Genomic DNA, 115,343 nt, shown 5'->3' with positions numbered 1-115,343 from the left:
GCTGCAAAAATCCGATAGTTTTGTGGCAGGCCGAAGATAAAATTACGCTTAGTATTAAACATCGTAACGTCGTAGCCAAGGCTTGTGAAAGCGTGCTGGAATGATGAAGCGTACGTATACGTATTTGAGCTGAATTTGCCGACTAAAAGTATCGATTTTATTGGTGCCATGATCAATTATTTTTTTGCTATCAAGTTTTGGTACAGTTCGTAAACGCGCCTGCCGTAAATATCCCACGTAAAGTTTTGGATAGTTTTTTGTGCTGCCTGGCCCATTGCTGTTCGTAGTTCTACGTTTGTATAAATGTTCAAAATTTTTTCTGCGAGTGCTTCGCTGTTTGCTGGTGGTACCAAAAAGCCTTCAATGTCATCGGTAATCATGTCGGGCGCTCCCGTGCTGGTGGTACACACAACCGGCAGGCCGGCCGCCATGGCCTCACCGATTACCATCCCAAAGCCATCTTCAAGTGATGGTAGTACAAATAGATCCGAGCCTTGGTACAGGGTGCGCAATGTTGCGCGCGTGGTTGAGCCAAAAAAACGAACATTGGTGGGTACGGACATTTTTGCAAGTACGTGGTTTAAATCTTTTTGTACGTTGCCGACAATTAAAAGTTCAGTTGACGCCGGTGGCAAATTCAACTGTTGCCATGCTTCAATCAGATAATGCACACCTTTGCGCACGCCTGCCAAGCCAACAAAAATAACGCGAAAATTTGTTGGGTCTTTTGCTGGTGCCTGCGCGGCAAAATAAGAAACATCCATGCCGCACGGCAGGCATAAAACTTTTTCTGGTCGTATGCCCTGGTCGATAAAACTTTGGCGAGCAAATTGCGAGAGCGTCATGATGTAGTCCGCTTGTTCATACTCAGCCAGCATCTTGTTGATAATGCGCTGATTGATGGGCGGGAAAGTTAGGCCATGGCGTGCGTATTCGTTGTGTAAGATGCGCATTTGCGTCAAAATATGGCACGAGCCCGATTCAATAATAATTTTTGCACCAGTTTTTTTTATGGCCGGTATGCTAAAAAGTGTGTAGTTTGCCCAGCCGATAAAAAGATCCAAGTGGCCTAATCGCGGAATTTCTTTGCTCATGCAGTAGTCAAAAAAATTGTCTTTAAGATTGTTAAATGTTGATGGATTAAGAAATGAGCTTAAACGTAATTTACAAAAGCAGGTATCAATAATTTGGCACCACTGGTTGTTAGAAACCAAGTTGGGAGGCACAAGTGTATGATCGTTTTTGGTGTAATAAAACGTAAACAGCTTTTTTAGGCTGTTTCGTTGTGCAAGTTGGTTTGCCAAATGAAAGGCATGAAATCTGCCGCCGGCGGCAATCGCAATATTCAAGAGTATTGCTCATGGTTAAAAGCGTGAACGACTTTTTTTTGTGGCTGTAAAAGATTTGCAAAATAAGGAATCGTTTGAGCAAGTCCTTCGCGGAGCGCTATGCGTGGTTCCCAGCCAAGCTGTTCGCGCGCCAGCGTGATGTCTGGTTTGCGCTGTAGTGGGTCGTCTTGTGGTAGCGGTAAAAAAATAAGTGAAGAGCTGCTGTGTGTTAATTCCAGAACAATTTCTGCAAGTTCGCGCATGGTAAATTCGATTGGGTTGCCTAAGTTTACCGGCCCTAAAAATGATGCAGGGCTTGCCATCATGGCAATCATGCCATCAACAAGATCGTCAACAAAACAAAATGAGCGTGTTTGCGAGCCATCGCCGTACATCGTGAGCGGTTGGTTGCTGAGTGCTTGCATAATAAAATTGCTGACCACGCGGCCGTCCAGCGGGTCCATGTGTGGGCCGTAAGTATTAAAAATTCTGACAACTTTGATTGCTACATGGTGCATGCGGTGGTAATCAAAAAAGAGCGACTCAGCGCAGCGCTTGCCTTCGTCGTAGCACGCGCGAATACCGATGGGGTTTACGCTGCCGCGGTAGTGTTCCGTTTGCGGGTGTTGTTCAGGGTCGCCATAGACTTCGCTTGTTGAGGCTTGTAAAATGCGTGCATTGTTGGTACGTGCAAGTTCGAGCATATTCAGTGCGCCCAGCACGCTTGTTTTGGTGGTGAAGATGGGATCTCGTTGATAGTGCGGCGGTGAGGCGGGGCAGGCTAAATTAAAAATAAGATCAGCGTGCATACTGATTGGTTCAATAATATCATGGTTAATGAACGTGAAGTGTGGGTTTTTTTGCAGTAATTGTACGTTGTCTTGACGGCCAGTATAAAGATTGTCGAGTGCGATAACATCGTTGCCCATCGCCAGAAGTTTTTTGCAGAGCGTGGTACCGAGAAAACCGGCGCCACCGGTTACTAAAATTTTCTTATTCGAGATCACAGGGCCCTTCATGACATAGCCTTTCTTTTTTCCGTGAACGAGATATGCTCAATTTTATTCTCTTTTTTCTTGAGAAATTATTTAAAAACAGCATACCGCATTTGTCCTTTTTGAAAAGGCATGGGAGTTTGGGTTATGAAGAGTTCTTTGTTTGGTGTTTTAAATAAGCTTTTTACTCGACGAGACAAAAAAGTTATTGGTATTTTGTTGCTTTCGTCAATTCTTGTTTCGGTTGTCGAAACATTAAGCATTTCCGCAATCATGATTTTTATTTCAGTAGCAACCAATTTTCATTCCATAGCAACAAGTAGAATTCTTGGAAAAATCTATGATATGTTTGGTTTTTCGCAGTCCAGCGATGTGGTACTTTTGTTAGGTTTTGTTTTATTGGCCTTTTATTTTGTACGTGCGGTATTAAATGTGGTGCATATTTATTACACCAACAAATTTGCTCACATGCGGCAGCATTATTTTGCTAGTCGGCTCTTTGAGCGCTATCTACAATTTACCTATCGAGATTTTGTGCAAAAGACATCGACGGCAATCAGTCATGTTATTTTGGCATATTCGTCAAATATTACGCAGATAATTTCTACGTTATTAATGATGTTTGCAGAAATTTTTACGATAATTTGTATTTATAGCATGTTGTTTTATGTCAATTGGAAGATGACGCTTGTGCTAAGTATGGTACTTGTTGCCAAAGTAATTATTGTTCTGAGGGCTTTTACTCACAAAATTACGCAGGCAGGGCTTGAAAGTAAAAAATACTCCGAACAATTAGGAATGACGTATAATGCTTCTTTTTGTAATTTTAAATTTCTTAAGTTGATTTCAAATAACAAGCTTATTCAAGATCGTTTTTCAGTTGCAACGTTGGGCCTTGCGCGAGCAAATACCGTCAATGCTGTGTGGCAAGGCTTGCCGCGGTTTATTTTAGAAACGATAGGTTTTTCTTTGTTAGTATCGGCAATTATGTATGTTGTTGATCGTTACAATGATGCTCAATGTGTGATTCCTATGGTTTCAATGTATGCGCTTGCTTTTTATCGTTTCTTGCCATCGATTAATAAATTGGTAACGGGCTATAATCAAATTATGTTTAGTAAACATGTCTTACAACCGGTGTATGATTTTTTGCAGCATGATTATGAAGAATTGGGCAACCAAGATATCGCGTTTGATCGTACCATCGAATTAAAGAATCTTTCTTTTGCGTATGGTCCTAAAGCGCAGGTACTCAAAGCGGTGAATCTGGTTTTACAAAAAGGCTTGAGGGTTGGTTTTGTTGGCGAAAGTGGTGCGGGCAAGAGCACCATAGCCGATATTATTATGGGTTTGTTTGTGCCACAAGAAGGTGGTATTTACATTGATGACGTGCGGCTTACGCAAGAAAATTTGAAACATTGGCGGCGCAAGATTGGCTATATTCCACAAGACGTTTATTTATTTCATGGAACGGTAGCAGAAAACGTAATTTGTGGACGTGATTTTGATGAAGCGATGATTATTGATGTGCTGCAAAAAGCTCGCATGTACGATTTTTTATTGACCAAAGATGGTATTCATACGCGCCTTGGCGAAGGCGGCATTAATGTGAGCGGCGGTCAAAAACAGCGAATTGCCATTGCTCGTGCGCTGTACGGTAACCCAGAAATTCTAGTGTTGGATGAGGCTACGTCGTCGCTGGATAATCAAACCGAAGAACATATCATGGATGAAATTTATCAAGTTGATCGTAATAAAACATTGATTATTATTGCCCATCGCCTGTCGACCATTGAACGCTGTGATGTGGTTTATAAAGTTGATGGTGGTTGTGTGACGCAAGTGCGGGCTCAAATAGTGACGGGCGACCTTTTACAATCGCCCGTTGGTGCTACTGCAGATTATTAAGGATTATATTCATCGCTACGCATTGGGGCAAGAGAGTCTCGTTGTCTTTTTCCCTGAGGCGCTGCAGATAAAGGGTTTTTTTGCTGAATTCTTTTTGCTGTTTGAGTTGGTTGTGGACGAGGTGGCAAGACAGGTTTTTGCGGCATTACTGGTTCTTCAGGCTTTTTATATGGTTTAAAGAGAGCTATTCCTTCTTTTTCAAAATATTCTTTTTGCTTTTTGGCTGTTGCGAGTTGCTCTTGATTTTCTTTAGTTGGCTTTTCTTGTTGGAGCCGTTGTATTTCTGTGTCATATTTTTTAATGTCTTGTAGGTTTTGAAGTCGACTTGCTTGTAAACCTACGGGTGCACTATCGCCCTCAATTCTAGCAAGATCGTTTTTGTTAACGATTCCTTTTTCTTTTGCTGCTTGAATTTTTTTTACTGCTAAGTCGTCATCCCATGTTCGCTGAGCTTTATCGGTTATTGCTTTTGCCTGTGCTTCGAGATCTTTAATTTTTTGAGTATTTAGTTTTGGTAGGCCTGCTTTTTCTCGAGCATTATCTTCTCCCATGAGTTGAGATACTGGGCGAAGAATGTCTTGTGCTTCTTTTTTAGCTTGTATCATATGAGGAGGTAAACCAATAGTTGCATCTTCAGCTTTTGGTTTATAGAGTTTTTTGTATTCTATTCCTAGTTGATCTCGTTGTTTTAGGGCTTCTGTAAGTTCTGTATTTAGTTTTGAGCGTTTTGCTGGCAGCATTAATTTTTGCTGTAATTTTTTCTGCATATCTTCTATTTTTTTTTCATTAGCGGAATTTTTGTTGAAATTTTCAAGTCGTTTAACTTGTATTGTTGCGGATGGATTACCTTGTTGAATCATACCAAGAGTTGCCTGATCAATTTGCTTGGTATTAATTTTTTCTTGCATAATTTTTATTGATTTTTCTTCTAGAGCGAGTGTATTTTTTGATATATTTTCTTTTTTGTCTGCTTCCATAACTTTATTTGAGATAGCGATAGATTTTTCTCGAAGTTCGTTGAATTTTTGATCAATGCCTTTACTTAACTTTAGAGCAGAGATTTCTTCCCATTTTTTTGCTTCTTCGTAGGTAAGGCCTTTAATTGGATCTTGTTTATTTGCTATATTGTTTGATAATTTTTTTAATACAGCGGCTTCTTCTGGAGAAAGTTGGCCAATGAGTTTTTGCTCATCTGGAGAAAGTTTGCCATGTGCTGCGCGTACTGCGCGGTCATTAAGATTTTTTGCGTAAACACTGCCTTCCTTTTGAAGATCATCGAGTATTTTATCTGATTTTTTACTTAATTTTTGTAGATTTTGGTAATCTTTTTGCCATGCTGTTTGTAGTTGAGCGTGTGCTTCTGTTTGTGGGGTAGGGCGTTGAGTTGGTGCAGGTGTTGCTTGATTTGGTTTGGCGTCTGTTTTGGGTGTTGGTATCGGTGGTGTATAAACAGCACTGGGTTGAACTGGTGTTGCTTGTTTTGTTTGATAACTGCTTCGTGATCCGCTCCCATATTTTGCTATTGCTTGTGTTTTTATCGATTTGATTTTTTGAGACCATGTAGTTTCTTTTTTTGCTTCTGGTTTTATAGCTGGTTTTGAGTGAGTTGGTATTGCAAGTCCTGGGGGAGTTGGAAGGAGTTCTTTGGAGCGTTTTGGTGATGGTGCTGTTTTTTGTACAGGATGTTCGATTTTTGGTTGTTCTTGGGGAGATCTAAAAGGTAGCTTAAAGCCATGAGCGTTTGATGCAAATGATAATAAAAAGAACAAACATTTTATGTAACTGGTCATTACAATTCCTTCCTTAAAAAATTCAGAACAAGTGCACTGAGAGATAGTTATTGAAAAAATAGCCAAAATGGTGAGTCAATTTCAATAAATTTAAAAAATAAGAAATTTCCAAAGATAAGCCTCATGGACAAGGTGGAGTGATTGCGCTACATTCTGAAGAATAAAAAACCATGCATCTGCAAGGAGAGGCTTATGAAGAAAGCATTAATTACCGGAATTACCGGGCAAGATGGTTCGTACCTGGCCGAATTTTTACTTTCAAAAGGGTATCAAGTTCACGGTATCATTCGCCGTGCTTCAAGTTTTAACACGCAGCGCATTGACCACATTTATCAAGATCCGCATGAAATTCAAGCACGTTTGTTTTTGCATTATGGTGATTTAAGTGATGCTGGTGTTTTGACGCAACTGATTTATTCGATTCAGCCTGATGAGGTGTATCATTTGGGAGCTCAGTCGCATGTTAAAGTTTCATTCGATATGCCCGAGTACACTGGCAATGTGACCGGCCTTGGGACCACGCGTCTTTTGGAAGCATTGCGTCGCAGTGGGAGCACCGCACGTTTTTATCAAGCGTCATCATCAGAAATGTTTGGATCAGCTTGCCCGCCCCAGCACGAAACAACTTCCTTTGCGCCACAAAGTCCTTACGCAGCGGCAAAAGTTTATGCCTACTGGATGACCGTTAACTATCGCGCTTCGTACAACATGTTTGCGTGCAATGGTATTTTATTTAATCACGAAAGCCCGCGTCGTGGCGAAACATTTGTAACACGCAAAATTACCAGGGCCGTTGCCAACATGCTTGCTGGCAAACAGCGCGCGTTGTATTTGGGAAATCTTGATGCAAAACGCGATTGGGGTTTTGCGCCAGAATATGTTGAAATGATGTGGCTTATGTTGCAAGACGGTAAACCCGATGATTATGTGGTGGGCACGGGCACCAGTTATTCAGTCAAAGAATTTGTAGAAAAAGCGTTTACGTATGCTGGTCTTGAGCTTGAGTGGCGTGGGCAAGGTGTGGAACAAAAAGGATTAGTAAAAAGTTGCACAGCCGCCTGGGCGCGCTTTTTTAAAACGGGTGATGAAGTGATTCAAATCGACCCGCGTTATTTTAGGCCGTGCGAAGTAGACTTTTTACAGGCAGATATTAGTAAAGCGCAAAAAAATTTAGGCTGGCAGCCGCGCGTTTCTTTTGATGAATTGATCAATATTATGGTTGACTATGATTTAAAATTTGCTGATCTTGTGCCGGTTGGCGCTGGTATTACCGCGTGTAAACAAAAAGATTTTGCGTACACAACGCATAATGTTTCATTTCAACAACATACGGTTGGGTAGGAGCTATGCTGCATTCTTCAAAAATTTATGTTGCCGGGCATGCGGGTCTTGTTGGCTCTGCGTTACTCAAAGCGTTGTACAGCAAGGGTTATCATAATATTGTGACGTGCTCGTTTTACGATCTTGATTTGCGTAGCCAAAGTGCGGTTGAACAATTTTTTGAGAATGAAAAACCAGAATATGTTTTTTTGGCTGCTGCCAAAGTGGGTGGCATTCTTGCTAATGAAACGTACAAGGCAGAATTTTTGTACGACAATTTGATGATTGCGACCAATGTTATTCATGCTGCGTATTGTTCTGGGGTCAAAAAATTAATCAATCTTGGATCATCATGTATTTATCCAAAATACGCTCCGCAGCCACTTAAAGAAGAATATTTGTTGTCAGGACCGCTTGAGCCGACTAACGAGCCGTATGCTGTGGCAAAAATTGCTGCTATAAAATTGTGTCGTTATTATCATGAGCAATATGGCGCCGATTTTTTTTCGGTCATGCCGACTAATTTGTATGGACCCGGCGATAATTTTAATCTTGAAACATCGCACGTAGTGCCGGCTTTGATACGTAAATTTCATCTTGCCAAGTTGCTGAGCATGAGTAAAATGGCAGAGGTCGAGCGCGATCTTTTGATGTATCCAGTTGGTTTTCAAGTGCAAGCTGCAACGTGGGTAGATTTACTTGGCCATCTTGGCATTACGCAAGAAAGCGTAACGTTGTGGGGCAGTGGTACGCCGTACCGTGAATTTTTGTATGTTGATGATTTAGCGCAAGCACTTATTTTTTTAATGCACAATCATTCGTATCAAGATGTTGGAGAGCTTCTTAATGTTGGCGCAGGTGTTGATGTTAGAATTAGTGATTTGGCGCTGATGATAAAAAAAATTGTGGGATTTAAGGGGGCTATCCATTGGGACGCTACCAAAGCTGATGGGACACCGCGAAAGCTCCTTGATGTCAGACTGATTAATAAGCTTGGATGGCAGGCGCGCGTGAGCTTGGACGAGGGGCTCATGGCATCGTATGCTGCGTATAAAAATCCTACCAATGTAGTGCATGACATTGCAGTAAATGAATTTCAAATAAAGAGAGAAGGGAAGTTATGAAAACGGCACGCTCATTGTTGGTTACTGGCGGGACAGGATCATTTGGTAATGCTTTTATTGAAATGGTGCTTGAACGATATCCAAACTTAGAACGCATCGTTGTGTTTTCTCGCGACGAATATAAACAATTTATTATGTCTAATAAGCCGGTGTTTCGTGGCAATAAAAAATTAAGATTTTTTATTGGTGATGTACGCGATAAAGAGCGCCTTTATCGTGCCTTTGATGGCATTGACATGGTTGTTCATGCTGCCGCCCTTAAGCAAGTGCCGTCGTGCGAATATAATCCTTTTGAGGCCGTTAAAACAAATATTCTTGGCGCTCAAAATGTTATTGATGCTGCTATCGATTGTCATGTTAAAAAAGTGATTGCCTTGAGTACTGACAAAGCCTGTGCGCCCATCAATTTGTATGGTGCAACCAAACTTTGTTCTGACAAATTATTTATTGCCGGTAACGTTTATAGCGGCGCTAACCAGACGCGTTTTGCAGTAGTTCGTTATGGCAATGTTGCGGGTAGCCGTGGTTCAGTGATTCCTTTTTTTCAGCATTTGATCCAGTTAGGCGCAGAAGAACTTCCTATTACTGATGAACGCATGACGCGGTTTTGGTTAAAGCTTGAAGATGCCGTTGAAATGGTGTTACAGGCGTTTGAAATTATGGAAGGCGGTGAGCTTTTTGTTAAAAAAATTCCTTCAATGAGAGTAACCGATTTGGCTCAAGCTATTGCGCCAGCAGTTTCATTGCGTAGTGTTGGTATCCGTCCTGGAGAAAAAATTCATGAGGTGATGATTACAAGCGAAGATGCGCGTCATACCTACGAATATGATGATTATTATGTTATAGAACCTGAATTTAAAATGATTGGTGCGACCAAAGATGTGCATCCAAAGGCTCGTCCTGTTGCTCCCGATTTTGAATATCATAGCGGCAACAATAATCAGTGGTTAACGGTTGATCAAATGCGTACCATGATTGATTCTTTGTAATGAGCGAAGGGTAAGGTTGGCAGAATATGTATAAATTTGGGCTAAAGTTATGGTCAACTAATGAGCAGTATGTTCGTGATGCGGTAAAATTTTATGAACAAGGGCTTTATTCTTACATTGAGCTTTACGCAGTTCCTGGTTCTTTTGATCGGTATCATGCTTTGTGGTCCTCATTAAAAATTCCTTTTGTTATTCATGCGCCACATTTTGCGCATGGTTTAAATGTTTCTAAAAAAGAATGTGTGCAAAATAATCAAAAAATGTTAAGCGAATCGCTGCGCTGGGCAGATGCTTTGGATGGGTCTTTCGTTGTTATGCATCCTGGCGTTGGTGGTGATATTGAGGAAGCTGCACAGCAATTTAAAATGTTTTTTGATAAGCGAATTTTGGTTGAAAATAAGCCCTATCACATAGTGCCAGAAATAGGCAATGGCCAAACTGCTCTTGGGTACACGCCAGAACAGATAGCATTAATTATGGATGTTTCTGGTGTTGGTTTTTGCCTTGATGCTGGGCATGCTATTTGTGCTGCAAATGCATTGGGCCACAATTCGTATGATTATCTCAATCAATTTAATAAACTCAAGCCGACAATGTATCATCTGACCGATGGTGACCAAGCCGGGATTTATGATGTTCATTGGCATTTTGGAGCAGGGACGTTTGATGTAGCAAAAATTCTTTCAATCTATCGGCCTCATAGTTTGTTAACGATTGAAACAGAAAAAACATATCCAGATAAGCTAGATGACTTTGAGCATGATGTTGCTTTTTTAAGAGCAATAGAAAAAAAATTGTCTGCTGGTGTAGCGCAGTTGGTAGGATGAGGAATTTGTCATGCGATTATTAATTTTAGGTTCAACTGGTATGTTGGGACAAGCGCTTATGCGCGAAGCACAGCATCGTGATATTGAAGTGATTGGGATGGCCGATACAGGGAATGCGGATGTTCTTTTTGATATTTGCGATGATGCCAAACTTACTCAATTGATTTATGATTATCGACCGGATACGGTTATTAATACGGTTGCCATCGTAAATTTGGGCTTGTGTGAGCAGGATCCTGGCCTTGCGTATCGCGTTAATACGCGACCCTCAGGAATTTTGGCATCTCTATGTCGTCAAAGTAGTAGCCGACTGATTCAGATTTCTACCGATCATTATTATACCGGAGGTGTTGATGGTAAGCACAATGAAAGTGCGCCCATACACCTTCTTAATGAATATGCTCGAACAAAATATTTAGCGGAATGTCTTGCGTTGACGTATGAAAATTCTTTGGTAGTACGTACCAATATTGTTGGTTTTCGGCAGCACCCCGATAATCCTACTTTTGTTGAATGGGCTCTTAAGATTATAAAAAATGATGAACGGTGTATTCTTTTTGATGACTTTAATACATCAAGTATTGATGTTACTCAGTTTTCACACTCATTATTTGATCTTTTAAATAAAAATATTTCTGGCGTTATTAATCTTGCCAGTAGAGATGTTTCGAGCAAAAAGGATTTTATTTTGGGGTTGGCTCAAGGTTTAGGTAAGAATCTTACCAATGCACGTATTGATAAAGTGACGAATAATTCTTATCAAGGGGTTGTTCGCGCTGAAAGCCTTGGGTTGGATGTTAGTTTGGCTGAAAAAATTCTTGGATATCAGTTGCCAACCAAAGATGCGGTACTTAAAAATTTAGTTGCGCAAGCTCAAGGAAAAATTAATGAATTATGAAAATAAGTTTTTTGTTGATGATCGAGAAATTTCGGCGACAGCTCCTACCTATTTTATAGCTGATATTGCGGCAAATCATGATGGGGATATTTCTCGAGCCAAAGATTTAATTTACTTAGCAAAAGAAGCAGGTGCAGATGTTGCAAAATTTCAACATTTTATAGCAGATGGCATTGTGAGTGATTATGGTTTTAAAACTTTAGGAAGGCAGCTTAGTCATCAAGCAACGTGGAAAAAAACTGTTTATGAAACGTATCAGGATAATGAATGTCGTCGAGAATGGACAGAAGAGCTGGTAAAAACTGCTCATGAAGCGAAAATAACTATTTTTACTGCGCCTTATGATTACCAAGCGGTAGATTTATGGGATGCCTACGCGCCAGCGTTTAAAATTGGATCTGGGGATGTTACCTGGACGCATTTTATTGAAACTATTGCGAAAAAAAACAAGCCTGTTTTTCTGGCTACCGGTGCTTCTTGTATGCAAGAAGTTGAACGAGCTGTCCAAGCTGTTATAACGTATAATCAGAAAATAGTTTTGATGCAGTGCAATACTAACTATACGGCTTCTTTGGAAAATTTTAAGTATATCAATCTTAATGTTCTGAAAACGTATGCACAGTATTTTCCTGAAATGATTTTAGGCCTTTCTGATCATACGCCTGGCCATGCAACAGTTCTTGGTGCGGTAGCATTGGGTGCGCGCGTTATTGAAAAACATTTTACTGATGATAATAACAGAATTGGCCCTGATCATTTATTTTCCATGAATCCAGTGGCATGGCGCGATATGGTTAATAGAACCCGGGAATTAGAAAACGCACTTGGTGATGGTATTAAGCGTGTTGAGTTGAACGAACAAGACTCAGTAGTTTTACAACGCCGTGCTATTCGCCTCAACCGTGATATGGCGGTTGGTGAAACAGTGACCGAGCATGATATTGAATACTTGCGACCTGCGCCACTTAATGCATTTTTTCCATGGGAAAAAGATACTATCTTAGGAAAATCTTTAAAAGTAGCCAAGGTCTGTGGAGATAGTTTATTGCGCTCAGATTTATAAGAAAAATGATTAAAGGATTTTCGATGAATGAGAACTCATGTGTAGCAATTATTCCTGCTCGTGGCGGGAGTAAGCGTATTCCAAGAAAGAATATAAAATCTTTTCTTGGTAAGCCAATTATAAGCTATTCAATTCAAGCAGCTTTGCAGGCAGGTTGTTTTGATGAGGTTATGGTTTCGACCGATGATGCCGAAATTGCAGCTATTGCGCAACAAGAGGGGGCGCGGGTTCCTTTTGTTCGCTCTGATTCTAATGCCAATGATCATGCAATGTTGGCGGATGTTATAGAAGAAGTTTTGTTGGAGTATCAAAAGCAGGGGAAATTTTTTACCTATTTTTGTTGTATTTTGCCAACCGCACCTTTTGTTTCAGCCCAACGCTTGCAAGAAGGTTTTAGTATGCTCATTAATGCAAATGTTGATTCAATTGTCCCTGTTGTCCGTTTTAGCTATCCGGTTCAACGAGCTGTCCGTGTTGATGATGACAAACTAAGTATGTTGTGGCCAGAAAATTATAATAAACGTTCGCAAGATCTCGAGCCTGTTTATCATGATTGCGGCCAATTTTATTTTATGAAATCACAAAGTCTTCTGGAGCAAAAACAGTTGTTTGCAAAAAATACCTTGGCTCTTAAGCTTTCTGAGCTTGAGGTACAAGATATTGATTCACTTGAAGATTGGAAAATTGCAGAATTAAAATATAAAGTTATTAATAATCTTGTTTAATTAAATGAATTATAACGTTTTAATTATTGGGGCGGGAAGAATTGGTGCTTTTTTTGATACTCCTCATGATCATCGTGTTCTTACGCATGCACACGCATTTTCTAAACATCCTGCTTTTGAGTTAGTTGGTTTTGTTGATGCTGATTCTGCTGCTGCTGCTGATGCTGCGCAGCGTTGGGGAGGTCGGGCATTTGTTTCAATTGAGCAGGCATTTTTGCAAAGTGCCATTGATATTGTTTGTGTTGCAACGCCAGACTCGACGCATTATGACATACTTAAACAACTCTTACGCTATTCAATTAAACTTGTTTTTGCTGAAAAGCCATTAACGAAAACGCTCGAGCAGGCAGGCCATATTAAACAGTTGTATGAGCAAGCGGGGATTCCTGTTTTGGTAAATTATTCTCGTCGCTTTGTTCCTGATTTTCATAAACTTCGTGAGCGGGTCCAGCATGGGGACTTTGGTCGTTTTGTTACCGGTACTGGCTATTATGGCAAAGGCTTATTGCATAACGGCTCGCATATGCTTGATTTTATGCGATTTTTTTTGGGTGAGATGAGTGCTGTTAAGTCTGTGCAAAAAATTTTTGATTATTATGACGATGATCCCAGTATTGTGGGTACGGTGCATTTCGAGCATTACGATGCCCCATTTTTTTTGCAGCCTGTTGATTGTCGTTTATTTACTATTTTTGAAATTGATTTGTTGTTTGAAAAAGGGCGGCTGCGTATTTTGAATAGTGGCTTTACCATTGAAGAGTACGCTGTTGAACGGAGTGTCATTTTTCAAGGATATTCGAATCTTGTATTAAAACACCAGTACTCGTCGTCACTTGATCAGGCTTTATATTATGCGGCTGACAATAGTGCGCAATTTTTGGTTGGTAGGCAGCCATTGTACTGCACGCTTGATGATGCGTTGATTGTAATGAAGTTTTGTGAACAGGATGATAGTCATGCAAAAAAAAATACTTCTGTTTGCTCATGATCCAGGTGGTGCCAACACAATCATACCATTAATCGATTTTTTGAAAAAAAAATATGACGTAGTACTTTTTGGCAAAAACATGGCGCTTAAGCGGTATCGAGAATTTGGCTACCAAGGGCACGATATAACGTCTGTTATTGATGATAGTACTCAAGAAAAAATAACTGATTTTTTATATGCATTGCAGCCAGCCGTTGTGGTGACAGGAACTAGCGCGACTGATAAAACTGAAAAATATCTTTGGCGAGCAAGTGAACAGCTTTCTATTCCTTCTTGTGCAATCCTTGACCAATGGATGAATTATGGCATTCGTTTTTCGGCCTACGGGGTTGATAAAATTGACGCTTATAAGGTTGATAAAACGCATGCATTTGTGCCGACAAGAATTTGTGTTATGGATGATTATGCCCGTGAGCAAACACTTCTTGAAGGGATTGCTGGGGATCGGGTGGTTGTTACTGGCCAACCATACTTTGATTTTGTGCAAGTGCGCAAAAATATGTTATCGATTGATAAAATTTTGGCATTAAAAAAATCTTTGTATGGCGATATTGATATGTTAATTACCTTTGCCTCTGAGCCTTTTTCTCTTATTTTTAAAGATAATAATTATCTTGGTTATACCGAACAAACAATCTTACAGGCCTTAATTGAATCATTAACAGCTATTGTGCAACTTTCTCAAAAAAAAATTATTCTGGTGGTACGGCCGCATCCTAAAGAAGATCTTGTGTATTATCAAAATATAATTGCATCTCATAAAATTTCTTTGCTTAAAATAGTTATCGAAAAATACCCTTTCAGGGGTAGAAGCTATGCTGATATCAGATTTAGTTTGTGGTATGTCTTCCATGTTTTTATTGGAAGCAATTTTATTGAATATTCCTATCTTGAGTGTACAAATAGGCTTAAAAATTCCCGATCAGTTTATTCTCTCTCGTCGTGGTTTTATAAAAACGGTCTTGGATAAAAATGAATTATTCGCTACATTACAAGAAGTGATCATGCATCGAACCATGCCGGAGACTGAGTTTTCAGTTATCCAGCAAGCAACGGCGCATGTTGTGCGCGTTATAGATTCGTTGATCTGGGGAGAGATGAGAGATGAATGACGTTCAAACATTACCAAAAATAAAGCCGAGTAAGGCTTTGTCGCCACTTGCAATTCATGGTGGTTCAAAAATTCGAACAAAAAAATTTCCTCCTTATCAGGTGGTTGATCACGAGGTTGAACTTGCGGTATCGCAGGTTTTGCGATCAGGCGTATTGTCTCGCTATCTTGGCGCATGGCATCAAGATTTTTATGGAGGTCCGCAGGTACGTGCTTTTGAAGAAGCCTGGGCTCATTATTTTGGTGTAAAGCATGCCATAGCAGTTAATTCAGCAACCTCTGGTTTGTATGCAGCTGTTGGGGCGGCAGGCATTGAGCCTGGCGACGAAATTATTGTAACGCCGTTTAGTATGTCTGCCTCAGCGGTAGCGCCTCTCGTGTATCATGCTATTCCTGTTTTTGCTGATATAGAAAAAGATTATTTTTGTCTTGATGTTGCATCGATTGAGCAACGTATTACGCCGCGCACAAAGGCAATTCTGATCGTTGACCTTTTTGGGTTGCCTTACGATGTGCAAGCAATTAATGAACTTGCGCGACGCCATAAACTGCTTGTTATTGAAGATTGTGCGCAAGCGCCTGGCGCTTTTTATAAAAATAAAAGTGCGGGTACGTTGGGTGATATGGGTATTTATTCTCTTAATTATCACAAACATATTCATACTGGCGAGGGTGGCGTAGTGGTAACTGATAACGACGAATTGGCCGAGCGATTGCGACTTATTCGTAATCATGCTGAAGCTGTTATTGATGCAAAAGGAGATGCGCATTTTACCAATATGATTGGTTTTAATTATCGTTTAACTGAAATGCAAGCAGCCATAGGACTTGTTTTGCTTAAACGCTTGAATACGCTTGTTGAGACACGTGTTGAAAATGTTGCGTATTTAGAAAAAAGACTTGCGGCTATTCCGGCTTTAACGATGCCAAAAGTTCGCCAAGATTCTACTCATGCCTATTATCTTCATGCCATAAAATTTAATGAACAGATTGCAGGCGTTTCTCGTAATACCTTTGTTAACGCAATAAAAGCTGAGCTGGAAGTGACGGAGTGGCGGGAGACTGAAGGCGTTAAAATTAATGGTGGCTATGTTAAGCCGCTTTATTTGCAATCGATTTACCAAAAAAAACAGGTCTACGGGACTTCGCATTATCCGTGGAGTTTACAAGCGCAGGGCTCAGAAGTTTCTTATGCTCAGGGTATTTGTCCCGTAACAGAACGCATGCATGAGCATGAGTTGATTATTCATGAACTGATGCGGCCCGGCATGACTACGCATGATTTGGATGATGTAGTGAGAGCTTTTGAAAAGGTTTGGGAGAATAGAAAAGTATTATGAAAGTGCCTTTTTTAATTGGTGAAAATATTTATTTACGGGGTCTTTGTGAGCAGGATCTAGAAGGCGATTATGTTTCTTGGCTGAATGATCCTGATGTGTGTCGCTTTAATTCGCATCATATTTTTCCGTATGGAAAAAAGGCTGCGCAAACTTATTTTGATTTAGTAATGGCTAATCCAGCTTTTTTAGTCTGTGCTATTGTTCGCAAAGATAATGATAAACATATTGGTAATATTGCTATTCAAAACATTAATTATATTAGCCGCAATGCTGAGTATGCAATTATTTTGGGTGATAAGAGTTCTTGGGGGAAAGGTTATTCCAAAGAAGCTTCGATTATGTTACTAAAGCATACTTTTTTGGAACTTAATTTACATAGAATTTACTGTGGAACATCTGTTAATAATATTGCTATGCAAAAATTGGCTTGTTATATGATGATGAAAGAAGAAGGGATTCGTCGACAGGCCTTGTTTAAGCATGGGCAGTTTGTCGATATTATAGATTATGGCGTACTTCGTGAAGAATTTCTTGCGAAATTTCATCAACCTGCAGTACAAAGCTCTACCGTTTTTTAGAAAGAAAACATTATGAACGATCAAAAAAACACGACTCCTTTTCAAGATTTACAATATTGTATTCGTTGTTGCATTCCCGAAACTCAAGAAGGAGTTGATTTTGATGAGATGGGTATTTGCCAGGCTTGTCGTTCTTCTGAAGAAAAAATGCATATTAATTGGGCTGAACGCGAAAAAGATTTAAGGGCGATATTGGACGATGCAAAAGCAAAATCTGGTGATAACTACGATTGTATTATTCCCATTAGTGGCGGGAAAGACAGTACCTTTCAGCTACATGTACTTACTAAAGTTTATGGGATGAAGCCTTTGGCGGTGACGTTTAGCCATAATTGGTTTAGTGGCACGGGAATGTACAATCTTTTGAATTCACTTGAGAAATTTAATGTTGATCACATTATGTTTACGCCAAACCGAAACTTAGTAAATCGTACCGCTCGCCGCTCTCTTGAGGCTATTGGGGATGCTTGTTGGCATTGTCATGCCGGCGTTGGAGCATTTCCTTTGCAAGTTGCTGTGGCTTACAAAATTCCTTTACTTATTTGGGGCGAGTCAATATCTGAGTCGTCTGGGCGAGCATCGTACAAATGTAAGCGTTTGCAATTTGATAAAGATTATTTCCTCGCTGTTTCTGCTAAGCGTAAGCCTGAAGAAATGGTCTGTGATTATTTGACTATGAAAGATCTTGCACCATTCAAAAATCCCACACCAGAGGAATGTTTGAAGGTGGGCGTTCATGGCATTCATTTGGGCGACTATATTTTTTGGGATGATGAGCGCCAAATGGAGTTTGTACGTGATAACTATGCCTGGAAAGAAACGAACATTGATGGTACCTATAAACGTTATAAAAGTGCTGAGTGCATTATGCCGGGTGTGCATGACTTTACCTGCTATCTCAAGCGTGGCTATGGTCGAGGAACATTTCATGCGAGTGTTGATGTGCGCGCCGGTTTGTTGACGCGTGAAGAGGGCTTTGAATTAGCAAAAAAACATGATTCAATGAGGCCTGATGCGCTTGATTATTATTTAAAAATTACTGGTTTAACGGAAGATGAATTTCATAAAATTATGGAAGGTCATCGTTTAAAAAAACTTGGTAAAATTGCAATGCCAATTAATTTTAAAAGTAAAGAACAACGAAAATCTGTTAAGCCTTTTGTTGAAGAATTAATTGAAAAAACCAACAAAGAAAATCTTTAGATTGGGTGGTTACAATGCAACATGGCTTTTTTTTAGATTATAGTATTCAGCAAACTTTACAGGCTTATCGCAAAAAGATGTTAGATCCTGTTTTTGTTGCCGAATCAATGATTCGCTTTGTCCAAAATTCTGACATGATCTTTAATGCGTGGGAACATTTTGATGCTGAATATTTTTTACAAAAAGCGCTGTTAGCGCGAGAAAATATTCAAAAAGGGCAGCTTAGGGCGCTTGAAGGAATTCCGGTTGGGATTAAGGATATTATTAACACCAAGTATTTTCAGACACAAATGGGCAGTGCTTTATGGCAAGGATTTTGTCCTGGCAATGACGCGCGTGTTGTGTATCATGTTGAGCGTGCGGGTGGTATTATGCCCGGAAAGACATCATCAGCTGAATTTGGTGTTCATGCGCTGAGTGAAACCACTAATCCTCACGATGCTGCCTTTTCTCCAGGAACATCTTCGAGTGGTTCTGCTGTTGCAGTGGCAACCGGGATGCTTCCCGTTGCGTTGGGTACGCAGACAGCAGGTTCCATAGTAAGGCCGGCAAGCTTTTGTGGCGTGTATGGTGTTAAGCCATCGTTTGGGCTTATTCCGCGTACAGGTATTTTAAAGACGACGGACACGTTGGATTCTGTTGGTTTTTTTGTTAGTCATGTACAAGATTTGGCCCATGCTTTAAATGTTCTCAGAGTTTCTGGTAAAGATTATCCTTTTATTCATGCAGCATTGGATAATTATTCTTTGCCTGAAGGTTCGCGTAAAAAACCATGGCGGGTGGGTTTTGTGCGTAGCCATACGTGGGATTACGCTTATGATTATGCACAAAAATCTATGATTGATTGGGTGCAAAAACTTGCAGGAGCTGATGGTGTTGAAGTTGAAGAAGTTACAATGCCTGAACAAGTGAATAATGCTCACGATGTGCATCGAATAATTTATAACAAATCGCTTGCGTATTATTTCCAAGAAGAGTTTAAGCAAAAAGAATTGGTATCTGAAAGAATGGCTGAGCTGATAGAAGATGGGTTGATTATCACCGTCAAAGATTATCACCAGGCATTAGCAGATCAGCGAGATATGGTTTGTTTAGTTGATGATGTTTTTAACGATTATGATGTACTTGTTTCGCTCAGTACGGCAGGCCAAGCTCCTTTGCGTCATGAGATAGAATTACCAGATCCTGCGCTTATGTGGACGATGACGTATGTACCTGCAGTGAGTGCGCCTGTTTTTAGGGCGCCATCAGGAATGCCTTTTGGTGTGCAGCTTGTGACTCGTCGGTATCAGGATTTACACTTATTTACTTTTATTAATCATCTTGTTTCATTAGGTTTGTTGCCGGTGTCAACCTATCCAACGCTTAAAAAAGCAAGAAATAGTAAACTTGATCACGCCGAGATTGGTTTATGATTTTGAAAAAAGTTTTGGGATTAAAGAAGAGAGCATCTGTTTTTTTGCATGATTATCAACAAGCAAAATTTAAGCGAAATCAGGTAAAAAATCTTTTTAAAAATCCTTTAGCTGTCCCGATAAAAACAACAGCTCCTAAAATTCTTTTTTGGGTGACTGGTGGGATGTCTATTTTACTTAATATTGAAGGAGCAGTTGCCCTTGCTCTTCGGCTTCGAGGTTTTAATGTTCAGTTGGTTATTTGCGATGGAACTTTGCCAGCATGCGTGAGACGTGAAGTACAGCAAGACTATCAATGTTCGAAAAAAGAAAAAAAATGTTCTAATTGCAAGGAACCCTGTGCTTCTTTTTTGGATATACTAGGGCTGCCGTATTCATTTGTTGGGGATTTTATTACTCAACAAGATCGTGTTGAGCTTTTAAAGCAGGCTCATATGGTGACTTGGGATTCGTTAGATTCGTTGACATTCAAGGGTGTTAATATTGGAAAAAATATTTCATCAGCTTTAATTCGCTATTCACGCGGGCATGATATTAAGGATAGAGATGATGTTTTGTTGGATTATACGTATGCAGGGTTGCTGGTTGCTGCAGCTTCTTATGCCGCAATAGACAGTTATAAGCCAAACCAGTTATTTATGTCACATGGAACGTACATTGATTGGGGCCTGCTTTACATAATGCATTGGCAAAAAATATTTCTGTTACTGCCTGGATGTCGTCTTACATGCTTTATCAATTTTATTTTAAGCATATTAACTCAGAGCCTATTGATTTTTATAGTATAAGTTGCAATGCATGGGAACAAAGAAAATCTGTTCCTTTATTAGAGATTGAAAAGAAACGTCTTGATAAATTTTTATCAAATCGTTACAAGAAGCAAATTAGTTTTGATATGAAATCATTTGGCATTTATCAAGATGATATTCAAGCTCTAAAAGACCGTTACAAAATAACGAGCAATAAACCTGTGTGGGGTATTTTTTGTCATATTAATTGGGACAATGTTGGGGATTATGTTCCAATGCCTTACGCTACTTTTAATGAATGGATTTTTGATACGGTAGTTCATATTGCTGCGGTTCCTGACGTAACGTGGTTGATAAAAATTCATCCCGCTGAATCTTGGGAAAATCCATACAGCGGGCTTGAACAATTTATTAAGCAAAATTTTCCGTCATTGCCAGAGCATGTAAAAATAATTTCTATGCATGATGAGGTAAGTCCTTTAAATTTTTATCAACTTATTGATGGGGCCGTGACTGTTTGTGGTACCGCAGGGCTTGAAATCTCATTGATGGGTAAGCCAGTGATCCTTGCCGGACAGGCTCATTATGCGCAAAAGGGTTTTACTCATGATGCATCAACTAAGGAAGAGTATCGTGCTTATTTAAAATCTGCCGCTCAGTTGCCTTTACTTGCTGAGCGAGCAAGAGATTTAGCTCGTCAGTATGCATATTCTTTCTTTTTACAGCGACAAATTCCTTTTGAAGTTTTGGAATACTCACAAAATCGTTATTTTAGATTTGATCAGGCTTCGCTCCTCTTACCTGGAAAAAATGATTTTATTGATTTTATTTGTGATAGCATTGTTGCAGGGCGTGACTTTGTGATGAGTGATGCCTTAGTTGAAAAATGGTGTATGTTGTTTGATTTGTAATAAAAAAAGTTGGTAAGAGAGTAATGTTTGAAGTAAAAAATACTTTAATTAAAGTAAAAAATCACCTGCGACAATTTTTACGTATGCGCAAGCGTAATGAATTACGAAACAAAATTCAAAAAATTAATCAACAGATTGATATTTTAGTAAGTAGCATGCCATCTGATTTAAAACGACAAAGAATTTTATTTGCGCTCTCTTTTTCTGTTTGTGAAGTTAATCGCATTCATGATTGGATGCTTGCGCAGGCCCTGAAATTACGTGGAGCCAAAATCGTTTCTTTGATTGAGGGTGGGATTCAAGAGGGAGAGACAAGTCTTTTTGGTGGCATTTGGGGTAGTTATATCGATGATCCGGTTAGAGATAAAGAGCAATTTCACAAGAATAATAAGATTATCCAAGATGCAGATAATGAACTATGGTTGCAGTGGTTGGATGTTGTTCCATTTGAATTACGTAACTATATTTTAGAAACTCAAAAATGTGATACTCGTCAACTTTGTGAAAGTTATGACATTGCTGATTATGAACATTGGCTTTATGATTCTATGCCTGTTGGCAAATGGATTGTAGATATTATTAAAAATAATGAACTTGTTGGTGATATTCAGTGTGTTAACGATTATAAAAAAAAATTAAAGTCATATTTATTTAATATTATTTTGATGATTGAAGCTTTAAAAAAAGCATTCGACGATATTAGTCCTGATGTGATTTATTCAAATGGAAGTTTTTATTATCCTTGGTCTATTATCAAAATCATAGCAGCTCGAAAAAAAATTCCTTATTTTAATTCAACAATAGGTTATGTGCGTAATACTTGGTGTTACAATTTTAATGCGGATGTTGTGCCAACTGATTTTTCTGATATTTGGTTAACTTGGAAAAATAGAGATCTTTCTGATGCTCAAAAGGCTTTAGTCACGGCATATTTAAAGAATGGAAAAACTGGTATTAATATGAATGTTAATACGGCAAATCCAGCTTCTTGTGTGGTAAAAGTAGTTCAGCAATCATTGAGTCATATCGATTTTTCTAAGCCGACATTTTTGTTGCCAATTAATATTATATGGGATGCTGCAGCACTTGAATCCCCCTCATCTTTTGGAGCTATGCCTGTATGGCTAGAAAAGGTAATTACTTTTTTTAAAACAAAGCCAAATTTCAATTTAATTCTCAAAGTTCATCCTGGTGAATGGAATAAATATTTTCCTATAACAAGGCAAGGTATGTATGATTTTTGTATTGGTTTGAATTTAACAAGTAATATTATTTGTTTAAGACCAGATACCAATATTCAGGCGTATGATTTATTTGATTATATTACTGCCGGACTTGTTTTTACTACGACTCTTGGTATTGAAATGGCTTGTGCTGGGGTTCCTGTTGTTACTCTTGGGCATGCGCCGTATGCGCAAAAAGGGTTTACGTACGATCCTGAAAATTATGATGCATATTTTTCTTTATTAGAACGTTTAGTTCATAATCCACTATCTATTAAAGAGCGCCTTTATAATCAACAACAAGCATGGAAATTTTTATATTTATATCATTTTGTTTATTCAATTAAATTTGATCTTTTTAATTATTCATTAACTGGTCACAATATATTGAATTTTTCAAAAGCTGATGCTTTGATGCCTGGGAATAGTAAGATGTTTGATTATGTCTGTGGTTCCATTATTAATCATTTGCCCATTATTTCTCAAAATCGTTGGCCTGATTTCTAAAACAAGGAGATATGGTTACAGATAAATATTGTTTTATATATGCGTAATGTTGGTAGTTATGAATATGTATCGAATGGTGATTTTCAAATGAGTAGTAATATGACTAGTTCAAAAAATTGTTCCTGTTTTAAATGGTTTTCATGTTGTTCTCTTAAGCTGTATTAGAGTATTTATAATGTTGAATCATAATAATAAGCGCCTTGTTGGTTATGATATGCAGGGTAAAGTGTATGATGCTCAGGATCATATTTTAAGAGAAATTGATAAAACTTATTGGTCTGAAGCTCAAGATTTATTGAAGCAGTATAAAAAAAATCATTTGGAAAAGATTGGTATTGTAAGAACAGAGCAAGCAGATCAGCAGGGTTTTTTGAGTCACGAAAAACATATTATCTCATATCCAAGTGAGTGGGCAGTAAGTGCTTTTAAAGAGGCTGCACGCTTTCACGTGCAGCTTTTTCTTGATTTGGATACTTATGGGTTAACTCTTAAAGATGCATTGCCTGAAAATATTGTGTTTAATGGTTTCAAGCCTGTCTTTATTGATTTTTTATCGATAATAAAAAAAGAAAATCGAGTAAAAGAGGCGTGGTACAAAGAAATAGATCCTCAAAATAAGGGATTTAATTACATTATTTTTGAGAAAATGTTTTTGCCTTACATACTTTTCCCATTAATTATTATGAGTCGAAAAGATTACAAAGGTGCGCGAGAGCTCTTGTGGCACAATGCGTGTAATAGAGGGAATCATTCAACAACTTGGCACGATATGATTCGGATGCAAGGGGCCTGTTCTAAGATACAAACGGCGTTTCAGACTGCCCGATTGTATTATGCCCTTACCTGTGCTGAGCGCAAATCTTTTCAAGATTGTTGTCGCGATGTTTTGGCGTCTATCGAAGCGCTTGAGGTTGCTTCGCGCAGTGGTAGTTATGTTGCCTATTATGAAGAAAAAAAAGAGAATTTTTCTTTTGATGATCAGACTAATTGGAAAGAAAAGCAAAAGGGCGTTTATCAGGTTTTGCAGCAGTACAAGCCTAAAAGTGTTTTAGATTTGGGTGCGAATACTGGCTGGTTTTCTATTTTAGCAGCAAAGCTTGGGGCCAAAGTTACTGCAACTGATATCGATGAATCATGTGTTGATTTTTTATATCGTTTTGCCAAGCAAGAAAATCTAAATATTCTTCCACTTTTTTTATCATTTAAAGATTTACAACGCTCTGCTTTTGGTGCAGTGCCAACTGATAGTGTTTATCAAACTGATGAATTTAAAAAAACGCCGCTTTTTTTGCCAGCGCATGATCGCTTGCAATCTGATGTTGTGTTGTGTCTTGGGTTATTGCACCATCTTGTTTTGGGCATGAATGAAAAACTTGAACATGTTCTGTCCATACTGGCAATGCTAACGCATAAGGCATTGGTTCTTGAGTTTGTTGCATTAGATGATTCAATGATTGTAACAGATCCTAATTTTTTTAAGCATTTGTCTAAATATTCATTAAAAACGTACAATATAGATCGAGTACTTGAAGAGGGAAAGAAATTTTTTAGGAACGCGGTGCTGTTGCCATCTCACCCAGAAACGCGTCAATTGATTATTTTTGAAAAGTGAAAAGGGTTGTCATGATTGAACCAAAAATTTCTCTGTTAGTTCCTACGCACAATCGAGCAGCATCTCTTAAGCGGCTCCTTGAAAGTATCTTTAGTGGTGCTAGCAAGGTTTCTTATGAAATAGTTGTTGTTGATAATAATTCAAAAGATCAGACGAAAGAATTGGTTACAAGTTATGGGGATCGAGTTCGTTACGTTTTTGAAGGCAACACATCGTTTACACGAGCTCGTCACACAGGGGCTTTACATGCGCGTGGCCCTATAATTGTCTATCTTGACGATGATGTAATTGTGCATCAAGGGACGCTTGAGGCAATTGAAGAAATTTTTGATAAGTATCCAGATTGTGCTGTTGCCGGTGGTAAAATTTTACCACGGTTTGAGCAAGAGCCGCCGCAATGGGTGCTTGATTTGCAAAATAGTTTTAACGGTTTATCGCTGTACAATTTGGGGGAGCAAGAAAAAGAGGTTGATGCGGTACCTGGCCCCATCATGGCAATTCGCAAGTCCGTATACAAAGAAATTGGTGGTTTTCCGCCAGACACGGTGGGAGTAGAGACCAATATTGCTGAAAAGACTTTTAAAAAATTATATGTGGGTCCTGGTGATTACGGTTTTTGTAAGCGCTGTAAAACGCATGGCTATAAAATTTTTTATTCACCAAAAATAGTGGTAGAGCACGTGATTCCTCCCTATCGCTTGACACAAGAATTTTGGATGTCTCGCATGGTTGGAGAGGGACATTGTGGTGCGCTTACGCGTATCAATATGCAAGAATTTAAAGCGCAAGGAATGCAAAAAGTATTGCGTGATTTTGACAATATTCGCTTTCTAGTACGGCATTATGTTCGCTCCAAGCTGCAGCGCTTGCGTGGGGCCAAAGCGCCTTTATTGCCTGATGAAATCTGGTTTCATTATTATACTTCCATGATCAAAATGCAGGGAGTGTTGCACAAGAGCCCGGGGCTTGCCAGCTATTTGTGGGATTTGGGACTGCAAGGCGTTGCCGATAAAAATTTTGATACCGTGATTAAAGAATTACCAAAGGCATATCAAAAGCTTGCGTTTAAGGGGTAGTAATGAAAATTTTAGTAACTGGTGGAGCGGGTTTTATAGGTTGCAATGTGGTAAAGCATTTTGCAGAGCAAGGACATGAGGTTTTTGTTATTGATAATCTTTCACGGCAAACGGCATTAATTAATATTCGTTGGATGCGTGAAAATCTTTTATTTAATTTTTTACAGCTTGATATTACTGATCGTGAAAATTTAGAGAAATATTTTAAAGTACATACGTTTGATGCAGTTATTCATTTGGCCGCTCAAGTTGCGGTAACGTTATCGGTTCAGGATCCGCGGCATGATTTTTATGTTAATGCGCTTGGAACTTTTAATGTTTTGGAATGTGTACGCTTATTTTCGCCGCATGCTGTTTTTATTAATGCTTCAACTAATAAGGTTTACGGTAAAATTGCAGAACAACATTTAATTGAAGATACCTCGCGTTACCGTTCTCCTAATCCTTTGTACAAAGGTGTTAGTGAGGAGCAGCCGCTTGAATTTTTTTCTCCGTACGGCTGTTCAAAAGGTACTGCCGATCAGTATACGTTAGATTATGCTCGTATTTATGGGCTTAAAGCTATTACTGTTAGGCAGTCATGTATTTATGGCCCACATCAGTTTGGTGTTGAAGACCAGGGCTGGATAGCGTGGTTTATTATTGCGCATCTTGAAAAAAAACCAATTACTATTTATGGAAATGGCAAGCAAGTACGCGATGTTTTGTATGTTTCAGATCTGGTTGATTTTTATGAACTGGCTATCATGAATGCAGAAAAAGTTCAGGGACTTGCTTTTAATATGGGCGGTGGGCAACAAAACTCATTGTCTTTACTAGAATTTTTTGATGTCTTAAAAGGTTTGGCTGGCGATAAGATTCAGTATTCATTTGATAATTGGCGGCCTGGCGACCAGCTTATGTTTATTTCAGATAACACCCGCTCAGAAGCATTGTTAGGTTTTAATCCAAAAATTTCTTGCGATCAAGGGATTGCCAAAATTTATGAATGGTTAAAGAAATATTATCAAGCAGGAGTTAATGTTAGAACGGATTTTGTTGAAGAGCATTTAGCATGAAGGTATTCATTAAATCAGTGACAAAATTTTGTAGTGACTTGGTATTGGTGTTTAGGAGTTTAGTATGAAAAAATATATGTTGTTAATGATCTTCTGTACTTTTAGTAATTTTTTTTCAGTTGAAGCTGTTTTTGATGAAGGGCTTCAAGAAATGGTGGATAATGACACTGTGGAAGGGTTTGTAATCAACGAGGTTTCGTTAAAAGAGCGCTTGTGTGCAATTATTCTTGAGGCTAATCTAAGTGATTTTGTAGAATGTATTGAGACCGAATCTGTTCTAGAAGACAAACATTTGCAGGAATTTTGTGTGAATATTGCTAAGCATGAGCTTGTTGCAAATGCAACTCCCAATACTGCTCGTTTGCGCGATCTTAGCCGTATTGTTATGCTTTTAGAAAATTATGGTACGTATAGATTGCTCATTCCAATGTGGAAAAGCCAGGCTGGAATAGAACCCGGGTGTGGCGGTTATGGTTCGGTTTGTTAAGAAAATTTCATGAAGAATGTCATTGTTGCCTGGTGTGCTGAAAGCGAAATAACCTTTGAGCGGCATGTGCCGCTTGCATTTGTTGGTAGGCGTAATCGGCAGCTTGGTTATTCAAATGATATTGCGATTCTTTTTTTGCAGGGCCTTCAGCTTTTAAGTGATGCGTATAAAACTGAATTACGCACTCTTGGTTTTACGCTTTATGACGCGAGCAGTTTGTACCAAGCTCATGCCCAGCGTTATACGCAGCTTGATCGTTTTGGTGATTATGAAAAAAAATGTTTTTTGCGTTGGCTGGTAATTAGAGACGTATTTCAGAATCAACCGGTTATTCATTACGATGGGGATATTGTTTTTAACGAAGATCCAAAAATAATTGCTGAAAAATTGACGGGCACTACGTTTGTGTTGCAGGGGTGCCCGGCTTTTACCGTGATAAGCGATACTGGTTGGTTTGTGCAGTACCAAGCGCAGCTTGATCGTTTTGTTTCCAATATCGAAGAATACTCTGCTCAGGCCTGGCAGCAACGTGTAGGGTGGGAAATTTCATTTAAAACGCGGTGGGCGGGCTCGCGCTTTCGTCAAACAATTACCAGCGATCAAGATTTGATTTCGCATCTCATTCATACACGCCAACTGGTGCAGCAATCGATTGAGAATGTTTATGAGCGGCTTCAGGATTATCTTCTTTTTGAAAATCCATTATTGATTAACTTTTATGATGATTGTTTTCCTTACAAGTATTTTCGAAAAAATGGCATTGATTATTTTTCGTATTCGCGCGAAGATGCCCAGCATCAACGTTATACCAAGCGCATACTCTTTTGGCATATGCAATCGTGCTTTAATTTTTACTTAGCGAAATATCTGTTGAGAAAAAAGATAATAATGCCGCTGGGTCGCTTGTCGCTTGATCTTGAAAATCAAACACGCGAAGGGCGTGTTAATAGATTTTTAAAGCGATATGTACAACACGATAGACGTTTAAGTGTTTATGAGTATTTTTTTGAGAAGCATGACTTTAGTGGCGTATTTTCAGATAAGATTTGGTGGAAACGGGGAATATTTACATAAAAAAAGACCTAGGCGAAAGCCTAAGCCTTTTCTCATATTCAACCAAATAGGTTTCTTATTCGGAAATTTGACCTTCTTCAGGTGCAACGACAGGTTCTTCTGGCGTTGGCGCTGGATCCAAAGGCATAATCACTTCTTCTTGTGGTGCTTCGTAAGTTTCTTCGCCTTCTGCAAAAAGATTACTTGAAGCTACGCCAAATACAAATGATAACAACATCAAACCTAGAAGATTATTTTTAACTATTTTCTTCATAAGTTTTGCTCCTCTGAAAAATACGAGGTTGAACTTATACTAGAGCAATCGCTCCATTCTATATCTATCTTACTAATAGAAAATAATAAAGTCAATATGTTTACAAATAGAAATGTTCAAAAAGGGCCAAAAAGGGCTATTTTTGAGAAAAGGCCTAGTTTAAAAGCCATTATATGGCCCTTGCCGGGGTCTAAAATTAGGGGGTAAAAAGGGGTGTTTTTGACTTGCCGGGGTTTATTAGGGGCTACTTTTTTTTTATAATCATTTGCGCTAAGCTGGGGGCTATCCATCAAAAAAGAGGAGTAAGTGATGATAGACAATCAAAAAGTAGAAAATATCGGCTGTAGTACCGTTTTTTCTTGGGATCCAAAAGATTTCGATCAATTATTAAAAAGCTGTGATGTTGATGATGAAGTTACTATCACACTCAAATATTTGCCAGCAAAAAATCTCAAAATTTTAGAAGCTGGTTGTGGGATTGGACGTGTTTCCAAATATCTTGATAACAAAGGTTTCAATAATTTAGAAAGTATTGAAATTAATCCAGCGCCGGTTGCCTGGCTCAATAAAACATTTCCAGCGCTCAAAGTAGTGCAGGGTGATCTTCTCAATATGCCGTATCCTGAGAATTCATTTGATGTCGTCTTGAGTTATGGTGTTGTTGAGCATTTTCCGCAAGGTCCCGATCAAGCGATGGCTGCTATGTTTAAAATTTTAAAGCCGGGCGGTACGCTTATCATAACCGTGCCCAGTTTCAACATAGTGCGTCGCATTAGTTATTGGCTTAAAAAAATTGATCCGCGCTTGTGGGGTTGGTTGCGCGCGTTGTGTGGCAAAAAAAAGCTTGTGGCCAATGGTAAGCAGCTTGGTTATTACATTGATCCGCAACATGGTAATTTTTTTGAATATCGTTTTACCAAACGACAATTTGATCGCGTGTGCACGCGTGCTGGGTTTAAAATTATTGAAAGTAATCCGATTGCGCATGTTGATGGGTTGTTGCATTGTTTCGGTGCGCCGTTAGTAACCTTTAAAAATTGGGAATTTAAGATGAGCAAGCTTGGGGTATGCCTCAACTGGCTGTTTACTAAAATTCCTTTTTTTCATAATCATATGCAAGCCTGTGTTTTAAAAAAGCCTGAGGTATCTTCATGATCGAGCATGTTATTCATGGGCAGGTACTTTTAGCAACTATTGTGCGGCATACGTTTAGCAAGCCCGGCATTTCTTTTTTAACGCCTGACAATTTTTCACAACAACTTGGTTACATGCAACATGCTGCTGGGCATGAAATTAAGCCGCATATTCATAACGAAGTCCGCCGTGAGGTTGTGCTTACCAAAGAAGTTCTTTTCATTCGTAAAGGAATTTTGCGTGCTGATTTTTATTGCGAAGACGGTAGTTATGTTGAAAGCAGACTTTTGCAGGCTGGTGATGTGGTGCTCTTGGCGCGTGGCGGGCATGGTTTTAAAATTATTGAAGATGTTGAAATGTTTGAAGTTAAGCAGGGGCCGTATGTGGGTGGGAATGATAAAACTATTATTGCCAAGGTCGATGAGCAAAAGTTGAGGATGACATGATACAAACTCAAGACGCAAAACATGTGTTTATTCCCGTCAATGAACCGTTGTTGAATGGGAATGAAAAAAAATATTTAAATGAATGTATCGATACCGGTTGGATTTCTTCCGACGGTCCTTTTGTTAAAAAATTTGAAGAACTTTTTTCAGCCCGCATGGGTTGTGAGTACGGTATTGCCGTTATGAATGGCACAGCTGCGCTTGAAGTGGCGGTGCGTGCACTTGACCTTGAGCCTGGTAGTCAGATTATTGTGCCCACCTTCACCATTATTTCTTGTGCTATTGCCATAGTGCGCGCTGATTGTGAGCCCGTGTTTGTTGACGCTGATGCCAAGACGTGGAACATGGATGTTACTGATCTTGAAAAAAAAATTACACCACGGACCAAAGCAATTATGGTCGTGCATATTTATGGCCTGCCTACCGACATGGATCCGGTGATTGAATTGGCAAAAAAATATAATTTAAAAATTATTGAAGATGCTGCCCAGGCGATTGGCCAAACGTATCGCGGTCAGCCGTGTGGTAGTTTGGGCGATATCAGTATCGTGAGTTTTTATCCCAATAAGCATGTGACAACAGGCGAGGGTGGCATGGTTATGACAAATGACGAGCATTTGGCTGAGCGTGCACGTTCATTACGTAATTTGTGTTTTAAAGCAGAGCGTCGTTTTGTGCATGATGAACTTGGTTATAATTTTCGTATGACTAACTTGCAAGCGGCCGTCGGCTTGGCACAGCTTGAGCAGCTTGATCTTTTTATTAAGAAAAAAAGATTGATTGGACAATTTTACACCACGCATTTGCGCCGCATTGGCTATCTGGAGTTACCGCTTGAAATGACGGCGTATGCCACTAACATTTACTGGGTTTTTGGTATGGTACTCAAAGATAGTGTGCCATTTGATGCGATGGAAATGATGCGACTTCTTGCGGAGCGCGGTATTGGAACGCGCCCATTTTTTTGGGGTTTACATGAGCAGCCGGTGTTTAACCAAAATAGAGAAGTGATGCAATCATGTCCTGTGGCTGAACGCTTGGCGCGCAGAGGTTTTTATATTCCCAGCGGTCTTGCGTTGACGCAAGAGCAGATGGATCGTGTGGTTTGCGCGATCAAGGAGATTTTTTCATGACAGTTTTTGGCGCTTACGCCCAGTATTACGATGCGTTGTATCACGATAAAAATTATGATGCCGAAACTAACTATCTTGATGCGTTGATCAAAAAATTTGCCCCGCAGGCGCGCTCAATTTTTGAGTTAGGGTGTGGAACCGGCCGGCATGCGTTGGCGCTAGCACGTAAGGGATATGGCGTCCATGGCATTGACTTGAGTGAGCAGATGCTTACGCAAGCAGAGGCGTTGCGCGCTGAAAATTCTGAAAATGCAAGCCGGCTGTCTTTTTCTGTTGGTGATTTACGCACTGTACGGTTAGCAAAAAAATTTGATGTGGTTGCCTCATTATTTCATGTCATGAGCTATCAAACAACTAATGCTGATTTGCAAGCAGCATTTCAAACGGCGGCCGTGCATGTGAATGCCGGCGGTTTATTTGTATTTGATTTTTGGTATGGGCCGGCGGTGTTAACGATTGGCTCAGACGTACGCGTTAAGCGTATAGAAACTGATGCCGTAAAAGTAACGCGTGTTGCCGAGCCTGAAAGTCAGGAAGCAAACAATTGCGTTAATGTTAAATTTACGATTTTTGTTCATGACAAAAAACAGGATGCGACGACTGAATTGCATGAAAATCATTGCATGCGTTATTTGTTTAAACCAGAAGTTGAGGCGTTGTTTGAGCAGCATGGTTTTGAGCTGGTGGCCTTTGAAGAATGGTTGACGGGCAAGCAGCAGGTCAGTAGGTCGTGGGGCGTGTGTGCGGTTGGGCGTAAAAAATAAAGCATGGTGAAGCTATGAAAATTGGTGTTTATTTTGGCGGGGTGTTATCAGATCCAAAATCTGGTGGGGGCTACACCTTTCAGTATTCTTTGCTGCAAGCAATTAAACGCAGCCACAGTACGCATGAATTTGTTATCTTAGATTCGTTACAAAAAAAATTGAGCAGTCCGCAAGATTCGTTACTGAAAAAAGCTGCGCTCAAATGTTGGCGCTATTTTGATACTCGAGAGGTTCAAAAAAAATATAAAAGTTTATTAAATCGTGCAGTCCTTGAAAATAATATCGACATGGTTTGGTTTGTAACACCAGCACACCAATTTGTTGAGGTGCCGTATTTGTACACGGTGTGGGATTTGCAGCACCGGCACCAATCATTTTTTCCTGAAGTCAGTGTGACTGGCAGTACTTTTGAAGAACGCGAGCGGCACTATGCCAATGTCATTCCACGAGCTGCGTACGTTTTGGCGGGTAATGAAACGGCAAAACGAGAGGTTATGCGTTTTTATGGCATGTCTGAACAGCGCGTTGAAACGCTTGAATTGCCGACGCCAGACTTTGTTTTTGATAAGACACTTGAGCAGGTTGATGTTATCAAAAAATATGATTTTAAACGGCCGTATGTTTTTTATCCTGCGCAGTTTTGGCCACACAAAAACCATATAACGTTGTTGTACGCCATCAAACAGCTCAAGGAACAGGGAAGCTTAGTAGATCTGGTGCTGACCGGTTCTGACAAAGGAAATTTGGCATATGTGCAAGAAATAGTTGCAACGCTCGGCTTGCAGGATCAAGTTCATTTTCTTGGTTTTGTTTCAATTCCTGAGTTGGTGGCGCTCTATCGGAACGCTTGTGCGTTAACGTTCGCGTCATTTTTTGGCCCGAACAATATTCCTCCCTTGGAAGCGTTTGCGCTTGGTTGCCCCGTTATTGCTGCCGATGTTGATGGCATGCGTGAGCAGCTGGGCGATGCTGCTTTATTTTTTAACCCGCGCAGTTTAGAGCAGTTAGCGCAGCACATTCAAACACTATTAAACGATTATGATCTGAGGCAGCAGTTAATTAACAAAGGTTTAGCGCGTGCGAATAGTTGGACGTGTGATGATTACGTACAAAAAATTATAAAAATTCTTGATGAATTTGCGCCAGTTCGTCGCTGTTGGAGCAGCACGCAGCGCTATATTCACGGATAAATTTTATGAAAAACCCAAAAGTTTCAGTCGTTCTCGGTTCGTACAACCGTTTAGCATTTATACAATTAACGCTTGCCAGCATTCGTGCTGAAGTTGAAAATGTGCCGCATGAAATTATTATCGTTGATGGCGGCTCAACTGACGGCACACTCGCGTGGCTGTGCGAACAAAAAGATGTTATTACCATCGTGCAGCACAATCGCGGAGTGTGGCTTGGCAAAGAAATTGAGCGACGCACATGGGGCTATTTTATGAATCTTGCGTTCAAAGCTGCGCAAGGGCAGTATGTTTGTATGATCAGTGATGACTGCATTTTTATTCCTGGCGCGTTAAAAAATGGCGTTGCTTATTTTGATCAGTTGCGTGAGCGAGGCGAAAAAATTGGTGCGCTGGCATTTTATTGGCGCGAGTGGTCACGGTCAGCAAGCTACCACGTTGGTTGTACACTTGGCGAAAAATTGTACGTTAATCATGGCATGTTTTTAAATCAAGCGCTCAAAGAAGTTGATTATATTGACGAAGAAACGTTCTTTTTTTATAACGGCGATGGTGATTTGTGTTTAAAATTGTGGCAGGCTGGGTATCAAATTCTTGATGCGCCAGATTCGTATGTTGAGCATTATCCACATGCTAACGTTGATGTGCGCAAAACCAATTATCAAAAAATGAAGGACGATCTTAATCGCTATCTGGCCAAGTGGGATGGGATTTATTATGATCGAAAACAAAATAATTTAGGCAAAATTATTGCCAAAGATTATGTCGATGTAACCAATGTCGGTCAGCTATTTGAAACTTTGCATGAACAAGTTGTAGCACTTCATCCGCAGGTTGTTAAAGGCAAATCGTTTTCTGCAAAAATTCTTGAGCAGGTTGGCTGGAAATACAAAGCTGGTGTGCGCAAAATTAGTGCTTTTTTTACGCTTCGCGACAGGTGACTTTGCAGATTTCCTCATACTTGTTTGCGAGATGCCGTTCGACCCATTCGACAAGCTCAGGGTGAACGGCTATTAAACAAAGACACAAATTTTTTCTTGCTGTTAATACTCTCGTAATAGTTGATACTAACGGCCGTTCGTTCTGAATTTGTCAAAGAATTTGAACGGCAACTATTCTTTTGAAATCATGCTTTTCTCAATTATAAAACTTTTAGTTTCAAAATCCCACCTGACAAAGAGAGGATTTTGTTTAAGATATTCTTTGTTAATAAGTAGCGTAAAGTCAGTGACGACACGTTGCCCGTCCACTATCTGTTTTTCATGAACAATTTTTTCCCCAAACGAGTAATTACAGTTTTCGGTAAAGAAGTGAATTTTTGCCGGATTGAGCGACGTAAAGCGAAAGCCGCCAGGGACTGGGATGGTGGTATAATAATTTTTATCATGATAATTGCTAACAATATTGGCCCATTTTGTTGGTTGTACAATATTTGCATCTGCTTGTGTAATTGCCGTTGCTGAATCAAAGAAAATGGGTATAGAAAGGTCGTTTAAAAGAATCCAAAATATAGCGGCATTTTGGTCGGCAAAGCCATCGGTTGGATGGCCAATAAAACAGAGTGCACGATTTTTAATCGCAGGGTTTGTAGTAAGTTCGTAGGTTGCTTGTGCAAGGAGGCCGTGCTTGGTAGAGCGGCGTGCAAAGCTGTGCATAACAAAACCGATTTCAAAGATAACGAGGCACGTTAGCAAAGTCAGAAATATTTTTTTAAAGCGTATCAATGTGCCGGTATAAAATGAGCAGCACATAATAAAACCTGCTAGAAAAAAAGGGTGTGCTTCATAAAAGTAGCGTGGACTGTACGGTCCCATTAATGCTGGCCAGAGCATCAAGAAGCCGGCAGCAAAGCTGATAAGAACATAAAGCTTGCGGTTGTTGTTCCAAAAAAATAAAGCGAAGATTGTAAGACAGGTGCAAAGTATTGTACCGCGCATAAGTGGGTGGCCCCACGGCAGCCATGAAAGATTAAAAAGGTCAAAAATAAAAACTTTAAACTCAGGAATTTTTTTTATTAAAAAAGAGAGAAGTGAGTTTTGTTGTAATGCTGTTGGCGCGCCAAGCGGGTATAAAAACAAACGTAATGCTAAAAATGAAAGGCTTATAAGCCACAACCCCACAGTTTTTTGTAGTGCTGTGCACCATTGCGAAAAAAAGTTTTTTATCGTGAGCAGAGCATAATCGTTGGTATAAACATACACGCCAAGCATAGCAATGCTGGGTAAGACGATTGATGATTCGCGAGTAAAAAGACTTATCATAAAAAGTGTGCAGGCTCCAGCATAGTAACGTTCTTGCTCCGTATCAAGATATTTTTTAAACGCTAGAAATGCGAGTAACACGAGTGCCGTGTTAACGTAGTAATGAAAGTTGACAATAGCGCCAAAGCGGTAAGCAATTTGTGGGTGAGCAGCAAAAAGCAGAGCAGCAAGCATTGCGGGAAACAAGTTGGTAAGTTGTGAAAATATCAAGAAAAGTACGGCGGTGTTGAAAGCGTGGAATACAACGTTGCATAAAAAATAGGGGTAGGCATAGCTGCCAAAGAGCCAGTACTGGAGCGTTAAAAAAACGCAATAAAGTGGGCGGTAGTAGGTACCAAAAAATGGAGGGCGTTCATTAAGCCAGGCGCTATTAGTTGGGCCGTTACCAAAGGAATTATTGATGTGGCCATCATAAAAAAAATTTAAAAGATCGTGCCAGGTTCTTGCTTTATAACCAATTAAAACTCCACCATAATCATCGGCGCCAAAGAACCACCATGAAGTAAATGGTAAACCAAAAAATAGAATGATGCCTAAAAAAAGTATGATGGTAATAATGCTTCTTTTTGTCATGGTCATGATAAAATTTTAAAGCGAGCGAGTTGATAATCCCACGTTATGTAAAGCGGATTTTGTTTTCGTGTTTCTTCAGGAATTTCGATGGTGGCGTGGGTATTTTTTTTATCGCTTTGGTCAAGAAACCACAGCTTTTTTTCTTCAAGTGAGCTCAGGACAAAGTTGTCAGTATTTTGAGTGATTGTTAAATAATTTTTCTTTAACGCTGGAACGGCTAAATAATTATCTTTATTTTTTAGACATATTTTTGCGTTGAATTGGTAAATAGGGTAAGAATTATTGTTCGTTAAAAGCCACATTGCTTGGGCTGTTCCCATATGAAACCAGTGGCATGGAATTCCCACAAAACAGAGCGCGCGATTATGAATGGTGGGATTTTGTACAAGTGTTTGAAAAGCTCCTGTGACTTGATGCAAAACATATTCTCGTTTTTTTAATTTGCCAAACAAAAAGTAAGCGTGAGTGGCAATGATTAAACACAGCCCACAAGTAAAAATTTTGTGTTGTTTAAATTCATACGATGCTTCATAAAATCTTAAACTCATCAGAACAGAAAGCATAAAAAATGGTAGTGCCATGTAGGAATAACGTGGTTGATAGTGCATTAAAAGCCCGGGCCAGCTGAAAATTATGGTGCTGTACCATAAAAAAAGAATCCATTTTTTTTCGCGATTGTGAATAAAAAGCCAGGCAAGTGCGGTAAAAAAAACGAGCAAGAGTGCGCCTTTTAAGAGACGGTTATTGCCGGGTAGCGCCGTCAGGCCCACCAAATCATTAAAATAAGTAACAAAGTCAAACAGGCGGCTTTTCATGCGTGCTACAAATGATGCAAGCGTTGGTTCAAACGTTAATGAGCTGGTGTCTTTGGTTAATGGAAACATTGATAAACGTACAACGGCATAACCTACCGTAACCAGCCAATAGCCAAGCGATAGGCGTAGCGTTGTTAAAAAGCGTTTATTAATTTTTTCAAGGTATAAATAAAGTGCGGGCATAACCCAGAGCGGCAGAATGATAGTTGCCTCTTTTAAGAAAAGATTCATGGCAAAGAGTGTGCACGAAATCAGATAAAAAATTATTTTTTTATCATCGAGATATTTTTTGAGCGCGAGTATTAACAGCAATAAAACAAGTAGTTCAATGAAATATGTTTGAGCGCTAATCCAGCCCAGCCAATTCCATAAACTTGGATGAAAAGCAAAAAAAGCAGCTGTCAAAAATGCCCCGAGCGTGCCGGCGATTGGGATAAAAATATTAAAAAGTAAAACGCTGTTGAGCGCATGAAAAGCAATGGTTGTTAAAAAATAGCCATAAGCGTTGGCGCCAAATAAGAGGTACTGGGCGTAATAATACAGAAAAGACATGGGGCGATACAAGCCTGCAAAAAAGGCTTGAGGTGTTGAATGGCTGTTTGATGCGTGATTAAAACGCTCCATGTTGCCTTCAGTAAAAAAAGTACCAATGTCTGAAAGTTTGTTAATTTTACAATGATAGATATTGCCAAAGTCGTCTGTTTTAAAACCCCACTTGGTAAAGGGTAGGCCTAAAATTGTCATGGTGAGGCCAAAAAGTAATAATGAAAAAATGAGTGTTGAATTGTTCTTTTTTTTTACAACAACCTTGGATGTTGTTCCTTGCACTAAAATGCTTTGTATCATGATTGAACCTAACGTATGATTTGTTCAAACGATTGAGCATAGTCATGAGGCAAAGTTTTTGTTTGAGTAAAATTTACTTTTTCGTCAATTAAAAAGACGGGACGGTTTTTAACTTCTTGAAATATTTTGCCAACATACAAACCAATTAAACTGATAAAAAATAAGGTTGATGCAAAAAGAAAGAGCATGCAGATCATGAGTGATGTCCAGCCCGTCATAATGACATAGCCATACAGATGCATGACCAGCGCCAGGCAGGTACCAACCAAACAAAACCCAATGGCTAGCAGCGCCAGAAACAGCATGACGTAAATGGGAAACGTTGAAAAAGAAATAATATTTTCAAGTGCAAAAATAAGTAGCTTGCTGTAATTATATTTTGATGTACCTTCACCACGGCTGCGACGGACAAAAGGGACCGCTTTTTTTGAAAGCCCTGACCAATAAATCATTCCGCGAATAAACAATGTTTTTTCGGGTAGTTGTTTAAAGCAATTAATTGCTTTGCGACTGAGCAAACAAAAGTCGCCAACATCTCGTGGCATATCAACTTTAGTTAAGAATTTAAACAGCGGATAAAAAGCTTTCGAGGTCAATTTTTTAAACCACGATTCATTAAGACGTTTTGAGCGTTGTCCATAAACAATGTGATTTCCTTTTAAAAATTCTTGTTCAAACTGAACAATGAGAGCAGGTGGGTCTTGGCGGTCGGCGTCAAGGAGCACAACGGCATCGCCTTGCGCATGTACCATGCCGGCATACGTAGCATGTTCGTGGCCAAAATTTCGAGTGAATGAGATAATTTTTACTTGTGGATTGTATGCTGCCAGTTCTTTTAAAATTGCAAGAGATTGGTCGGCGCTTCCGTCATTGACGAAAATGAGCTCGTATGTCGTGAAGTGTTTGAGTGATGTTAAAATCGGTATGAGTTCGTCGTAAAGAGGCTTTAAATTCCCTTCCTCATTAAGTAAAGGAATAACGAGTGATAGTATCCTATTTTCCATAACATCTCCTCTGCCATTTCGTGGGGGACAAAACCATTTTCAATGCTATACTGTCCACATAAAAAGTAAAGAAAGGAGATTCGTGGATTACCGAGATTATCAGGCAGGTGCCAACCAAGAACATTTTTGGTTTAAAGCAAAGCCTCAATTTATTCGTACTCTTCTTGAAAAAATTCCTCATAACTCATCACAAAAAATTTTGGATATTGGTGCTGGCACCGGCGAAGACGTTGCAACGCTTGCACGATTTGGCAAGATCTATGCGGTTGATATTGATCAACAAGCTCTTGATATGATTCCTGATTCGTTAGTTTTTGAAAAAAAACAAGCAGATGCTTGTTTTTTGCCGTATGGCGACGCAATGTTTGATGTGGTGGTGGCTTTTGATGTTTTAGAGCATGTTGAGCACGACCAAAAAATGGTTGATGAGATTTTTCGCGTTCTCAAGCCGGGCGGCTATTTTGTATTTACCGTGCCTGCCTACAATATGCTTTTTAGCGCACACGATCGAGCGCTGTACCATTTTAGGCGCTATACCAAAGGTAGTGTTCATAAGCTTTTTCAAAAGTTTACTAAGTTTGATGCTGGCTATTGGTTTTGCTTTTTATTTATGCCGGCTGCTATTAAGCGCTTAATGAATAAAAATACAGCGACGTGTGGGTTGCCTCCGGTGCCCAAGCCCTTGAATTATTGTTGCTTTTCTTTGCTGCGTTTTGAAAATTGGTTACTGAGTAAAGGGCTTCATTTTCCTTTTGGTTTGTCGGTGTACGGCATGTATCAGAAAAAAGGGTGATGCATGAAAAAACTTTCCATAGTTATTCCCTGTTTTAATGAGTCAAAAAATATTCCCTTAATTTTAGAGCGCTTTGCCGTTTTTATGACGCGTGATGATATTGAACTGATTTTGGTGAATAACGGTTCTCTGGATGATTCACAAGATGTTTTAGATTTATTGTTGCCACTCTATCCTTTTGCGCGGACAACGCGCGTTATGAAAAATCAGGGCTATGGTTTTGGTATTTTGGCAGGGCTTAATGTTGCAATTGGCGATTATTTGTGTTGGACGCATGCCGATATGCAAACCGATCCGTACGACGTGATCAGGGCGTTTGAAATTGTTGAGCGACGTGGTAATCCAACGAATATCTATGTCAAAGGTAACCGCAAAGGTCGAGCCCTTTTTGATAGCGTTTTTACGCTGGGTATGAGTTGTTTTGAAACGGTTTATTTGGGCAAAAAATTGTGGGATATTAACGCCCAGCCAAACCTTTTTCATAAAAATTTTTTTGCCCAATGGCATAATCCGTCGCATGATTTTTCCCTCGATTTGTACGCACTTTATAAAGCGCATCAACTTAAATTAGCCATTGTGCGTTTTGATGTTACTTTTCCGCCGCGTATTCACGGACAGTCTTCGTGGAATACCGGGCTTGCATCAAAATGGAAATTAATTAAACGTACTATGTCGTTTAGTCGTGCGTTAAAAAAAGAGTGAACACCATAAATGGTTTGAGGAGATCGGTATGTTGTTTATAGTGTCTTTTTTTTGTTCAATTGTTTTTTTATGGCTTATTTTTACTATGTCAGAATCATGTTGTTCTTTTACCGCGCTGCGTTATGGGTTTGTTAAAGCATTGATCTGGCTTGCTGGTATTGTGTGGCTTTTTACTGAGATTTTGTCGCTGGTTAATGCAATCAGTTTTCGTTATGTGAGCCTTGCGTGGACTTCTCTTGCCGTTTTTTTAGCAGGAATATTTTTTTATTGTTGTCGTAAAATGCCTGAATTTTGGCAACTGCCACCGGTGGTACTGGCCCGGCATTATGTTGTTTTAGCGTTAGTTACGTTTTCATTGGTTTTTGTGCCGCTCTTTTTTTCTGCATTGTACTACCCGCCAAATACCGGCGATGCTATGGTGCATCATTTGCCGCGTATTGAGCAGTGGGTACAAAATGAGAATGTTGACCATTTTCCTGCGGAAGATATTCGGCAGCTGTATCATCAGCCGTTCGCAGAATTTATGTTATTGCATCTGCGTATTTTAACAAACAGTGATGTTTTATTTAATTTGTTGCAGTTTTTCGCCATGCTTGGTGTTGCCGTGCTGGTGAGTTTGTTTGCCGTATTGTTTGGCTTTTCTTATCAGTACCAGTTTTTAGCAGGTCTTTTACCATTGTTAATCAGTATGGGCGTTGTACAGGCAACGAGTACACAAACTGATTATGTCGCAGCATTTTTTTTGTTGGCATTCATATTTTTTTGTTGGCATGGCTTTTGGCAGAAGTGTAACCAGAGTGTTTTTTTGGCTGCTCTTGCACTTGGTTTAGGGATTCTAACCAAGCTTTCTGTTGGTATTTTTGCTCTGCCTTTTGGCATATGGTTTGGGATTTTGTATTGCAAGCGCTATGGTCCTAAGATAGTTGGGATTGGAGCTCTTTGTGCCGCACTTATTATTGGTGTTAATGTACCATTTTATGTCCGTAATTTTACGATGACGGGCGATGTGTTGGGCAGTCAGGCGTTAGTGGATATGATGAAAAATAAAACCATGAATGTTCCTTATTTTTTATCTAATGTTGTACGTAATATTGCCATTCATTGTTACCTGCCAATTCCTGCATTTAACCGTTTAATTAACAAGTTTGTGTACGCTTTTCATCGACATATTTTGCATATTGATACCAATGAAGAAGATATTACATTTAGCGATATAAAATTTAAGGCACATTTTTTAATGGATGAAGGTTCTGCCAATAATTTTTTATTATTGCTTTTGTTGGTGATGACGATTTTTTATATCGTCGCTCAAGGTCGCTATTTTTGGGCCTATCAATCGTGGGTTGTGTGGTATCTGCTATCGCTCGTGAGTGGCTTTGTTCTGTTTTGTGGCATTTTCAAATGGCAACCGTGGCACGCACGGTTGCAGTTGCCTCTCTTTGTTGCAGCGCTGCCGTTGGTGCTTTATTGTTTACACGATCTGTGGGCACGCAAAAATCAGCATTTAAAATTTGTTTTTCGTACTGCTAGTTTAGGTATTTTTGCTTTATTTGTTCTCTCTTTTTTAGTTGGTGAAAATCAAGTGCATCAACGGATGTTTTTCTTTTTTTGTTTGATTATTGTACTTTTTTTGCTGCTTTTTAAGCGTCGAGTTTTTAATGATTTTATGCCTTTTGGGTTTTCCTGTTTATGTATTATTGCCAGCCTGCCGTATGTTTATTGTAACACGCTAAAACCGCTGTTGTTGAACAAACCGGTTTTTATGAATAAACGTGAGGCAAATTATTTTACTGCGCTTAGTATTTCTGAAAATTGTTATGAACAATATCGGCAAGGCGTTGAACTTTTGCAGCAGTATGGCATAACCAACGTTGCTCTTGATTTGGGTCGTTATGCAGGAAGTTATCCATTGGTAGCGATGATTAAATCTCATAATGCTAGTACACAAGCAAAACCACTGGTTTTTATCGATGAGTGCCGTTCAACTCGGAATTTTAAAAAATTCAGTTACCAGGCTATTGTGAGTGATGGGCCGAGGCCGTTGGATTATTGTGCCCAAGATAATATTGTGGTTTATACAAAGTTTGGCAATAGTGCTAAGTACCCAAATGTAAGTGTGATTATTTTAAAGCATGAGCAAGAGCTTGCCTAGCAAGGAGATAGATATGTTGTTTATAGCACATAGAATTAATACGATTGAAGAGCTGGTAAAATTACCACAGCATGTGGGCGTTGAGCTCGATTTGCGTGATGTTGGCAATGACTTGGTTTTGGTGCACGATCCTTTTTCTACCGGTCAAAAATTTGAAGATTACCTCAAGCATTATCGTCATGGTCTCATGATTTTAAATATTAAAAGTGAGCGTATTGAATTGAGAGTGTTGGAGCTTTTGAAAAAATATAATATTCAAAAATATTTTTTCTTAGACTCATCGTTTCCAATGATCGTTTTGTTGAGCAAGCAGGGCGAGCATAAGATTGCGATGCGCTTTTCTGAATTTGAAGGGCTTGATAGTATTTTTGCTATGCACGGCAAAGTAGAGTGGGTATGGGTTGATTGTTTTACTCAGCTGCCTATTAACAAACAAAATTATGCCTTGCTCAAGCGCCTTGGTTATAAATTGTGCTTGGTCTCGCCAGAGCTGCAAGGTCGTGATCAAGATATTGAAATGTATCGCGATTATTTGATGCGTGAAGGTATTGTGTTCGATGCCATTTGTACCAAGTCGTATAACATAAATCGTTGGCAGCTTGTTACAAAACAGCAAGAAACATCGGCGACTATTTCAATTTGACATCGTTGAAGGGTATGTGTCATGACAAGTTTGGGTAAGCGTCTTTTTTTTTCCTGCCTCCTTTTTGTAGTAACATTTTATTTTTTTGTATCGGTTGGCAAATGGGGTTTTTATTACGATGATTTCGGCTTTTTGTTGCATGCCAAACTTGAAAGCTTTGCTGATCTTAAACGCATCTTTTTTTTGCAAGATATTCGTTATACTTATCTTTCGCCCGACGTTTCTTTTGAAGCGCCTACTGCGATCACAGCATTATATCGGCCCATGCAGTATGTTATTTTTGGCATCCAGCAGCTGATGTTTGGCCTCAATTCGTTTTCATATTACCAAGCGACTGTTGCATTGCATGCGTTTAATACGGTTGCCATTTTTAATATTTTTTTAGCATTTATGGGTTGTTGGGGTGCGTGCTGGGGGGCTTTACTATTTGCTTTGCATTACAGCCTTGGACGCTGGTTTGGTATTTTTTATAACCAAATTTATGTTCTCGATCTTTTCTTTTTAATACTGATAAGTTTATTGCTGCTGCAGTTTTTGCGCTCAAAACGATTTATTTATTACGTACTTTCGTGTCTGCTTTTCTTGATGCAGTTGTTGGTAAAAGAAACGTTAATAATAATACCTGCCTGGGTATTTTGTGCCGTTTATTTTTATGAGTCGTTAGAAAAAGAAACGTATCTGAGATTCAAATCATTTATGAAAGCATTTGCGGCGTCTGTTGGTTATGGGTTTATGGTGGGAGTTTATACATTAATTCGTTTGTATGTTTTACCAGGACCGGCAGCAGCACCTTCTTTTCTTGCCTCGTTTAGTTTTTCGCATGTCTTTGAGTTTATTCAAGCCCGGTTTTTTATGTACGTTTCGTACTTGTGCGACCTTACTGGTATCGCTCTGATGCCCAACAATATGCGTCTTGTTAAAGGCACCATGCTTCTTGCTGTAGGTCTTTTGTTGTTTTATCCATTTTGGGCAAAAAAACAAAAAGGCGTGGCGGTCTTTTTGGTAATCAGTACATTATTGTTTACCTGGCCGTCGGTTCTGCTCTTTCATTTGTGTCGCTACATTTACGTTGGGCTGCCGTTTGTTTGTGCGCTTTTTGGTTATGCGTTAGATTATTTTTTAAAGAACAAAGTAGTTTTGAGTACGTTTGTCTGTTGTTATTTGATGGTTTTTTTAGGTTTGAATTCGCTCAGGCTTGTGATGTTTCAATCGCAAAAAGCAGAGGTTTTGAGTCTTGTAACAATGCAATTACAATCATTGAGTGCGTATAAAAATATAAATAAGCGTACCATATGTCTTGTGGGTTTGCCTAAGCAATTTTTCTTTTCAGGCGCGGCACAAGCTTTAGAATTATACACCGGAGGCCCGGTTGATGTTCATTACGATGGCAATGATTTTTTAATGAAAAATGCTCTTGTTAGTGATGGCGTTTTTGAATTTGTTATGCCAAAGTCGGCTGTTTTTGTTACCTTGCAGGCAAATGAAATTACGATTAAGATTCTCGATGGTTGGTATTTTTTAAATGGTCTTAATCCTGTGGGTTACCTGGGAACGTTCCAAGTTAATGCTGTTAATAACGATGGCTTGGCAACCGATGTTACCATCAAGCTTAAAGAAGAAGTGCTCGCAAAAAATCCATTATTCGTAACGTGGGATTATCAAGAAAATCAATTGAGGGTGCTCAATTCATGAAAAAAATATGGTATTCGCTGAGTATTATTTTTTTAGTAATGGGCATTGTCGCCGTGCCGTTTACGCAATGGGGTTTTATTGCAGATGATTTTGGTTTTTTGTATCATGTAAAAAATAGTACGTTGTTAAATCTTTTTACGGCGCATGATGTTGCGGCAACGTTCTTTCCATCAAATGCTGGCCTTACGTGTCCTTCATGGCTTGCGGCTTTTTACCGGCCCATGCAGTTTGTTTATTTTGCTTTGGAAGAGATTTTTTTTGGCATAAATCCCTATTATTTTTTATTATTTATGGTTTTGATGCATGCGCTGAATGCCGCTATTATTTTTAATGTTTTTGCATCAGTTGTTGGTATTGGAGCGGCGTATTGCTCGGCATTACTGTTTGCTTTTCATCCCTCATTGTTTAAAGACATGGGCATTTTATTTAATCAAATTTATATAATTGATCTTTTCTGTTTGTTGCTGGCAGGTATTTTGTTGTGGCGATTTATGCTCGTTAAGCAGTGGTGGTGCTATGCGCTTTCCTGTGGCATTTTTTTTATGCAATTGTGGGCTAAAGAAACGTTGGTGGTGTTGCCGATGTGGGTCATGCTGGCAAGTTTTGTGTGGCAGACCTATGAGCACAAGAGTAGTGATTTTATCACAAAGATTAAGTGTGCTTTCAAGTTTTCAGTTGGCTATTGGTTTGCGCTTGTAACCTACTTTGGCTTGCGTTGGTGGATTTTTTCACACGTTGCATACGTTCAGCCAACAGGAAGTTTAAGCAGTAAAATTATCACTTTTGTGGTTGGACAAAAAGAGCGATTCTTTGTTTGGGTAACGTATGCCTGCGATGTTTTTGGGATATCATTTATTTTTTCGCACGGGAAAATGATAAAAACAGGATTGCTGATAGCGCTATTTTTATTGTTATTCAAACCGTTTGTAGTGCGGCAACGAGGGTTGTTATTTTTGTTTTTGATTGTCAGCATGCTGATATTTACGTGGCCGTCGATCTTTCTTTTTCATCAATTGCGGTATGTGTACATTGGTTTGCCGTTCTTGATGTTTGCTGTTGCGTACGCGGTTGATTTTTACGTTGAAAAATATCGTACGTTGCGTATTCCCATAGCCGCAGTCTTTTGTGTTTTAATTGGCGTGAGTGCTGGAACGTTTGCTTGTTTTCAAAAGAAAAAAGAAACTGTTTATCATACGATTACAACGGCTTTTTATGAGCTGGCTAATGATCAGCGCTGCCAGAACAAAACAATGATTTTTGTGGCTTTGCCAATGCGTTGGCTGAGTTCTGGCGTTGCACAGGCTGTTTGGCTGCTGCAGGGCGGCAAAAAAAATGAAGTTTATTATGATATTGTAACCTGCTTAATTCGTCAGTACGAAGGCTCATTGCCCTGGTATGGCTATGATTATGCTCGGTACGATGTTACTACTGAATTGATTGATGACGCGTTGCATATTATTTCGCATCAGCCTGAGCAATTATTTTTTGCTAAGAGCGAAAGCGAACATATATCAATGGGTCAGCGCATTGTTCATCAAACAAATGTGGACGGCATGCCGTGCCATATTTCATTGCGCTTTGATCAACAATGGCTGATGAATCAGACTATTTTTGTAACGTGGGATTATCAAAAATCTCGATTTAAGATAATTGACTAACTCACGTGGTTTGCGTTTTGAGTCCCTGGCTTTGCTCTTAAGTCCGTATGCCCTGAGCTTGTCGAAGGGTGAGGGTTATGGCAAGTTGCGAATTGCAAAGGGACCCCTAATCCTTCGACAGGCTCAGGACGTACGGGGTCTGAGTATACGCATGTTAAAGTGGCATTGGTGCTTAGAGCGAGGGTAAATAAATTGGCGATAGTTGTATAGAGATCTAACCTTCAGATAGTTTGACTTACGTTGACTACGTGCTTTTTTTGTGTTGGTGCTAGTTGCTCATGTTCGATCGTCGGGTCATTTTCCATGCGGTAGGGGTGCCACCAGCATTGATGGAAAAATTGCTGCCAATAGTTAAACGCACGCAAGTCGTTGGGCGTCCCCCAGCAAATATAATGGTCGACTTCAAAAACTTTTACCGTCAAGCCCATAGCTATCGCTTCGCCGATGCAGCTGTCTACATAGAATTCGTTGTTAATGCGAATATTTTTTGCGTATAAATTTTGAGTTGCTTGTAAAAAATAAGCAGCTTTTTTGAAGGTAAAGGTGCCTACAATGGCATGATCGTTTGATGGGTCAGATGAAAGTGGTACCTTGACCGAAACCTTGGTTACCACGTTGTTGTCGTCAACGCCCAGCCAGCCGTACATCTGTGGATTTTTTTTGCTCGATGGATGATTTCTAAAGCTCCAGGCAATAACGCCAACCGCCGGATCGTCCATAAGTTTTTGGTACGCTTCTTGGTTCCAGAGCATGCCGTTGTCGCAAGCGCCAATGATTAAGGATTTTTCAGGATTAATCCCCTGTAAGCCGTATTCACAGGTGCATGCCTGCCCTTGCGTTACCTGGTCGAGTTTTTTTATAACCGCGTTGGGGTAATCTTTTTTAATTGCTTGTTCAAGTGGATAGTGCTCAAGATGTTCGTTTAAACAAACAAAAATATGGTCGGTGCTTGGCGGTAAGCTTGCGGCCGCTTGTACGATCATGGGTTTGCCGCTTACCGGAATTAACGGTTTGGGGTCATGATAGCCTTCTAGTGCAAAACGTTGACCACGCCCCGCCAATGGGATAAGCATGAGGTCGTGTAGTGTTTTTTTTGGTTTTGGTGATTTTATTGCCTGTTCAAAATATGCCGACCACTTTTGGTATTCTGCCAAATCGCTTGGTGTGCCCCACTGAAGCATGTGTTGGATTGGGTAGACAGAAACATTAAGCCCGTCGTGTTTGAGGAGATTGTAGACCAGGCTTACGTAATATTCGCCATTAACGTTGATATCAAGATCCATCAATTCTGGAAAATATTTTTTTACGAGTGCACCACGTTTAAAATAGTAGGTGCCGGTTGAGGCATACTCATTCATTTTGTTGTCGGTGAAGGGAGCTTTTTCTTTGATTTCTAAAAGCCACTCTGCCTCGTCTTTAATAAAAGCATAATTTGGGTCGTGGAGCATGTGAGGATGAAAGCCTTTGTAGGCAGGGATGGCGCCGTCTGCGTTGCGTAGTCTGGTGTTTCTTAAAAAATCGTTATAATCCCATGCCATTGAAAAATCGCAGTAATTAACGATAACTTCTTCGTTGTCATCGATTAAGTCCGTTATTTGGGAAACGGCGTAGACCGGACCTTTTTTATGTTTTGGAATACCGACAATGGTGCCGGTTGGAGCTATTTTTTGTAAGATATCGTACATGGCCGTTGTCTGCAAATGTTCTTGATTGCAGATGAAGATAAAGTTATGTTCGCCGGGAAAAAGATTGACGACATGTTCAATAATCGGTTTGCCGTCAACTTTTATTAATGGCTTGGGGTCGGTGTAGCCCGCTTCTATAAAGCGTTTTCCGATACCGGACATGGGAATAATAATGAGCATAGATTCTCCTTTTTTATGCTATTTTTTGGTTCAGACGCAGCATAGCTCGTGTAAAAAATAGGTCAAGGCTGCCAGATTTAGTTCTTTATGAAAACAATTGATAATGGCGGCCAGCCTTTGTATATTGAAAAAAATTAACATTAATTGACAAATAGAAATCTGATTGTTTATGCTCAAATTAGGTTAGAGAGTGTTTTATAAAGTAAATGGTTTAAAAGAGGGTTTTTTATGAAGATTTCAAGACATATTTTTTTACTGGTTCTTCTCACAAGCTTTGTGCTTTTGGCAAACGTTATGCATTTGGTTGCCGCGGCTTCCGATACAGAAAAGGATGATTCGGCTCAAACTGTTTCTTCTCGTCAGAGTGGTCGGTATAAGCGTCAGTACGGTCGTCGATCAATGGCGCATGGCGATCATTATGCTAATCCCTATGCTCGTCCTTTCAGAGGTGTTTGTCCAGGTCGTTGGGGTGTGGCTGGGCATGGTGCTTTGCGGGCTTTGTTAAATCAAAATCTTACTATAGCGCAAATTAAAGAGGGCGTGAGTAAGTGGCTTGATGCTACCAAGAAAACAAGTGAACAGTTGAGTCAGGTTATTACGATCCTTGAAAAAGCTGGCGACAAGGCTTTAGCAAGTGCTGATCAAGATAAAGTAGTTGAGCTATTAACACAAATTATGCATGACAAGGTAGTTGTCCTGAAAGCTGGAACTCAAGTACGTGGTGCTATGCCGGTCTTTAGTTATATTTTTAGTCATAAACTACTTTCAGATGATAAACAAGAAAAACTTAAAAAGGCTATCAAAGAATGGCACGCTACCTCTATGCAATCAGCCGCGCGAGAGTTTTTAGGCAATATGAGTTTGAGTGATATTCAGAAAAAATTACAAGGTCGCGATAGTGTAGAAAATTTGGTTGAAATGGCAACCGTTATAAAAAATGCTCAAAACAAAGTTCTGGCAGATCCAGATCAAATAAAAATCATGGCATTAATGAACAAGGAAAAAATACGTCAAGCTGTGAATCATTCTCGACTTGAGAATATGTTATTTAAAGCTCTTTTAATTAATCTTTCTAATAACAATCTAGTAAGTCCTGATAACAAAATTAAAATTGATCAGTACCTTGATGAGCTTATGAAAGATTTTGGTAAATCGCGCCATTTGTTTGGTGTCGGTCATCATGGCAAAGATTTTCATAAATCAGTAGATTTTGCTAGTACGGGTCCATTAAACACTCAATCTGCGGTTGATATAACAAGCAATGATGTGGCGGTAAAACCTGCGCCTATTGCTAAAAAACGTTCAGTTCGTCGTAACAATCGCAAGCGTTCTGCCAAAAATCGTGCTAACCGTGCGAGACGTGGTCGCAACAAATCAGTACGTCAGGCACCAGTAGATTCATCAAGTGATGAGTAAAAATATCCATTAATTTTTGAATAATAAAAAGAGGCCTGTTTTGAAAAACAGGCCTCTTTTTATTTACGTTCTTTTTTGTCGGTATTTTTCTGCTTCCCAGTTGTTTAAATAATGTAACTCCTGAGTTGAAAGATGATTAACGGGGCCAGGCATTTGATATGCCGAGTGTAGTGCGAGAAGGTGAAATTTATAAACCTCTTCAATTTCTTTTGCTTTTTTAACATTGTTGGCAATGAAAAATAAATGATTTTGATACACAATAACTTTGGGCAACTCGTGATATTGCTGGACGTAGTTTAATAAAGTGGCAGCGTCATTAATGTTTGTTATCTCAAGAGCGCTTGTGCCGCAATACACCAGTGTGTCAGGGCAAAATGGTGGCAATAAAAGCATTTCTTTGTTGTTGAGCACAAGGTTGGTGAGTTCACGATCTCGTGAGAGATAGGCAACTTTATTTATAGTATTAGTTATTTTGTTGCACCGTGCTGCAATTTGCGTGGTAAGCTTATATGGTTCAAAATTGATTTCTAAAAATTCTTCAATAATTGTTAATGTTTGTTCAGTTAAAAAAATAACTTCTTCAACGGTTGTGGCCGTCACAATAAGGCCATGATTTTGTAGGACAATAACTTTTGGTGACGTGCCAAGATCTAAAATTGCTTGTTTGAGTGCTAGTGCCAAGTCAATGCCGGGCGTGTAGTAATCAATCAAAAGAGCATCGGGTAAGAGCGAAAAAAATAATTCTTTCCACTGTGCTTTGCAGGCAAGGCTGTTTATGGCGATGGGGTGAGTATGAAGTGTGTATTTATCAAGAAGTGAATGCAGTAATGTTTCTATTGATGGTCGGTATGTTGCTTGAATGAGTGCTTGATCGACTCTTTTTTTTGCCGCTTCTTCTCGTTCTTTTTTGTCAACCATGGTAAGAATAATGGGATCAAAAACGGTGGCAATAAGTTGTTGGTTATCAACAATGGCATAGCCCGTTGTTGTTTCAACTTCAGAAAGAGCAAAGCCAGAAGCTTTGATAAGTAATGAACCGTCTTTTAATTTGACAGAACTGTTGCCGCCGCCAGCTTGGACTAAATCAAAACGTTGTCCAGCATATTTTGATAAATGTACAAAATTATTAAGTTCATTCATACAGATCCTTTTCTCTCATTTTTTCGCTCATGATGAGGAGTGTGATTAATTGTAAAAAGCCCCGGTATCCTTGTGCCCACACATTATTTTGTACTGTTAATTCTTCAAGATTTATTAAAACATTTTGAGCAATTGCTGGTAAAATGTTGTGAGCAATTGGTTGTGACAAAATTAAATATTGTGAACTTAAGTCGGCGGCATAATCCCAAAAAATAGGAATATTCTTATTGCTGAGTTCTTGAATTAAATGATCAATGCGTACACTTGAATCCAGGATTAGTTTTAGTTTAATTAGTGGATTTTCGTGTGGATTGCCTATTTCAAAAGACTGATCAGTAAAATAATGAACAATTAAGTCGCTAAATTGTTTTTGGGGTTCTATATATTTTTGGCCATCAAGGGCACGCTTGTTTAACTGCTCCATAACCTTTTCTTTTGTATAGCCACGTTTGTTTATATCGCGCACTATTTTCCAATGTGCGCGAATGTCTGGTGCTGGGTCTAAATAAATTTTAACATCAATGAGCTTGCGCATTTTTGGTAAATACAGCGGATGTAAGCCGCTTAAACAAATAAAATCAGTTGGTTTTATTAAGCGTGCGGGGTCAAACGTCCCGCTAGTGTGGTTGTAATCAATACGCGAAATAGGCTGGCCCATTTTTAAAGTTAAAAGATTATCTGCTTGGCGGTGCAAATAATTTGCTTTGGGATTGAGGTGGGTAAACTCTTGCCAGTGCGTATCGTTTCGTTCCCAGCGGTGGTCGCCATCGCCTTCAAGCATGGTTGCTTTGGCACCCAAAATAACTTGTAGATCATGCATGAAGGTGCTTTTGCCGGCACCACTGTCCCCACCAATACCAATAATAAGACTTTTGCCTTTTTTATAAATCGCATTGCTGCGCACGCCAAATTTGTACATGCAATAAATAAGTAATAAAAGCGTTGCCTCAAGGAGTGTGAAGGTCATATTACATGCTATTTCATGAGATATTTTAAAGCTGATTGGTCTACCTAAAAATAACAAATCATTGAGTGGTGGTTGATAAAAAAAGATAAAAAATAAGCAGTATAAAATATTGAGCCCTGCATAGGTCCACAGCATGGTTTGGTTGTGATGTGCTTGTTTAATTAACACGGTGCATAAAAAGGGTAGCATCCACATGTACCATGCTGGTGCTGGAATAATCAGCAGTACAAAGAAAGAAAAAACGATTCCTAAAAAAGCGTCCATAAGATCGTTGTTAATTTTTTCATAAGAAAAAAAACGACCGTATAGTGTCAAAAGGGCGCAGATGGGTAGATATACTTTGAAGCTGCCAAATTGTGCAAAAACATCAAACAGAAGCATTTGTTTTGGATGTGTGAGGACAAGCTGGTAGTAGCCGGTGCTTAAAATGTAAGGAGCTACAAAAAAGCAATAAACAGCGCATGCAGCAGTGCTAAACGTAACCATTTTTTTAAAGGAATAATTTTTAAGGACATAAATTGCCATCAGTGGTGCGGCGGCAATAACGTGCATTTTTGTGCTTAGTGCGCAGCCCAGCATGAGTGCTGCAGGTAAAATTTTCTCTTGTTTGAGGAGATAAATGCTGGCAAATAAAATAGCGGTGGGAACCAAATCGAGTTGCGAATGGAGGTATGCTGCATAAAAAATGATGGATGATGCAGAATACAACAGCGCTACTTCGGTCGTGCGATTTGGAAATGTTTTAAGCAAGAGATATGTAATGCTGATATCAGCGCATAGTGTTGGTATTTTGAGAGAGATGGTGGTTAATGCTTGTGAATCGATACCAAAGAGTCGATGTGGCAGGTAGAACAGCGATAAAATATAAAGCATAAGAGGGTGGTAGGGAAATTCTACAATTGATTTATAATCAAAAAAGTATTGCCATGGATTGTCAAAATTCTTAATAAAATGTTGAATGAAAGGTACAAAAAGCTGATTAAGATAGTCTGATGAAAAAAAACCAAAAACTATTATTTTGACTATAAAAATCAGGGTAATTAGAAAATAATTTTTTTTAATTATATGAAAAATTTTCATCCCATCTACTCCTTTCTTTCTCTGCCTAAATACTATAGGATTAAACTAAGGAGTAAAGATTAAATCAAAAAAGGGGCCATGGCGTGGAGACAAAAAAAATATTTTTTTCAGGCGGTATTTTTTGTGCTGTACTTGCTGTTCTTGCCCTACCTTTTTTTCATTGGGGCTTTATTAATGATGATTATGGCTTTTTGTTGTATTCGCAACTAACAAGCGTGCGTGATATTTTTACTTTGTTTGCGCCACACGATATCGGTCATGCCTTTAATCCTTCAAATTATCATAGTATACCGTTAACCTTTGGCTCGGCATTGTACCGTCCCATGCAGTTTGTGCTTTTTGGTTTGGAAAGCTGGTTGTTGGGGATTAATCCGTACGCGTTGTTGGTGTGTGTTATTTCTTTGCATGCGTTTGTTTCTGTAGCATTGTTTAACATTTTTGCAGTATTTTTTGGCATGCCGCTTGCTTTTTTTGGTGCTATGTTTTTTGCATTGCATCCAACGCTTGAGCATTGGGTTGGTGTTTTTACCTGCCAAATCTATATAGTTGATGTACTTTATTTGCTGGGCGCGGCTTATTTTTTAAAGCGTTATCTCGATAGTAAAAAATTGGCGTGGTATGCGCTTTCCTGCGGTATTATGACATTGAGTATTTTTGCTAAAGAAACATTAATTGTCTTTCCGGTGTGGGCTATGGCAGCAACGATGTTTTATTATTCGATGAGGCAAGGTGGGGCGTTGATGCTGTATGCCGGCAGAGCTTTGCGTCTTTCGTTTGGTTATTGGGCCGGTGCTCTTTTTTATTTGGTGGTGCGTGCTTCCCTTTTTCCTTTTTCGAGTGCTGGTCTGGAGACAAGTAGTTTGAAACAAATCGCTGATGCATTTGTTACGCGGCAAAAAGAGCGATTGGGTGACTGGATTAGTTATGTGTGTGATTATTTGTACGTTGGGCTTGTGCCGAGTGGCAATCGCTTACTTAAGGGCGGTTTGGTTGTTGTACTGATCAGCTTGTTGGTTTGGCCGTTTATTGCGCGCAAGCAGTACAAAGAGTTTATGTTTTTGGCGGGTAGTATTGTTCTTTTTACTTGGCCTGCATGGCTTTTGTTTTATCAGCCGCGCTATTTGTATATTGGTCTGCCGTTTTTTTTCGGGATTGTTTTGTGTGCCATGTCTTACTATCTTGCGTTTTTTACAGCAGGCAAAAAATATAGTTATATCGTTTTGTGTTTTTTACTTGCTGCTAACGCAGGAGCTTTTGCTTTTCGGCAGCGTACGAAAGAATGTGTTTTAGATACGATTCTGTCCGCGTTTAAAGAACTTACAACTAATCAAGTCATTCAAGGTAAAGCGGTATGGTTTGTTGGTTTGCCGGCGCATTGGTTTGGCAGTGGCAATGCACAAGCTTTGTGGTTGTTGGGCAGCAATGCTGAGCGTATGCCGGTATTTTATAATATGGGTACCTTTTTGTTCAAAACAGAACCGTTTTATGATATTAAACCTCATTGTATGACCGTTGGTATAAAAAATGGTCGTCTTGAGTTGCGATCGCATGATCCTGAGAATCTTTTCTTTTATAAAAATCTTTCGATTAATAATGCCAAGCTGGAGGTTTTTTTTAGTGAAAAAAATAGTAGACAAGAAGCAACTGTTGTTTCGATGCCTCTTGATATGTTTTCTGGGCAAGAAGATTTAGTGATTGTTTCGTGGGATTATGAAAATCAAAAATTTCTGATTGTTTGATTTAGAATTTTTTAATTTCTTGTAAGTCGTTGAAGAAGTATTGTTTGCCTTCAACTTGATATGACGTTTCATGTCCCTTGCCTAAAAGAGCAATGATGCTGTCAGGTTTTGCCAATGCAGCAGCGCGTGCAATTGCTTTGTGCCTGTCTGGCTCGCAGATTACATCTGAGCGTTTTTCAGCTGGAATTGCGTCAAGAATATCATTAATAATTGTTTCGCTTTTTTCAAAGCGTGGATTGTCGTCAGTCACAATAATAGTGTCAGCATATGCCGCTGCGTAGTGACCAAGTAGAGTGCGGCGCATTTTATCGCGATTGCCGCCACAACCAAAAACGACAATTAAGTTTTCGGTAAGTGGGCGTAGCGTGCTTAAAACAGCGTCGAATGAAGAGCCGTTGTGTGCATAGTCAACCAAGGCATAGGCGCCGTTGGCAAGCCGGTGTGTTTGCAAGCGTCCGGGAATGCCTGGAAACGTAGCGAGTGCTTGTTGTATAATTTCTGGGTTGATGCCAAGTTTTGTGCACAGCACGTAAGTTTGATAAATATTTTCTGCATTAAATTCACCAAAAAGTGTTGGTATTTTAATTACAAGATTTTCTATTTTTAAGATAAGCCCGTCAAGATTATTGTGTTCAATAATAATGTCTTCCAGTGAGCTGGCGATTGGCTGGCGTACGTCTATTTTTTCAAGTGCCTGAATGCCCCATCCATTATCAGCATTAATAACAATGGGACCTTCTGGTTTTACTTGTTCAAAGAGCATCATTTTTGCGGCAAAATATTGATCGATTGTTTCGTAAAAATCCAAGTGCTCAAGTGCGAGATTAGTAAAGACTGCAGCATCAAACATAATGCCGTGTGTTCGATATAAACTGAGTGCGTGCGAAGAGATTTCCATAACTACATACTCAATGTTTTGCTTAACGCATTCAGTAAAAAACATGTGAAGATAATCACTTTCCGGAGTGGTGAGAGAACTTTCTTCTTCGTGATCTAAAATTTTATTAACAACACCGGAAAGCATGGCAGTTTTATGACCATTGGTGCGCAGTATGTGTTCAATAAGGTACGTGGTCGTTGTTTTACCTTTAGTGCCGGTAATGCCGATAATTTTTAATGAAGCAGCTGGATTGCCAAGTGCGTTGCTGCTGATGGTGGCAAGTGCTTTACGGGTATTTGGCACCATAGAAATTATAATATTTTTTGCTTCATGTTGTCGTAAAAAATTGCATGGATTGAAGGGATGCTGTACCACAATAGTTGTTGCGCCTGCCTCAAGTGCCTGATCAATGAATAATGTCCCATCAGTTTTATGACCTTTGATGGCAACAAATGTTGATCCTGGTCCTACGTGACGAGTGTGACAGGTTACTGCAAATTTTTCAGGTACGAGCATGTTGAAGAGTCCTTCCTACAGTAATAAAACTCCAGCTGTTTGGATCAAGGTATTTTTTTGCCGCGTTGTTTACATCATTACATGACAAGCGGTGTACGCGGTCGATGCAATCATTGAAATCTGTCCATGGTCTATTTGTTTGTACTAAAGATGCATAGCTTTCGGCCAATGAAGCATTGGTAGAAAAGCCTTTAGCTAGATTAACCTGATAATTTTGTTTTGCAACTAGCAAGTTTTTTTCGTCGATACCTTTATCGCAAATTGTTTGCAACACCTGTTTTATAGCTGCTTGTGCCTCATCAACTTTATCAATAGAAACGAGTGTCCTGATTGAACTACTTCCCTTGGTTAAATATGAAGCAAGACTGAGTGATCCGTTGCACGAATAAAAAAGTCCCGTGCGTTCACGAATTTCATAAAGGCATTTGTTTAAATAAAGCTCAAGAAGTTTTAAACAAAAACGGTCGTCGGTATCAAATGTTGTGGTGATGCGCCCGGCAACAAGCACAACTTGTTCTTTGGGTAAAAATTTATGGGCGGCGATTGCTTCTGGATTTTCTAAATCTGGAATGATTGGCATGTTTGCTACAAGGTTGTCGCTTGACTGTTGTTGCCATACGCCAAATGTTTCTTCAAGTTGCTCGGTGATAGTTGTTTCATCAAAATTGCCGACAAGGGCTAAAAACATAAGAGCTGGATTAGTAAAGCGTTTGTGTGCTTCACGTAAGTCGCTGTACTTGATGGCTTCAAGGCGCTCAATAGTTTGCTCGTCGGTTTTGATCCACGGATAGTTTTTAAACAGATGTTCGTTGAGTAATTTTTGTGCTTGGTAAAAATTGTTTTCTTGGGCTTGTTTAATGCGATCAATCTTATCTGCTTGCATTTGGAGGAACATATTTTCTGGGTAGGTTGGCTTGGTTAGAATATGAACAAAGCGTTCTGCCACCAGCATTAAATCTTCAGGTAGGCATGAAAAAAAGCCGCCGTAAGAGCCGAGGTTCCACAATGCGCCCAGCAGGTCAAAAAAAGCCTGATTGTCTTGTTTTGAATAATCTTGGCTGCCTTCACTTAATAGGTTGAGTGCGAGCTCGGCTAGCTCAGTTTGATTGGTGTTTTGGAGCGCCAGACTGAGTTGCTCTGAATTTTTAAAACGGAGCGATGCGTGTACAAATGGACTTGTATCACGATATTTTAAATATACTTCAAGGCCATTGGCTAGGGTAATTTTTTTGTCGGGATGTTCATAGGCAAGCGTCAGTAAGGCTGGTTCTGGGAGTTGGTCTGAAAGCCGTGGTTCTTCAATTTCGCTGTCGCGTATTTTTTGAGTAAGAGCTGATTGTTCGTACGCATCAAGCGAATCTTGCAATGACTGCCATGCTGTTTTTTGTTCCTCAGGCAGCGGCATGACGAGGAAGGTGTGTGTGAGATAGTGTTGTAAATTATGCGCGCAAAAATCTTTAATGTCTTGCTGTGTTAGATTTTCAAGTGTGGAGATGTTGCTGAAAAGTTGAAGTTCATTATTGTTTTTAAAAAATAGCGATTCAAAGATACTGGCCGCGCTGTTTGCTTGGTCGAAAACTTTGAGAGTATTGGTGATTGAGGATTTTTTAAAACAGGTAAGTTCTTGGTCAGTAACGCCGTTATTCATGATGTTTTTAAGTTCTTGTTCAATAGCTTGTTTGCATTCTTGAAGCGTGCGACCATCGGCCGTTTCTTTGGGCTCAAAATAGATCAAAAAATAACCAACATTGTCGAAATTAATGACATTTGTACCAATTGAATAAACAAGGTTTTGAGCGTCTTGAATTTTTCTTCAAATCGTAGCGAAAGGGCATAACTTATCGCGTTCCCAGCCATCTCGCTTGTATGAGATGAGCCGGGGGTAACCCAGCAGTAACATGCGAAAGGATTAGGAATTGGTTTGTGGTAGAGAATGTTTTTTTGAAAGAAATCGGTATGAACAGGATTGACGGCGGGTTGGTCGGATTGCTTAAAGTGGGTATTTTTGATGTGGCCAAATTGTTCTTCGATCTGTTTAAATACTTCTTCAGCGTCGCAGTCGCCCGTGACAGTTACTAAAGCATTGGCGGGGGCATAGTGGCGCTGATAGAATTTTTTTAAGTCATCGGCATGTGCCCCAAGTAAGGTTTCTAGATCGCCGCCAAGTGAATGGCTGTAGGGATTGTTGAGTGGCAAAATTTCTTGGCCTAAGCTGTCAAAAATGCGAAGGAATGGTGAGGCGTTCCGCATTTTTATTTCTTGTGCGACGGCCTTTACTTCCGATGCGAAATGATGTTCTTTGAACGAGACGTTTTCCATGCAGTCAGCAAGCATAGCAACAAAAACGGGCCAATTATTTTTATCGGTTTGAAAGTAATATTTGGTGACGTCATAGCTTGTGCTAGCGTTAAAGCCTTGGCCAAGGCCGCCAATGCAAAACTTTTCAGCGATAGCGTCCAGGTCTCGTTCAGACATTTTGTCCGTCCCTTTAAAAATCATATGCTCTACCATGTGTGCAAGGCCGTGTTCGGTTGGTCCTTCGTTTTTTCCACCGGCATGATACGTTACGCCGACATAAACATTATTGCTGCCAGGGATTGGGTAGTGAATGGCGGTGAGGCCGTTGGCAAATACTTTTTTTGAAATTTTTGTTTTTGTTTTTTCAAGCCATGCGTGAATCGATTTTTGTTGAGGTTCTTGGGCGGTAATATCGGTTGCCTGAAGTGATCTCTTGGTAAATAAAATGAATAAAAGTAGGTAAAAGCGCAAAAAACGTCTATTCATGATTTGAATTCCTACAAAAGTTTATTATCAACAACATAAGAAAAATACTGAACAGTTCCTATAAAAAGTGTAGCAATGTACCGATGTGCGTCAAGGGCAGTTAAAAGATAGATACATGGGCATGATCGATTTCTTGTTATAGCAGAAATTAAAAGGGTGCTTAGTGTGGGAGTGAGTGATTGATTTTTGTTTCTATTTGGCGTTTTTTTAAATTATTAAGCAAGGGTGACGTGGTTTTGTGTAGGTTGATAGTTTATTAATTAGACTACTTATGATGGCTGAAATCTGTGTCGTAAGTTTGTGTATTATGTCAAATTGTTTAAAGTGAGCATTCAGACGGTGTTTTTTGTCTTGTTCTAGATTGGGACAATGTGTTCTAAATGGTTTCAGTACGAACTTATGGATGCCTTTTGGTACGAGTTACTAACACCTTTGTGAGTAAGTATTGGATAATAAGCTAAAAAAGTCTGAATTATAAAGGCTTTAGTGACTTTTGGTTGGATAGTTTTTGTTACAGTTTGGAGTAAATATTTTTTTCTTGTCTTGTTGATAAAAAAATATTTTTTTATACGTATATTGATTGATCTAGTAATGCAAACTACGTATGTCAGGTGCTGATTTTTGAATTGAAAATTAGTATGACTGAAATCTTTTGATAAAATCAAGAAATCTATTTTTTGGATAAAAATGCCTTAATTTAATGCGCTAATGCCTTTGCTATTTTTTGATTGAAAAGTTAAACTGGATTGTGTTGCAATTTGGGAAATAACTATTGTTAATTTTTTGGACAATTGGACGATATCATGATTGAACCTGATAAAAAAAATCTTGAGCAGGGGGCTGCTTCTCTTGACCAGAACGCCGACCATAACAAGCCTGTCAAAACCGTTGAAGAAAAAAAAGCAGAACACGAAGCTTTTTTGGCACGTTTAGAGCAAGAAGGAAAGAAGCTTTTGACTATGAAAAGTGCTCCTTCAGACCAGCTGCGTGCAAAAATTATTGAAACATTGACTGTTTTGCATGTCTTGCATGAAGATGTTATTGAAAAAAAGAATTTGGCTTTGGAAAAAAGTAATGTGATCAAAGGCAAAGTTAATGAGCTTATGCAAGCTGGAACCATTAAAGTTGATCAAGAAGAATATAATCGCTCAGAAGAAAGTATTGCGCAATATACGGCAAGCCTTGATATCTTGACGCAAGAAATTGAACGTGAAGCTTCTCAACTTTTGTATTTTTTATCTGATGAGCAAGCTTCAAACGTTATTGTTGAAAAATCCGATACGGATGACGTTGTTGAGTTGATCGAAAAGAAGATCAAGTTTGTTAAAAAATATATAAGAGATATGCAACGCGATCTTAACGTTAGCTTCTCTCGTTACTGTTTTGGGTTTGACAACCAACTCAAAAAGATTCTTTATATTCAAAGCTATATCAAACAACATAAGCAATAAGCGTTTTTCTATTTTAACGCATTTGCTACTTCAGTTTGTTTAACAACTTCAGTATGGCCTGTTATCATATTTTTTATGGTAACAGTGCCATTTTTTTGTTCTTCATCTCCCAAAACCAATACATATTTGGCGCCCGTGCGGTTTGCTTTTTTAAGCATGTTGGTCATTGAGGCTTTTTCAAAAATAATATCAGTAGCCAATTTTCTGTACTGCAGGGTGTTTGCTAACAAAAGCGCGAGTGCGTTTTGTTGCTCGCTAAGCGGCACAATGACGTGCAGCGTTGGTTGTTGTGCGAGTGCCAGTTGGTTTTGGCGTGGTTCTAAAAGCAACAGTAATCGTTCGATGCCCATTGCGGCGCCGATGGCTTCGTAATCTTCTTTGGCGCCCACTTCACGCCCCAGGCTGTAGCGCCCGCCACCACAAAAAGTATCTTGTGCGCCGAGGTCTTGTGAGAAAAATTCAAATACCGTGCCGTTGTAATAATCAAGGCCGCGCACCAAGTTTGTGTCGATGATATAATTAACGCCAGTCAGTTGGAGTAAAGTTTGAAGTGTTTCCCATTCTGTTCCACACGTGGTGCACAAAGAATCGGTCAAGCGTGGCGCTGATTGATATACTTTTTTGCATGTTTCGTTTTTACAGTCAAAAATTCTCAGCGTGTTTTTATCTTTGCGATCGGTACACGTTGCACAAATCTGATCAAGCTTGGTGTTCAAAAAAGCAAGAAGTTTTTCTTTGTGCGTTGCGCGATCGATTGAACAGCCAAGAAAGTTGATCTTGAGTGCATAGTTTTCAAGTTTTAAGCCGGTACTAAAAAACGTGTCGAGCATTTTAATAAAGTACGCATCGTGCGCGATGGCTTTGGTGCCAATAATTTCAAGATTAATTTGGTGGAATTGGCGCAGCCGTCCTTTTTGTGGGCGTTCGCGTCTAAACATGGGGCCAATATTAAAAACTTTCCACGGAAAGCGATCGACGCGATTTTCAAAACAAGCACGAATAGTGGCGGCTGTGACTTCTGGTCGCAAGCAAATACTGTTTTCTTGGTCACCGTCAATGATGTACATTTCTTTTGAAACAACGTCAGTTGAAGTTCCTAATGAATGGACAAAGAGCTGTGTATGTTCAAGGATGGGCGTGCTAATTTGATTAAAATTGTGACGACCAAAATGTTCCTGGGTAGTACTGACAATAAAGTTGTACAGTGTGAGATCGAGATGATCTTCAGTTCCACGGACACGAGTAATCATAGCATTCCTTGTTCAAGCGTATTAATAAGGCCTTCTTTGTATAAAAAGTACTACAAATCGTTAAAAATTCAAATGGTATATTGCAAAGCAAATCAATATCCTTGGTTTTTGATTGCTTTCAAGCTTCTTTCATGATACCGTCGGGGGGAATTTTGGAGTCGATATTTTAAAAAAGAGAGTAGCATCATGGTTTTTTCAACGATTCTTTTTCGTTATGTAATGATTATTTTTTTGAGTGTGCCAGGGGTGCTTTGTGGGCATGGCTTTGGTGCTGATACACCAATCAAGAATTGGCATGGTTCAAAAAATATTTCAGATATTGCTAAAAAAGTTTCAAAAAACAAGAAAATTGTTTGTCATTGTTTCAAGAAAAATCGCTGTACGTCTGGTTATATAAGAGCAGTAGGCGAAAGTGAATCAAACTGTTATATGCGCATTGGTTTTGATCATGGGTTGGAATCTTGTGCTGATCTTTTGTGCACCCCTGCCCAGGAGTTTTATCTTCCTCTCAATAATTCTTGGAAGCCAGCGTACCAGTTAAAAGTAGGCGATGTACTAAAAAGTGATTCAGAAGGATTGATACCAATTACTCGGGTAGAGTTGGCCAAAAAGCCACTAAGGGTTTATGTCTTAGAAGTTAGTAAGCACCATAATTTTTTTGTAGGAAAATATTTTGTTTTGACCCACAATGTAGCGTTGCCTTGGTCTATCACTATCGGATTTAGTGTACCTTTTGGGGGTGCTTGTTCTGGCGGGCGTATTGGTGGGTATTTCGGACCCATTGGTCTGGTTGGTGGTGTGGTAATTGGTGCGCTTATTGGTTTTTGTTTGGAAAACTATGACGGCTATTTTAATACCAATAAAGTCCATCAATATACATCATTTTTTGATATTGAAACGATTGATGGATATGGTTTGGTAGATGATAAGCAACGGCTGAATCTATCTTTTTCTACTGTTCATGATGATGTCAGGATTCGTGATCATACCATAAAATTATTCGAGAAATTTACCAATGCTGAGCATAATTATGAATATTTTAACATTGATACCGATCAACAAACAAAAGAAAATAAAGAGGACGGAATCCCAGAAGTAGCAACGAATGAAGATAAAGCCAAAGGAAAGGAAAAAGCAGAAGAAGCAGTTAAAGATATTTTGAAAGAGGCTAAGCCAGTGCTAAAGCCTGATGCCAGATCAACTAAGGACAGATCACCTCAGTTTGAAAAGCCTGGCGGGATGCCTGAAGCGGACGAAGATTTTGAAAAATTGGAGTTAAAGGATATTGAAGATCGTGGGCGCATAAAAATTGGTACATTATCAGATGGTAGAATCGTAAATGTGCGTCCTGAGAGTTCAGATTCAAGGGCAACGCTGGAGATTTATGATCGTGTTACTGGTACGTCATTGAAGATACGTTATGGTGTTAAATAAAAGGTACATACTATGAGCGAACAATGGAAAAAATGGGAGCCAATGAGTGGCTTACCTGTAAAATATTATGTAGACAGTATTGTTAATAATTTAGAAACATTAGAGATTCTTTTATCAGATGCTGCGAATAGGAACGATAAGATTCGGATTGTTTTTGAAAATTGTTCAGATGCTTATAGAAAAACCAAACGTGATGTGCAAGAACATGCTCTTGAAAGTTTTCAAAAAGAAAGCAATGAATGTGGTTTTTTTAAAATAACCAATTCGGCTTATCAACAGTGGCTTTCAGAACAGTCATGTACCTTTGCAGATTATATGTGTTGGCAACATTTTTGTTTTAAAGGTCTAAATTTTATAGTTGATGTTATTGTGGCTCAAGAGCCACAAATCGAATTTATTGGTGAATAAATAAAGGGTTACAATGGTAAATGAGACATGGCAGCAATGGAAACCTCTTGAGGTGGCGCCTAAAAGGTATCTATTGGATTGTATTATTGATGTAGAAGAAGTTTTAGAGATTGTATTGTCGGATATGGAAGGAAATGCAAAAAAGATACGTATTATCTTCGAGGGATCGGTGGTGGCGTATAGATATACTTATGAGACTTTCAGAATGCATACTTTGCATATGCTTAAGCAAAGGTATGGTAGCGATTTTTATACTAAGTGTGATTTTTTTCAAGTTATTGATTCAGAATATTTATCGTGGGTATCAGAGCAGCTGCATGGGGTCGGGGATATGGCCTCGCTTAAGCATTTTTGCTTATATGGTCTAGAGGATGTGATTGATATTATTGCTGATTGCGAGCCAAGAGTTGAATTTATTGATTCGAAATAGTTATTTTTTTGCCTTTATAAAAAAATCTAGTAGGCTCTTTTTATCACGAGTTCTTGAAATAGAATAAGGAGAGCGAGATGAAGAAGTCAATTTTGTTGACTGGTGGGGCGGGCTACATTGGCTCTCACACCGCGCATCTCTTGGTCGAGCAAGGCTATCACGTTGTTATTTTAGATTCTTTTGTGCAGCACCAAGCTTTTAATCCTTTGTGGGCTACGGTCATTCGTGGCGATTTTGCCGACCAAAAAATTCTTACTACTATCTTTAAAAACCATTCTATTCACGCTGTAATGCATTTTGCTGCTTTTATTGAAGTTGGCGAATCCGTTACGCGACCGGCCGACTTTTATGAAAATAATGTTGGTAAGGTTTTTCAACTGCTCAGGCTTATGCTCGAGCATGGTATCAATAAATTTGTCTTTTCTTCAAGTTGTGCTGTGTATGGCAACCCCGTGCGCACGCCAATGGACGAAACGCATCCAACGGTTCCGGTCAGTCCTTATGGTCGTAACAAGCTGATGGTTGAGTGGGCGCTGCAAGATTATGCAGCGGCGTATGATTTACGGTATGTTTCATTACGGTATTTTAATGCTGCAGGAGCGCTGCCCGAGGTGTCGTTGGGAGAGCATCACCAGCCCGAAACGCATTTGATTCCACGATTGCTCCATGCAATTGCGTATGATGAGCCGGTTACGATATTTGGGAATGATTATAATACGCCAGACGGGACTTGTTTGCGAGATTATATTCACGTTGCCGATATAGCGCAAGCGCATGCTTTGGCACTATCTTATTTGAATAATGGGCAGCTGTCTGATGTTTTTAATCTTGGTACCGGGTGTGGGTACACCGTGCAACAAGTGATTGATGCGGCGCAATGTTTGTGCAATAAAAAAGCAAAAGTTTACATTCAAGCTCGCCGAGCTGGAGATGCTGAAATTTTACTTGCAGACCCAACAAAAATAAAAAAAGTTTTGGGTTGGAAACCGAAGTATTCAGATTTATCAACTATTTTGTCATCGGCGTTGGCGTGGGAAAAGATACGTATCAGTGCTTCAACCACTGAACCTGTTCATGCTAAGCGTGAGGTAGTGTAATCCTAAAGCGGAGGACGGTATGATAGCGATAATCAAAAAAGAAAAAAATTTTCTGACGATTCTTTTTATGTTTTCGTTGTTGGTGAGGGCATTGGTCTTTGGTTGTTATTTAAGCAAAGAAAATCGCTTTTGGCAGGTTGATTCTGCAACGTATCATTGCGTTGCTACCAGTATTGCTCACCGTCAGGGTATTTCTAAAACTGATGGTTCGCCAGTTTTTTATCGAGTTCCAGGATATCCTCTTTTTGTGGCAGCTGTTTATTCCCTTTTTGGGCATGAAAAAACAACAGTGCTTTGGTTGCAAGTTTTTATCGCAAGCTTATTGCCGCTTTTAATTTTTTTACTGAGCTTAGCTTTGTTTCCAAAATTTTTATTATTGGCGCGGATAGCCTCTTTATACAGCGCGGTGCATTTTGGACTTATTTTGTATAGTGGTTTTTTTATGACTGAGACATTATTTCTCTTTTTCTTTTTGTTATTCATACTTTTTTTTATGCCAGTTTGCCATCTCTTTTTTTGCCCAAGTCCTGAAACGGGCTGGGTATCATATGAAAAAATGAGACTAAATCAGTATCCTGGCAACTTGTACTTACCAAACCCTGTTTGCACGAGTACGCCGTTTATAGAGCTTTATGAAAAAATGTATGGGGATGATGTTGAGCAGATGCTTATGATAACGCGTGCAGATAAACAAATTTTTAAAGATCGGCAGCAAGTTTTTCAGTATCTGGTGTGGGCGGGCCTATTTTTAGGGTGTGCTTCGTTAGTGCGGCCGGTGGGTCATTATTTGTTGCCGCTTGCAGTCCTTTTGATTTTGTTTTCGCATGATTATTGGCGTGAAAAATGCGCAAAAAGTCTTTTTTTTATCATGGCGTGGTTAGTACCTGTTTCGTTTTGGCTTGTGCGTAATTACATGCTGATGGGGCATCTTTTTTTTCATTCGTTGCCTGGTGGTCATTTTTTATATTTTTCTGTGGCGCGTGTTATTGCGCAGGAGTGTGACATTTCTTATGAGCAAGCCCGCAAAGTAATTCATAAAAAAGTACAAAAACGTGAGCATGCTTTTAACAAAGAGCATCATCGTTTTCCTAATGAATTTGAGCATTGTGTTATACAAGAAAAGCTTGCGATTAGTTACTTTAAACAGTATCCCCTAACGGTACTTAAATTATGGCTGACCGATATCTTTCGAACTACTTTTTCATTGTATTCTGCCGAACTTTTGTATTTAGAATCTGGCCGACCTGAGTTTGATTATTTTTCATCAAGTCGATCGTTGTGTTCGATGATTAAGCGCTACTTGTTTCCTGCAACCGACAAGTTGTGGCTTCGTGCGGTCATTTTGATAGACATTGTTAGTCTGTTGTTTATGTGGCTTGGTTGTATGTTGTTTTTCTTGGCTGCTTTTGTAAAGCGACGTATTTCGCTGCTGTGTGTTACGGCCAGGGTGGTCCCGTTTATGAAATTTTTTATAGTTATCGCTTTGGCTGGCGGGTATGCACGTATGCGGTTGCCAATTGAGCCGTTTATTATGCTGTTTGCCTGGCATTTTTGGTTGTATTTTTTTGGTGCTATAAAGTCTCATTTTTTTCATGAACAACATTAAACAACAATCGCTTTTTTTAACGATTGTTTTTATTTTTTCTTTAATTGTGCGACTTATTTTTTTTTATATTTTTTTGGATAATAATTCGTGCGAGCTTGCTTACGATGCTGGACATTACCATGAGTTGGCGCTTTCAATAAGCAACGGTCAGGGTATTACGCATGGTGGTGGCGCAGCACAGTTTTATCGGTTGCCGGGATATTCTTTCTTTTTGGCCGCGTGCTATAAAATTTGGGGAACGGGGCCGCACGGGGCATTGTTGGTACAAATTGTGCTGGCAAGTTTTATTTCTCTGTTATTATTTTTTTTATCTCTTGCGTTGTTTCCTGGCAATCTAACGGTTGCTTTAATTGCTGCTTTGGTGGGCGTAGTGCATCCTGGCTTGCTGATTTTTTCAGGCCTTGTGATGACGGAAAGTTTATTTCTGATATTTTTTTTGCTGTTTCTTATTTTTTTTATTACAAGCTTACGTGATTATTCTTTGCGTATAATTATTGGCGCCGGTTTTTTTTTAGGCATTGCGTCGCTTATTCGGCCGGTTGGGCATTTTGTCTTGGCATCATCTTTATTGTTATTTTTTTTCATGACGGGCCAATCTTTGTATCAAAAAATGATGTGCATGCTTGGATTATTTTTGAGTTGGTTTGTTGTTGTGCTTCCCTGGTTGGTGCGTAATTATATACTGACTGGTTATATTTTTTTTCATACACTTTCTGGTGTCCATTTTTTAAACCATGTGGCAGCTCGTTTGTGCATGGAAGTGCGAGATGTTTCTTATCAGCAAGCGCAAAGCATTATTCAAAAAGATTATGCAGCTGCTCTGCTTGCCGAGCAAGATTTCGTTGGTCGGCCGTTATTTGATATCGAAGAGTCTAATGTTGCTGAATATATTGCTAAAAATTATATGATCAAAAATCCATTTCGAATGGGAATGCACGCCGTACGAAATATGCTTAAAACGACCTTTGGGTTGTATTCATCAGAATTATTAGTTATCGATTCTGGTGGGCAGTTACCGGCTTATTCGAGCAAGCGGACATTGCGTGAGATGGTCATGCGTTTTTTAAAGCCCGAGATTAATAATAAAAAAATCTATGCGGTAATTTATTTCGAGATGCTGTTATTTTTTTTACTACTGTGTGGTTTTTGTGGCTACCTGTTTTGTTGTTTTCGCGGGTTAGTTTTTGGTAAACCGGTATTGATTGCGCTTTCGTACTCAGGTCTTTTTGTTGGCTTGTCGCTTGCGTGTGGCTACGCGCGTTTGCGTTTTCCTATCGAACCATTTTTAATAATTTTTGGAAGTTATTTTTGGTTTCATCACGTTAGATATATTTTTTATGGTGATTTTTAACAATATGGATGGTCTATGAAAATTGTATTTTTTGTTTGTATGCTGTTGAGTGTAAAGTTACTGTACGCAAACTGTCCCTGCACGTTGAAAAATGAACGAGTTTTGGAGCAGAGTGATGTTACTGCATTGCTGGTTATGTATCCGCAATGGCGGGTTGAAGTTGTGGATAATCATCGACAATTTTCTTCTTTTTTTTCAAGTAGTTGGCTTAATTCTGCCCGGGCTCTTGTTCCTATTGCGGTCACTGCAGAGCAGTATCAGCATCATCCTGATGTTATTCTAACGCCTGATGGCTTAACGCTTTCTATTTATACCCACGCTCAAAAAGAAGTAACGTTTAAAGATGTATCGTTGGTTCAGGCTTATAAAAGGGGTTTTAATTATACAAAAAAGAAGGTTGCTCTTGTGTTTCGGTATGATGAGTTGCCTTGTTCGGCTGAAGAGATAGCTTCTTTTATTGCTCAGAATAATGGTTGGCAAGTTGATAACAATGGATCAATATTGATTTTTTCTTGTGTGGCGCCTGATTTTTTAGCGGCGGCGCATGCTTTGCAACGATGTTGCTTGCTAAACAACATTGGAACGCAGCTGCAAGAAGTTCGTTTGAGTTATGGAAAATGTTCGCTAACCTTACAAAGTACAAAAAATAAACTGATTTCAGCTGACACGATTGTTCACGCACAAGCGTGTCACAATATTCTTAAGGCACTGAAAAAATAGTTTTAACTATGTCTGATGAAGTGCTCCAAGTTTGAGAAGTGGTATCTTTTTTAGGCGCGTAAGATCTTTTGGCAAGCGTTCTAGAGGATTGTCTTGTGCATCAAAAATGCGTAAACGTTCAATCCAGCTGATAGTATCTGGTAAGCGCTTGATTTTGTTGCCGTTTACGTATAATTTTTCGAGTTTTTCAAGTCTGCACAAATCGCTTGGTAAGTGTGTGAGGTTATTATTTTTGAGTGATAGCCAGTGCAAGTTTTCTAAATCACTAATGCTTTCGGGTAGCTTTGTTAAGTTGTTACGGTCAGCATCAAAGCGCCACAGCGAAGAGAGGTTGCCTATATTTTCTGGCAGTTCGGTAATTTGATTATTGCTGATATCAAGTTTTTCAAGATTTGGTAGCAAGCATATGCCTTGAGGCAGTGCGGTGAGCTTATTATTGGCAAGATTAATGGCGGTTACTTGTTTGGCGCATGATATTCCTTCTGGAATTTTTTTCAAAAGATTATCACTAAAATCAAAAACAAGTGCAAGTGGATCGTCAAGGCATACTTCAATTCCTGAAATATCGGCTAAAAAAAAACTATTAAGCTCAAGAATGGAATTATTGATTTCAAGTCGACGGACATAAATATATTCCAAGAGATTCAAACTCAATGTTTTAGTAGTTCCATTTGAGTCAGTATAAGTCATAACGGAAGGGTCTTTAGTCATTAAAAAATAATGCTTGCGAATAGTGTCTGATGGTAAATTGAAAGGAGCTTGTAACCGTTTTTCAAGAGGTAAGCCCTGCGTATGATTGAGATGGTAGCGTGCGCAGATGTGTGCGGTAACGGGATAATCAACGTGGTGGGCAAGGGCATAGATTTGCCAAAGTTCAAGCTCACTTGAGGCGAACTCTTCAGATGCTAGTTCACTTACAATAATATCTGGAAATTCCATTGCGCGTTCTTTTTCAAAGTAGCGGTTGGTGTACGAGATAAATTTGTTGATAGTTTCTTCCGGAATTGTGTTAAGTGAAAGAGTAATATTGTTGGGAAGCGAAAGAGCTGAGCATTTTTGACTGAAAATAATCGCAACAATCAGCGCTATGATTTTTTTCATAATTTTCTCTCCTTGATTTCTCTTGTTTTCTTGACAATATAATGATAGTCACGTGTTCTTAAAAAATCAAATGTCATGTTTGAATCAAAGGAAAGCAAGAAGGGGAGCGAAATGATCGTACAGCGTTTAAAGCTTTTATCATTATTGAGTTTATTGTGGGTAAGTTTTTGTTCTGCTCAAGATGACCAGTTTAATAAATTGCGGCAGCTAATGCGCGTGGCCTCTGCCCAAAAAAATACTGATGTTGATTTGATTATTTTTTCTTATGATAGACCGTTGCAATTGCGGGCTTATTTAGAATCACTCGAAAAGCGTGTGTGCGGGCTTAATAAGACGTATGTTTTGTATCGAGCGAGTGATCAGTTGTTTGCGCAAGCTTATGACGAGCTTGTTGCATTGTATCCAACAACAAATTTTGTGTGTCAAGTTGTTGAGCCTGGTGCTGTTGCTAATATTAAGCCTCAATTAAGTACTATTTTTGAAAAATCGCAAGCTTCATATTTTATGTTTGGCGTTGATGATATTGTAGTAACGGAAGAAGTTGATGTGCAAGATTGCGTAAGAGCTATGGACGATTATGGCGCGTATAGTTTCTATTTACGACTTGGTAAAAATATTACGCAATGTTACACCCTTTCAGTCCATGAAGATTTTGCAAATCCTCCGCTGTTAGAAGTTGAGAGAGGTCTTTTTATGTGGACGGTGAATCAAAGTCTTTATGATTGGAATTATCCTAATTCTTTGGACATGAGTATTTTTAGAAAAAAAGAGGTATTGCCTGTTATTGCGGCAATTGATTATGTGACGCCTAACCAACTTGATGCGGCATGGGCTCGTTGTACTGATCCTTCGTGGAAAGGTATTTGTTATGAGCATTCAAAGATGGTAAACATTCCGTTGAACTTGGTACAAGAGACTCAAGGCATGCGTAATATGCAGTTTTTTTCTACCAAAGAATTACTCGATGATTTTGTGATTGGATTTAAAATTGATATTGATGATTTGTATAAATTTAATAATAATTCGCCTCATATGCATTATATTCCAAAGTTTGTTTACGATGATGAACGGATGCATTTTCGCATTGCAAAATAGATCTTTTTAAACTATCGTATCTTGAGAGTTTGCATTTATGTGCTAAACAAAAGGACGTAGGGTGAGTGGAAAAAAAAATAAAGCGCTGATTATTGGTGCGGGTCCGGCAGGCTTGACTGCTGGCATTGAACTTCTTAAAACAGGTACTTTTGAGGCAACCGTCTTAGAACGTGAAAACGTTATTGGAGGGCTTGCTTGTACTACTGAATATCGTGGCTGTCGGTATGATATTGGACCGCATCATTTTATCACAAGCTCTGAAAAAATTGAAAAATGGTGGAAAGATTTGATGCAGGGTGATTTTCTTGAGCATAAGCGTTTTACCCGCATTTATTATAACAACCATTTTTTTAACTATCCACTTGAACCACTCAATGTTTTAGAAGGACTTAGTTTGTGGGAATGTTTTATTTGTATGCTCAGTTACATTCGCTATCGTTTGTTTCCCATAAAAAAAGTGAAATCATTTCAAGATTGGGTTACCAATAAATTTGGCTACCGACTCTTCAGTATTTTTTTTAAGACGTACACAGAAAAAGTTTGGGGCATTGAATGTTCTCAAATTTCCTCAGATTGGGCCGCACAACGTATTAGTGGCTTTTCTCTTTCCAAAGCAATATATTTTGCTTTTTTTGGGCGCTTTTATAAAAAAAATAAACCACGAACCATTCGCGATGATTTTTATTATCCATCAAAAGGTGCTGGTACCTTGTGGGAAAAAGCAGCTGGCTGGCTACAAAGTTTTGATGGTGGGCAAGTGCTGCTCAATCAAGAAGTGATTTCGTTGGAACACGATGGCAAAAAAATTATTGCGGTGCATGCGCAAGACAGGCGTTCTGCGAGCGGGGTTAAAGCGTTGGCATGTCATCAAGCTGATTATTTTTTTTCAACTATGCCTTTAAGAACGCTTATTAGGTCGCTTGATCCGCTGCCATCAGGAGATATTATTCGTGCGGCAAATGCTTTGCAGTATCGGGGTTTGATTACCATTAATTTAATTGTGAACAAAGAATCTATCTGTCCTGATCATTGGCTTTATGTTCATGAAAAAAAAGTTAAAATGGGTCGCATTGGTAACATGAACAATTTTTCTATGGACATGGTTGATAATCCTGCTCACACTGCCTTGAGTTTGGAATATTTTGCATTTGTTGGCGAGGCCTTTTGGTTACTTTCAGATCAGGAATTAGTTGAAATAGCAAAAAAAGAGCTTGAAGCAATTGGCTTGGTAAAAGCACATGAAGTGTTGGACGGCATGGTAATGAAGACGGCCGAGGCATATCCCCTCTACGATGAGCACTATAAAGAACATTTGGGTCTCGTTCTTAATTATTTAGGAACTTTTTCCAATCTTGAGCTCATGGGGCGTAATGGTTTACATCGTTATAATAACATGGACATTGCAATGCTCTCGGCCATGTCTGCCGTTGACAAAGTGCTTGAAAAAGAAAAAAGTGCTGTACATCCAGTTGATGCAGCGACTATGCCAAGCGCACTATAAAAAATGTTGAGGGGTGCGTATGTGTGGTATTGCCGGTTATGGAATGCTCAGTGCGCAAGGCGGTGTCATTGATCATTCGTTACTTGTGCGTATGCATGAAGCCATAGCACATCGTGGCCCTGACGGTTTTGGTGTTTGGATAGATCAGCAACGAGGTATGGGGCTTGCTCACCGTCGGCTTTCAATTGTTGACCTGTCGCCTGCTGGTTCTCAGCCGATGCTTGATAAGTATGAAAGTGTTGCTATTTCTTTTAATGGCGAAATTTACAATCATTACAAGTTGCGCAAAGAGCTTGAAGCTCTTGGGTACCATTATCGTTCAAATACTGATACCGAAACAATTTTGTATGCCTACCAAGCGTGGGGTATTAAATGTTTGGAGCGTCTTGATGGTATGTTCGCGTTTGCATTATTTGATCGTGAAAAAAATGAAATATATTTAGTACGTGATCGTTTAGGGATTAAGCCGCTCTATTTTTCTTTGCAGGGCGGCATGATCAGTTTTGCTTCAGAAATTAAAGCGCTTTGGCAGTTGCCATGGAATAAAAAAACGATTAGTTCTCAAGCACTCTATCATTACCTAACTTTTATGGTAACTCCAGCGCCATACACTTTTTATAATGATATTTATAAGCTGCCAGCAGGTTACTATCTCAAGGTTGATGCGCATCGAGTAGTAACGTTTCATGAGTGGTACTCGCCAATAACGACCATCACGCCAGCTGAGCATAAACAGTTTTACGATGAGCAATTTTGTTTAGAAAATATTAAAGCGTTATTAATTGATTCAACAAAAAAACGACTGATGTCGGATGTACCGTTTGGTGCATTTTTGTCAGGCGGGCTTGATTCAAGCTTGAATGTGGCGTTGATGTCACAATCGGTTTCAAAAGTTAAAACGTTTACCGTTGCCTTTGCTGACGGGCCAGAATCTAATGAACTTGTGTGGGCACGTCAAGTTGCTGCACAGTTTGGCACGCAGCATCATGAAGTGGTGATTACGGAAAAAGAAGCGTTCGATTTTTATGAAAAGATGGTGTACCACCTGGACGAGCCGTTAGCTGACTGTGTCTGTATCCCTTTTTATTATGTAGCAAAATTGGCGCACGATCATGGCGTAAATGTGGTGCAGGTGGGTGAGGGTGCTGATGAACTTTTTTTTGGTTACAGCACGTATGCGCAGTATAAAAATTTGCACGATCGCTTGTGGCGGCCATCGCAAAAAATAGTGCCAAGTTTTTTAAAAAAAAGTATTACTTCTGTGGCAAAATCTTTTTTTGATAAACATTCAAATTATGCTGCACTGATGACCAACTGGGCAGGTAACCGGAATCTTTTTTGGGGTGGTGCGCTGGCATTTAATGAGCAACAAAAGCGTGTGCTTGTGCATGACAATATTTTTAAAGCCTCAGTAATGCAAGAAGATCCAGTGGTAAGCAAAATTTTGAAAGGCGCACGGCAAGAGTTTGACAGTCATGCGATCGTTGCTTTTCATAGCAATAGGCTGAAAGCAGACCTTCCATATGCTGATTTTGCTGCCAAAATGATGTATCTGGAGTTGAAGCAGCGATTGCCCGAGTTGTTGCTCATGCGGGCTGATAAAATGGCAATGGCCACCAGTGTTGAGGCGCGAGAGCCCTATCTTGATTATAAACTTGTTGAGTTTATGTTGCATGTACCGACAGTGCTAAAATTTAAAGATGGTATTACGAAATATTTGCTCAAAAAAATAGCGCTTGATTATTTGCCGCCATCAATTGTTTTTCGCAAAAAAGTTGGATTTGCTGCGCCAACGGTTCGTTGGTTTGCTTCCGGCAATTATTTTCCGCGCTATTTTGCCGGCTTGAATATGCAAGCATCGCCATTGTTTTCAGATAAAATAAAAATGATCAATTCATTAGGAACCAGTGCTCCTGCTGTGCGTGCGGTGCAGCAGTGGGTGGTGCAAAATGTGTTGGCACTAATAAAAGGGGAGAGCCAATGAGAACGCGCTTACTATTATTTTTTTGTACAGTTTTTTTTGTTGGATGTTCTTACTTTTTATATCAGCAGGTGCCGGCGGGTTTGCAAGCGCATCACGATATTGATTCTAAGGCTTATGTGTATCATGGTAAGCTTTTTGCTGAAGAAAATATGTTGGTAAAAAGTGAGCATACGCCGTACTATACGCTTGGCTATCCTCTCATTATTGGCTTTTTATACAAAATTTTTGGGCAAGCAAATGCTGCATTGATTTGCTTGCAATTATTACTTTCATTGCTTTCAGGCTGGTTGCTTTTTGTCTTGGCGGGGCGTTTTTTCAATCACACAATTGCCTTGGCCACGTGTGTGCTTTTTGTGATCAATCTTGGGTATTTAACGTTTACTCAATTTATTTTGACTGAAATTTTTTTGTCATTTTTTTTGCTGCTTTTTTTTGAGCGATTTACGCTCTTTTTACAAAATTATCAGCAGCGGCCATTAATGCAGAGTGGTCTTGCGCTGGGCCTTTCGATGCTTATTAAGCCAGCAGCTGCGCTATATTTTGTTGTTCCTGTGTCGTTTATTTTTTTTGTATTATTAAAAAAACGTGTTTCAGTGCAAGTAACTATCCAGTTGATGAGTTTTTTTGTTTTATGTTTTTGTGTGCCGGTTTTGATGCACATGGCTCATAATAAGTATGCGTTTGGTAATTTTCGTTTGACTGAATTGAATGATATTAATCTTTATTTTTGGTTTTATCCAAATGTGCGTGCCCAGCAATATGGCACAACGTCAGATTATGAGCGTGTTATGTTACAAAAACATGCGCAAAAAGAAGGTGGCATGCAAGAGATTAAAAATCAATTTTTTGACGAGATGAAAGATAATTTTAAACTCTTTGTGTACGTTTGGTTTGCCAATGTTGCCAAGACATTCTGCGGTCTTTTTACAACCAATTTAAAAGTCTTGCTTAATGAAAAAGTGCATGGTGGGGACATTTCATTTTTTAAGATGAAGGGCTCATGGCTGCAAAAAGCACATCGGTATATTATTGCCGGGGCCAATACGTGGTGGCTTCGTGCTATTGCGTATTATGAGGCTGTTTTGTTGCCGTTGCGCTATCTTTTGTGTTTGATAGCACTGATATTTATGTTTGTTCAGCAACGATATGTGCTCTTTTACTTTTTTATTTCGTATATTGCTTATTTTTCGATGATTACCGGGCATGATGGTTGCGCGCGTTTTCGTATGATGTTTGAGTTTTTACTCATCATGCTGAGCGCTGCCGGCTTGTTTATTGTGTGGATGTATGCAACGCGTAAGCCCGTGAAAAAATCAGCACGGAAAAAAGTATGACAACCGTGTATGCCGGTATCATGGCTGGTGGCACAGGTACTCGTTTGTGGCCATTGAGTGATAAAAATAGACCTAAGCAGCTCATGCCTTTTTTAAATAACAACTCGTTGCTTGACCAAGCAATTGAGCGCGTTATGCCGCTGGTTACCACACCAGAAAAAATTTTTGTGGTTACCAGTGCCGAGCAAGAGGAATTAATTAAGCAGTCTGTTGGTAAAAAAATTGGTTTTATTGTTAGCGAGCCAGAAGGGCGCAATACTGCGCCAGCAATTTTGTTGGGCTGCTACCGAGTTTATCAACAAAATCCTGAGGCTGTTGTTATATTTCTGCCGGCAGACCATTTTATGCCCGAAATTCAGGCATTTGCTACTATTGTTGCCAAAGCCATTGCGCATGTTGAGAAGCATAACAATATCGCTCTATTTGGGCTTAAGCCCCGCCATGCAGCGATCGGCTATGGGTACATTCAAACTAATCCATCAGAAAATGAACAAGATTTTTTTTCTGTTGTAAAATTTCACGAAAAACCATCTGCTGCTCTTGCGCAAGTGTATGCCGCGAGTGATGATATGTTATGGAATATGGGTATTTTTGTTGCCAAGGTATCAACTTTTTACAAGAGTTTAAAATGTGTGCGCCCATGCTTGATCTGACCATGCGGGCGTATTTGCAAGGTACTTGCTCGTATGCTGATCTTGAAAATATTTCGATTGATTATGCTGTTATGGAAAAGAGTAGTAATACCGTGGTATTTGCCGTTGATTTAGAATGGTATGATGTTGGGAATGTGTACACTTTTTTACAATTAAAAGAAACCTATTCGCACGATAATGCAGCGATCATTAATGTTGATGCCGCGAAAAATTTGGCTTACTCGAAAAAAAAATATGTCGTATGTATTGGCGTTGACGATCTTTGTATTGTAGAAACAGATGATGCATTATTAATTGTGAAAAAAGATAAGGCAGAGTTAGTAAAACAAGTTCCTGCAAAAATAAAAGAGCTGACGTTATGAACAAAAAACATTGGTATGCGCTAGTTATTTTTATTATTGTTTTTTGTGTTGGGGCTTTGCCTGTCGATAAAATTTGGTATCGTGAAGATGATTTGGGACAAATTATTAATGGCCTTGTTTTTTCAAAAGAAGATGCATTGCGCGTTATTAAAGCTGATGAGCGTGAGTTTATTGTTCCTATGAATTATCGCCGCTCAAAGCCAAATGTGATTGCTGGTTTTTTGCGGCCTTTAAAACATTTTTTCTTTACCGCTATTTATGTGCTGTTTGGTCTTGAACCAAAAGCTTATTATATCGCACACGTAATTGTTCATGCACTTAATGCGGCCTTATTATTTTATCTCTTTTCGCAATGGCTTTCGTTATGGCTTTCTTTTTTGGGTGGGCTGATGTTTGGGCTTTATCCCGATGTTGCCTGGCTTGCTTGGCTGGCAACGTTTCATAATTCGCTCGCTACTTTTTTCCTGCTTCTTTCTGCGCTGCTGTTTTGCTTCTTTTGGCAGCGGCATGGGAGTTGGTGGTATTATTTTTTTTCAGGAATTAGTTTTTTACTTTCGTTGTTGGCTCGTGAAAATGGCATATTTTTCCCTTTTTGGTTATTTCTTGGCATGGGCTTGTATGCACTTGAAGACCGTGGTTGGTGGCGTTCAGTTTGGTATGCCGTGTGTATGACATGGATTTTTTTTGTGGTCCATTTTGTGTATGTTCTTTGGCGCTTGTGGGCATTTGGCATTGGTACGCTTGAACGAACGTTCAATAATCTATTAATCAGAATGCCTTTTCTTGCTTCTTTGATTCAAAACAAAGGTGCTGTTTTGTTGCCGGTAACAACATCGACTTCTGTGATAGCAAATATTGTTTCTACGGTTCCACCATCGCCCGTGATAGAACCGAGTTGGTATGCGGTTTTAACGAGTAAATTGGATTATTTTTTTACTAAATTTTTTGCGTGGAGTAGTTGTCTCTTTGTTCTTAATGACAAGCGACATCTCTTGATTTTGATGTTGTGGGGTCTGGTAGTTTTGTTTTGTGCATTTGCGTATAAAAATCACAAAAAGCTTTTATTCTTTTTTATCGTTGGTTTTTGGTGTTTTGCGTGGCAAGGCGTTATGGCTTATCCCTGTGCTCGTTATCTTGAAACAGCGTATCCGGTAGTGGTGACGATTGTGGTGGTAGGCATACCGTTGCTCAATGCGCGCAAATTTTTGTACGGTCAGTATGCCATTTTATTGGTGAGTTTTGGGATCGTTTTTTCAATATACCGCGGTACGCTGCTCAACATGAAAGCTTTGCGCATTGCAGGGCAGTCTACGCATGAACTTAAACAGCGCTACGAACCATTTTTTCTGCATAATCAACTCAATCCCAAATCGCGCTATATTTTCTTTAGCTCGCCTTTTGTTTCAGATATTCAAAGCATTGTGCAATATTTTTTGCATGATTTGAATGTTCAGGTTGCCTTTGAGCTCTTTTCGTCATTGGCTGAATTAGGCGTTTTTGGTTGTGATCGTGACTACAAAGTTGTTGGCGTAAGTTATCAAATTGTGCCCATACCTGGCGGCTTTCGTTTAGTTTCAGATGATCCGCAGCATTGTGCGTGGTGGATGCAATTTTCCAACCATCCGTTACAGTGGAATGCGCGCGATTTTGGTTATGAGTGGCGTGCGTAGTCTTATCAAGAAGGCGAATGGTACCAATGTTCTATGGGAGCCTTTATGATTCATCAGCGCATTGATGGACGATTTATTACTGATATTTCATTTATCTTTGATTCAAAATGGCTCACTCCCGATACCGTTTTTGTTGTGTGGGATTCTCTAAAAGGGGAATATCAAATTCTGAAGGCTGATCATTTGCAAACCGGGACGACCTCGATTATTTAAGTAATATGTTTATTTTTGTGCCGATTGTTTTATACAATGAGCCAAGAAGGAGCGTTGGGGGGTTCGTAAGAACCTGAGGCTTTAGAGCATAAACTAAAAATACTTGAAAAGGAGAACGTTATGAAAAAGCTTGATGATTTTATGGATATGGTCGATCGTCGAGTTGATCGAAAACTAGGATCATTTTTTAGGTTTTTCAGATCCTATTTTACTTATATTAGCACGACCGTTTTGATGGTACTTGTGCTTACTTTTTTTGGTAAATTGTATCATAGCCAGCCGTATTTTGTTGCTTCAGTGATTACGAGTAGTTTAGAAAACATTCAGGCAGTGATGAGTGATATCAATCAAAGCTGCAATATTTTAAGTGTGCATGAAGATCACATTGTTGTTGATTTCTTGACGACAAAAAGCTTTGAAGGCTCTGTTATTGGTGGGCTTAATCTTGCGTATCCAAAAAAATGGCGCGGACCCTACACGAGTAGTAATCCAAGTTTTAATGGTCATTTTTTTGAAGTAGTGAGGGCTTTGGAAGGATATTTTGTTGTGCCTGGGCATGGTGTTAAATTACCCAATAATTATGTGGTGGGTAAAGATTTTACAATTGATACAAAAACGTCCATGCGACAATTGTTGGCGACAGATGGGCCTTTAAATTATAAAGGGATTAAGCTTGCCGTGCCATTGACGTTTAAAATTGGTAAGTGGGATTCGCCGCTAAAAATGGATGATCAGCTGCTCAAGCGCGCTAACAAATATCTCAAAGAGTTTAACGATGCGATGCCATTTGCAAAAAATGAAAATCGGTATTTTACCGAAAGCGCGATCATTAAACGTTTATAAAAATTCATAGTTTGCTTGCAGGGGCTTTTTTTAGGGGGAATTAATGAAGCATAAAATAATGCAATATGTACCATTTTTATCGGCTGCTTTTCTCGATTATTTAAATATTGTTGTGTCTCTCGTTATTTTTCCGGTGTTGTTGGCAGATACGCAGGCTCATTTTTTGTCAGAGCAGATTGCGCAAAATTACGGTACGCTTTTTGTTGGTTTTTTGCTGACGACGTACTATGCCGGACAGTTTTTTATGGCGCCTATTTGGGGGCAAATTTCAGATGTCTACGGACGACGGTTGGCGATGCTGATAACACTTGCCGGTACTACGGCTAGTTTGTTATTAACGGCGCTTTCAATTCATTATTCTGTGTTTGTGCTCTTGTTTGTAAGCCGTTTTTGTGCAGGGGTTTGTGCTGCAAATGTTGCGATTGCGCAATCCTTTATGGCTGATGTGAGTGGTAAAAATAGTGCAAATAAAGTGAGCAATATGAGCATGGTAGAAGTGGCGGTAGCGTGTGGTTTTATTGCTGGCGGGTTAGTGGGGGGCTATTTTACGACAAATTTATTGAGCGATAGTATCAATTTGGCGTTGCCATTTTTACTATTAAGTTGCTTAACTGGGCTTAACTTTACGGTTGTTGCCTACCAATCATGGCGTGACCATTTGCCACAAAAATCATCGCACAAAAAATTTGAGATCACCGTTAGCCATCTGAAGCAGATTATGCAGTATCCTGTGTTGCGCAATATTGTGTTAGCATCTGCTTTTTTTATTTTTGGTTGGACGTTTAGTACGCAATTTTTTTCGACTTATTTATTGAAAGTTTTTCATTACGATGCCTCGCATATTGGTATGATGTTTGTGTATGCCGGTATCATTTATTTAGTGCTGCAGTTGTTACTGGTGCGGCCATTGTCGCGCATTGCAGCTCCGCGGACTATTGTGTTGAGCGCGTTGCCGATCCTTGCATGCTTGAGTAGTGCAGTTTTTTTGCCGCCAACAACGATAGGGTTGTATATTTTTATTGTTATTTATATTGGCTGCATTGCCTCGATTGTGCCGAACATGATGGCGATTATTTCAACTTCTGTGCACAGTAGCGAACAGGGGCAGGGAATTGCCATGATCTGGTCAATGCAGGCACTGGTGACGGTGGTGGGGACCTTTTTTGGTGGTTTTTTGGCGATGCTTAATCCCGCGTTGCCGGTTGGAGTGTCTGGCGGGATGATTTTTTTAAGCTGGATTTTGTATTTAAAAGCGACAAAAAAATCTCGAAAATGATGCGTGAATTTTGTTATAGAAATAGTTCAAAATATTACGCATGAAAACGCAGATAACCGCGCAATAAATAATTAATAAAACCGATCATAAGTTTATCGGGTAGTTTTGCGTTCTGAGCTCGTGGATCTTTGCAAGCAAGGTAGCATTCGCCAAGCATGTCAACGTAGGGCGCGACTTGATAGCAATGTTCTAGAACATTTTCAGGCACGCCGGCAATATTGCGCCACAATTTGGCGCCATCGCTTTTGCTGCTGATTGGCAAGAAGGCGCTGAGTACTTGATTTAGCACAATTTTATCGATTGAAAAAGTAGCCTCGCATGAGTCTTTTAGTGCTTGAGTAAGTGCGGTATTTGTCTGATAACTTTTTGCCAACGAATGTATGATTTTGATTAATGTATTGGCAGATAAAGCAGCAATTCCGCCCGCGGCCAAAATAGCATTTTCCGTTGATTGGTTATTGTTAAGTTTTTTTAATAATTTTTGATATGCTGGCGTGGTAATAAAATTCGTTTTGAATTGTTCAAAATCTTGGACAGAAATGCCAGTAAGAGGAATGTTATTTTTTTGACAATCTTGCAGATATTCAACAAATAGCAATTTGTCGCTCATTTCGGTTGAAAGACGGTAGATGGTCATACCTTCAAGTGGACTCAGGCCATCAAGAGTGAAATGCTTGCTAGAAAAGAGAGGTTTTTCAAATTTATTAGTGCCGTTGCCGCCCACGTGAATATTGATCGGATCGTTGTTGAGATAGCGCGCAACAAGTGCATGCCCGCCTTCATGAATCAGGGTCATTAAAAAATAAAAAGAAAACTCGCTGGCCGCGTTAAGCGCCAAATTCTCAGGCTTAAGCTGATCTAACAGTTTTTCTTGACCGTGTCTGGAAGTGCCCACGTAGTAAAGTTGTAGCATCGTGATGGCAACAAGTGCTTTAAGAACCGGCCCAATGGGCACCATTTCATCTTCAGTTTGCGAGATTGGCTCTTGCTGAGGTGCAGGAGTAGTTGCTTGGATCTGCCATGGCAGGCTCAGGGCGCATAAAAGAATGCTTAGAAAAAAGTGGCGGAATGAAGTTATTTCCATGATGTTCAAAGCCTGCAATGGATGATTATTCTTATTTTTACTACGTTTTGCCAACCAAGCATACTCAGTGGTTGTGTTTTTGTCAAAAGGCTTGAGGGGCTTGAGTTTTTCATTTTATTTCTTTTTGGATGTCGTATGTGTTACGGTTGTTTATCTGTGTGGTTGGTGAGGTTTATCAAAAAAGGAGAATTTTTTATGCACATATTACGCTATTTTTTCATGATGACGATTGTTTTAGTAGCTCAAAATGATGTAGTTTTTCCAGAAGTACTGACTCCTGCTCATCAGTTATCTAATCTTATCGATGCAGATACATCGGTACAAACGATTAAAGATTTTTTAAATGCTCATAGAGGTATGAATATTAAGAATATTAATCCTCATCCGATATTTTTAATTTTTAAAGCTATCGAGTTAAAAAATCCTGACGTTGCAAGCTTCTTGATTAATCAAGGAATTGACATTGAGGCCAAAGATGAAACAGGGCGTACGGTGTTACATGAGGCGGCGCGTCAAGGATTGCTTTCTGTTGTAGAGTTGTTAGTTAAAAAAGGCCTTGATGTCAATATTCCTACTTTTCAGCATTACACGCCGTTACATTTTGCGATTTTTGGTGGACGTGAAGAGATTGTGAGGTTTTGTTTAGATAAAGGCGCTTCGCTTAATGTTCTTGCAAAAAGCAATACGCCGCTCTCGCTTGCTGCGGGGAAAGGTATGATAGAGATTGTAAAATTATTACTTGATAGGGGTGCTGATTTTACAAAAATGCCACCTATTATCTTTTCTGCCGTTTCTAGCGCAAATGAGGAGATGGTCAGGTTATTAATTGAGCGTGGCCTAGGCGGTGTGAATGTAAAGCATTGGAACGGACTTTTTGCGCTTATGCTGGCTGTTAATAAGGGACTTAAGAATATTGCTTCCTTATTATTGGAAAATGGTGCAGATGTTAATCTGAAACGAGATTCTGATAATTCAACATCGCTTCATCTAGCCGTTCAAAATGGTGACAAGGAAATAGTAAAAGTTTTGTTATTACGCACAGGGATTGATGTTAATGCACAAAATAAAGAAGGCAACACGCCATTGCATCTTGCTGTTTTGAAGGACAATCTTGAGATTGTTATTTTATTATTGCAACAAGGTGCTGATGTTACCTTAAAAAATAATGAAGAAAATAAGGCCGCTGATCTTAGCTCGCATGAAGAAATAAAAGATGCTTTAGAAAGAGCAGAATCTAAAAAAACTCCTATGCCAGATTTGGAATTACCAAAAACAGATACCCACCATAAAAAGCGAAAAAGAAGATATTTGAGTTATATGGGAGCCTTGGATCTTGTTGCTAAAATAGACCGCATTGCTGAAAAAGTAAATACAGATGCAGCAGAACATATAACAGATCAAGCTCATAAAAAATTGGCAGAGCTGCAAATATTGGATGAAACGATAAGAAATCAACAATTGAACGCTACAGAAAGAATGGCTAATGAAAACAAGCAGCAAGAGCTTTATAAAAACATTGCTGCATTACTAAACGAAATTGAAAGAGAGAAAAGCAGTATAACGAAATAATCGTTCTCAAAACACAATGAGAAGTTTTTGCTGGTGAGCTAAAAAAATAGCGATTAAATATTTTTTAGGAAGCGCTTTCGAGTTTTAAAGGCTTGAAGGCGCTTCTTTTTTTTTCTTACTTTTTGATTTTCAAATGTGCTAATGTTTTTGATAAGTTGAGCTTTTAGTTTGTTTTGCAAATAAAAAAAAGGAGACATTTTATGCAGATAGTGAAATGGATTTTGTTGGTAAATGCGTTGGTTGTTAGTTGTCATGCGATGACCAATGTTGCTTTGAAAAATGAACAACTGATTGAAGAAGTTACGAAGGGCGTTCATAGTAATCTTAAGAACATTGAGCAGCTTATTCAGGATGGTGCTGATGTTAATGTGCAAGATTCTGATGGGTATACACCGCTTCATAGTGCTGTTAATGCAGGGGTATTGCCGTTGGTGCAGTTATTGTTGAATAAGGGTGCTAAGATTGATATTAAAAATAATGACGGTGATACGCCTGTGCACATTGCGGTTGTTATGTTTAAAACAGATGCCATTCTTAACCTGTTATTATCAAAAAATCCTGATATAAGTATAAAAAATAATGCCAATGAGACGCCGTTTGATCTGGCTGAATTAAATAGTAAAAAAAGCGCGATCAAGAATGTTTTGAATCAATATGCAAGTCATTCGCAAAAACCAGTTTCTTCTGTTGAATCAGAGTCTAGTGCTGGTGATAGTTCGACAGATTTTGCTTCATTAACCAAAGAACAAGCACAACAAGAGTTTTCGAAAAAGCTGCAACGAGCCCTGATGCTTGGAGATGCTTTTACTGAAAGAGAACTTGATGGTCTGATCAAAGCTGGTGCGAATATTAATATGCCCATTGATATTTCTGGCAAGGGCGCAAAACAGTATCTTGTGCCACTTCTAGCTGTAGCACAATCTGGAATGGTCGATTTGGTAAAATTGTTATTAAAAAATGGGGCTGATAGTGCCGTGAGAGATGCGCAAGGGCATACAGCTTTTGATCTTGCTTTGACCGATGAAATAAAACAGCTTTTTCAGAAGCAACCGATAACAGATCTTGATCGACTTAAAAGTGCATTAACGGCTCTTAAAGCAAAATTGGCCGCGTTGGTCGGGTTGCTACAAAAAATGAAAAATAAATGAAAACAAAAAGGAGACATGTTTGCAGTATTTAAAAAAAGGAGAATGGGTATGTCGTTGATGAGATGGTCTTTGGTAGTGGTGATGTTATTTAGTTTGAATAGCACTATGAGCCTATTTGCTGCACAGGCGGCGCAAAACGAATTTAATAAAATGTTGGCGCATTTGATAGACAATCGTTTTAAAATGTTTGACGATTCTTATAAAAAAAGTATGGAAAATTTTATAAAAGCTGGTGCACGTGCTGATGAAATAACGACCGATGGTAGAACTTTGTTGCAGCTTATGATTGATATAAATTATCCTGAGCTCGTTAAATTTTTGCTTGATAATGGGGCGGATATTAATAAGCATATTAATACTTCTGGTTGGACTTATCTGCATTTAGCTACTAAAAAGGGATATGATGATATTGTTGAGATATTGTTGCAGCATAGTAAATCAAATATTAATGAAAAAACTAGTACAGGTTTGACTCCTCTGCATATAGCCGCTCATGATGGACATATAGAGATCGTTAAGTTATTGCTTCGCTATGACGCGAATGTTGATGAAAAAACTAATAACGGAATAACTCCTTTGTCCTTTGCCGTTGAAAAAAGATATCGAGAGATTGTTGCTGTTTTGCTCAATAAAAATGCAAATGTTAATGCAAAGGATGATGACAGCTGGGTCCCTTTGCATTTTGCTGCTAATGGCGGATTTAGTGAGATAGTTAAATTATTGCTTGATAAAGATGCAAAAGTTAATGAAAAGGTTAATGAAGGGTGGACGCCTCTGCATTTTGCGGCTAAAAAAGGATTCAAAGATATAGTTAGGTTTTTGCTTAATAAAAATGCAGATGTTAATCCAAGAAGCAATGAAGGTTGGACCCCTCTGCATCTAGCAGCGGAAGGTAATTTCACAGAAAGTGTTGATATTTTACTTGATGGTGGTGCTGATATTTTTATTAAGAATAATCAAGGCATCACAGCTGATGCTCTTACTAAAAATCCAGAAATTGATCAAATGATTCAATTGGCACCGCTCAAAAGAGCATTAACGGCTCTTAAAGCAAAATTGGCCGCGTTGGCCGGTGCATTGGAAAAAATACAGAAGAAATAAAAGCGTGAAAGAATTTTTTTAAGCAAAATTAAGCAATGGCGATAAGATAGTGCACTATCTTATCGCCATTGCTTTTCAAAAAAAGAGTATATTTTTTTACTGCTGATAAACGTTATTATTAACGAGCAGTGTAGAAAATTGCCATTCATCTTCTTTTGCTGGTCGCTTTTTGCCAAAATTGAAATATTCATTCTTTTGGCCTAGCGGTGACCAATCAACCTGTGTTGATATAAATTTGCCAAGATATGGTTTTGCAACCGCAAGAATTGCTTCGTGATCAAAGTGATCAGGCAGACAAAAGCCAAGATTTGGGTTGTCGAGCATGTATTTGATGGCGGCAACCAGGCCGATAGAAACTTGGATGGTTGTGCTGCTTTGACCAGGAACCAGTGTGCGTGCTTCATGGATATCAAGGACACTGCCAATCCACCACGCATCAAAATCATGTCCCATCAAAAGGCAGCCGAGTTCGTCAGTGCCACTGATGATTTCATCATTCAAGATGCGCAGAGTGTCTTGCGGTACAAAATTTCGCATACGCAGTTCGTGCAACGAGGCCCATGTTGCATCGCTGACGCAGTAAGCGTAGTGAACGGTTGGGCGGTAGACGGCGGTATTATTTTCCCAAACAGTTAAATAATCAGAAATACTGAACGCTTCGCCATGTCTAATAACCATGCCAATGATTGGTCCTGATGGTACCCATGACCGAACCAACGTTGAAATACCCATCGAGGCAAGACAAATTTGATTTTTAGGCCCGTGGCATGGTGCATCGCGCCAACTGGGAGTGTTTTTTCATGGGTTCCCCAGCCGAGTTCTGCTGGTGCCATTCCTTCTTCAAGGAGCCCATCAATACTCCAGGTATTAACAAATTCATTAACTTGCTTTGGTGCTGAAATAATCTGGCTATCGCGTTCTGCGATATGTATCGCTTTAACACCGGTCAGGTGAGCAAGGGTGGCAAAATTGTGGTTTGCAACTGCTTGCTCAAGTGCTTTGGTGCGTTGGTCGGTTGGTTTTTCGAGAATAATTTTTGTCGCAATATCAACGAGTGCTTGTTTGGTAAAATGAGAAACAAGACCAGGATTTGCACCATGATCAACCATAGCGGTTGGGCCAGTTTTGTCCCAGTTTGCAACGAGTTTTCTCAAAGCCATTTGTCGTGGATACAAGGTAAATTCTGTTGGGTGCCGCTGCTCTGCATCACCGTAAGGATCCCATTGTTCAACTGATGTGTTAATGAACAATACGCCATGGTGGTGGCACCAGTCAAGCAGAACGCCGGTTTCTATATTCCACGCGAGATCAACCAAGATATCGCCGCTTTTTAAATGTTGAGCTAAAATTGTTACATAATTTTCTTGGTGTAGCCGCTCTTGAAGGTACGTGATTCCTTGCGCTAGCGATGATGCTATCCGATTTTTATTATCAACAAAATCAATGATGGTAATGTTTTCTGGCTTGATATCGATCAAGTCAAGCATAAGCGGTAATGAGCATTGTGCAATGCTGCCACAGCCGAGAATAAGCATTTTTTTGTGAGCTCGTATCACGAAAATTCCTTACCGTTGAAAATAGGACTGATAACAAAAAGAATATTTTCGCATAAAAAGAGGATAATTCAAGCGAGTGTTGCATTAACATAAAAAGTTCTTCTTCTTCTTCTTCTTCTTCTTCTTCTTTCTTTTTGATTGTTCACTATGCTAGCGTTTTCTAGGTGAGTTTGCGTTGAGATGTATTTTTTAAAAAGGGAGTTGGGGTATGCAGGTTGTGAAGTATTGTGTGGCGGCGATGATGCTTGTTGGTTGGCATCATGCGGTTGGTGCCCCTGTAGATGGGCAAAAAGAGGCGCAAGAAAAATTTAATAAAAAAATTCTTGATGTGCTCAATGTTGGTCATTTTACATCAAAAGATAGGCAAGAATTGCAAAACGCTCTAGATACTGGAGCGAATATTAATTTCAAAAGTAATAAAACTGGTAAAACGTTTTTGCATATAGCTGCTGAGAAAGGAAATAAAAAAATTGTTGAATTTTTGCTTACGAATGGTGCGAAGGTAAGTGAGAGAGATAATGATGAAAGAATGCCTTTAGAGTTAGCTGCTTTTGGTGAATATAAGGAAATTGTCGAGATTTTAATTAAGAATAAAGCTGATGTTAATGATAATAATAGCAAAGGTCTTACTCCTTTAATGATTGCTATTGTTGATAAAAATGAGAAGATTGTTAAGTTATTGCTTGAGTGTGGCGCTGATCCTAACACAATGGTTGATGAAAGTCGTTGGACTTGTTTACATCTTTCTACCCATGTAGGGGATGAAGCTCTTGTTAGGTTGTTGCTCTGTCAGCAAGGTATCAAGATTAATGTGAGAAGTGATGATGGCAAGACGCCACTTTATGTAGCTGTTGAGCAAGGACATAGTAATATTGTTCAATTGTTGCTAACTGATAAGAGGGTTGATGTGAATCAAGGGGATGGTAATGGATTGACTCCTTTGCACATAGCCGTTGCCAAAGGAGATAAAGATGCCATTGTGCATTTACTTCAAAAAAAAGCGAGGGTTAACGAACAAGATAATGATGGATTAACTCCTTTGCATTTGGCAGCTCAAATGAATAATGAATTTATAGTGCAGTTGTTACTAGATAACGACGCTGATGTTGCTCTTAAAAATAACAAAAAAAATACGGCTGCAGATCTTACTACAGATAAGGTAATTAAGGCGCGTCTCGAAAAAATAATTAAGATTTTAAGTAGTCCTGATGAGAGTTCTGGTTCTGTTCAAAAAAAATTTAATCAAAAAATTGAAGAATTAATTAATAGTAGTAAGGGATTGCAAGAGTCCAACAAGAGCGAATTGGAACAATGCATAAAAAACAAGGGAAATATTAATAAGAAATACCGTAAAAAAGATGGGCCCTTGCTACATTTAGTTGCTTGGAGAGGTAGCTAAGATATTGTTATCTTATTATCATGATTCTTCGGCTGATATTGCCGCACAAGATGTTGTGGGCAAGACACCTTTGCATTGGGCTGTTGGATGTGCGGATAAAGACATGGTTGCTTTATTGCTTAGCCGTGGAGCTAATTTTAATGTATAAAGCAAAGCGGGCTTAACTCCTTTGCACCTAGCTGTTCAAAAAGGCAATAAAGAAATAGTTAATTTTTTGCTTAACAGCGATGCGGATGTTAATACAAAAGATAAATATGGCAAAACGGCATTTGATCTTGCTCTTGATCAAGAAATCAAACATATGTTATAGGAAAAGATGAACCCTGATCCACTTAAAAGTGCGTTGATCGCACTCAAAGCAAAATTAGCAACGTTAGCAAGCGCGCTGCAAAAGCTGGCAACTGCATAAATTTTAAGTTTTTTTATTATGCCTTTTTCAAAAAGCTTGAAAGAATTTTTTTAGATCCAGATTGAAAGATGGCGGTAACGTGATACGTATCGCCATCAGCTTTTTCAACATGCGTTACAATTCCTTTGCCAAATTTTACATGTTCAACCAGTTGGTTTTTATACCAAGTGCCCGTCGGTGTAGTGGCGTTGGTAGAAAAAGCGGGAGCTTTGTGGTGTGTTGTTGCCTTGGCAATGCCCGTAGTTTTGTGCGATTTTGGCGTAACACGCATTGGCGCGGCAGATGTTTGTGTTTCATTTTTTGTGCTGAGTCGGTCGGGCGGGATGAAGCTGGTAAAGGTCATAATATTTTGATCGAACTGAGTTGAAAGGCCAAACCAGCGACGAAAGTGTGTTTTTAATTGCGAAGCGTGTGCATTGCTTGCGTTAAATTCTTGAACGAGTGATTTTTTTAATTCTGATAAAAAGCGAGACGGAAGTTGGTGCACAATCGTGCCAAAGCGATTGCGGTAGTCCGCATGCGTTAGCACGAGCCGCTCTTGAGCGCGCGTGATGCCGACGTAAAATAAGCGTCGCTCTTCTTCCAGTTCTTCGTTTGTATTGAGCGCTTTGCCACTTGGTAACATTTCTTCTTCAAGGCCGGTAATAATTACCGTTTCAAACTCAAGGCCTTTGGCGCCGTGTAGTGTCATCAAGCAGACTTGGTCGTCACGATTTTCGTTATTACTTTTTTCCTGCATGAGCGTGACTTCGTATAAAAAATTTTCAAGCGTTGGCGCGTTTGAATTGCTGGCAAAAGGGTCGTTGGGGTTGAGATCTTGGTTTGATGATCCCGTAAAGTTTTTTTCAAATGAAGTTATTGATTCGACTAATTCGCGTACGTTTTCAATTTTAGTGTCTGCTTCTTGTGCGTCCAGCGTGATACGTAAATAATTGAGATAATCAATTTTGTTCAGGACATGGTTGACCAATGTTGAAGGCGATGAATTTTTATCGATACCTGTATAAATGCCCAAAAATTGTTTGAGTGCCAATTGTTTTGATGAGCTGATACTTTCGTTCGTGATCAAATATGTAATTAGTTGTTGAAAATCAAGGAGCGGATTTTGTTGCCAGCTTTCCATTAATTGTTCTTCAAACTTTTGGCCAAGCCCGCGTAGCGGATAGTTTACAATGCGGAGCAGGCTGATGCGGTCGAATGGATTGATCATTAAGCGCAAGTACGCCAAAACGTCTTTAATTTCTTTGCGCTCATAAAATCGTATGCCGCCAATAATGCGGTAAGGAATGGCGTGATAAATTAATGCTTCTTCAAGCGAGCGAGATTGATAATGTGTGCGGTACAAAATCGCGACATCGCTTAATTTTTTATTTTCAGGAAGATTTTTTAAAAGTATGGCAATCGCATCTGCCTCTTGTTCGCCCGAGCGGCAGGTAAGCAGCATCACTCTATTTTTACCTTGTTTTTCAGACCATAATTTTTTTGGATTGCGTTGTGTGTTGTGCTGAATAACATGGTTGGCTATTTCCAAAATGGGCGTTACTGAGCGATAATTTTGTTCAATTTTAACAATGGTGACCGGTGCAAATTCATGCTTAATTTTGAGCATGTTGGTTACGGTTGCGCCGCGCCAAGAATAAATTGACTGGTCTTCGTCGCCAACCGCGCACAGGGACTCGAGAATAAAATCCTTATCTTCATCCAGTGCCATTTGTCGCAACAGTTCGTGCTGCGTATGGCTGGTGTCTTGATATTCGTCGACCAGGACGTGCTTAATTTTTGCCTGAAAATCGCGCTTAAAGTTTTTATTAGTTCTAAAAAGTTTAAGAACCTGCAATATTAAATCGTCAAAATCTAGACTGCGAGCCGCCGTTTTTTCTGCTTCGTACGCGTGATAAATCTCTTTTACGAGTGGGCTGACGGTGCTTTCAGCTTCGGCCGGGTTCATGAAATATTTATTTTTAAATTGAGAAAGCTGGTACACCAATTGTGAGGCGGTAAACTGCTTTTCAAGGCTGCCTTTTTTTATAATTTGCTTAATGATGCCGAGTTGGTCGTCGCCATCCAAGATAGAAAAATAGGGTGCTGAAAGGTACTGCAAATTGGTGCGTAGCTGTAGCAGGCAGTAAGAATGGAAGGTTCCAACGAAAGGTAGTTCGTGGTTGCCATCAAGCGAGCGATGCAACCGTTCCTTCATTTCTTCGGCGGCTTTGTTGGTAAATGTTAGGGCAACGAGCGCTTTGGGGCTTACGTTTTCATTAATAATTAAATTGGCGATACGAGCGGTAATGACACGTGTTTTGCCCGACCCTGCGCCAGCAATAACGAGTAAGGTGCCGGACTTTTGCGTGGCTGCTTCTTGTTGCGGCTTGTTGAGCTCGTGCGAGAGAAAATTATTAAATGCTGCTTTGTAGTTCATGTGATTAACGCTATCCCCAAAAAAGTGATTAATGAGGGTGAGGATAGCAAAAAAAATGAGGAAGCAAAAGGATTATTGAGAGAGCCTAACCCATACGAGCAGACTAGCATAGCTAGTCTGCTCAGTATAATCTAAAAATTTATTTTTTTGAAGAAGAAAATGGCGTTGTATTGCCGTTTTCACTGAGGAGCTCTTCGAAGCTTTCTTGTCCTACGAAGCCAGGTAAGGGCGTAGTAGGAAGCGAAGGAGAGCGTCTCAAAGTGGGTTGTTTTAGTTTTTCAAAATACTAGATCCGCCTGTTGCGCAAATTCCCCGCAATCGCGTGAATGTGCTCAATTTATCCAATTGTGCGCATGGTTTTATTAAGTTATTAAGTTGCTAAGTTATTGTTTTCATATGTGAGTATATAAATATAATATTATCCTAAACAAAGTTAATATGTATCATGCATGAAGAAAAAACTACTTGACTGCGATTTGCAATCTTTTATAATAACCCGATCGATAGCCGCAGTGTTAAGCATTTTATTAGAAGGAAGTCATCAGAATGGCAATAATTTATCGCGCCAAGTGTAATGTTAAAAGCAAAGATGAAAAAACGCCTGTTTATGTTGGCCAAACCAAGAATGAGCTTGAGCAAAGGATTGAACAACATAAGCAAAAGGTTGCGTCTAATATATCAACGCCGTTTTACAACGCTTTGCGAAATTATGGTTTTGAAAGCTTTGTCTGGGATATTTTGTGTTGGTGCAAGGACGAAGAAGTGGAGCAAAAGGAACAATTTTTTATTGATAGTTTTGCTTGCGATCCGTATACGGAGATATTGAATGTTTCAGGTTCTCGGAAGAATAAAAGTAACGAAATTTTGAAAAATATTAATAATAAGTTAGTTATCGAGTCAGAGAAGCTTGGTGAATTGTCGTTAAGAGAAGCCGGGCGCCTGAAGCCGGTGGTTAATTTGCTTACGAAGAAGGTTCATTCAAGCTTGCAAATTGCCGCAAAAATTGATGAAGTCAGTGTTGATCAAATAAGAAATTCATCGAAAACTGGAAAAATGTTACCAGGGGGTGTGCGCTACGCTTTTATTTCTCTTGATAACAAACCCATTTTAACACCAGGGCATTCGCAAGAAATTTTTATTGGAAAAAATGCCAAAAAAGTTAAAGATTTGGTTAGTGGTAAAATTTATGACAGCGTGGTTGATGCAGCCCAAAAATGTAACCTTTCTTCGAGCGTTGTAGATGGTGGTGCTCGCGGCGAGTATGCTATTGTCAAGGACCGGTACGTCTTTTGTTTTTTAGACAATCAAGGGCAGGAGAAACGACTAGCTAGACACGATGATGCCTTACAAAAATTAGAGTTGAAAAAAGGCTTCAATTACTGTGCGTGGGGTGTTGATAATTTAGAAAGAGAGGGCTTGCAAAAATTTAAAACGCTTGACGAAATGTGTCAAAAGCTGGGGTTAAAATCAAAAAGTCATGTGAAAAGCGTACTTGATGGCGTTCGCTCGCATGTTGAAAAATGGCGAATTGCTCGATGGGACCAAAAAAGCGAACAACCTGTTTTGACAGAAAAGCATTTTGATAAGCCAAGCAAAGTGAGTAGAAGCGTGATTTGTCTAAATGATGAGGGCAGGAAGTTTCCTTCAGTGGCTGAAGCGGGCAAGTTTTATGGGGTAGATGCGCAGGGCGTCGCAAAGTGCTGTAATGGAAGGGCAAAATCTGTTTATCGTTTGAATGATGGGTTGAAAAAAAAAGAGAGATTATTGTTTGCTTATTCTGACGATCAGGGGCAGCCAAAGTTAACGCCGACTCATCATCTTTCAGCAACGACTCTTGCAGCGCGCGGCGACCAGAGGATATTATTGACTAACGAGGACAAAATTAAAAAATTGGGGCGCGATAGGTTTAATTCTCTCTCTGAATTTTGTCGGGTTACAAAGGTGCCTAGAAAACGCGCAGCTAAGCACCTTCAAGATAAATCCGTTTATATGTTTGGTTTCGATTTTGTTACATTGGATTGAGTTTATGCAATCTTATCTTTCTACGCCGGCTTCTCAAGCTCGGGGTTCTTCATCCATATTTAAAGTTAGTCGAACCAAACTTGAATTATTTTTAGATTGTAAAAAATGCTTTTATCTTGAATGTAAGCATGGCGTTCGGCGTCCAAATAGCTACTCGTTGGCATTGAATAATGCCGTTGATAAATTGTTAAAAAAAGAATTCAATCTTTATCGTGATGCTCAAAAACCGCATCCGCTGTTATTAAAATATGGCCTAGGTCGTATAGTGCCCCTCGCTCACCCATCGTTACTGAAGTGGCAGAATCGTTATGAAGGTATTCAGTATGCGGTTCCGAATACCAATATTGTTTTGTTTGGAGCTCTTGATGATGTGTGGATTGACGTCAATTCTAAAGAACTGATTGTGGTTGATTATAAAGCAACGTCGCAGGATGGTGCCATTTCTTTTGGTGGTCAATGGCAAGCAATGTATGAGCGTCAATTAGAGGTTTACCGCTGGTTGTTAAGAAAAAATGGCCATGAAGTTTCTGAGGTTTCGTATTTTCTTTATGCTAATGCGAAAAACGATGCAGACTTTTTTAATAATCAATTAAATTTTGACCTTTCATTGGTGCCACATTGTGTTCAAGGTGATAGCGGCTGGATTGAAGGCGTTGTCATGAATATTTTTGAGTGCCTTAAATCTAATATAATTCCTGCAGCATGTGATGGTTGCCAATATTGTGGTTATTTTTCTGGGCGAGATCAGCTTGTTGAAGGGCTCTAGGCTCGCTTCTCAGAATATGATAAGTTGCTTTTGCGGCTGCTGCACGTTAAAATTACGTGTTAGATGTGATGTCGTATAATATAAACATTGTCAAAATTAGAAAGGAGTTGTTTATGACAGAAGGTATTCTTACTGAAAGAGCTGAAAGAGCCGAAAAACATCGTAAAATTGTACAAGAGCTCGATGATCTTTCATCTGAAAACAGTTACGAAGCGTTCCTGAGAACTACACAGCTTTTGCGAGAATTGCAAAAAAATAGTGGCTGGGGTTCTCTCAAAAAATAGTGCGACTTCCTTGATCTGAATAAATTTACGAAAAAACAGCTCGTAAGTTTATTCAGATTATTCGATCATTTTTTTTCAAATATCACTCAATCGTGCGATTATTTTTTTCAAGTGCGCGATGCGTAGTGCCGGTATAAAACGCAATAATAATCCAAACGCCGACAATGCCAAGCGAGAGCAGTGGGCCATAAAAAAGCAGCTCATTTGTTTGTGTAAAAAAAGTACTTAAAAAGCCGCCGCCAGCTTTGGCCGAGCGGTTACCAAACATATCAATCCAGCTCTTTGCTTTAAATTTAATATCACGACTGGTGGGGATGTAGAGCATTTCTTTGCACGGATTATTTAAGGCATAATTCAAACTTTTAATAACGACAAGTGCGCCAACAACTACCCACAAAACAGGAAGCCACAAAATATTGAGTAACGCGATGGCGGTGATGACGGGATAGAGAATTAAGCAAAAAGTAAGGCCAAATCTGCGCACTAAAAAGCTTGTTCCTACGAGCGAAATGAAGAGTGCTGATCCGTTGGTCATTAAACCAAAATAACTCAAAAAGCGTGCCAAGTTTTCAGTTGTGGCAAATTGTGCGTTTGCCAGCGAAACCATTTGAAATTCAATGATGGTTGCAATGATATCGTATAAAACCGAAACGCCCATGATGCCCAGCAGGTAGGGTTTTGTCAGCAAAAGTTTCAAGCCCTCAATGGGGCCGGTTTTCGTTTCTGGTACGTGATGTTCGGCTGCGCGTGGGTTAAAGATCGTAAAAATTTTAATCAAAAGAGAAATGCCGGCAATGCCAATGCAAATAAAAAACATGAGCAGCGGAATGCCAAGCGTTGGAGCGCTCAGTGCCAGGTAGGGGCCGGCAATGGTGCCAATTTGAGCGCCAGCGATAATTAAGGCATATCCTCGCTTTGCTGAGTCTGTTTGGGTTGAGCTTGCAACAAAGGCCCAAAAAAGGGCAACCATGAGCGAGCCAAAAGTTTCTATGGTCACGTACATCGCCCAGCCCAAAATCCGATATTTACTGGCTACAGGGTTGGCTAGGCCGATTATTGGGTGTGCCAGCAGGGCGGCAATGATGAAAAATAAGGTGCCATAAAAGGCTGAAAAAATATAAAAAAGATTTTGTTTTTCAAACAGATCAACCGCTTTGGAGTAGAGCAGGATGAGGGGGATGGTGAACCAGAATGACAGAATCTTAACGTACGGATAGTAAGCAGGCCCAACCATTTTGGCAAACATAGCGTCTTTGAGAGGCTTCATGAGCCAATAACTGCCTAAAATGAGCAAGAGCGTTATCGATAAAATGCTAAACCGTTTGACTTCTTCGCGCGTTAGATTGCCCCAGAGAGCTTGTTTGAGAGAGCTAAGCATTGTACGTTTCTCCTTGTTTTGAATGAGCTTTACGAATTATTGTTAGTGTAACGCAATATGCCTATTAATTTGAAGATATCAATAAAAAGGGGTCGATGCTCTTTGCATCGACCCCTTTTTAACGTTTTTTTTATAAGAATCAATTACTCAATGATAGTTTTGCTATCAACAAGCTTCTTGTTTGTTCTACCAACGTACAAGGCAACCATGATCCAGAAACCAACGATACCCATACAAAGGAGTGGTCCGTAGAGAGCAAGGCTTGCCATGCTTGGGAACATAGAACCAATACTTGCACCAGCGGCTTTTGAAGAACGGGAACCGAACATGTCGATCCAACCTTTAGCTTTAAACTTAACGTCTTTGCTGGTTGGAATGTACATAATTTCTTTACATGGATTGTTCAATGCGTAGCTGAAACCTTTAATTGCCACCATACCAACAAACACAACCCAAAGACCAGGTAATGCCCAAATGTTAACCAAAACGATGGCAACGCTTACTGGATACATAACCAAGCAGAAGGTAAGGCCGTAACGGTTGATGAAAAATGTTGTACCAATCAACGAGAATACCAAAGCAAGTGCGTTTGTTGTCAAACCAAAGTAGCCCAAGAATTGGGTAACTTTTTCTGCACTGCCGTAGGTTTCTTTTGCAAGGAACTTAAGTTGGTAGTCAACAACCGTACCAATGATTTCGTACAATGTTGCAACGCCAAGTACGCCAAGCAAGTAAGGCTTGGTCAACAACAAGCGAAGACCTTCAACGGGTCCAGTTTTTGGCTTTGTTGAAACGGTTTTTTCAGCAGATGATGGATACAACGTGATGAAAGTTTTAATCAACAATGGTACCAACAAAATACCGCCAGCAACAATAGCTGTAAGTAATGAAAGACCAAGATGTTCTGCGTTGGTTGCCAAATAAGGACCAGTGATGGACCCAATTTGCGCACCTGAAATAATAAGCGCATAGCCTCTTTTTGCGGAAGTTGTATCAGTGGAGCTTGCAACGAAAGACCAGAACAAGGTTACCAATAATGAACCAAAGCTTTCAATGGCGAGGTACACGCACCAGCCAAGCAGACGTTTAGATGGAGTGCTTGGGCCGTTAAGGCTAAATGCTGGTTGTGAAAGCAAAAATGCAACGCTGGCAAACAAAACGCCGTAAATGGAGCACAATACATAGAACAACTTTTGTTTTTCTACCAAGTCAACAAGTTTTGAGTACACAAGAATCAAAGGAACAATAAACGCGAATGAAAGCATTTTGGCATAAGGCAATGATGAAGGTCCAACTAAGTCCATGAAAAGACCGTCTTTAAGAGGACGCATCAACCAATAAGTACCAATAATGAACAAGAATGTGAATGAGAGCATACCAAATTTTTTGACTTCGTCTTTGGTTAAATCGCCCCAGAGGATATGTTTTATCTTACTCAGCATAAAAAAAGCTCCTTACAAAAATTACCATAAATTTCTATTCTCAATGTCTTTTACGAATAAGTACCTACCCACTTTTGTTCATAGACACTATATCCTTTCGTTAGTGTTTATTGCGAATCGATTTTTTTATCCAGGGGACCAGTATATTTCATATCTTATCTTCTGGCAAATAGTCTATTCGGCTGTCGTTTTTTGCTTGTTTAGTCGATAATCTTTTTGTCCGCAATTGCTTTGTTAAAGGTTTTTCCAATGGTACTTGCCAGTATTGCCCATAAAACAATAAGGGACAAAACAATAGGGCCAGTGAGCTGCGACATAGTTACAATAAAGTTGTTAGCAGTAGAGCCTGCTGCTTTGGAAAAACGCATGCCAAACATATCAATCCATGCTTTAGATTTGTATTTTATATTCTTGGTTGTTGGAATGTACAAGACTTCTTTGGCTGGTTGATTGAAAGCAAAGTTAATTGCTTTTGCAATAAGCATAACGTAGAAAATGCTGAGTAGTGTTGGGTTGGTAAGATAATAAATGATTGACAGGCCTAAAAGAAGTGGATACGCGATTAAGCAAAATCTTATGCCGAAACGACGTTGGAAAAATGATGTACCTACAAGGCCGAATAAACAGGCTGTACCTTGTACTGCTAATGCGTAATCAAAAAGAAATTTATTAACTAAGCCTGCTGCAACGTAGGTTTGTTTTGCTTGAAGCATCAACTGAAAATGCATGATAGTGGCGACGAATTCGTGGAAGAAAATGATAAAAAAGATGCCGGCAACGTAGGGATGAGTTACCAAGAGTTTTAATCCGTCCAAAAAGCCAACTGAAGTTGGTTCTTCAACGGCGGGTCCGGTAACATTGTCTTCGTAGCCTTCCAATATTTCTTTAGCGACAATTTTATGCAATAAAAATGTTACGAGAGCGATGCAAGAAAATAAACAAATTGAGATAAAAGCTATGAGCGGAGCGCGAGAAGCGTAAAGTTCTGGATTGGCTGACAACCTATTGCCAAGAAGTGTCAATAAAAAACCACCAAGCTGGGTGCCAAAAATAATGAGACCATAGCCTTTTTTTGCCGATTCTGGCGTGGTGATATCGTGTGTAAATGACCAGAACAATGAAATCATCAACGAAACGTAACTGTCAACGTACAGAAAAAACAGCCAACCAATTAAGCGAGATGAGCTTTGAATGCTGTTTTGCAAGCCGATTGTTGGATGTAAAAAGAAATACACAAACATAAGGCCGGTGATGCCGTAAAAACCGACGAACAAATATACCATTTTTTCTTTAACAAAAACGTCTACCAATTTTGAATAAATCATTACCAGTGGAAAGAAAATGGTCAGTGATAAAATTTTTGCCATGGGAATATATTCTGGTCCAACGATGTTAATAAAGATGCTATCTTTAAGCGTTTTCAGTGGCCAGTATGAGCCTATTAAGAAAAAGAAACCCAACGAGAGAAGAAGAAACTTGGTAAGTTCTTGTCCTTTTAGGTCGCCCCAAAATGTTCTAATTAGCTTGTGAAACATGGCTTTATTATGTCCTCTCTGCGGTTAATTCGTTCAAAGCATTAGTTTTACTGGTTTTTCATAAAAAAGTAAAATAAAAACGTTCAGTAAGGTTGAGTAGTGAATAACGAAAGAACCTATTGTTTTTTAGTTCGGTTATAATTTAGAAAAATGACCTTTGCTAGCCAAAAAATCATTTTAGCAGATTGAAATTTATAGTCAAGCGAGGTGCTTTTTTAAATTCAAAAAGAATTTTTTAATTGATTAGTCGAGGATGGCAATTGCCTTGTTGTCAGCAACGGTAAAGATACCGCCATCAACTTCAAGTGTTACGATCTCGGCTTCCTTGAGTTGGTACACAAGTAAGCTCTTTTTTTTAATAGTGGAAACGAGTGAAATGTGCCCAGGCCCAACCAAAAAACTACCGGTTGGACTTTCGACTTCTACCCACTTGATTGATACCTTTTTTGCGGAGCTTGGTCCAATAATTTCCAATTCCAGAAATGTTGACATTGCCGTTCCTTACAAATGTAGCTTTGCTTTTTCGTGTGCTTCTGCCAAGGTGCCAACCATGTAGAAGGCTTGTTCCGGGAGATTGTCGCATTCTCCAGCAATGATATGTCCAAAATCTTCAACCGTTTGTTCAACTTTCACAAAGCGTCCGGCAAGGCCGGTAAATTGCTCGGCAACAAAAAGTGGCTGAGTTAAAAATTTTTGAATTTTCTTGGCGCGATAAACAATAGTTTTATCATCTTCAGAAAGTTCATCCATGCCCAAAATGGCAATGATGTCTTGCAGTTCTTTATACTTTTGCAAAATTTGCTGAACGCTGCTCGCGACGTTATAGTGCTCTTTGCCAACCACGTTTGCTTTCAAGCCGCTAGAGCTTGATTCTAGAGGGTCGATTGCAGGAAACAGCCCCGCTTGTGCAATTTTACGCGACAGTACGGTACTGGCATCCAAGTGTTGAAAGGTTGTTGCTGGTGCTGGATCGGTGTAGTCGTCCGCAGGTACGTATACGGCTTGAATAGAGGTAATTGAGCCATTTTGAGTACTGGTAATTCTTTCTTGGAGCATTCCCATTTCTGAGGCAAGGGTTGGTTGGTAACCAACGGCAGATGGCATGCGTCCGAGCAAAGCAGAAACTTCTGAGCCCGCTTGAACGTAGCGAAATATGTTGTCGATAAAAAGCAGGGTATCTTTGTTTTCTTCATCGCGAAAATATTCAGCCATGGTCAGACCGGTCAAGCCAACGCGTAAGCGTGCGCCGGGCATTTCGCCCATTTGTCCAAAAACCAGTGCGGTTTTATTAATAACGCCTGACGATTTCATTTCAAGCCAGAGTTCGTTGCCTTCCCGTGTTCGTTCGCCAATGCCCACAAAAACTGAATAGCCGCCGTGTTCGATAGCAACGTTTCTGATAAGTTCTTGTACAATAATTGTTTTACCAACGCCTGCGCCGCCAAAGAGGCCGATTTTTGAGCCTTTGATGTAGGGACAGAGTAAGTCGATGGCTTTAATGCCGGTTTCTAGAATATCAATAGAAGTTTTTTGTTCAATTAAACTTGGTGCATTACGGTAGATAGGCCATTTTTGTGCTTTAATAGGGGTTGGATTGCCGTCAATTGGTCTGCCCATGACGTCAAAAATGCGTCCCAGTACTTCTTTGCCAACAGGTACCATGATTGGGCCGCCGGTGTTGAGGACGGGCAGACCGCGCGTAATTCCTTCGATTGGTTCCAGTGCTATGCATCGAACAATGCCATCGCCCAAATGTTGAGCAACTTCAAGATTAATCATGTTATTGGGTAGATTGCTATCTTCGTCCAGCATGATTGTGAGGTTGGAAAGGATGTCCGGTACATATTTTTGGTTAAATTGAACATCGACAATGGTTCCGCGAATTCTCAAAACGAGTCCGACTTTGAGAAGACTGTCTGAGTCCGTTGGAATATTTTGATTTTTTTTATTTTTTATGAGATTGGTTTCCATTATGATCCCAACGTAAACGAGGCCCTTTTTCGTAATTTTATTTTAAGCTATTGCAATAACGTGTGTTTGTAAAGATATTGATACAATAAGTTATCCGAAAGGGCTTCAGGAAGGGTCGGGACTATAAGCTTTTGTCTCGCGTGTTCTTATTTGCTATACTGGCCAGGAATTTCATGTTTTTATAAATAATTGGCAAACAATGATAGTTAACAAAAGACAAAATTTTATTCTCGTGAACGTAACTTGCATCATGCTTTTGATGGCGGGTTCTTTGCCGGTTGCTGTTTGCATGAGCAAACAGGTCAGAGGTGTGGCGCGTGTGCACGTAAATGGCCATACATCGATGTTGACGTTTGTTAAGCGTTTGCAGGGTGTGGCGCGAGCTCATGTTAACCAGTTGTTTGCTCAATGCGCTTGTTATTGTGCTTGTGCGGAAACACTGTTGGTTACCAAGGATTATGCCCGAACTCGTCAGGTTCTTTCCATCAGAGCCCAGCAGCGGGCAGTGTTGCGAGAATGATCTTTTCTTAGAAATCATAATTTTTGAATCAAAATAATTTCAGACATAAGTATTTGATTTTTTAAATCTAGGAAAAGTCCCATGATTGCGAATATACTTGCCAAAATTTTTGGAACAAAAAACGATCGCGAACTCAAGCGCTTTGCGCCTATTGTGAGTTATATTAATCAACTTGAGGCGTCAGTAGCCTCATTAACCGATGACCAGTTGACTGCCAAGACAAATGAATTTAGAGAGCGCATTGCCCAAGGGTCAAGCTTGGATGCTATTTTGCCTGAAGCTTTTGCGGTGGTGCGTGAAGTTGGTAAGCGTACGTTGAACATGCGCCATTTTGACGTGCAGTTGATTGGTGGCATGGTGCTGCATGAAGGCAAGATTGCTGAAATGAAAACCGGGGAAGGTAAAACCTTGGTTTCTACCTTGCCACTTTATCTTAACGGTTTGTCGGGCAAGGGTGCTCATTTGGTAACGGTGAACGACTATTTGGTGCGCCGCGATGCGATGTGGATGATGCCGTTGTATAATAAGCTTGGTCTAGAAGTTGGTATTATTCAAAATAATCTTGGCGATGAAGCGCGCAAAAAAGCGTATGGTGCTGATATTACGTACGGTACTAATAACGAATATGGGTTTGACTATTTGCGCGACAACATGAAATTTAATTTAGAAGATTATGTTCAGCGCGACCTTAATTTTGCCATCGTTGACGAAGTAGATTCTATTTTGATCGATGAGGCTCGTACGCCGCTGATTATTTCTGGCGAGGGTGAAAAGGGTGCCAATTTGTATGAGTTGGCCAATCGTGCTGTTGTTCAGCTTAAAAAAGATCAGTATGAAGTTGATGAAAAGGACAGAACTGTTCACTTGACTGAATCTGGAACGGATGATATTGAACGCTACTTGACGGTTGCCAACTTGTATGCGCCTGAGAATATTATGGTTTTGCATCATGTTGTTCAGGCTTTGCGTGCTCAAACGTTGTTCAAAAAAGATGTTGATTATGTTGAGCGTGAAGGCGAAATTTTAATTGTTGATGAATTTACTGGTCGTATTTTGCCAGGTCGTCGTTATAGCGATGGGTTGCATCAAGCGCTTGAAGCAAAAGAAGGTGTGCGCATTGAGCGTGAAAACCAAACATTGGCTTCCATCACGTTGCAAAATTATTTTAGAATGTACAAAAAGCTTGCTGGTATGACCGGAACGGCAGTAACTGAAGCGGCTGAGTTTTATAAAATTTATAAACTGGCCGTTGTTGCTATTCCAACCAATCAGCCAATGAAGCGCGATGATCAAATGGACGTTGTTTTTTTGAGCGCCAAAGATAAATTTGATGCCGTTATTCAAGACATTCAAGATTGTAATAAAAAAGGGCAGCCAGTTTTGGTGGGTACCATTTCTATTGAAACATCAGAATATTTAAGTCATTTGTTGAGTAGATCTGGCATTAAGCATAATGTTTTGAATGCCAAACAACACGAACGGGAAGCTGAAATTGTTGCAGAAGCTGGTGAAATGGGCAGGGTAACAATTGCAACCAACATGGCCGGCCGTGGTACCGACATTAAGCTTGGTGAAGGCGTTCGTGAAGTGGGCGGATTGCGCATTATTGGTACTGAGCGTCATGAAAGTAGGCGTATCGATAATCAGTTGCGTGGCCGTGCGGGACGTCAAGGCGATCCAGGTTCTTCAAAATTTTACTTGTCCTTGGACGATGATTTGATGAGAATTTTTGCGGGCGATAAGCTTAAGCGCAACATGGAACGGATTGGCATGATGCCGGGTGAAAGCATTGAGCATCGCATGGTGACGCGCAGCATTGAAAAGGCTCAAGAAAAAGTTGAAAAACGTAACTTTGATATGCGTAAACATTTGCTTGAGTACGATGACGTGTTGAACAATCAGCGTACGGTTATTTACCAATATCGCCGTGAAATTCTTGAAGGTGCTGACCAGATCAAGGGCTTAGTTCGAGATATGATTGCGGATATGGTTCATCATTTATTTGCCATTCATTGTCCGCAAGGTTCGTGCGATCAGCAAAGCTTGGAAGAGATTTTGCACGCACTTGAGCGCTTGACAGGCTTAGAGAAGCATTACTTCACGCAAGCATATGCAGCAAATAGTAAAGATGCTTCAATGCAGCAGAGCATTTCTGAGTTTTTGTGCTATCAGTATGAGCAATATCGTGGCTCGCTTTCTCCAGAAATTATCGATGAAGCTGAAAAATGGGTCTTGCTTGAAACGGTTGATCAAGCGTGGAAGATTCATTTGCAAAACATTGACCATTTAAAAGAAGGTATTGGTCTTCGTGGTTATGGCCAAAAGAACCCGCTGACTGAGTACAAAAAAGAAGCGTTTTCTGAATTTGAAAAAATGATGGGCCAAATTATGTGGGACATTGTGTACCGCATTTTCAAAATGAAGCCTGACGACTTTAGTGTTGCTCAAATTCATGAAATTGAAAAACGTAAAGAAAAAGAACTTTCAGAAGTTCAGTTGATTGGCGACGATTCAGGCAGTCCTGATGCGGCAACGGTACGACGTGAAGCGCCAAAAGTAGGGCGTAACGATTTGTGTTCGTGCGGATCAGCAAAGAAATATAAACATTGCTGCGGTCGTTCATAAATTATGAAAAGTAGGCACCATGCTCAAGCACGATAAATTGGCTCAAGAAGTTTCAGGGTTGGCCGAAAAATTATTCCTGCACGATACGCCGCAGAGTAATTTAGGCCAGCAGGCATGGAAACATTTGCTCAAAGATGAACCATTTGTTGAGCGTTTGCAGCAAGCGCGCGGCGCTGCTGGTTTGCCCGTGTGGATGGACCAGTTGGGCGCGCGTGTTGCCGTAGTTGATGATCTTAAGCATTATGACGTCTTGGCCGTTGATGGATCACAGATTTATCCCGATCGGCATATTGCCGGCGTGGGATGTTTTCTGATCAATTGTGGTGGCGTCTTGCTTTCGTATTCAGATACTAGTAAGGCAAATTTTTTTTCTGAGCCACGATTATTTTTGCCCGAGCAGGTAGTGCCCCCAACGAGCGAACTTTCGTTTTCTGTCGATTTTGTAGATTTAAAACGTGAAGAGCTGGAATTCGAGATTGCAAGTCAACGGGCCGCTCAAGCACGAGTTGCTGAGCGGCCCTTACTCACGCTCTTTGATGGTAGCTTAATTTTTTGGCATTTGGAAAGTAAGCCAGAAGAAATTCGCGATGCTTTTTTACAAAAATATTTATTGTATTTGCACCGGTTGTATGAGCAGCAGTTGCCCATTGCTGGATATATCAGTATGCCCAAAAGTAAAGAGCTGGTGAACATGATCAGGTTGCGGGCGTGTGAGCATAAAAAAGAATCGTTTGTTCCCTGTCAGGGACGGGTTGCTGGGTGTCCGTGCAAGCAGTTTGAGTTGTTGGTTGATACGCAGCTTTTGCAAAATTTTCTGCCGCCTTTTCATCGAACCACGATTTTTTTTAGCCGCTCAAGTATTACCGAGTTCTATCCCCGTTTTTTAAAGCCCTGCTTTTTTTATTTGAATGTTGAAAAAGAAACGGTACGGGTTGAGTTGCCTGGCTGGATGGTCAAGGATTCGCAGATGGTAGATTTTGTGTGTAAGGTTCTCATTGATCAGGCCATTAAAGGGCGGGGGTATCCGGTTGCTTTGGCCGAGGCTCATGAGCAGGCTGTGGTCAAAGGTGCTGATCGGGAGTTCTTTTTTAGCCTTATCAGAAAAGTTGGTATAGAGCGCAATAAGCAGGTTTTTGCCTCCCAAAAAAGTATCAAAAAGCGCGGTATTGGGATATAAAGGGTCTTTCTTGCGAAAAAGCCCTTTGTCTGCTACAATCAGACATGTTGTTTTTTCTTAAGAGCCATTCGGTTTTTTCTAGCAAACAAGGTTATTCCCGTGAGGGTTTTTAGTTGTGATTAAAGCATTAGAGGCGCAGAGTCATGTTTATAGCAGATGATATTTTCTTAGAATTAGGTAGTAAGCTTGTTTTTGATAACATTTCTTTTTGTTTTCAAGACGATCAAAAAATTGGTGTTGTCGGTTCAAATGGTGCGGGCAAGTCAACCTTGCTTAAAGTTTTGTCCGGACATATTGGTCTTGATCGTGGAACCGTTTCTTTTGAAAAGAAAAAGAAAGTGGGCTACCTACCTCAAGAAGTAGTGCTTTCATCCAATTTGCCGGTACTTGAAGAAGCAATGACAGTATTTGCTGATTTGACCTCGCTTAAAAAAGAACTTGAAGAATTGGATGCTTATTTTCATTCAGGCATTACTGATTTTGCAGAAGATAAAATTGAGCGCTATGCGCATGTTCAAGCCTTGTATGCTGAAGCGAATTTTGATCAACAACTCCTTAAAGCGCGCAATATTTTGGAAGGTCTTGGTTTTACGCCTGAGCATATGAACAAGACCGTTGATCAGTTGAGTGTTGGCTGGCGTATGCGGGTGGTATTGGCCAAGCTGTTGTTACAAGAGCCAGACTTTTTCCTGTTCGACGAACCAACTAACCACTTGGACGTTGTGGCAAAAGATTGGTTTTTGGGCTTTTTAAGAAATTGTCCTGCCGGCTTTTTATTGGTTTCTCATGATCGTTATTTCCTTGACCATGCGGTAGATTATATTTTTGAGCTTGATCGCGCGAAGGGTCGTTTGTATTATGGCAACTATTCTCGCTATATGGAACAAAGAGAAGAAGAAGAAGCTGCTCATGAATCGGCGTATGTGCGTCAACAAAAAGAAATAAAAGAAAAGAAAGAAACGATCGAGCGTTTCCGTGCCAAAGTTTCTAAAGCAAAAATGGCACAAAGTATGATCAAGTCGCTTGAAAAAATGGAGGTACTTGAGCCGATCAGACGGAATAAGTCGGTGAGATTTAATTTTCCTGATGTGGTGCGTGCTGGTAATGTGGTACTTAAAGTTGAAAATTTAGCTAAAAAGTATGACAGCCAAACTATTTTTCATAATGTTTCGTTTGAACTGAATCGGGGCGATAAAGCTGCTATTGTGGCTGCCAACGGTAAAGGTAAAACAACCTTGTTGAGTGTTATTGCTGGTTTGTGCAAGCAAGATTCTGGTACGTTTGAATTTGGTTACAACGTGCTATGGTCGATGTTTGAACAAGATCAAGACAAGTTGCTCAATAAACACAAAGAAATTTTGCAGGACGTTGAAGATGTATGTAAAACAAGTGAGCAACGTGCACGTGTTCGTGCGTTGTTGGGTGCCTTCTTGTTTCCAGGCAATGATGTGTACAAAAAGATTGGTGTGTTAAGCGGTGGTGAAAAGAACCGAGTAGCAATGGTTAAAGTGCTGTTGCAATCATCAAACTTTTTAATATTGGACGAACCTACCAACCATTTGGATCTTCAATCTAAAGAAATTTTGTTGAAAGCGTTGCAAGAATATCCTGGTACTATTTTGTTTGTTTCTCACGATCGTACGTTCTTGGATGCGTTGCCAAATCGTATTTTTGAATTAACACAAGATGGGATTATTAGCTACAGCGGTGACTATAGCTCGTATTTGTATCAAAAAGAAGCGCGTGAAGCACTTATGGCTCAAAATGCACCCATTGCTGATGAGCCAGAAACCGAAGGCCAGCAGGCAGCACAAAAAGATAAGCAGCAATATGACGCAGCTAAAAAATTGGCTAAGCTTGAGCGTCATATTGAAAAGCTTGAAAAACAACTTACAGAATGTGGCGAAAAGTTTGCCATTCTGGAGTATGGAACCAAGGAATTCGACAAAAATGCCGACTTGGTTGAGCAGATTAAGAAAGATTTAAAGATTGCTTATGGCGAGTGGGAGACTCTTCAACCGCCAAAGTAAGACCGAAATGAAGTGTTTAATGTCTCCTTTTATTATTAGTATTTTTGCGTGGGTATCATTGTTGTCCTATGCCGTCAGTTTCTTGCCGCAAATTATAAAAAATTATCGGCTTAAAACGACCGCCGGCTTGAGTGATGCCTACCTTCTCTCGTTTCTTATTGCCTACATTACTTGCGTGTACTACGTCTTTCATTGCAATTTGATGATGGCATATAAAGTGTTTGTTCCGCTTGAATTGGCGGGCGTGTGCTTTATTCTTTGTCAACGATTGTGGTATGAAGGTTTAGCAGCGCACAAAAGATTTTTTGCGTTTGTCGCTTTTTATGTTGTTTTAGGTGTTGTCAGCTTCCCGTTGGGGTTGTGGTGGCCGCTTGAGTTTGGGACTGTGTGTGGTTGGATAGCTGCCATTTTTTTCTCAACCAATCAGATTCCACAAGTGTTGAAAATGTATCGTCAAAAAAGTGTGCACGGCTTTAGTTTTGTTTTTGTCTCTATTGTGGGCTTTGGTACCATATTGGAAATGATAGTTTCGTTTGCAAAGCCACTGCCCGTGCCAACGCAATTTATGGCAATTCGTGGCTTGTTTTTTTATATCCTGTTTTGCCTACAATTTTATCTGTATCGCAAACGTTAATTAAAGAAAAATATAAAAAAAGAGCGGCTTGGAATTTTCTTCCAAGCCGCTCTTTTTTTATAACTATTTTTTTAAACGTTAAACCGGATATTTAACAGATCGCCATCTTGGACAATATATTCTTTGCCTTCGGTGCGCATTTTGCCGGTTTCTTTAAGTTTTTGTTCGCTACCAGCTTGCAAGATGTCGCGATAGTTGTACACTTCAGCGCAAATAAAGCCGCGTTCAAGGTCTGAGTGAATTTCACCAGCTGCTTGAGGCACCTTGGTATTTTTATGCAAGCTCCACGCATGAGCCTCTTTGGGGCCACAAGTAAAGAAGGTTATCAAACCAAGTTCTTGGTAAGCGCGTGCGATAATATTATCCAAGCCTTTTTGTACAATGCCCAGGTCGTGCATCATTTCTTGTGCGTCGGCATCGTCCATTTGAGCCAATTCAGATTCAATTTTAGCAGACACAGGAATAACGTTTTCTTTGCCAAACTTTGCTACCAATGCTTGGTAGTGTCGGTTGTTTTCGTAGTTAGTGCCCGCATAATCATCTTCTGATAAGTTAGCGATGAGCATATAATTTTTGCCAGAAAGCAATGGTTGCAGTGGGATTTTTTCTGCTTTTGCTTTGCGGAAAAGTTCTTGCACTTTTGCCAAGTCAAACTTGTTAAGTGCGTCTTTGAGAAGCGGAATGTATTCTTTTTCAGCTTCCCATTCTTTAACTTGTTGTGGGCTTGCTGCCAGCTTCTTTTTCATAAGCCCATGCAGCCGCTCTTCGCGTTTTGCCAGGGACTCAAGGTCTTTGAGCATGAGTTCAGCGCAGATTATTTCAAAATCGTTAATGGGATTGACGGTTCCCTGAACATGGGTAATGTCGCCATCGTCAAAGCAGCGGAGTACGTGCAAAACCAAATCGACTTCCATGATGGTACCAAGGAACTGGTTGCCCAGGCCTTCGCCTTCTGCCGCGCCTTTTACTAAGCCTGCGATGTCCACAAACTTAACCATGGTCGGAAGTTTTTTTTCAGATTTAAATATCTTTGCCAAATTGTCCAAGCGTTCGTCGGGCACGTACGTTATGGCAACGTGCGGATCAACCGTGCAAAAAGGATAATTTGCGGCTGGGATACTTGATTTGGTTAAAGCGTTAAAGAGTGTTGATTTACCGACATTTGGCAAACCTACAAGTCCAGCTTGAATGCCCATCAGAACCTTTCGTTTAGTGAAATAATATGCAAATATACTCTACATTCTATAGTTTTTTTGGGCAGCTGCCAAGGCCGTTAGTTTGATTGGTAGGTAAGAATTGAAAAAAGTGATATAATATTCGAAAGAATTTAGTACCATCTGGTGTGTGCGTGGGGAACTTATGATTACCTTTTTTTTTAAAACTTACGGATGTCAGGCCAACGTTGCCGATTCTGAAGAAATAGCGAAATTTTTGAAATCATTGGGCTGTGATGACGTGGCAACCGAAGAAGAGGCTGATCTGCTGATTGTAAATACCTGCGCCGTGCGGGACAAGGCCGAGCAGAAGCTGTTTTCATATTTGGGTCGCTTGAGCGAAATTAAGAAACAAAAGCCGTACGTTAATATTGGCGTTATTGGTTGCGTTGCAAGTTATAAAAAAGACGAAATTTATAAGCGGTTTGATCAAGTTAACTTTGTTTATGGTGCGCGGGAAGAGATGAAAACGTTCCTGGCGTATTTGACTGACATGGTCGTTAAGCTTGAAACCAAGAAACAAATGCGTCGCGAAGATCCTACGGCCATTGTTAAATCGGGAGGGCAAGACCGCAACGTGAAGCAGTATGTGCAAAGCAAGGGTCTTTTTGCCAAATCGATGCCATTTTTTAAAAAACCATCTGCTGATGTTAAGCCATTTAAGACAGAAAAAGAGATGGCCGCATCGTTTATCAATATCATGACCGGCTGCAACAAGTTTTGTAAATATTGCATTGTGCCGTTTACGCGTGGTCGTGAAGTGAGCTATGATATGACTGAAATTATTGAGCGTGTGAAGCACGATGTTGCTTGCGAAATTAAAGAAATAACGCTGATTGGACAAAATGTTAATTCTTATCGTGATCCGCAAACTGGGGCTGATTTTTCTGAGCTGTTACGTCGTGTGGCGGCAATTGATGGAGAATTTTGGATTCGTTGGGTTAGTCCGCATCCACAAGATATGACCATCGAGTTGTTTGATGTGATCGCTCAGCATCGTGATAAAATTCCGCCCTATGTTCATTTTCCGGTTCAGTCTGGTTCTACGCGCATGTTGTTTGAAATGGGTCGCAATCATACGATTGAGTTGTATCTTGAACAGATCGATTGGCTGCGTAGCCGCTTGCCAGATGCTACGATTTCGACCGATTTGATCGTTGGGTACCCAGGCGAGACAGAAGAAGATTATCAGCAAACGATGGCGCTGCTTGAAAAGGTGCGCTACGACTTGGTTTACTCATTTATTTACTCGCCGCGCAACTATACGCCAGCCGCCAAATTGGTTGATTCTACGCTCGCAGAAGTTAAAACGCAGCGCTTGGAAGCTCTGCAAGAACGGCAGCGGATTATCTCTCGAGAAAAAAATGATGCACATATTGGCAAAATAATGAAATCTTTAGTTGAAAAACGCCTCCCAAATGGTAAACTTTTAGCAAGAACAGAAGGAAATGTTCGAGTTCTGTTTGATGGCGATGATGCGCTCATTAGTTCCTTCGTTAATGTAAAGATTAATGAGGCTGGTGTAGCAAATATGTTTGGAACGCTTGTATAAAGTTTCAAAACTGTGTATTATCGCTTATTATTATGAAATTTGAAATTTTTTGGCGGCATAGCCAAGTGGTAAGGCAGTGGTCTGCAAAACCGCGATCCCCGGTTCAATTCCGGGTGCCGCCTCCAATATGTGTGCCGGGGTGGCGGAACTGGTAGACGCAAGGGACTTAAAATCCCTCGAGTTTTTTACTCGTGCCGGTTCGATTCCGGCCCTCGGCACCAATCATTTGTGAAAAATGCCTGGCAAGTTAGCCTGTGGTAAAACTTAAAATATAAGTTTCTCTGCTTTGCTTGTCCGGTCAGTTTTTACAGATAAATTTGAATCCCCGTATGCCCGGAGCTTGTTGAAGGGTTAAACTATTTGCGTGAAGTGCAGAAAACGTGCGATGTCGCGTGCTCTTTTTTTTGTTTTGCATAAGCTTGACAAAAATTGTGGGATGAACAATTCTGATGAGCGTGTGTTTATTGTGTGTTGACTGCCACAAGTATTTTTATTGGATGTAATCTAGATTTTAAATAAGGAGTTTTATTCATGAATAAAGCTGAATTAATTGAATTTATGTCAAAAGACACTAAGCTTGCCAAGACGACATGCAAAGATGCACTTGAATCAATATTGAGAGGTATTGAATCAACTCTTAAGAAAAGCAAATCAGTTGTTATCACAGGTTTTGGTACATTCTCAGTTCTTAAAAGAAAAGAACGTACCGGTATTAACCCTGCAACTGGTAAGAAAATGAAAATTGCTGGCAAAAAAGTGCCTAAATTTAAAGCAGGTAAAAAACTTAAAGACATAGTTAAAGGTGGCTGATAAGCCTTCTCGACTATTTATAATAGTTTTGGCAGGGATGTTTTTCATTCCTGCCCTTTTTTTTGTCAAATTCTGGCGAAAAAAGATCTAAATAATTAGTTGTACGTATGGGCCTTTTTTTATTTTGTTTAGGTTTGCTAGTATTAGTATATTATTATTTGCTAATATAAATTTGAAATGATGTAAGTATGGGTACTATTTTTTAAATGGTCTGATTTTGTAATTTTTTTGCAGGAGGCTGAGCAATGGCAATCATGGATACGTTATCTTATTATACCGAAACAATCAGAACTTATTGGCAAACGTTTGATTTTAAGCAATGGTCAGAAAATATGGCGGGTTCGTCTGCAGAGGCTTTGCAAGCGGCGGTATTTTTTGGTGGGGCCTTTGCGGTAGGATTTTTGTTTAAGAAATACTTTAAGTTTCTTTTTGGATCGCTGTTCATGGCGTTCATAATCATCAAAGTTTTGGAGCACAATGCATTAATCACCATTGATTGGGCGGGTGTTAATGCGCTTGTCGGTCTTGAACCAACCGCCGATCTTACGACTATCTCATCAATAATTTTTGCATGGATCAAGGCTAACATCATTCTTTTCGTTTCTGGTAGCGTAGGATTTTTGATTGGCTATAAAATTAGCTAAAGATAAAGATTAAAAGGGTGGGGCATGGTTGGGAATGAACGAGAAGAACACGGAGCTTACGTTTTGCTTGATGCCGAACAAAAGCTCAAGCAAGGCATCGTGAGCGATCACGTTGTTGATAGTGTTGATACCTTGTTGTGTAAGGCTATTGCCATGGGTGCTTCTGATGTTCATTTGCAGCCGGACAATAGTGTTTTGCGTGTTCGTTTGCGTGTTGATGGTTTTTTGCACGATCACGAAACGTTTGATCACGAGCTTATGCCGCAAGTTCTTTCACGCGTTAAAATCTTGGCTGCTCTTGATATTGCAGAAAAGCGTGTGCCGCAGGATGGCAAATTTAAAGTTATACTCGACCAGCCAGATGCTCAACCAATTGATTTGCGCGTTGCCACCTTTCCATCAATTTATGGAGAAAAAATTGTTGTGCGAATTCTTGATCGCACGACAAATATTCTAGCCCTTGAATCTTTGGGCATGCGTCCTGATATTTTTAAAGCGCTGGCGGCCATAGTTGACCATCCACAAGGTTTTTTTTTAGTGACGGGCCCAACTGGCTCGGGCAAGACAACAACGCTCTACGCCCTGCTGTCGCGTTTAAATAGCACTGAGCGTAATATTGTTACCATGGAAGATCCTGTTGAATACGATTTGCCTGGCATTACGCAAAGCCAAGTTAATAGTAAGACCGGTTTTGATTTTGAAAATGGCTTGCGCTCGATGTTGCGCCAAGATCCGGATGTTATCATGATCGGCGAAATTCGCGACAAACAAACCGTGCAAATTGCGGTGCAGTCTGCGTTAACGGGCCATTTGGTACTGAGCACGTTGCACACCAACGATGCGGCCGGTGCGGTAACGCGGTTGTTGGATATGCAGGTTGAGCCATTTTTAATTAATGCGACCTTGACCGGCGTTCTTTCTCAGCGCTTAGTGCGCAGTTTATGCAGAGCCTGCAAAGAAGAAGTGCCGCTTTCTGATGATGAGAAAAAAATTATGGAAGCGTATAATATCGACGTTAATACCCGCTTTAAAGCTGTTGGTTGCAAACAATGTTTTAATGTTGGGCACAAAGGTCGATCGGGTATTTTTGAGTTAATTTTATTAAATGACAGCATTCGCGACCTGGTTCTCAAAAAAGCTTCTGCCGATCTTATTCGGCATCAAGGCTTGCGTGATAACATGCCTTCGCTTTTGCATGATGGCCTGCTTAAAGTTGCTGCTGGCATTATCAGTCTTGAAGAACTTTTAAGTGTGGTTAACGAATAAAAAAGGGCCGCATTTCTGCAGCCCTTGTAATTTTTAGATTTATTTGTTGATTTCAGAAGTTTAAAATGCTTCATCGTCAAAAAGATAGCTTTCATAACCAAAAAGATACTCTCCATCTAGCTCTTGTGGTGTGTTGCCATATGGATTTTTTGCTGCACAATCAGCTGTAATTTTAGCTTTCAAATAATCTACGCAGCTAGTATGGCCATTTTTAGCAGCTGCATGCAGAGCTGTTGTGCCATTTTTTTTAATATCAGCACCACAAGATGTAAGTATTTTGATACAATTCAAATGGCCATACTCAGCAGCCAAAATAAGTGGCGTCCTGCCGAAATCATCTCGATCTTCAATATTGCAATTTGTGTCTGCCAAAAATCTTCTTATACTCGCCTTGTCGCCATTTTTAGCTGCTTCATGTAGCGGATTGGCTGCTAGTGTTGCGGTGGTAGCAAAAGCCAAGGCAACGAACAATGATCCTAAAAATTTTGTTTGCATGATGTATTTTCCTCTTCGGTTAACGTGTTGTTTATTTAATGTGATACGCTCTTAATAAATATTTTGTGTCCACTCAGTTGGATCAACCGGCGTGTTGTTAACGCGCAGTTCCCAATGCAGATGGTAGCCGCTGGCATAACCAGTCATACCAATCTTGCCAATTGGATTGCCCTTTTTAACAAAATCGCCGACTTCAAGGTCGCCCATAAATTCTTCAAGATGTGCGTACAACGTGGTGACGCCAAGGCCATGGTCGATAACCATCGTGTTGCCGGTCATCAAATAACGTTCTTTAATAATCACTTTGCCGTTTTGGCTTGCCCACACAACGCTCTTGGGATCATTAACCAAATCAAGTCCTTTGTGGAGGTAGCGGCCGCGTTCAGGCGTTACGCGCACTTCGCCAAATGGCGTGGAAATGCGACGAATTTGTGTTGGCATTTCAAATGGGCTATTCCACATTTTTTGCTTGGCAGAATCTTGTGACCACTTGCCAACCGCTTCTTCCAAAATTTTGGTATTCATGCTGATTTCTTTTTCATGCTCAAGCTTTTTGCTGTTGACTGAAAAGCCGTTCTTTTGGCGTGGAAATGGGAAGGCGGCTACTTCTGCCTTGGCGGTCAGTTTGATACTGTTTTGTGCAGCATCTTCAAGGTCGGCGACCAGCATTTGTTCCACTGGATGTTCTTCACAATCGATGCCAATAAAGCATTCGTATGTTGTGTTGGTTGGTGAACTTTGGTAGCAGTTGAACGTTTTACCCAAAAAGGAGAGAGATGCTTTTGCTAAAATTTTATTTGCTTGAATGCTGACGTGCATCGTCTTGCCTTGCTCAACTTTATAACTTGGACGTAAAAAGTCAGCTTTAAGCGGTACGTTGTCCACATAAAAATCCCAATGATGATTTGCTTTGTTGGCGTGATAGCTTGAATCTTGTGCCTGTATTTCAAAGCTGTGTTTACCATCTGCCAATTGTGTTGTATCGAGAGAAAATGGTAGCGTAAAAGTACGGCTGCGGACGTTGGTATTGGTATTCAAATTATAAGGTTGGCCATCTAAAAATGGGGCGATAGAGCTAATTTTATAATCGTTATTGGCAAAGATTGAACAGGCAACAACACCCTGATACGTTCCGTCTTGAGTAATGCCGCTCAAACTGACGACAGGTGCGCTTTCGTGCGTGTAATAAAAATACATTTTATTGCCGAACCAAAAGCTGGTACCACCAATAAAAATAACGAGCAATGGAATTTTAAGTTTGTGGAACATGGCGTCTTTCTGTTTATTGAAAAAAGGTGTTTTTTGATTTCTTTTTCTACTTTCCCGACCGACGGTTTTATTTTCTGTAAATTACCATAAAATGAAGAGAGAGAGAATGATTTTATTGCAAGGATTCGAAATGAAAGAAAAAAATCAATTGCTCGACCAGATAAAACGCCTACCACAAACGTCGGGCGTCTATTTTTTTAAAGATGCCTTAGATGATATTGTTTACATTGGCAAAGCAAAAAATTTGCGTTCGCGTGTGGGGAGTTATGTGAGTGCTCATGCAGATTTTCGCGCGCATGCCATTGTAGAATCCAGCTGTGCGCTTGATTTTGTGGCGACCGATACTGAGCTTGAGGCAATGCTGCTTGAAGCAAAGCTGATTCAGAGCCACAAGCCAAAGCACAATATCATGTACAAAACGGGGCAGCCTTTTTTGTATTTGATGATTTCATCGGGCGATTTGCCGCGGCTTTCTATGGTACGGCAAAAAAAAGCCAAGGGCA

General features: G+C 39.7%; 99 protein-coding genes, 2 tRNA genes and 1 pseudogene (2 of these 102 running past the window's edge). 75 read left to right on the top strand and 27 right to left on the bottom strand.

Going from position 1 to position 115,343, the window contains the following annotated elements:
- The 3 genes in view from IPF37_02555 to IPF37_02545 are tightly spaced (at most 6 nt apart) and all read right to left on the bottom strand, a layout consistent with a single transcriptional unit that may run on beyond the window.
- Window positions 1–170 carry the 5' portion of a hypothetical protein gene (locus tag IPF37_02555; protein QQR49700.1) on the bottom strand. The gene continues 76 nt to the left of window position 1, outside the view, so the window shows 170 of its 246 coding nt (coding positions 1–170); the start codon lies at window positions 168–170; its stop codon lies off the left edge, out of view.
- 6 nt (window positions 171–176) lie between these two features.
- Complete coding sequence (locus tag IPF37_02550; GenBank protein ID QQR49699.1) at window positions 177–1,349, bottom strand: glycosyltransferase family 4 protein; 1,173 nt, start codon at window positions 1,347–1,349, stop codon at window positions 177–179.
- A complete protein-coding gene (locus IPF37_02545) occupies window positions 1,346–2,347 on the bottom strand; it encodes an SDR family oxidoreductase (GenBank protein ID QQR49698.1) in 1,002 nt (333 codons plus the stop codon). Before IPF37_02545 ends, IPF37_02550 begins: the two co-directional genes overlap by 4 nt.
- Before the next feature lie 123 nt (window positions 2,348–2,470).
- On the opposite strand from IPF37_02545, the gene IPF37_02540 reads away from it, so the two are divergent.
- Window positions 2,471–4,231, top strand: a complete 1,761-nt coding sequence (locus IPF37_02540; protein QQR49697.1) for an ABC transporter ATP-binding protein — start codon at window positions 2,471–2,473, stop codon at window positions 4,229–4,231.
- Here the strand turns inward: IPF37_02540 and IPF37_02535 are convergent.
- The gene (locus IPF37_02535) at window positions 4,228–6,021 is read right to left on the bottom strand and encodes a hypothetical protein (GenBank protein ID QQR49696.1); all 1,794 of its coding nucleotides are present in this window, start codon (window positions 6,019–6,021) and stop codon (window positions 4,228–4,230) included. The genes IPF37_02540 and IPF37_02535 overlap by 4 nt on opposite strands.
- A 192-nt stretch (window positions 6,022–6,213) precedes the next feature.
- Here IPF37_02535 and gmd point away from each other — a divergent pair, with 192 nt between their 5' ends.
- From gmd to IPF37_02430, 21 genes are all read left to right on the top strand, one after another.
- Window positions 6,214–7,362: a GDP-mannose 4,6-dehydratase gene (gene gmd / locus IPF37_02530; GenBank protein QQR49695.1), complete on the top strand. Its 1,149-nt coding sequence runs from the start codon at window positions 6,214–6,216 to the stop codon at window positions 7,360–7,362.
- 5 nt (window positions 7,363–7,367) lie between these two features.
- Window positions 7,368–8,465, top strand: coding sequence for a GDP-L-fucose synthase (locus IPF37_02525; GenBank protein ID QQR49694.1), 1,098 nt, complete (start codon window positions 7,368–7,370; stop codon window positions 8,463–8,465).
- Complete coding sequence (pseB, locus tag IPF37_02520; GenBank protein ID QQR49693.1) at window positions 8,462–9,454, top strand: UDP-N-acetylglucosamine 4,6-dehydratase (inverting); 993 nt, start codon at window positions 8,462–8,464, stop codon at window positions 9,452–9,454. The genes IPF37_02525 and pseB overlap by 4 nt, the downstream gene beginning before the upstream one ends.
- Window positions 9,455–9,480: 26 nt before the next feature.
- On the top strand, window positions 9,481–10,281 hold the full coding sequence (locus IPF37_02515) for a TIM barrel protein (GenBank protein ID QQR49692.1): 801 nt from the start codon (window positions 9,481–9,483) through the stop codon (window positions 10,279–10,281).
- 10 nt (window positions 10,282–10,291) lie between these two features.
- Entirely contained in the window at window positions 10,292–11,179 is an 888-nt protein-coding gene (locus IPF37_02510; protein ID QQR49691.1) for a sugar nucleotide-binding protein, read from the top strand.
- Window positions 11,169–12,242 (top strand): N-acetylneuraminate synthase family protein, encoded by a 1,074-nt coding sequence (locus IPF37_02505; protein QQR49690.1) that lies wholly within the window; start codon window positions 11,169–11,171, stop codon window positions 12,240–12,242. The genes IPF37_02510 and IPF37_02505 overlap by 11 nt, the downstream gene beginning before the upstream one ends.
- Window positions 12,243–12,265: 23 nt before the next feature.
- Window positions 12,266–12,967 carry a pseudaminic acid cytidylyltransferase gene (pseF, locus tag IPF37_02500; GenBank protein QQR49689.1) on the top strand — a complete coding sequence of 234 codons (702 nt, stop codon included), beginning with the start codon at window positions 12,266–12,268 and terminating at the stop codon, window positions 12,965–12,967.
- Window positions 12,968–12,971: 4 nt separating this feature from the next.
- Complete coding sequence (locus tag IPF37_02495) at window positions 12,972–13,955, top strand: Gfo/Idh/MocA family oxidoreductase (GenBank protein QQR49688.1); 984 nt, start codon at window positions 12,972–12,974, stop codon at window positions 13,953–13,955.
- Complete coding sequence (locus tag IPF37_02490; protein ID QQR49687.1) at window positions 13,924–14,925, top strand: hypothetical protein; 1,002 nt, start codon at window positions 13,924–13,926, stop codon at window positions 14,923–14,925. Before IPF37_02495 ends, IPF37_02490 begins: the two co-directional genes overlap by 32 nt.
- A 179-nt stretch (window positions 14,926–15,104) precedes the next feature.
- Window positions 15,105–16,406, top strand: coding sequence for a DegT/DnrJ/EryC1/StrS family aminotransferase (locus tag IPF37_02485; protein ID QQR49843.1), 1,302 nt, complete (start codon window positions 15,105–15,107; stop codon window positions 16,404–16,406).
- Window positions 16,403–16,984 (top strand): GNAT family N-acetyltransferase, encoded by a 582-nt coding sequence (locus IPF37_02480; GenBank protein QQR49686.1) that lies wholly within the window; start codon window positions 16,403–16,405, stop codon window positions 16,982–16,984. Before IPF37_02485 ends, IPF37_02480 begins: the two co-directional genes overlap by 4 nt.
- A 12-nt stretch (window positions 16,985–16,996) precedes the next feature.
- Complete coding sequence (locus IPF37_02475) at window positions 16,997–18,187, top strand: N-acetyl sugar amidotransferase (GenBank protein QQR49685.1); 1,191 nt, start codon at window positions 16,997–16,999, stop codon at window positions 18,185–18,187.
- A gap of 14 nt (window positions 18,188–18,201) precedes the next feature.
- Window positions 18,202–19,602 (top strand): amidase, encoded by a 1,401-nt coding sequence (locus IPF37_02470; protein QQR49684.1) that lies wholly within the window; start codon window positions 18,202–18,204, stop codon window positions 19,600–19,602.
- Window positions 19,599–20,390: a hypothetical protein gene (locus IPF37_02465; GenBank protein ID QQR49683.1), complete on the top strand. Its 792-nt coding sequence runs from the start codon at window positions 19,599–19,601 to the stop codon at window positions 20,388–20,390. Before IPF37_02470 ends, IPF37_02465 begins: the two co-directional genes overlap by 4 nt.
- Entirely contained in the window at window positions 20,330–21,262 is a 933-nt protein-coding gene (locus tag IPF37_02460) for a hypothetical protein (protein QQR49682.1), read from the top strand. Before IPF37_02465 ends, IPF37_02460 begins: the two co-directional genes overlap by 61 nt.
- 23 nt (window positions 21,263–21,285) lie before the next feature.
- Entirely contained in the window at window positions 21,286–22,992 is a 1,707-nt protein-coding gene (locus IPF37_02455; protein ID QQR49681.1) for a hypothetical protein, read from the top strand.
- A gap of 175 nt (window positions 22,993–23,167) precedes the next feature.
- On the top strand, window positions 23,168–24,604 hold the full coding sequence (locus IPF37_02450) for a hypothetical protein (protein ID QQR49680.1): 1,437 nt from the start codon (window positions 23,168–23,170) through the stop codon (window positions 24,602–24,604).
- Between the two features lie 11 nt (window positions 24,605–24,615).
- Window positions 24,616–25,680: a glycosyltransferase family 2 protein gene (locus IPF37_02445; GenBank protein ID QQR49679.1), complete on the top strand. Its 1,065-nt coding sequence runs from the start codon at window positions 24,616–24,618 to the stop codon at window positions 25,678–25,680.
- Window positions 25,681–25,682: 2 nt separating this feature from the next.
- Window positions 25,683–26,738, top strand: coding sequence for an SDR family NAD(P)-dependent oxidoreductase (locus tag IPF37_02440; GenBank protein ID QQR49678.1), 1,056 nt, complete (start codon window positions 25,683–25,685; stop codon window positions 26,736–26,738).
- Between the two features lie 64 nt (window positions 26,739–26,802).
- Window positions 26,803–27,225, top strand: coding sequence for a hypothetical protein (locus tag IPF37_02435; protein QQR49677.1), 423 nt, complete (start codon window positions 26,803–26,805; stop codon window positions 27,223–27,225).
- Between the two features lie 9 nt (window positions 27,226–27,234).
- Entirely contained in the window at window positions 27,235–28,299 is a 1,065-nt protein-coding gene (locus tag IPF37_02430) for a hypothetical protein (protein QQR49676.1), read from the top strand.
- 55 nt (window positions 28,300–28,354) lie between these two features.
- On the opposite strand, the gene IPF37_02425 is transcribed toward IPF37_02430, so the two are convergent.
- A complete protein-coding gene (locus IPF37_02425) occupies window positions 28,355–28,552 on the bottom strand; it encodes a hypothetical protein (protein QQR49675.1) in 198 nt (65 codons plus the stop codon).
- Window positions 28,553–28,861: 309 nt separating this feature from the next.
- On the opposite strand from IPF37_02425, the gene IPF37_02420 reads away from it, so the two are divergent.
- The 6 genes from IPF37_02420 to IPF37_02395 are packed head-to-tail and all read left to right on the top strand — an operon-like array spanning window position 28,862 to window position 34,157.
- Complete coding sequence (locus tag IPF37_02420; GenBank protein ID QQR49674.1) at window positions 28,862–29,707, top strand: class I SAM-dependent methyltransferase; 846 nt, start codon at window positions 28,862–28,864, stop codon at window positions 29,705–29,707.
- The gene (locus tag IPF37_02415) at window positions 29,704–30,132 is read left to right on the top strand and encodes a hypothetical protein (protein ID QQR49673.1); all 429 of its coding nucleotides are present in this window, start codon (window positions 29,704–29,706) and stop codon (window positions 30,130–30,132) included. Before IPF37_02420 ends, IPF37_02415 begins: the two co-directional genes overlap by 4 nt.
- Complete coding sequence (locus IPF37_02410) at window positions 30,129–31,265, top strand: DegT/DnrJ/EryC1/StrS family aminotransferase (protein ID QQR49672.1); 1,137 nt, start codon at window positions 30,129–30,131, stop codon at window positions 31,263–31,265. Before IPF37_02415 ends, IPF37_02410 begins: the two co-directional genes overlap by 4 nt.
- Complete coding sequence (locus IPF37_02405; protein QQR49671.1) at window positions 31,262–32,029, top strand: class I SAM-dependent methyltransferase; 768 nt, start codon at window positions 31,262–31,264, stop codon at window positions 32,027–32,029. The genes IPF37_02410 and IPF37_02405 overlap by 4 nt, the downstream gene beginning before the upstream one ends.
- 14 nt (window positions 32,030–32,043) lie before the next feature.
- Window positions 32,044–33,219, top strand: coding sequence for a glycosyltransferase family 4 protein (locus IPF37_02400; protein ID QQR49670.1), 1,176 nt, complete (start codon window positions 32,044–32,046; stop codon window positions 33,217–33,219).
- Between the two features lie 5 nt (window positions 33,220–33,224).
- Window positions 33,225–34,157 carry a glycosyltransferase gene (locus tag IPF37_02395; GenBank protein QQR49669.1) on the top strand — a complete coding sequence of 311 codons (933 nt, stop codon included), beginning with the start codon at window positions 33,225–33,227 and terminating at the stop codon, window positions 34,155–34,157.
- Between the two features lie 171 nt (window positions 34,158–34,328).
- Here the strand turns inward: IPF37_02395 and IPF37_02390 are convergent, their stop codons facing one another.
- The 3 genes from IPF37_02390 to IPF37_02380 are packed head-to-tail and all read right to left on the bottom strand — an operon-like array spanning window position 34,329 to window position 38,715.
- Entirely contained in the window at window positions 34,329–36,050 is a 1,722-nt protein-coding gene (locus tag IPF37_02390; protein QQR49668.1) for a glycosyltransferase family 39 protein, read from the bottom strand.
- Window positions 36,051–36,052: 2 nt separating this feature from the next.
- Window positions 36,053–37,711 carry a hypothetical protein gene (locus tag IPF37_02385; GenBank protein QQR49667.1) on the bottom strand — a complete coding sequence of 553 codons (1,659 nt, stop codon included), beginning with the start codon at window positions 37,709–37,711 and terminating at the stop codon, window positions 36,053–36,055.
- Between the two features lie 8 nt (window positions 37,712–37,719).
- Entirely contained in the window at window positions 37,720–38,715 is a 996-nt protein-coding gene (locus IPF37_02380; GenBank protein QQR49666.1) for a glycosyltransferase family 2 protein, read from the bottom strand.
- 82 nt (window positions 38,716–38,797) lie between these two features.
- Here IPF37_02380 and IPF37_02375 point away from each other — a divergent pair, with 82 nt between their 5' ends.
- Genes IPF37_02375 through IPF37_02350 form a run of 6 tightly spaced genes read left to right on the top strand, consistent with a single transcriptional unit; the run spans window position 38,798 to window position 46,355 of the window.
- Complete coding sequence (locus tag IPF37_02375) at window positions 38,798–39,508, top strand: class I SAM-dependent methyltransferase (GenBank protein QQR49665.1); 711 nt, start codon at window positions 38,798–38,800, stop codon at window positions 39,506–39,508.
- A gap of 3 nt (window positions 39,509–39,511) precedes the next feature.
- The gene (locus IPF37_02370) at window positions 39,512–40,210 is read left to right on the top strand and encodes a glycosyltransferase family 2 protein (protein QQR49664.1); all 699 of its coding nucleotides are present in this window, start codon (window positions 39,512–39,514) and stop codon (window positions 40,208–40,210) included.
- A 28-nt stretch (window positions 40,211–40,238) separates the two neighbouring features.
- Window positions 40,239–42,362: a hypothetical protein gene (locus tag IPF37_02365; protein QQR49663.1), complete on the top strand. Its 2,124-nt coding sequence runs from the start codon at window positions 40,239–40,241 to the stop codon at window positions 42,360–42,362.
- Between the two features lie 13 nt (window positions 42,363–42,375).
- On the top strand, window positions 42,376–43,005 hold the full coding sequence (locus IPF37_02360) for a hypothetical protein (protein ID QQR49662.1): 630 nt from the start codon (window positions 42,376–42,378) through the stop codon (window positions 43,003–43,005).
- 21 nt (window positions 43,006–43,026) lie between these two features.
- Entirely contained in the window at window positions 43,027–44,697 is a 1,671-nt protein-coding gene (locus IPF37_02355) for a hypothetical protein (protein ID QQR49661.1), read from the top strand.
- Complete coding sequence (locus IPF37_02350) at window positions 44,694–46,355, top strand: hypothetical protein (GenBank protein QQR49660.1); 1,662 nt, start codon at window positions 44,694–44,696, stop codon at window positions 46,353–46,355. Before IPF37_02355 ends, IPF37_02350 begins: the two co-directional genes overlap by 4 nt.
- Window positions 46,356–46,576: 221 nt before the next feature.
- Here the strand turns inward: IPF37_02350 and IPF37_02345 are convergent, their stop codons facing one another.
- Entirely contained in the window at window positions 46,577–48,202 is a 1,626-nt protein-coding gene (locus IPF37_02345; GenBank protein QQR49842.1) for an NTP transferase domain-containing protein, read from the bottom strand.
- A gap of 246 nt (window positions 48,203–48,448) precedes the next feature.
- Between IPF37_02345 and IPF37_02340 the strand changes: the two genes are divergently transcribed.
- On the top strand, window positions 48,449–49,636 hold the full coding sequence (locus IPF37_02340; protein ID QQR49659.1) for a hypothetical protein: 1,188 nt from the start codon (window positions 48,449–48,451) through the stop codon (window positions 49,634–49,636).
- A 63-nt stretch (window positions 49,637–49,699) separates the two neighbouring features.
- Here IPF37_02340 and IPF37_02335 read toward each other — a convergent pair whose 3' ends face one another.
- Together IPF37_02335 and IPF37_02330 are read right to left on the bottom strand one after the other, a co-directional pair.
- A complete protein-coding gene (locus tag IPF37_02335) occupies window positions 49,700–50,776 on the bottom strand; it encodes a class II aldolase/adducin family protein (GenBank protein ID QQR49658.1) in 1,077 nt (358 codons plus the stop codon).
- Window positions 50,769–52,823 carry a hypothetical protein gene (locus IPF37_02330; protein QQR49657.1) on the bottom strand — a complete coding sequence of 685 codons (2,055 nt, stop codon included), beginning with the start codon at window positions 52,821–52,823 and terminating at the stop codon, window positions 50,769–50,771. Before IPF37_02330 ends, IPF37_02335 begins: the two co-directional genes overlap by 8 nt.
- Before the next feature lie 83 nt (window positions 52,824–52,906).
- Between IPF37_02330 and IPF37_02325 the strand changes: the two genes are divergently transcribed.
- A complete protein-coding gene (locus IPF37_02325) occupies window positions 52,907–54,562 on the top strand; it encodes a hypothetical protein (GenBank protein ID QQR49656.1) in 1,656 nt (551 codons plus the stop codon).
- A gap of 1 nt (window position 54,563) precedes the next feature.
- Here the strand turns inward: IPF37_02325 and IPF37_02320 are convergent, their stop codons facing one another.
- The 3 genes from IPF37_02320 to IPF37_02310 are packed head-to-tail and all read right to left on the bottom strand — an operon-like array spanning window position 54,564 to window position 58,742.
- Entirely contained in the window at window positions 54,564–55,958 is a 1,395-nt protein-coding gene (locus tag IPF37_02320) for a UDP-N-acetylmuramoyl-L-alanyl-D-glutamate--2,6-diaminopimelate ligase (protein QQR49655.1), read from the bottom strand.
- Entirely contained in the window at window positions 55,945–57,693 is a 1,749-nt protein-coding gene (locus IPF37_02315) for an insulinase family protein (protein ID QQR49654.1), read from the bottom strand. Before IPF37_02315 ends, IPF37_02320 begins: the two co-directional genes overlap by 14 nt.
- The gene (locus IPF37_02310; GenBank protein QQR49653.1) at window positions 57,690–58,742 is read right to left on the bottom strand and encodes an insulinase family protein; all 1,053 of its coding nucleotides are present in this window, start codon (window positions 58,740–58,742) and stop codon (window positions 57,690–57,692) included. The genes IPF37_02315 and IPF37_02310 overlap by 4 nt, the downstream gene beginning before the upstream one ends.
- 803 nt (window positions 58,743–59,545) lie before the next feature.
- Between IPF37_02310 and IPF37_02305 the strand changes: the two genes are divergently transcribed.
- Window positions 59,546–60,193 (top strand): hypothetical protein, encoded by a 648-nt coding sequence (locus IPF37_02305; protein ID QQR49652.1) that lies wholly within the window; start codon window positions 59,546–59,548, stop codon window positions 60,191–60,193.
- Between the two features lie 8 nt (window positions 60,194–60,201).
- On the opposite strand, the gene IPF37_02300 is transcribed toward IPF37_02305, so the two are convergent.
- Window positions 60,202–61,443: a histidine--tRNA ligase gene (locus IPF37_02300; protein QQR49651.1), complete on the bottom strand. Its 1,242-nt coding sequence runs from the start codon at window positions 61,441–61,443 to the stop codon at window positions 60,202–60,204.
- A gap of 219 nt (window positions 61,444–61,662) precedes the next feature.
- Here IPF37_02300 and IPF37_02295 point away from each other — a divergent pair, with 219 nt between their 5' ends.
- The 7 genes from IPF37_02295 to IPF37_02265 all read left to right on the top strand — a co-directional run bounded on the left by IPF37_02295 (window position 61,663) and on the right by IPF37_02265 (window position 68,489).
- Entirely contained in the window at window positions 61,663–62,877 is a 1,215-nt protein-coding gene (locus tag IPF37_02295; protein QQR49650.1) for a hypothetical protein, read from the top strand.
- Window positions 62,878–62,889: 12 nt separating this feature from the next.
- Window positions 62,890–63,285, top strand: a complete 396-nt coding sequence (locus IPF37_02290) for a hypothetical protein (GenBank protein QQR49649.1) — start codon at window positions 62,890–62,892, stop codon at window positions 63,283–63,285.
- Between the two features lie 13 nt (window positions 63,286–63,298).
- A complete protein-coding gene (locus IPF37_02285) occupies window positions 63,299–63,715 on the top strand; it encodes a hypothetical protein (protein ID QQR49648.1) in 417 nt (138 codons plus the stop codon).
- A 77-nt stretch (window positions 63,716–63,792) separates the two neighbouring features.
- Window positions 63,793–64,812: a UDP-glucose 4-epimerase GalE gene (galE, locus tag IPF37_02280; protein QQR49647.1), complete on the top strand. Its 1,020-nt coding sequence runs from the start codon at window positions 63,793–63,795 to the stop codon at window positions 64,810–64,812.
- Between the two features lie 19 nt (window positions 64,813–64,831).
- A complete protein-coding gene (locus tag IPF37_02275) occupies window positions 64,832–66,418 on the top strand; it encodes a hypothetical protein (GenBank protein ID QQR49646.1) in 1,587 nt (528 codons plus the stop codon).
- A complete protein-coding gene (locus IPF37_02270; GenBank protein ID QQR49645.1) occupies window positions 66,405–67,769 on the top strand; it encodes a glycosyltransferase family 39 protein in 1,365 nt (454 codons plus the stop codon). Before IPF37_02275 ends, IPF37_02270 begins: the two co-directional genes overlap by 14 nt.
- Window positions 67,770–67,784: 15 nt before the next feature.
- A complete protein-coding gene (locus IPF37_02265) occupies window positions 67,785–68,489 on the top strand; it encodes a 4a-hydroxytetrahydrobiopterin dehydratase (protein QQR49644.1) in 705 nt (234 codons plus the stop codon).
- A gap of 6 nt (window positions 68,490–68,495) precedes the next feature.
- Here the strand turns inward: IPF37_02265 and IPF37_02260 are convergent, their stop codons facing one another.
- Window positions 68,496–69,590, bottom strand: coding sequence for a leucine-rich repeat domain-containing protein (locus IPF37_02260; GenBank protein QQR49643.1), 1,095 nt, complete (start codon window positions 69,588–69,590; stop codon window positions 68,496–68,498).
- 111 nt (window positions 69,591–69,701) lie between these two features.
- Between IPF37_02260 and IPF37_02255 the strand changes: the two genes are divergently transcribed.
- The 10 genes from IPF37_02255 (at window position 69,702) to IPF37_02210 (ending at window position 80,521) form a co-directional block, all read left to right on the top strand.
- Complete coding sequence (locus IPF37_02255; protein ID QQR49642.1) at window positions 69,702–70,685, top strand: hypothetical protein; 984 nt, start codon at window positions 69,702–69,704, stop codon at window positions 70,683–70,685.
- A 61-nt stretch (window positions 70,686–70,746) separates the two neighbouring features.
- A complete protein-coding gene (locus IPF37_02250; protein ID QQR49641.1) occupies window positions 70,747–72,186 on the top strand; it encodes an NAD(P)/FAD-dependent oxidoreductase in 1,440 nt (479 codons plus the stop codon).
- 19 nt (window positions 72,187–72,205) lie between these two features.
- On the top strand, window positions 72,206–74,170 hold the full coding sequence (gene asnB / locus IPF37_02245; GenBank protein ID QQR49640.1) for an asparagine synthase (glutamine-hydrolyzing): 1,965 nt from the start codon (window positions 72,206–72,208) through the stop codon (window positions 74,168–74,170).
- Complete coding sequence (locus tag IPF37_02240; GenBank protein QQR49639.1) at window positions 74,167–75,504, top strand: glycosyltransferase family 39 protein; 1,338 nt, start codon at window positions 74,167–74,169, stop codon at window positions 75,502–75,504. Before asnB ends, IPF37_02240 begins: the two co-directional genes overlap by 4 nt.
- The gene (locus IPF37_02235; GenBank protein ID QQR49638.1) at window positions 75,501–76,157 is read left to right on the top strand and encodes an NTP transferase domain-containing protein; all 657 of its coding nucleotides are present in this window, start codon (window positions 75,501–75,503) and stop codon (window positions 76,155–76,157) included. The genes IPF37_02240 and IPF37_02235 overlap by 4 nt, the downstream gene beginning before the upstream one ends.
- Window positions 76,133–76,519 (top strand): hypothetical protein, encoded by a 387-nt coding sequence (locus tag IPF37_02230; protein ID QQR49637.1) that lies wholly within the window; start codon window positions 76,133–76,135, stop codon window positions 76,517–76,519. Before IPF37_02235 ends, IPF37_02230 begins: the two co-directional genes overlap by 25 nt.
- Window positions 76,516–78,189, top strand: a complete 1,674-nt coding sequence (locus IPF37_02225) for a glycosyltransferase family 39 protein (protein ID QQR49636.1) — start codon at window positions 76,516–76,518, stop codon at window positions 78,187–78,189. The genes IPF37_02230 and IPF37_02225 overlap by 4 nt, the downstream gene beginning before the upstream one ends.
- A 45-nt stretch (window positions 78,190–78,234) precedes the next feature.
- Window positions 78,235–78,402 carry a hypothetical protein gene (locus tag IPF37_02220; GenBank protein ID QQR49635.1) on the top strand — a complete coding sequence of 56 codons (168 nt, stop codon included), beginning with the start codon at window positions 78,235–78,237 and terminating at the stop codon, window positions 78,400–78,402.
- Window positions 78,403–78,522: 120 nt separating this feature from the next.
- A complete protein-coding gene (locus IPF37_02215; protein QQR49634.1) occupies window positions 78,523–79,245 on the top strand; it encodes a hypothetical protein in 723 nt (240 codons plus the stop codon).
- 43 nt (window positions 79,246–79,288) lie between these two features.
- Window positions 79,289–80,521: an MFS transporter gene (locus IPF37_02210; GenBank protein ID QQR49633.1), complete on the top strand. Its 1,233-nt coding sequence runs from the start codon at window positions 79,289–79,291 to the stop codon at window positions 80,519–80,521.
- 34 nt (window positions 80,522–80,555) lie between these two features.
- Here IPF37_02210 and IPF37_02205 read toward each other — a convergent pair whose 3' ends face one another.
- The gene (locus IPF37_02205; GenBank protein ID QQR49632.1) at window positions 80,556–81,659 is read right to left on the bottom strand and encodes a hypothetical protein; all 1,104 of its coding nucleotides are present in this window, start codon (window positions 81,657–81,659) and stop codon (window positions 80,556–80,558) included.
- A 141-nt stretch (window positions 81,660–81,800) separates the two neighbouring features.
- Here IPF37_02205 and IPF37_02200 point away from each other — a divergent pair, with 141 nt between their 5' ends.
- The 3 genes from IPF37_02200 to IPF37_02190 all read left to right on the top strand — a co-directional run bounded on the left by IPF37_02200 (window position 81,801) and on the right by IPF37_02190 (window position 85,423).
- Window positions 81,801–83,174 carry an ankyrin repeat domain-containing protein gene (locus IPF37_02200; protein QQR49631.1) on the top strand — a complete coding sequence of 458 codons (1,374 nt, stop codon included), beginning with the start codon at window positions 81,801–81,803 and terminating at the stop codon, window positions 83,172–83,174.
- Window positions 83,175–83,374: 200 nt separating this feature from the next.
- On the top strand, window positions 83,375–84,322 hold the full coding sequence (locus IPF37_02195; protein ID QQR49630.1) for an ankyrin repeat domain-containing protein: 948 nt from the start codon (window positions 83,375–83,377) through the stop codon (window positions 84,320–84,322).
- Between the two features lie 15 nt (window positions 84,323–84,337).
- Window positions 84,338–85,423, top strand: a complete 1,086-nt coding sequence (locus tag IPF37_02190; GenBank protein QQR49629.1) for an ankyrin repeat domain-containing protein — start codon at window positions 84,338–84,340, stop codon at window positions 85,421–85,423.
- Between the two features lie 96 nt (window positions 85,424–85,519).
- Here IPF37_02190 and IPF37_02185 read toward each other — a convergent pair.
- Window positions 85,520–86,958: pseudogene (locus tag IPF37_02185) on the bottom strand (saccharopine dehydrogenase NADP-binding domain-containing protein).
- A gap of 229 nt (window positions 86,959–87,187) precedes the next feature.
- On the opposite strand from IPF37_02185, the gene IPF37_02180 reads away from it, so the two are divergent.
- Genes IPF37_02180 through IPF37_02170 form a run of 3 tightly spaced genes read left to right on the top strand, consistent with a single transcriptional unit; the run spans window position 87,188 to window position 88,688 of the window.
- Window positions 87,188–88,378: an ankyrin repeat domain-containing protein gene (locus IPF37_02180; protein QQR49628.1), complete on the top strand. Its 1,191-nt coding sequence runs from the start codon at window positions 87,188–87,190 to the stop codon at window positions 88,376–88,378.
- A complete protein-coding gene (locus IPF37_02175) occupies window positions 88,359–88,526 on the top strand; it encodes an ankyrin repeat domain-containing protein (GenBank protein QQR49627.1) in 168 nt (55 codons plus the stop codon). The genes IPF37_02180 and IPF37_02175 overlap by 20 nt, the downstream gene beginning before the upstream one ends.
- A 21-nt stretch (window positions 88,527–88,547) precedes the next feature.
- Entirely contained in the window at window positions 88,548–88,688 is a 141-nt protein-coding gene (locus IPF37_02170) for an ankyrin repeat domain-containing protein (GenBank protein ID QQR49626.1), read from the top strand.
- A 115-nt stretch (window positions 88,689–88,803) separates the two neighbouring features.
- On the opposite strand, the gene IPF37_02165 is transcribed toward IPF37_02170, so the two are convergent.
- Window positions 88,804–91,206, bottom strand: coding sequence for a UvrD-helicase domain-containing protein (locus IPF37_02165; protein ID QQR49625.1), 2,403 nt, complete (start codon window positions 91,204–91,206; stop codon window positions 88,804–88,806).
- Between the two features lie 546 nt (window positions 91,207–91,752).
- On the opposite strand from IPF37_02165, the gene IPF37_02160 reads away from it, so the two are divergent.
- From IPF37_02160 to IPF37_02150, 3 genes are all read left to right on the top strand, one after another.
- The gene (locus tag IPF37_02160) at window positions 91,753–93,228 is read left to right on the top strand and encodes a GIY-YIG nuclease family protein (protein QQR49624.1); all 1,476 of its coding nucleotides are present in this window, start codon (window positions 91,753–91,755) and stop codon (window positions 93,226–93,228) included.
- 4 nt (window positions 93,229–93,232) lie between these two features.
- On the top strand, window positions 93,233–93,994 hold the full coding sequence (locus IPF37_02155) for a PD-(D/E)XK nuclease family protein (GenBank protein QQR49623.1): 762 nt from the start codon (window positions 93,233–93,235) through the stop codon (window positions 93,992–93,994).
- Between the two features lie 113 nt (window positions 93,995–94,107).
- Window positions 94,108–94,278 (top strand): hypothetical protein, encoded by a 171-nt coding sequence (locus IPF37_02150; GenBank protein QQR49622.1) that lies wholly within the window; start codon window positions 94,108–94,110, stop codon window positions 94,276–94,278.
- 82 nt (window positions 94,279–94,360) lie between these two features.
- Here the strand turns inward: IPF37_02150 and IPF37_02145 are convergent, their stop codons facing one another.
- The 5 genes from IPF37_02145 to atpD all read right to left on the bottom strand — a co-directional run bounded on the left by IPF37_02145 (window position 94,361) and on the right by atpD (window position 100,604).
- Window positions 94,361–95,656 (bottom strand): hypothetical protein, encoded by a 1,296-nt coding sequence (locus IPF37_02145; GenBank protein QQR49621.1) that lies wholly within the window; start codon window positions 95,654–95,656, stop codon window positions 94,361–94,363.
- Window positions 95,657–95,799: 143 nt separating this feature from the next.
- Window positions 95,800–97,098 (bottom strand): hypothetical protein, encoded by a 1,299-nt coding sequence (locus IPF37_02140; protein ID QQR49620.1) that lies wholly within the window; start codon window positions 97,096–97,098, stop codon window positions 95,800–95,802.
- A gap of 200 nt (window positions 97,099–97,298) precedes the next feature.
- The gene (locus IPF37_02135; protein QQR49619.1) at window positions 97,299–98,633 is read right to left on the bottom strand and encodes a hypothetical protein; all 1,335 of its coding nucleotides are present in this window, start codon (window positions 98,631–98,633) and stop codon (window positions 97,299–97,301) included.
- A gap of 243 nt (window positions 98,634–98,876) precedes the next feature.
- Window positions 98,877–99,125: a hypothetical protein gene (locus IPF37_02130; protein ID QQR49618.1), complete on the bottom strand. Its 249-nt coding sequence runs from the start codon at window positions 99,123–99,125 to the stop codon at window positions 98,877–98,879.
- A 9-nt stretch (window positions 99,126–99,134) separates the two neighbouring features.
- On the bottom strand, window positions 99,135–100,604 hold the full coding sequence (atpD, locus tag IPF37_02125) for a F0F1 ATP synthase subunit beta (protein ID QQR49617.1): 1,470 nt from the start codon (window positions 100,602–100,604) through the stop codon (window positions 99,135–99,137).
- Between the two features lie 199 nt (window positions 100,605–100,803).
- On the opposite strand from atpD, the gene IPF37_02120 reads away from it, so the two are divergent.
- The 5 genes from IPF37_02120 (at window position 100,804) to IPF37_02100 (ending at window position 107,590) form a co-directional block, all read left to right on the top strand.
- Entirely contained in the window at window positions 100,804–101,124 is a 321-nt protein-coding gene (locus IPF37_02120; protein ID QQR49616.1) for a hypothetical protein, read from the top strand.
- 84 nt (window positions 101,125–101,208) lie between these two features.
- The gene (gene secA, locus IPF37_02115; protein ID QQR49841.1) at window positions 101,209–103,749 is read left to right on the top strand and encodes a preprotein translocase subunit SecA; all 2,541 of its coding nucleotides are present in this window, start codon (window positions 101,209–101,211) and stop codon (window positions 103,747–103,749) included.
- A gap of 19 nt (window positions 103,750–103,768) precedes the next feature.
- Complete coding sequence (locus IPF37_02110) at window positions 103,769–104,926, top strand: DNA double-strand break repair nuclease NurA (protein QQR49615.1); 1,158 nt, start codon at window positions 103,769–103,771, stop codon at window positions 104,924–104,926.
- Window positions 104,927–105,069: 143 nt separating this feature from the next.
- A complete protein-coding gene (locus IPF37_02105; protein ID QQR49614.1) occupies window positions 105,070–106,956 on the top strand; it encodes an ABC-F family ATP-binding cassette domain-containing protein in 1,887 nt (628 codons plus the stop codon).
- Between the two features lie 7 nt (window positions 106,957–106,963).
- Window positions 106,964–107,590, top strand: a complete 627-nt coding sequence (locus tag IPF37_02100; protein QQR49613.1) for a PQ-loop repeat-containing protein — start codon at window positions 106,964–106,966, stop codon at window positions 107,588–107,590.
- Window positions 107,591–107,661: 71 nt separating this feature from the next.
- Here the strand turns inward: IPF37_02100 and ychF are convergent, their stop codons facing one another.
- Window positions 107,662–108,786: a redox-regulated ATPase YchF gene (ychF, locus tag IPF37_02095; GenBank protein ID QQR49612.1), complete on the bottom strand. Its 1,125-nt coding sequence runs from the start codon at window positions 108,784–108,786 to the stop codon at window positions 107,662–107,664.
- A 163-nt stretch (window positions 108,787–108,949) separates the two neighbouring features.
- Here ychF and miaB point away from each other — a divergent pair, with 163 nt between their 5' ends.
- The 6 genes from miaB (at window position 108,950) to IPF37_02065 (ending at window position 113,076) form a co-directional block, all read left to right on the top strand.
- On the top strand, window positions 108,950–110,356 hold the full coding sequence (miaB, locus tag IPF37_02090; GenBank protein ID QQR49611.1) for a tRNA (N6-isopentenyl adenosine(37)-C2)-methylthiotransferase MiaB: 1,407 nt from the start codon (window positions 108,950–108,952) through the stop codon (window positions 110,354–110,356).
- A 51-nt stretch (window positions 110,357–110,407) separates the two neighbouring features.
- Window positions 110,408–110,481: transfer RNA gene (locus IPF37_02085), tRNA-Cys, on the top strand.
- An 8-nt stretch (window positions 110,482–110,489) separates the two neighbouring features.
- A tRNA-Leu gene (locus IPF37_02080) sits at window positions 110,490–110,577 on the top strand.
- 310 nt (window positions 110,578–110,887) lie between these two features.
- Window positions 110,888–111,166: an HU family DNA-binding protein gene (locus IPF37_02075; protein QQR49610.1), complete on the top strand. Its 279-nt coding sequence runs from the start codon at window positions 110,888–110,890 to the stop codon at window positions 111,164–111,166.
- 254 nt (window positions 111,167–111,420) lie between these two features.
- Window positions 111,421–111,810, top strand: a complete 390-nt coding sequence (locus tag IPF37_02070; protein QQR49609.1) for an FUN14 domain-containing protein — start codon at window positions 111,421–111,423, stop codon at window positions 111,808–111,810.
- A 24-nt stretch (window positions 111,811–111,834) separates the two neighbouring features.
- On the top strand, window positions 111,835–113,076 hold the full coding sequence (locus IPF37_02065) for a type II/IV secretion system protein (protein ID QQR49608.1): 1,242 nt from the start codon (window positions 111,835–111,837) through the stop codon (window positions 113,074–113,076).
- A gap of 60 nt (window positions 113,077–113,136) precedes the next feature.
- Here the strand turns inward: IPF37_02065 and IPF37_02060 are convergent, their stop codons facing one another.
- Window positions 113,137–113,571: an ankyrin repeat domain-containing protein gene (locus tag IPF37_02060; protein ID QQR49607.1), complete on the bottom strand. Its 435-nt coding sequence runs from the start codon at window positions 113,569–113,571 to the stop codon at window positions 113,137–113,139.
- 51 nt (window positions 113,572–113,622) lie between these two features.
- Window positions 113,623–114,840, bottom strand: a complete 1,218-nt coding sequence (locus IPF37_02055; protein QQR49606.1) for a M23 family metallopeptidase — start codon at window positions 114,838–114,840, stop codon at window positions 113,623–113,625.
- A 130-nt stretch (window positions 114,841–114,970) separates the two neighbouring features.
- Here IPF37_02055 and uvrC point away from each other — a divergent pair, with 130 nt between their 5' ends.
- Window positions 114,971–115,343 carry the 5' end (the start) of an excinuclease ABC subunit C gene (gene uvrC, locus IPF37_02050; protein ID QQR49605.1) on the top strand. It continues 1,202 nt past the right edge of the window, so the window shows 373 of its 1,575 coding nt (coding positions 1–373); its start codon is at window positions 114,971–114,973; its stop codon lies beyond the right edge, outside the window.

The organism is bacterium, assembly GCA_016699045.1.
Classification (GTDB): Bacteria; Babelota; Babeliae; order Babelales; family RVW-14; genus AaIE-18.
This window is presented reverse-complemented; position numbering and strand designations above follow the sequence as displayed.

Excerpts from the sequence above, each read along its gene's own strand:
- IPF37_02545 (QQR49698.1), bottom strand. The coding sequence starts at position 2,347 with ATGAAGGGCCCTGTGATCTCGAATAAGAAAATTTTAGTAACCGGTGGC.
- IPF37_02540 (QQR49697.1), top strand. The coding sequence starts at position 2,471 with ATGAAGAGTTCTTTGTTTGGTGTTTTAAATAAGCTTTTTACTCGACGA.
- IPF37_02535 (QQR49696.1), bottom strand. The coding sequence starts at position 6,021 with ATGACCAGTTACATAAAATGTTTGTTCTTTTTATTATCATTTGCATCA.
- gmd (QQR49695.1), top strand. The coding sequence starts at position 6,214 with ATGAAGAAAGCATTAATTACCGGAATTACCGGGCAAGATGGTTCGTAC.
- IPF37_02525 (QQR49694.1), top strand. The coding sequence starts at position 7,368 with ATGCTGCATTCTTCAAAAATTTATGTTGCCGGGCATGCGGGTCTTGTT.
- pseB (QQR49693.1), top strand. The coding sequence starts at position 8,462 with ATGAAAACGGCACGCTCATTGTTGGTTACTGGCGGGACAGGATCATTT.
- IPF37_02515 (QQR49692.1), top strand. The coding sequence starts at position 9,481 with ATGTATAAATTTGGGCTAAAGTTATGGTCAACTAATGAGCAGTATGTT.
- IPF37_02510 (QQR49691.1), top strand. The coding sequence starts at position 10,292 with ATGCGATTATTAATTTTAGGTTCAACTGGTATGTTGGGACAAGCGCTT.
- IPF37_02505 (QQR49690.1), top strand. The coding sequence starts at position 11,169 with ATGAATTATGAAAATAAGTTTTTTGTTGATGATCGAGAAATTTCGGCG.
- pseF (QQR49689.1), top strand. The coding sequence starts at position 12,266 with ATGAATGAGAACTCATGTGTAGCAATTATTCCTGCTCGTGGCGGGAGT.
- IPF37_02495 (QQR49688.1), top strand. The coding sequence starts at position 12,972 with ATGAATTATAACGTTTTAATTATTGGGGCGGGAAGAATTGGTGCTTTT.
- IPF37_02490 (QQR49687.1), top strand. The coding sequence starts at position 13,924 with ATGCAAAAAAAAATACTTCTGTTTGCTCATGATCCAGGTGGTGCCAAC.
- IPF37_02480 (QQR49686.1), top strand. The coding sequence starts at position 16,403 with ATGAAAGTGCCTTTTTTAATTGGTGAAAATATTTATTTACGGGGTCTT.
- IPF37_02475 (QQR49685.1), top strand. The coding sequence starts at position 16,997 with ATGAACGATCAAAAAAACACGACTCCTTTTCAAGATTTACAATATTGT.
- IPF37_02470 (QQR49684.1), top strand. The coding sequence starts at position 18,202 with ATGCAACATGGCTTTTTTTTAGATTATAGTATTCAGCAAACTTTACAG.
- IPF37_02465 (QQR49683.1), top strand. The coding sequence starts at position 19,599 with ATGATTTTGAAAAAAGTTTTGGGATTAAAGAAGAGAGCATCTGTTTTT.
- IPF37_02460 (QQR49682.1), top strand. The coding sequence starts at position 20,330 with ATGCTTTATCAATTTTATTTTAAGCATATTAACTCAGAGCCTATTGAT.
- IPF37_02455 (QQR49681.1), top strand. The coding sequence starts at position 21,286 with ATGTTTGAAGTAAAAAATACTTTAATTAAAGTAAAAAATCACCTGCGA.
- IPF37_02450 (QQR49680.1), top strand. The coding sequence starts at position 23,168 with ATGTTGAATCATAATAATAAGCGCCTTGTTGGTTATGATATGCAGGGT.
- IPF37_02445 (QQR49679.1), top strand. The coding sequence starts at position 24,616 with ATGATTGAACCAAAAATTTCTCTGTTAGTTCCTACGCACAATCGAGCA.
- IPF37_02440 (QQR49678.1), top strand. The coding sequence starts at position 25,683 with ATGAAAATTTTAGTAACTGGTGGAGCGGGTTTTATAGGTTGCAATGTG.
- IPF37_02435 (QQR49677.1), top strand. The coding sequence starts at position 26,803 with ATGAAAAAATATATGTTGTTAATGATCTTCTGTACTTTTAGTAATTTT.
- IPF37_02430 (QQR49676.1), top strand. The coding sequence starts at position 27,235 with ATGAAGAATGTCATTGTTGCCTGGTGTGCTGAAAGCGAAATAACCTTT.
- IPF37_02425 (QQR49675.1), bottom strand. The coding sequence starts at position 28,552 with ATGAAGAAAATAGTTAAAAATAATCTTCTAGGTTTGATGTTGTTATCA.
- IPF37_02420 (QQR49674.1), top strand. The coding sequence starts at position 28,862 with ATGATAGACAATCAAAAAGTAGAAAATATCGGCTGTAGTACCGTTTTT.
- IPF37_02415 (QQR49673.1), top strand. The coding sequence starts at position 29,704 with ATGATCGAGCATGTTATTCATGGGCAGGTACTTTTAGCAACTATTGTG.
- IPF37_02410 (QQR49672.1), top strand. The coding sequence starts at position 30,129 with ATGATACAAACTCAAGACGCAAAACATGTGTTTATTCCCGTCAATGAA.
- IPF37_02405 (QQR49671.1), top strand. The coding sequence starts at position 31,262 with ATGACAGTTTTTGGCGCTTACGCCCAGTATTACGATGCGTTGTATCAC.
- IPF37_02400 (QQR49670.1), top strand. The coding sequence starts at position 32,044 with ATGAAAATTGGTGTTTATTTTGGCGGGGTGTTATCAGATCCAAAATCT.
- IPF37_02395 (QQR49669.1), top strand. The coding sequence starts at position 33,225 with ATGAAAAACCCAAAAGTTTCAGTCGTTCTCGGTTCGTACAACCGTTTA.
- IPF37_02390 (QQR49668.1), bottom strand. The coding sequence starts at position 36,050 with ATGACAAAAAGAAGCATTATTACCATCATACTTTTTTTAGGCATCATT.
- IPF37_02385 (QQR49667.1), bottom strand. The coding sequence starts at position 37,711 with ATGATACAAAGCATTTTAGTGCAAGGAACAACATCCAAGGTTGTTGTA.
- IPF37_02380 (QQR49666.1), bottom strand. The coding sequence starts at position 38,715 with ATGGAAAATAGGATACTATCACTCGTTATTCCTTTACTTAATGAGGAA.
- IPF37_02370 (QQR49664.1), top strand. The coding sequence starts at position 39,512 with ATGAAAAAACTTTCCATAGTTATTCCCTGTTTTAATGAGTCAAAAAAT.
- IPF37_02365 (QQR49663.1), top strand. The coding sequence starts at position 40,239 with ATGTTGTTTATAGTGTCTTTTTTTTGTTCAATTGTTTTTTTATGGCTT.
- IPF37_02360 (QQR49662.1), top strand. The coding sequence starts at position 42,376 with ATGTTGTTTATAGCACATAGAATTAATACGATTGAAGAGCTGGTAAAA.
- IPF37_02355 (QQR49661.1), top strand. The coding sequence starts at position 43,027 with ATGACAAGTTTGGGTAAGCGTCTTTTTTTTTCCTGCCTCCTTTTTGTA.
- IPF37_02350 (QQR49660.1), top strand. The coding sequence starts at position 44,694 with ATGAAAAAAATATGGTATTCGCTGAGTATTATTTTTTTAGTAATGGGC.
- IPF37_02345 (QQR49842.1), bottom strand. The coding sequence starts at position 48,202 with ATGTCCGGTATCGGAAAACGCTTTATAGAAGCGGGCTACACCGACCCC.
- IPF37_02340 (QQR49659.1), top strand. The coding sequence starts at position 48,449 with ATGAAGATTTCAAGACATATTTTTTTACTGGTTCTTCTCACAAGCTTT.
- IPF37_02335 (QQR49658.1), bottom strand. The coding sequence starts at position 50,776 with ATGAATGAACTTAATAATTTTGTACATTTATCAAAATATGCTGGACAA.
- IPF37_02330 (QQR49657.1), bottom strand. The coding sequence starts at position 52,823 with ATGAAAATTTTTCATATAATTAAAAAAAATTATTTTCTAATTACCCTG.
- IPF37_02320 (QQR49655.1), bottom strand. The coding sequence starts at position 55,958 with ATGCTCGTACCTGAAAAATTTGCAGTAACCTGTCACACTCGTCACGTA.
- IPF37_02310 (QQR49653.1), bottom strand. The coding sequence starts at position 58,742 with ATGAATAGACGTTTTTTGCGCTTTTACCTACTTTTATTCATTTTATTT.
- IPF37_02305 (QQR49652.1), top strand. The coding sequence starts at position 59,546 with ATGATTGAACCTGATAAAAAAAATCTTGAGCAGGGGGCTGCTTCTCTT.
- IPF37_02300 (QQR49651.1), bottom strand. The coding sequence starts at position 61,443 with ATGATTACTCGTGTCCGTGGAACTGAAGATCATCTCGATCTCACACTG.
- IPF37_02295 (QQR49650.1), top strand. The coding sequence starts at position 61,663 with ATGATTATTTTTTTGAGTGTGCCAGGGGTGCTTTGTGGGCATGGCTTT.
- IPF37_02290 (QQR49649.1), top strand. The coding sequence starts at position 62,890 with ATGAGCGAACAATGGAAAAAATGGGAGCCAATGAGTGGCTTACCTGTA.
- IPF37_02285 (QQR49648.1), top strand. The coding sequence starts at position 63,299 with ATGGTAAATGAGACATGGCAGCAATGGAAACCTCTTGAGGTGGCGCCT.
- galE (QQR49647.1), top strand. The coding sequence starts at position 63,793 with ATGAAGAAGTCAATTTTGTTGACTGGTGGGGCGGGCTACATTGGCTCT.
- IPF37_02275 (QQR49646.1), top strand. The coding sequence starts at position 64,832 with ATGATAGCGATAATCAAAAAAGAAAAAAATTTTCTGACGATTCTTTTT.
- IPF37_02270 (QQR49645.1), top strand. The coding sequence starts at position 66,405 with ATGAACAACATTAAACAACAATCGCTTTTTTTAACGATTGTTTTTATT.
- IPF37_02265 (QQR49644.1), top strand. The coding sequence starts at position 67,785 with ATGAAAATTGTATTTTTTGTTTGTATGCTGTTGAGTGTAAAGTTACTG.
- IPF37_02260 (QQR49643.1), bottom strand. The coding sequence starts at position 69,590 with ATGAAAAAAATCATAGCGCTGATTGTTGCGATTATTTTCAGTCAAAAA.
- IPF37_02255 (QQR49642.1), top strand. The coding sequence starts at position 69,702 with ATGATCGTACAGCGTTTAAAGCTTTTATCATTATTGAGTTTATTGTGG.
- asnB (QQR49640.1), top strand. The coding sequence starts at position 72,206 with ATGTGTGGTATTGCCGGTTATGGAATGCTCAGTGCGCAAGGCGGTGTC.
- IPF37_02240 (QQR49639.1), top strand. The coding sequence starts at position 74,167 with ATGAGAACGCGCTTACTATTATTTTTTTGTACAGTTTTTTTTGTTGGA.
- IPF37_02235 (QQR49638.1), top strand. The coding sequence starts at position 75,501 with ATGACAACCGTGTATGCCGGTATCATGGCTGGTGGCACAGGTACTCGT.
- IPF37_02230 (QQR49637.1), top strand. The coding sequence starts at position 76,133 with ATGTGTGCGCCCATGCTTGATCTGACCATGCGGGCGTATTTGCAAGGT.
- IPF37_02225 (QQR49636.1), top strand. The coding sequence starts at position 76,516 with ATGAACAAAAAACATTGGTATGCGCTAGTTATTTTTATTATTGTTTTT.
- IPF37_02220 (QQR49635.1), top strand. The coding sequence starts at position 78,235 with ATGATTCATCAGCGCATTGATGGACGATTTATTACTGATATTTCATTT.
- IPF37_02215 (QQR49634.1), top strand. The coding sequence starts at position 78,523 with ATGAAAAAGCTTGATGATTTTATGGATATGGTCGATCGTCGAGTTGAT.
- IPF37_02210 (QQR49633.1), top strand. The coding sequence starts at position 79,289 with ATGAAGCATAAAATAATGCAATATGTACCATTTTTATCGGCTGCTTTT.
- IPF37_02200 (QQR49631.1), top strand. The coding sequence starts at position 81,801 with ATGCACATATTACGCTATTTTTTCATGATGACGATTGTTTTAGTAGCT.
- IPF37_02195 (QQR49630.1), top strand. The coding sequence starts at position 83,375 with ATGCAGATAGTGAAATGGATTTTGTTGGTAAATGCGTTGGTTGTTAGT.
- IPF37_02190 (QQR49629.1), top strand. The coding sequence starts at position 84,338 with ATGTTTGCAGTATTTAAAAAAAGGAGAATGGGTATGTCGTTGATGAGA.
- IPF37_02180 (QQR49628.1), top strand. The coding sequence starts at position 87,188 with ATGCAGGTTGTGAAGTATTGTGTGGCGGCGATGATGCTTGTTGGTTGG.
- IPF37_02165 (QQR49625.1), bottom strand. The coding sequence starts at position 91,206 with ATGAACTACAAAGCAGCATTTAATAATTTTCTCTCGCACGAGCTCAAC.
- IPF37_02160 (QQR49624.1), top strand. The coding sequence starts at position 91,753 with ATGGCAATAATTTATCGCGCCAAGTGTAATGTTAAAAGCAAAGATGAA.
- IPF37_02155 (QQR49623.1), top strand. The coding sequence starts at position 93,233 with ATGCAATCTTATCTTTCTACGCCGGCTTCTCAAGCTCGGGGTTCTTCA.
- IPF37_02150 (QQR49622.1), top strand. The coding sequence starts at position 94,108 with ATGACAGAAGGTATTCTTACTGAAAGAGCTGAAAGAGCCGAAAAACAT.
- IPF37_02145 (QQR49621.1), bottom strand. The coding sequence starts at position 95,656 with ATGCTTAGCTCTCTCAAACAAGCTCTCTGGGGCAATCTAACGCGCGAA.
- IPF37_02140 (QQR49620.1), bottom strand. The coding sequence starts at position 97,098 with ATGCTGAGTAAGATAAAACATATCCTCTGGGGCGATTTAACCAAAGAC.
- IPF37_02135 (QQR49619.1), bottom strand. The coding sequence starts at position 98,633 with ATGTTTCACAAGCTAATTAGAACATTTTGGGGCGACCTAAAAGGACAA.
- IPF37_02130 (QQR49618.1), bottom strand. The coding sequence starts at position 99,125 with ATGTCAACATTTCTGGAATTGGAAATTATTGGACCAAGCTCCGCAAAA.
- atpD (QQR49617.1), bottom strand. The coding sequence starts at position 100,604 with ATGGAAACCAATCTCATAAAAAATAAAAAAAATCAAAATATTCCAACG.
- IPF37_02120 (QQR49616.1), top strand. The coding sequence starts at position 100,804 with ATGATAGTTAACAAAAGACAAAATTTTATTCTCGTGAACGTAACTTGC.
- IPF37_02110 (QQR49615.1), top strand. The coding sequence starts at position 103,769 with ATGCTCAAGCACGATAAATTGGCTCAAGAAGTTTCAGGGTTGGCCGAA.
- IPF37_02105 (QQR49614.1), top strand. The coding sequence starts at position 105,070 with ATGTTTATAGCAGATGATATTTTCTTAGAATTAGGTAGTAAGCTTGTT.
- IPF37_02100 (QQR49613.1), top strand. The coding sequence starts at position 106,964 with ATGAAGTGTTTAATGTCTCCTTTTATTATTAGTATTTTTGCGTGGGTA.
- ychF (QQR49612.1), bottom strand. The coding sequence starts at position 108,786 with ATGGGCATTCAAGCTGGACTTGTAGGTTTGCCAAATGTCGGTAAATCA.
- miaB (QQR49611.1), top strand. The coding sequence starts at position 108,950 with ATGATTACCTTTTTTTTTAAAACTTACGGATGTCAGGCCAACGTTGCC.
- IPF37_02075 (QQR49610.1), top strand. The coding sequence starts at position 110,888 with ATGAATAAAGCTGAATTAATTGAATTTATGTCAAAAGACACTAAGCTT.
- IPF37_02070 (QQR49609.1), top strand. The coding sequence starts at position 111,421 with ATGGATACGTTATCTTATTATACCGAAACAATCAGAACTTATTGGCAA.
- IPF37_02065 (QQR49608.1), top strand. The coding sequence starts at position 111,835 with ATGGTTGGGAATGAACGAGAAGAACACGGAGCTTACGTTTTGCTTGAT.
- IPF37_02060 (QQR49607.1), bottom strand. The coding sequence starts at position 113,571 with ATGCAAACAAAATTTTTAGGATCATTGTTCGTTGCCTTGGCTTTTGCT.
- IPF37_02055 (QQR49606.1), bottom strand. The coding sequence starts at position 114,840 with ATGTTCCACAAACTTAAAATTCCATTGCTCGTTATTTTTATTGGTGGT.